The organism is Methyloligella halotolerans (genome assembly GCF_001708935.1).
GTDB lineage: Bacteria > Pseudomonadota > Alphaproteobacteria > Rhizobiales > Methyloligellaceae > Methyloligella > Methyloligella halotolerans.
Window position 1 is genome coordinate 111059 of the sequence record NZ_MASI01000004.1, and the last position, 114745, is coordinate 225803.

Annotated in this window: 95 protein-coding genes, 1 tRNA gene and 7 pseudogenes (2 of these 103 cut by a window edge); 58 read left to right on the plus strand and 45 right to left on the minus strand. The window is 64.2% G+C overall.

Annotated elements, in window-relative coordinates; translation table 11 throughout:
- From A7A08_RS09005 to A7A08_RS09050, 10 genes and pseudogenes are all read left to right on the plus strand, one after another.
- Positions 1-1282, plus strand: the 3' end of a protein-coding gene (locus A7A08_RS09005) for an efflux RND transporter permease subunit (RefSeq protein WP_245290871.1). The gene continues 1829 nt to the left of window position 1, outside the view; the window shows 1282 of its 3111 coding nt (coding positions 1830-3111); the start codon falls outside the window, past its left edge; its stop codon occupies positions 1280-1282.
- Positions 1283-1472: 190 nt separating this feature from the next.
- Positions 1473-2561 carry a tonB-system energizer ExbB gene (exbB, locus tag A7A08_RS09010; protein WP_083226614.1) on the plus strand — a complete coding sequence of 363 codons (1089 nt, stop codon included), beginning with the start codon at positions 1473-1475 and terminating at the stop codon, positions 2559-2561.
- A gap of 18 nt (positions 2562-2579) precedes the next feature.
- On the plus strand, positions 2580-3083 hold the full coding sequence (gene exbD / locus A7A08_RS09015) for a TonB system transport protein ExbD (RefSeq protein WP_069095169.1): 504 nt from the start codon (positions 2580-2582) through the stop codon (positions 3081-3083).
- Complete coding sequence (locus A7A08_RS09020) at positions 3080-4063, plus strand: energy transducer TonB (protein WP_083226615.1); 984 nt, start codon at positions 3080-3082, stop codon at positions 4061-4063. Before exbD ends, A7A08_RS09020 begins: the two co-directional genes overlap by 4 nt.
- Positions 4064-4500: 437 nt before the next feature.
- Positions 4501-5787, plus strand: a complete 1287-nt coding sequence (locus A7A08_RS09025) for an efflux RND transporter periplasmic adaptor subunit (protein ID WP_083226616.1) — start codon at positions 4501-4503, stop codon at positions 5785-5787.
- Positions 5784-8934: pseudogene (locus tag A7A08_RS09030) on the plus strand (efflux RND transporter permease subunit). The gene A7A08_RS09025 and the pseudogene A7A08_RS09030 overlap by 4 nt, the downstream one beginning before the upstream one ends.
- Positions 8935-9190: 256 nt before the next feature.
- Complete coding sequence (locus tag A7A08_RS09035; protein WP_069095311.1) at positions 9191-10591, plus strand: circularly permuted type 2 ATP-grasp protein; 1401 nt, start codon at positions 9191-9193, stop codon at positions 10589-10591.
- Entirely contained in the window at positions 10588-11553 is a 966-nt protein-coding gene (locus A7A08_RS09040; protein ID WP_208430605.1) for an alpha-E domain-containing protein, read from the plus strand. The genes A7A08_RS09035 and A7A08_RS09040 overlap by 4 nt, the downstream gene beginning before the upstream one ends.
- Positions 11553-12413, plus strand: coding sequence for a transglutaminase family protein (locus A7A08_RS09045; RefSeq protein ID WP_069095171.1), 861 nt, complete (start codon positions 11553-11555; stop codon positions 12411-12413). The genes A7A08_RS09040 and A7A08_RS09045 overlap by 1 nt, the downstream gene beginning before the upstream one ends.
- 9 nt (positions 12414-12422) lie before the next feature.
- Positions 12423-13157 (plus strand): proteasome-type protease, encoded by a 735-nt coding sequence (locus A7A08_RS09050; protein WP_069095172.1) that lies wholly within the window; start codon positions 12423-12425, stop codon positions 13155-13157.
- A gap of 84 nt (positions 13158-13241) precedes the next feature.
- Here the strand turns inward: A7A08_RS09050 and A7A08_RS09055 are convergent, their stop codons facing one another.
- The gene (locus A7A08_RS09055) at positions 13242-13988 is read right to left on the minus strand and encodes a phasin family protein (RefSeq protein WP_069095173.1); all 747 of its coding nucleotides are present in this window, start codon (positions 13986-13988) and stop codon (positions 13242-13244) included.
- 303 nt (positions 13989-14291) lie between these two features.
- Between A7A08_RS09055 and A7A08_RS09060 the strand changes: the two genes are divergently transcribed.
- Complete coding sequence (locus A7A08_RS09060; RefSeq protein WP_069095174.1) at positions 14292-15026, plus strand: class I SAM-dependent methyltransferase; 735 nt, start codon at positions 14292-14294, stop codon at positions 15024-15026.
- 45 nt (positions 15027-15071) lie between these two features.
- Here the strand turns inward: A7A08_RS09060 and A7A08_RS09065 are convergent, their stop codons facing one another.
- Positions 15072-16661, minus strand: a complete 1590-nt coding sequence (locus A7A08_RS09065) for a cisplatin damage response ATP-dependent DNA ligase (protein WP_069095175.1) — start codon at positions 16659-16661, stop codon at positions 15072-15074.
- Positions 16658-17671: a ligase-associated DNA damage response exonuclease gene (locus tag A7A08_RS09070; RefSeq protein ID WP_069095176.1), complete on the minus strand. Its 1014-nt coding sequence runs from the start codon at positions 17669-17671 to the stop codon at positions 16658-16660. Before A7A08_RS09070 ends, A7A08_RS09065 begins: the two co-directional genes overlap by 4 nt.
- 318 nt (positions 17672-17989) lie before the next feature.
- Here A7A08_RS09070 and bcsS point away from each other — a divergent pair, with 318 nt between their 5' ends.
- On the plus strand, positions 17990-18670 hold the full coding sequence (gene bcsS, locus A7A08_RS09075) for a cellulose biosynthesis protein BcsS (RefSeq protein ID WP_169822973.1): 681 nt from the start codon (positions 17990-17992) through the stop codon (positions 18668-18670).
- Between the two features lie 673 nt (positions 18671-19343).
- Here the strand turns inward: bcsS and A7A08_RS09085 are convergent.
- From A7A08_RS09085 to A7A08_RS09115, 7 genes are all read right to left on the minus strand, one after another.
- Positions 19344-20456, minus strand: a complete 1113-nt coding sequence (locus tag A7A08_RS09085; protein ID WP_083226618.1) for an extracellular solute-binding protein — start codon at positions 20454-20456, stop codon at positions 19344-19346.
- A 38-nt stretch (positions 20457-20494) separates the two neighbouring features.
- Positions 20495-21145, minus strand: coding sequence for an AsmA-like C-terminal region-containing protein (locus A7A08_RS09090; RefSeq protein WP_069095180.1), 651 nt, complete (start codon positions 21143-21145; stop codon positions 20495-20497).
- Entirely contained in the window at positions 21142-22386 is a 1245-nt protein-coding gene (locus A7A08_RS15965) for an AsmA family protein (RefSeq protein WP_069095181.1), read from the minus strand. Before A7A08_RS15965 ends, A7A08_RS09090 begins: the two co-directional genes overlap by 4 nt.
- A gap of 138 nt (positions 22387-22524) precedes the next feature.
- Complete coding sequence (locus A7A08_RS09100; RefSeq protein WP_069095313.1) at positions 22525-24180, minus strand: ABC transporter permease; 1656 nt, start codon at positions 24178-24180, stop codon at positions 22525-22527.
- 32 nt (positions 24181-24212) lie between these two features.
- A complete protein-coding gene (locus A7A08_RS09105; RefSeq protein WP_069095182.1) occupies positions 24213-24749 on the minus strand; it encodes a hypothetical protein in 537 nt (178 codons plus the stop codon).
- A gap of 11 nt (positions 24750-24760) precedes the next feature.
- Entirely contained in the window at positions 24761-25771 is a 1011-nt protein-coding gene (locus A7A08_RS09110) for a Fe(3+) ABC transporter substrate-binding protein (RefSeq protein WP_069095314.1), read from the minus strand.
- A 335-nt stretch (positions 25772-26106) separates the two neighbouring features.
- Positions 26107-27468 (minus strand): sensor histidine kinase, encoded by a 1362-nt coding sequence (locus A7A08_RS09115; RefSeq protein ID WP_069095183.1) that lies wholly within the window; start codon positions 27466-27468, stop codon positions 26107-26109.
- A 304-nt stretch (positions 27469-27772) separates the two neighbouring features.
- Between A7A08_RS09115 and A7A08_RS09120 the strand changes: the two genes are divergently transcribed.
- Both A7A08_RS09120 and A7A08_RS09125 read left to right on the plus strand, forming a co-directional pair.
- Entirely contained in the window at positions 27773-28282 is a 510-nt protein-coding gene (locus A7A08_RS09120) for a phasin family protein (RefSeq protein WP_069095184.1), read from the plus strand.
- A 334-nt stretch (positions 28283-28616) separates the two neighbouring features.
- Positions 28617-28693 (plus strand) — tRNA-His (locus A7A08_RS09125).
- A 133-nt stretch (positions 28694-28826) separates the two neighbouring features.
- Here A7A08_RS09125 and A7A08_RS09130 read toward each other — a convergent pair.
- Complete coding sequence (locus A7A08_RS09130) at positions 28827-29552, minus strand: PRC-barrel domain-containing protein (RefSeq protein WP_069095185.1); 726 nt, start codon at positions 29550-29552, stop codon at positions 28827-28829.
- A 154-nt stretch (positions 29553-29706) separates the two neighbouring features.
- Between A7A08_RS09130 and A7A08_RS09135 the strand changes: the two genes are divergently transcribed.
- Positions 29707-30861: a glycosyltransferase family 4 protein gene (locus A7A08_RS09135; RefSeq protein ID WP_169822975.1), complete on the plus strand. Its 1155-nt coding sequence runs from the start codon at positions 29707-29709 to the stop codon at positions 30859-30861.
- On the opposite strand, the gene A7A08_RS09140 is transcribed toward A7A08_RS09135, so the two are convergent.
- The 3 genes from A7A08_RS09140 to A7A08_RS09150 are packed head-to-tail and all read right to left on the minus strand — an operon-like array spanning position 30858 to position 34846.
- Complete coding sequence (locus A7A08_RS09140) at positions 30858-31799, minus strand: NAD-dependent epimerase/dehydratase family protein (RefSeq protein WP_069095186.1); 942 nt, start codon at positions 31797-31799, stop codon at positions 30858-30860. The genes A7A08_RS09135 and A7A08_RS09140 overlap by 4 nt on opposite strands.
- Complete coding sequence (locus A7A08_RS09145) at positions 31796-32809, minus strand: MraY family glycosyltransferase (protein WP_069095187.1); 1014 nt, start codon at positions 32807-32809, stop codon at positions 31796-31798. Before A7A08_RS09145 ends, A7A08_RS09140 begins: the two co-directional genes overlap by 4 nt.
- 27 nt (positions 32810-32836) lie before the next feature.
- A complete protein-coding gene (locus A7A08_RS09150; RefSeq protein ID WP_069095188.1) occupies positions 32837-34846 on the minus strand; it encodes a polysaccharide biosynthesis protein in 2010 nt (669 codons plus the stop codon).
- A gap of 322 nt (positions 34847-35168) precedes the next feature.
- Between A7A08_RS09150 and A7A08_RS09155 the strand changes: the two genes are divergently transcribed.
- From A7A08_RS09155 to hisG, 9 genes are all read left to right on the plus strand, one after another.
- The gene (locus A7A08_RS09155) at positions 35169-36260 is read left to right on the plus strand and encodes a TRAP transporter substrate-binding protein (protein WP_169822976.1); all 1092 of its coding nucleotides are present in this window, start codon (positions 35169-35171) and stop codon (positions 36258-36260) included.
- 72 nt (positions 36261-36332) lie between these two features.
- Positions 36333-37769, plus strand: a complete 1437-nt coding sequence (locus A7A08_RS09160; RefSeq protein ID WP_069095190.1) for an FAD-binding oxidoreductase — start codon at positions 36333-36335, stop codon at positions 37767-37769.
- A 3-nt stretch (positions 37770-37772) separates the two neighbouring features.
- Positions 37773-38996 carry a glycolate oxidase subunit GlcE gene (gene glcE, locus A7A08_RS09165; protein ID WP_083226622.1) on the plus strand — a complete coding sequence of 408 codons (1224 nt, stop codon included), beginning with the start codon at positions 37773-37775 and terminating at the stop codon, positions 38994-38996.
- Between the two features lie 10 nt (positions 38997-39006).
- The gene (gene glcF, locus A7A08_RS09170; protein ID WP_069095191.1) at positions 39007-40356 is read left to right on the plus strand and encodes a glycolate oxidase subunit GlcF; all 1350 of its coding nucleotides are present in this window, start codon (positions 39007-39009) and stop codon (positions 40354-40356) included.
- Positions 40357-40548: 192 nt separating this feature from the next.
- On the plus strand, positions 40549-42408 hold the full coding sequence (locus A7A08_RS09175) for a hybrid sensor histidine kinase/response regulator (protein WP_069095192.1): 1860 nt from the start codon (positions 40549-40551) through the stop codon (positions 42406-42408).
- The gene (locus A7A08_RS16285; RefSeq protein WP_169822977.1) at positions 42390-42542 is read left to right on the plus strand and encodes a hypothetical protein; all 153 of its coding nucleotides are present in this window, start codon (positions 42390-42392) and stop codon (positions 42540-42542) included. The genes A7A08_RS09175 and A7A08_RS16285 overlap by 19 nt, the downstream gene beginning before the upstream one ends.
- Before the next feature lie 106 nt (positions 42543-42648).
- A complete protein-coding gene (hisS, locus tag A7A08_RS09180; protein ID WP_069095193.1) occupies positions 42649-44253 on the plus strand; it encodes a histidine--tRNA ligase in 1605 nt (534 codons plus the stop codon).
- 13 nt (positions 44254-44266) lie between these two features.
- Positions 44267-45442: an ATP phosphoribosyltransferase regulatory subunit gene (locus tag A7A08_RS09185; RefSeq protein ID WP_069095194.1), complete on the plus strand. Its 1176-nt coding sequence runs from the start codon at positions 44267-44269 to the stop codon at positions 45440-45442.
- Positions 45442-46149 (plus strand): ATP phosphoribosyltransferase, encoded by a 708-nt coding sequence (hisG, locus tag A7A08_RS09190; RefSeq protein ID WP_069095195.1) that lies wholly within the window; start codon positions 45442-45444, stop codon positions 46147-46149. Before A7A08_RS09185 ends, hisG begins: the two co-directional genes overlap by 1 nt.
- Before the next feature lie 159 nt (positions 46150-46308).
- On the opposite strand, the gene A7A08_RS09195 is transcribed toward hisG, so the two are convergent.
- The 4 genes from A7A08_RS09195 to A7A08_RS09210 form a co-directional block, all read right to left on the minus strand.
- A complete protein-coding gene (locus A7A08_RS09195; protein WP_069095196.1) occupies positions 46309-48081 on the minus strand; it encodes an ABC transporter ATP-binding protein/permease in 1773 nt (590 codons plus the stop codon).
- 235 nt (positions 48082-48316) lie between these two features.
- Entirely contained in the window at positions 48317-49969 is a 1653-nt protein-coding gene (gene groL, locus A7A08_RS09200; RefSeq protein ID WP_069095197.1) for a chaperonin GroEL, read from the minus strand.
- 95 nt (positions 49970-50064) lie between these two features.
- The gene (locus A7A08_RS09205) at positions 50065-50352 is read right to left on the minus strand and encodes a co-chaperone GroES (RefSeq protein ID WP_069095198.1); all 288 of its coding nucleotides are present in this window, start codon (positions 50350-50352) and stop codon (positions 50065-50067) included.
- A 188-nt stretch (positions 50353-50540) separates the two neighbouring features.
- Positions 50541-51563: a PAS domain-containing sensor histidine kinase gene (locus tag A7A08_RS09210; RefSeq protein ID WP_069095199.1), complete on the minus strand. Its 1023-nt coding sequence runs from the start codon at positions 51561-51563 to the stop codon at positions 50541-50543.
- Positions 51564-51757: 194 nt separating this feature from the next.
- On the opposite strand from A7A08_RS09210, the gene A7A08_RS09215 reads away from it, so the two are divergent.
- The 3 genes from A7A08_RS09215 (at position 51758) to A7A08_RS09225 (ending at position 55448) form a co-directional block, all read left to right on the plus strand.
- Positions 51758-52516 carry a Crp/Fnr family transcriptional regulator gene (locus A7A08_RS09215; protein WP_069095200.1) on the plus strand — a complete coding sequence of 253 codons (759 nt, stop codon included), beginning with the start codon at positions 51758-51760 and terminating at the stop codon, positions 52514-52516.
- 143 nt (positions 52517-52659) lie between these two features.
- Complete coding sequence (locus A7A08_RS16530; RefSeq protein WP_208430606.1) at positions 52660-54303, plus strand: hypothetical protein; 1644 nt, start codon at positions 52660-52662, stop codon at positions 54301-54303.
- Between the two features lie 260 nt (positions 54304-54563).
- Positions 54564-55448: a TIGR01459 family HAD-type hydrolase gene (locus A7A08_RS09225; RefSeq protein WP_069095317.1), complete on the plus strand. Its 885-nt coding sequence runs from the start codon at positions 54564-54566 to the stop codon at positions 55446-55448.
- Between the two features lies 1 nt (position 55449).
- Here A7A08_RS09225 and A7A08_RS09230 read toward each other — a convergent pair whose 3' ends face one another.
- Together A7A08_RS09230 and A7A08_RS09235 are read right to left on the minus strand one after the other, a co-directional pair.
- Entirely contained in the window at positions 55450-55866 is a 417-nt protein-coding gene (locus A7A08_RS09230; protein WP_069095202.1) for a hypothetical protein, read from the minus strand.
- A 40-nt stretch (positions 55867-55906) separates the two neighbouring features.
- The gene (locus A7A08_RS09235) at positions 55907-56290 is read right to left on the minus strand and encodes a response regulator (protein ID WP_069095318.1); all 384 of its coding nucleotides are present in this window, start codon (positions 56288-56290) and stop codon (positions 55907-55909) included.
- A gap of 207 nt (positions 56291-56497) precedes the next feature.
- On the opposite strand from A7A08_RS09235, the gene A7A08_RS09240 reads away from it, so the two are divergent.
- Complete coding sequence (locus tag A7A08_RS09240; RefSeq protein ID WP_069095203.1) at positions 56498-56968, plus strand: MaoC family dehydratase; 471 nt, start codon at positions 56498-56500, stop codon at positions 56966-56968.
- A gap of 35 nt (positions 56969-57003) precedes the next feature.
- On the plus strand, positions 57004-57957 hold the full coding sequence (locus A7A08_RS09245; RefSeq protein WP_069095204.1) for a bifunctional riboflavin kinase/FAD synthetase: 954 nt from the start codon (positions 57004-57006) through the stop codon (positions 57955-57957).
- A 68-nt stretch (positions 57958-58025) separates the two neighbouring features.
- On the opposite strand, the gene A7A08_RS09250 is transcribed toward A7A08_RS09245, so the two are convergent.
- Complete coding sequence (locus A7A08_RS09250; protein ID WP_069095205.1) at positions 58026-58619, minus strand: hypothetical protein; 594 nt, start codon at positions 58617-58619, stop codon at positions 58026-58028.
- 484 nt (positions 58620-59103) lie between these two features.
- On the opposite strand from A7A08_RS09250, the pseudogene ileS reads away from it, so the two are divergent.
- The 9 genes and pseudogenes from ileS to mutL form a co-directional block, all read left to right on the plus strand.
- A pseudogene (gene ileS, locus A7A08_RS09260) lies at positions 59104-61622 on the plus strand (isoleucine--tRNA ligase); the annotation flags it as partial.
- 454 nt (positions 61623-62076) lie between these two features.
- Positions 62077-62550 (plus strand): signal peptidase II, encoded by a 474-nt coding sequence (gene lspA, locus A7A08_RS15595; RefSeq protein WP_245290872.1) that lies wholly within the window; start codon positions 62077-62079, stop codon positions 62548-62550.
- A 132-nt stretch (positions 62551-62682) separates the two neighbouring features.
- Positions 62683-63216: a hypothetical protein gene (locus A7A08_RS09265; RefSeq protein WP_069095208.1), complete on the plus strand. Its 534-nt coding sequence runs from the start codon at positions 62683-62685 to the stop codon at positions 63214-63216.
- On the plus strand, positions 63216-63563 hold the full coding sequence (locus A7A08_RS09270; protein WP_069095209.1) for a hypothetical protein: 348 nt from the start codon (positions 63216-63218) through the stop codon (positions 63561-63563). Before A7A08_RS09265 ends, A7A08_RS09270 begins: the two co-directional genes overlap by 1 nt.
- Positions 63564-63668: 105 nt before the next feature.
- The gene (locus A7A08_RS09275) at positions 63669-64985 is read left to right on the plus strand and encodes a M16 family metallopeptidase (protein ID WP_069095210.1); all 1317 of its coding nucleotides are present in this window, start codon (positions 63669-63671) and stop codon (positions 64983-64985) included.
- Between the two features lie 21 nt (positions 64986-65006).
- Entirely contained in the window at positions 65007-66275 is a 1269-nt protein-coding gene (locus tag A7A08_RS09280; protein ID WP_069095211.1) for a M16 family metallopeptidase, read from the plus strand.
- A 45-nt stretch (positions 66276-66320) separates the two neighbouring features.
- On the plus strand, positions 66321-67457 hold the full coding sequence (locus A7A08_RS09285; RefSeq protein WP_245290860.1) for a phosphoheptose isomerase family protein: 1137 nt from the start codon (positions 66321-66323) through the stop codon (positions 67455-67457).
- Positions 67457-67642, plus strand: a complete 186-nt coding sequence (locus A7A08_RS16835) for a hypothetical protein (protein ID WP_245290873.1) — start codon at positions 67457-67459, stop codon at positions 67640-67642. Before A7A08_RS09285 ends, A7A08_RS16835 begins: the two co-directional genes overlap by 1 nt.
- A 74-nt stretch (positions 67643-67716) precedes the next feature.
- The gene (gene mutL / locus A7A08_RS09290) at positions 67717-69561 is read left to right on the plus strand and encodes a DNA mismatch repair endonuclease MutL (protein WP_069095212.1); all 1845 of its coding nucleotides are present in this window, start codon (positions 67717-67719) and stop codon (positions 69559-69561) included.
- A 17-nt stretch (positions 69562-69578) separates the two neighbouring features.
- Here mutL and A7A08_RS09295 read toward each other — a convergent pair whose 3' ends face one another.
- From A7A08_RS09295 to A7A08_RS09305, 3 genes and pseudogenes are all read right to left on the minus strand, one after another.
- A complete protein-coding gene (locus A7A08_RS09295) occupies positions 69579-70700 on the minus strand; it encodes a hypothetical protein (RefSeq protein WP_069095213.1) in 1122 nt (373 codons plus the stop codon).
- Between the two features lie 79 nt (positions 70701-70779).
- Positions 70780-71340, minus strand: coding sequence for a 16S rRNA (guanine(966)-N(2))-methyltransferase RsmD (rsmD, locus tag A7A08_RS09300; RefSeq protein WP_069095214.1), 561 nt, complete (start codon positions 71338-71340; stop codon positions 70780-70782).
- A gap of 108 nt (positions 71341-71448) precedes the next feature.
- Positions 71449-72237 (minus strand): annotated as a pseudogene (locus A7A08_RS09305) (pseudouridine synthase); the annotation flags it as partial.
- An 87-nt stretch (positions 72238-72324) separates the two neighbouring features.
- On the opposite strand from A7A08_RS09305, the gene A7A08_RS09310 reads away from it, so the two are divergent.
- The gene (locus A7A08_RS09310) at positions 72325-72756 is read left to right on the plus strand and encodes a nucleoside deaminase (protein ID WP_083226643.1); all 432 of its coding nucleotides are present in this window, start codon (positions 72325-72327) and stop codon (positions 72754-72756) included.
- 263 nt (positions 72757-73019) lie between these two features.
- On the opposite strand, the gene A7A08_RS09315 is transcribed toward A7A08_RS09310, so the two are convergent.
- Both A7A08_RS09315 and purD read right to left on the minus strand, forming a co-directional pair.
- Positions 73020-73355 (minus strand): hypothetical protein, encoded by a 336-nt coding sequence (locus tag A7A08_RS09315; RefSeq protein WP_141693922.1) that lies wholly within the window; start codon positions 73353-73355, stop codon positions 73020-73022.
- A gap of 257 nt (positions 73356-73612) precedes the next feature.
- Positions 73613-74875 (minus strand): phosphoribosylamine--glycine ligase, encoded by a 1263-nt coding sequence (gene purD, locus A7A08_RS09320; protein WP_069095217.1) that lies wholly within the window; start codon positions 74873-74875, stop codon positions 73613-73615.
- Positions 74876-75028: 153 nt separating this feature from the next.
- On the opposite strand from purD, the gene xseA reads away from it, so the two are divergent.
- Both xseA and A7A08_RS09330 read left to right on the plus strand, forming a co-directional pair.
- The gene (xseA, locus tag A7A08_RS09325) at positions 75029-76666 is read left to right on the plus strand and encodes an exodeoxyribonuclease VII large subunit (protein WP_069095218.1); all 1638 of its coding nucleotides are present in this window, start codon (positions 75029-75031) and stop codon (positions 76664-76666) included.
- Positions 76667-76742: 76 nt separating this feature from the next.
- Positions 76743-76961: a DUF2093 domain-containing protein gene (locus A7A08_RS09330; protein WP_069095219.1), complete on the plus strand. Its 219-nt coding sequence runs from the start codon at positions 76743-76745 to the stop codon at positions 76959-76961.
- A 172-nt stretch (positions 76962-77133) separates the two neighbouring features.
- Here the strand turns inward: A7A08_RS09330 and lpxK are convergent, their stop codons facing one another.
- The 6 genes and pseudogenes from lpxK to ubiA form a co-directional block, all read right to left on the minus strand.
- Entirely contained in the window at positions 77134-78165 is a 1032-nt protein-coding gene (lpxK, locus tag A7A08_RS09335; RefSeq protein ID WP_069095220.1) for a tetraacyldisaccharide 4'-kinase, read from the minus strand.
- Positions 78155-80173, minus strand: coding sequence for a glycosyltransferase N-terminal domain-containing protein (locus tag A7A08_RS15600; protein WP_083226627.1), 2019 nt, complete (start codon positions 80171-80173; stop codon positions 78155-78157). Before A7A08_RS15600 ends, lpxK begins: the two co-directional genes overlap by 11 nt.
- 15 nt (positions 80174-80188) lie before the next feature.
- Positions 80189-82066, minus strand: a complete 1878-nt coding sequence (locus A7A08_RS09345; RefSeq protein WP_083226628.1) for an ABC transporter ATP-binding protein — start codon at positions 82064-82066, stop codon at positions 80189-80191.
- A 144-nt stretch (positions 82067-82210) separates the two neighbouring features.
- The gene (locus tag A7A08_RS09350; protein ID WP_069095221.1) at positions 82211-82447 is read right to left on the minus strand and encodes a DUF4170 domain-containing protein; all 237 of its coding nucleotides are present in this window, start codon (positions 82445-82447) and stop codon (positions 82211-82213) included.
- A gap of 54 nt (positions 82448-82501) precedes the next feature.
- Entirely contained in the window at positions 82502-83326 is an 825-nt protein-coding gene (locus A7A08_RS09355) for an inositol monophosphatase family protein (RefSeq protein ID WP_069095222.1), read from the minus strand.
- Between the two features lie 206 nt (positions 83327-83532).
- Positions 83533-84493 (minus strand): annotated as a pseudogene (gene ubiA, locus A7A08_RS17610) (4-hydroxybenzoate octaprenyltransferase).
- Between the two features lie 86 nt (positions 84494-84579).
- On the opposite strand from ubiA, the gene A7A08_RS09365 reads away from it, so the two are divergent.
- Both A7A08_RS09365 and A7A08_RS09370 read left to right on the plus strand, forming a co-directional pair.
- Entirely contained in the window at positions 84580-85335 is a 756-nt protein-coding gene (locus A7A08_RS09365; protein ID WP_069095223.1) for a 16S rRNA (uracil(1498)-N(3))-methyltransferase, read from the plus strand.
- 111 nt (positions 85336-85446) lie between these two features.
- Complete coding sequence (locus A7A08_RS09370) at positions 85447-86853, plus strand: glutamate--cysteine ligase (RefSeq protein ID WP_069095224.1); 1407 nt, start codon at positions 85447-85449, stop codon at positions 86851-86853.
- 384 nt (positions 86854-87237) lie between these two features.
- Here A7A08_RS09370 and A7A08_RS09375 read toward each other — a convergent pair whose 3' ends face one another.
- On the minus strand, positions 87238-87804 hold the full coding sequence (locus A7A08_RS09375) for an invasion associated locus B family protein (protein ID WP_069095225.1): 567 nt from the start codon (positions 87802-87804) through the stop codon (positions 87238-87240).
- A gap of 531 nt (positions 87805-88335) precedes the next feature.
- Between A7A08_RS09375 and coxB the strand changes: the two genes are divergently transcribed.
- The 12 genes from coxB to A7A08_RS09430 all read left to right on the plus strand — a co-directional run bounded on the left by coxB (position 88336) and on the right by A7A08_RS09430 (position 101543).
- Entirely contained in the window at positions 88336-89211 is an 876-nt protein-coding gene (gene coxB, locus A7A08_RS09380; protein ID WP_069095226.1) for a cytochrome c oxidase subunit II, read from the plus strand.
- A 66-nt stretch (positions 89212-89277) separates the two neighbouring features.
- Entirely contained in the window at positions 89278-90888 is a 1611-nt protein-coding gene (ctaD, locus tag A7A08_RS09385) for a cytochrome c oxidase subunit I (protein ID WP_069095227.1), read from the plus strand.
- Between the two features lie 63 nt (positions 90889-90951).
- Positions 90952-91905, plus strand: a complete 954-nt coding sequence (locus A7A08_RS09390; protein WP_069095228.1) for a heme o synthase — start codon at positions 90952-90954, stop codon at positions 91903-91905.
- A complete protein-coding gene (locus A7A08_RS16290) occupies positions 91905-92048 on the plus strand; it encodes a hypothetical protein (protein ID WP_169822979.1) in 144 nt (47 codons plus the stop codon). Before A7A08_RS09390 ends, A7A08_RS16290 begins: the two co-directional genes overlap by 1 nt.
- Before the next feature lie 21 nt (positions 92049-92069).
- On the plus strand, positions 92070-92684 hold the full coding sequence (locus A7A08_RS09395; RefSeq protein WP_069095229.1) for a cytochrome c oxidase assembly protein: 615 nt from the start codon (positions 92070-92072) through the stop codon (positions 92682-92684).
- A 65-nt stretch (positions 92685-92749) separates the two neighbouring features.
- Positions 92750-93637: a cytochrome c oxidase subunit 3 gene (locus A7A08_RS09400; protein ID WP_069095230.1), complete on the plus strand. Its 888-nt coding sequence runs from the start codon at positions 92750-92752 to the stop codon at positions 93635-93637.
- A gap of 131 nt (positions 93638-93768) precedes the next feature.
- Positions 93769-94161 carry a DUF983 domain-containing protein gene (locus tag A7A08_RS09405; protein WP_069095231.1) on the plus strand — a complete coding sequence of 131 codons (393 nt, stop codon included), beginning with the start codon at positions 93769-93771 and terminating at the stop codon, positions 94159-94161.
- Positions 94161-94886 carry an SURF1 family protein gene (locus tag A7A08_RS09410; RefSeq protein WP_083226629.1) on the plus strand — a complete coding sequence of 242 codons (726 nt, stop codon included), beginning with the start codon at positions 94161-94163 and terminating at the stop codon, positions 94884-94886. Before A7A08_RS09405 ends, A7A08_RS09410 begins: the two co-directional genes overlap by 1 nt.
- Before the next feature lie 141 nt (positions 94887-95027).
- A complete protein-coding gene (gene thrC, locus A7A08_RS09415) occupies positions 95028-96461 on the plus strand; it encodes a threonine synthase (protein WP_069095323.1) in 1434 nt (477 codons plus the stop codon).
- Positions 96458-97777, plus strand: coding sequence for a M16 family metallopeptidase (locus tag A7A08_RS09420; RefSeq protein WP_245290861.1), 1320 nt, complete (start codon positions 96458-96460; stop codon positions 97775-97777). The genes thrC and A7A08_RS09420 overlap by 4 nt, the downstream gene beginning before the upstream one ends.
- A 12-nt stretch (positions 97778-97789) precedes the next feature.
- Positions 97790-98377 (plus strand): GNAT family N-acetyltransferase, encoded by a 588-nt coding sequence (locus tag A7A08_RS09425; RefSeq protein ID WP_069095232.1) that lies wholly within the window; start codon positions 97790-97792, stop codon positions 98375-98377.
- 76 nt (positions 98378-98453) lie between these two features.
- Positions 98454-101543 carry an EAL domain-containing protein gene (locus tag A7A08_RS09430; protein ID WP_069095233.1) on the plus strand — a complete coding sequence of 1030 codons (3090 nt, stop codon included), beginning with the start codon at positions 98454-98456 and terminating at the stop codon, positions 101541-101543.
- A 53-nt stretch (positions 101544-101596) separates the two neighbouring features.
- Here A7A08_RS09430 and A7A08_RS09435 read toward each other — a convergent pair whose 3' ends face one another.
- A complete protein-coding gene (locus tag A7A08_RS09435; protein WP_069095234.1) occupies positions 101597-102214 on the minus strand; it encodes a YqgE/AlgH family protein in 618 nt (205 codons plus the stop codon).
- A 125-nt stretch (positions 102215-102339) separates the two neighbouring features.
- Here A7A08_RS09435 and A7A08_RS09440 point away from each other — a divergent pair, with 125 nt between their 5' ends.
- Positions 102340-103203, plus strand: a complete 864-nt coding sequence (locus A7A08_RS09440; RefSeq protein ID WP_069095235.1) for a protein-disulfide reductase DsbD domain-containing protein — start codon at positions 102340-102342, stop codon at positions 103201-103203.
- Positions 103204-103319: 116 nt separating this feature from the next.
- On the plus strand, positions 103320-103805 hold the full coding sequence (locus A7A08_RS09445) for a peroxiredoxin (protein ID WP_069095236.1): 486 nt from the start codon (positions 103320-103322) through the stop codon (positions 103803-103805).
- A 12-nt stretch (positions 103806-103817) separates the two neighbouring features.
- On the opposite strand, the gene rnhA is transcribed toward A7A08_RS09445, so the two are convergent.
- The 3 genes and pseudogenes from rnhA to ispH form a co-directional block, all read right to left on the minus strand.
- Positions 103818-104276 carry a ribonuclease HI gene (rnhA, locus tag A7A08_RS09450; RefSeq protein WP_069095237.1) on the minus strand — a complete coding sequence of 153 codons (459 nt, stop codon included), beginning with the start codon at positions 104274-104276 and terminating at the stop codon, positions 103818-103820.
- Positions 104276-105242, minus strand: a pseudogene (locus tag A7A08_RS09455) (homoserine kinase). The gene rnhA and the pseudogene A7A08_RS09455 overlap by 1 nt, the downstream one beginning before the upstream one ends.
- 2 nt (positions 105243-105244) lie before the next feature.
- Positions 105245-106334, minus strand: a pseudogene (ispH, locus tag A7A08_RS09460) (4-hydroxy-3-methylbut-2-enyl diphosphate reductase).
- 101 nt (positions 106335-106435) lie between these two features.
- Between ispH and A7A08_RS16295 the strand changes: the two are divergent.
- A complete protein-coding gene (locus tag A7A08_RS16295) occupies positions 106436-107155 on the plus strand; it encodes a hypothetical protein (RefSeq protein ID WP_208430607.1) in 720 nt (239 codons plus the stop codon).
- A gap of 139 nt (positions 107156-107294) precedes the next feature.
- Here A7A08_RS16295 and A7A08_RS09470 read toward each other — a convergent pair whose 3' ends face one another.
- The 8 genes and pseudogenes from A7A08_RS09470 to A7A08_RS09505 form a co-directional block, all read right to left on the minus strand.
- On the minus strand, positions 107295-107783 hold the full coding sequence (locus A7A08_RS09470; protein WP_069095239.1) for a F0F1 ATP synthase subunit B family protein: 489 nt from the start codon (positions 107781-107783) through the stop codon (positions 107295-107297).
- Between the two features lie 12 nt (positions 107784-107795).
- Positions 107796-108281 carry a F0F1 ATP synthase subunit B family protein gene (locus A7A08_RS09475; RefSeq protein WP_069095240.1) on the minus strand — a complete coding sequence of 162 codons (486 nt, stop codon included), beginning with the start codon at positions 108279-108281 and terminating at the stop codon, positions 107796-107798.
- Positions 108282-108311: 30 nt separating this feature from the next.
- A complete protein-coding gene (locus A7A08_RS09480) occupies positions 108312-108539 on the minus strand; it encodes a F0F1 ATP synthase subunit C (RefSeq protein WP_069095241.1) in 228 nt (75 codons plus the stop codon).
- 50 nt (positions 108540-108589) lie between these two features.
- Positions 108590-109303, minus strand: a complete 714-nt coding sequence (locus A7A08_RS09485; RefSeq protein WP_069095325.1) for a F0F1 ATP synthase subunit A — start codon at positions 109301-109303, stop codon at positions 108590-108592.
- Positions 109304-109387: 84 nt separating this feature from the next.
- Entirely contained in the window at positions 109388-109777 is a 390-nt protein-coding gene (locus tag A7A08_RS09490; RefSeq protein WP_069095242.1) for an AtpZ/AtpI family protein, read from the minus strand.
- Between the two features lie 189 nt (positions 109778-109966).
- Positions 109967-113421: pseudogene (gene smc, locus A7A08_RS09495) on the minus strand (chromosome segregation protein SMC).
- Between the two features lie 60 nt (positions 113422-113481).
- The gene (locus A7A08_RS09500; RefSeq protein ID WP_083226632.1) at positions 113482-114159 is read right to left on the minus strand and encodes a DsbA family protein; all 678 of its coding nucleotides are present in this window, start codon (positions 114157-114159) and stop codon (positions 113482-113484) included.
- A gap of 7 nt (positions 114160-114166) precedes the next feature.
- Positions 114167-114745 carry the 3' portion of a DsbA family protein gene (locus A7A08_RS09505; protein WP_169822980.1) on the minus strand. 120 nt of this gene lie beyond the right edge of the window, so 579 of the gene's 699 nt are visible here — the last part of the coding sequence; its start codon lies beyond the right edge, outside the window; its stop codon occupies positions 114167-114169.

Sequence of the window (114745 nt, forward strand, 5' to 3'; positions counted from 1 at the left end):
AGCCAACCTCAAGCCCCGCGGCGACCGCGACCTGAGCCAGCAGGAATTCGAGGCGGAGATGGGCCCAAGGCTCGCCGAGATTCCCGGCGCACGTTTGCGCTTCGGTGCCGACGGCCGCTCGGGCTCCAAGATCGAGGTCCGCCTCGTCAGCGACGATCCCGACGCGCTTTCCAAAGCGGTCAGCACCGTGTCGCGCCAGATGCGCGAGATCGACGGTCTGCATAACGTCGCCTCGACCGCCGCTCTGGCGCGCCCGGAACTGCTGATCACACCGAAGCCTGAAAAGGCGGCCGCCCTCGGGGTGACCACCCGCGCGATCGCCCGCACTGCCGACGTGGCGACCTTGGGCGACAATGAGCAGAACCTGCCGAAGTTCAATCTGAAGGATCGGCAGATCAATATCCGCGTGATGCTGGAGGAGGATGCCCGCTCGGATCTCGCGCAGATCGAGACCCTGCAGGTTCCCGCCGGCAACGGATCGGTACCGTTGAGCTCCGTCGCCGATATCGCCCTCGGATCGGGCCCCAACCAGATCGACCGGGTCGATCGGAGCCGCAGCGCAACCATCGAGGCGGAGCTTGTCGGTCTCACCATCGGCCAGGGCGACGAGCTTGTGCGGGCCTTGCCGGCCATGCAGAACCTGCCCGATGGGGTGAAGCGGGTCCCGGCCGGCGATATCGAGCGCATGCAGGAGCTGTTCGACGGCTTCAAGGTCGCCATCGGCTCCGGCATCATCCTGCTCTATTTCGTGATGGTGCTTCTGTTCGGCGGCTTCATGCAGCCGGTCACCATCCTGACCGCGCTGCCGCTCGCCATCGGCGGCGCCATGGCGCTGCTACTGATCACCGGCAGCTCGCTCGCCATTTCCGTCCTGATCGGCATTTTGATGCTCATGGGCATCGCGGCGAAGAACTCCATCCTGCTGGTGGAATATGCCATCCTGGCCCAGCGCGAGATGGGCATGGGCCGCGAGGAAGCCCTGCTCGATGCGGCCAGCAAACGTGCCCGGCCCATTGTCATGACCACCGTCGCCATGGGCGCCGGCATGCTGCCCATCGCCCTTGGCATCGGCGCGGATTCCGAGATGCGCGCGCCCATGGCCATCGCGGTCATCGGCGGGCTGGTCAGCTCCACGGCGCTCAGTCTGGTCTATGTGCCGGCGGTCTATACGGTGATGGACGACCTCCAGCGCCTGCTTGGCCGGCTGTTGTCGCGGCTTCTGCCCAAGCAAGAGCAAAATGTCGCATCCAGCGAGAGCGACGAACCGGCCGTTTCCCACTAAACGGCGCGCCTTTTCGCCGGTCCTTTCCGCCCACGGAAGTTTTTTGTCCGCTGCCGGCGAACTCTAGCTTGCGGTAGCCGTTTGAATTCTTGTATCTAAAAGTCAACTTTTACGGCGGCCGCTCTGGCGGCCGTCTTTTGCGCTTAGGAACCGCGCTCAATCTGGATCGAGACTTTGTTGGAGGCGATGTATGGGGACCCGTGAGCAGTTTTGCCGAAAGCAGGGACGGCTCCTCCTAACTGCAGCCGCGTTCGCGTTGGCGCTCGGCCTGTCGCAGGCATCCAACGCCCAGACTGCCGATCAGGCCCCCGCAGAAGCGATGTCTCCGGCAGAGGCGGTGCAGACGCCTGGCGGAACCTCCGACCAGAACAAGACCGCGCAAGCGGCCCCCAATGCGAGCGGCGCTGCGCAGGATAGCTCGGACGCTGAGCCCTCCTCCGGCGCCCCGGCATCGTCTGCCGATGCTCCGTCGATCCAGATGCAGCCGATCGAAGCCCAGCGCCCGGCACCGGCCGCCGCTTCGCCCGCAGAGTCGCCTGAAAGCGCCGAAGAGACCGAGGCGCTGCTGCCCCACGACTTGTCGCCCTGGGGCATGTTCATGGGCGCGGACTGGGTGGTGAAGACCGTGATGATCGGTTTGGCGATCGCCTCGTTCATCACCTGGACGGTCCTGGTCGCCAAATCCATTGAGATTGCTGGGGCCAAGCGGCGCGCCCGTTATGCCCTGAAGGTGATTGCAAGCTCCGCAAATCTGGACGACGCCGTCGCCCAGCTCGGGCCGCGCCGTGGCGCGCCCGCCATGCTGGTCCGCGCCGCCGAGGAGGAGATGAAGGCCTCCGCCTTCCTCGTCGACAATGCCAAGGGGGAGGGCGTGAAAGAGCGTCTCGCCTCCCGCCTGTCGCGCCTCGAAGCCGCCGCTGGCCGCCGCCTCACCGCGGGCACGGGTATTCTCGCCACCATCGGGTCCACCGCGCCGTTCGTCGGTCTGTTCGGCACCGTCTGGGGCATTATGAATTCCTTTATCGGCATCTCGGAGGCCCAGACCACCAATCTGGCCGTCGTGGCCCCGGGCATCGCCGAGGCGTTGCTCGCCACCGCCATCGGCCTCGTTGCCGCCATCCCGGCGGTGGTGATCTACAACGTCTTCGCCCGGTCCATCACCGGCTATCGCCAGCTCTTGGCCGACGCTTCGGCCGGCGTCGAGCGTCTTGTCAGCCGCGAGCTCGATTTGCGCGCCGTGGCGCCGCAGAATCGCAAGCCGCGCGCCGCTGCAGAATAGGATCGAGGGTCCGCGATCATGGCAGGAAGCCTGAACAGCAGCACCGAAAACGATGAGATGCAGGAGAGCCACGAGATCAACGTGACGCCGTTCATCGACGTCATGCTCGTGCTCCTCATCATCTTCATGGTCGCGGCGCCGCTCGCCACCGTGGACGTGAAGGTCGATCTGCCGGCCTCGACGGCCAAGCCCCAGGAGCGTCCGGGCGATCCCCTCTATGTGACGGTGAAGCGCGATCTCTCCATCGCGGTGGGCGAAGCCGTCGTCCCGCGCGAGGCCCTGAAGGAAGTTCTCGACGCCCGCACCGAGGGCAATCACGACACCCGCATCTTCCTGCGCGCCGACAGAGTCGTTGACTACGGGGACCTGATGGCGGTCATGAACCTCCTGCGGGAGTCCGGATATCTGAAATTCGCTCTTGTCGGCCTGGAGACGATCTCCGGCGACGCGGCGGCCACGGCGCCGTCGGGCCGGCTGCCCAGCCCTGACGACATTCCGGTGGAGTCCATCCAAGCGCGATGACCACGAACAACGAGCCCATCACACCCGAATGCTGTTACGCGTGCCACGCCCTGTGCGGGGTGGAGATCACGACCTATAGCTGGCGCGATCGGGCCCTGTGGATCGGCGCCGCTGCCGCCGTGCTGTCGTTCTATGGCGTCGCTGCCGTGGCTGCCATGGTGCTCCAGAACCGGCCTGAGCCGATCGGGGCGCCGCCGGCGGCGGTCATGGTGGAATATGCGCCGGCCCCTGCCGCGCCGCGCCTTGAGAAGAAGGACGTCGCCCTCGGCCCCCAGATGGAGGAGCGGGCGGCAAGCCAGGCATCGGACGCCAAGGACGCGCCCGAGGAAAACCTCGAGGAACTGGTGGAGGCCGAAGGCGAGGGCAAGGAGGTCGTTCTCAACGACTCCAAGGAGTTCACCGAGAACGCCGAGCAGAAGGTCGCCTCTCTCGTCGACAGCCAGTCGAACGCTGACGAGGTGAAGGCGATCGATCCCACCATTCCCGATGTCGTCGAGGCGGAGAACCCCGATGTCGTCGTGCCGGAGGCCACGGCTTCGTCCGCAGCACCCGAAAGCGCCAAGATGGTGAAACCGTCGGCGTCGAGCGTGGCATCGGAAGCGACCCTGGCTGCCCAGCCCGAGGTGCAGGAAGAGATCGCCGAGGTCGCCATGGCGCCGAACCAGACCGAGACGACCATGGAGGTCGCCAACCTCCCGGTGAAGTGGCAAACAAAGCTGCTCGCCTATCTGGAGAAGCACAAATCCTATCCGGCGGCTGCGCGCAGCAAGCGCCAGACCGGCATCGTTAATCTGCACTTTAAGATCGATGGCGCGGGGCGCGTCATGATGGCGGAGATCAGCAAATCCTCAGGCTATCCGGCTCTCGACAACGCCGTGATGGAGCTGATCGAGAAGGCTTCGCCCGTGCCTGCGCCTCCGGGAATCTTCGCCCAGACCGGCGTCGAGCTCACCGTTCCGGTCCGCTTCCAGCTCCGCTAGTGCAGCAGCGGCGGCCCGTGGTCTGAGCGCGGCAAGGTAACCTTTGCGCACAGGCCAGACTGCTCGCCGGAGAAGCGTAGATCGAAACCGCTTCTCGCATAGGGCGAAAAGACGTTTTCGTATCCTTTCGAGCGAACCCGACGGCGGCTTCGGGCCGTGGCCGCAGGCTGTACTGTGCGGCTAAACGGCAGGCTGGTCAGCGCAGTCTTGTGCTATAGTCGGAAATCAGTACCATACGGGGAACGGATTGTACGCTCGCCGCCGGTGAGCCCGTCTATTCATTCCGACCGAAAAACAGCTTCCGACCGCTCGAACTTCAACCGCCGCGTCCCTACATTAGCGCCGCGGCTCTGAGATCAGGGCGAAAAATTGAGGGGGACAGCCAAGACCGTCTCGCCCGGTATTTCCAGGTGCGAGCCTTGGCCCGCGGAGTATCCATGGCTGAAAAATCCACTGATCGGGCGCCCGGCAAAGCCGCGTCTGCGCCGGGAACCGAGCCTGAAACGACCCAGAACGGCCGCTCGCGCGGTGGCTCGACCGTCGTTCTGCTCATCATCGTCGCGATCCTGATCGCCGGCGGTCTGGCCTATCGGTATTGGGGTTTCTGGCAGGTGCCGGAGCAGGCTGGCGGACAGCCGCCCGCGCCCGAGGTGACCGTTGCCGAGCCCATCGTGCGCGAGATCATGGAATGGCGCGAACTCACCGGCCAGTTCGAGGCGCAGGACTCGGTCGAGGTACGGGCCCGCGTGAGCGGCTATCTAGAATCCCGCGACTTCACCGATGGTGAGATCGTCAAAAAGGGCAAGTTGCTTTTCGTCATCGAGCCGCGGCCCTTCGAGCTTGCCCTGGAGCAGGCCAAGGCCACCCTGGCGCAATCCCAGGCGGAGTTGAGGCTCGCCGAGAGTCAACTGAACCGGACATCCCAGCTTCGTGAGAAGGACTTTGCCGCCCAGGCGACCCTGGATGAGCGTCAGGCCCAGGTGGACACGGCCAAAGCCGCCGTCGAGACCGCAGAGGCCGCCGTCCAGCAGGCCAAGCTCGATCTCGACTACACCCATGTCGTCGCACCCATGGCCGGCCGCGTCAGCGAACGCGAGGTCAGCGTGGGCAATCTGGTCATGGGCGGAGCCGGTGTCTCCACCACCCTGCTGACCAACATCGTGTCCCTCGATCCGATCTATTTCGTCTTCGACGTCAGCGAATCCGATGCTCTGGATTATCAGCGGCTTGTCGAGAGCGGCGAGCTGCCCTCAGCCCGCAAGGGTGAGAGGGTGCAAGTCGAGGGGCAGCTTTCCGACGAGAAGACTTGGGATCTGAAGGGTTACATCGACTTCGTCGATAACCAGTTCAACGCCTCGACCGGGACGATCCGGGTTCGGGCGGTCTTCCCCAATGAGGATATGTCGATCACGCCGGGCCAGTTCGGCCGGGTGCGCATTCCCATGTCCAAGCGCAAGCCGACCATGCTGGTGCCGGCCGCCGCCGTGACCTCCGACCAGGCCTCCAAGCAGCTCTATATCGTGGATAAGGACAACAAGGTCGTTCCGAAGACTGTCGAGCTCGGCCCCATCGTCGGCGACAACCTGCAGATCGTCCGCAGCGGTATCGAGCCCGACGAGCGCGTCATCATCAACGGCCTGATGCGAGCGCGCCCCGGCGCCGAAGTGACGCCCAAGGATGGCGAGATCGACGACAGTTCCCTGCCTGAATCGGCTCAGAAATGAATCTTTCGCACTTCTTCATCGACCGGCCGATCTTTGCCGCGGTCGTCTCCATCCTGATCACGCTGATCGGCGGCGTGGCCTTCTTCGCCCTGCCGATCGCGCAGTATCCGGAGATCGCGCCGCCCTCGATCTCGGTGAGCGCCCAGTATTCCGGCGCCTCGGCTGAAGTTGTCGCGAAGACCGTTGCGACTCCGCTCGAGCAGGAGATCAACGGCGTCGACAACATGCTCTACATGACGTCGCAATCGACCAGCGACGGCCGCATGTCGCTGACCGTGACGTTCAAGCTGGGCACCGATCTCGATACCGCGCAGGTTCTGGTCCAGAACCGCGTGGCCATCGCGGAACCCCGGCTTCCCCAGGAAGTGCGCAATATCGGCGTCAACGTCACCAAGCAGTCGCCCGACATGCTGATGGTGATCCATATCTATTCTCCCGATGGTTCGCGCGATCAGCTCTACCTGTCCAACTACGCGACCCTACATGTTCGTGACGTGCTGTCCCGTATCGACGGCGTCGGCGACGCTCGCATCTTCGGCGCGCGCGACTATTCCATGCGCGTCTGGCTCGACCCGGAAAAGCTCGCCGCCCGCAATCTGACGGCTGGCGATGTGGTGGCTTCCCTTCGGGCCCAGAATGTCCAGGTCGCCGCCGGCGTGATCAATCAGCCGCCGGTGCCCCAGCCGGGCGCGTTCCAGCTCTCGGTTGAGACCCAAGGCCGGCTGCCCGATGCGGCAGCTTCGGCAACATCATCGTCAAAGCCGATGGCGGGCGGGTCACCCGCGTGCGCGATGTCGCCCGCGTGGAGCTCGGCGCGGCCGATTACACCCTGAACGGTTATTTGGACAAGACGGTCGCGATTCCGCTCGGCATCTTCCAGCGGCCGGGCTCCAACGCGCTGGAGACCGCCGATCAGGTCATCGCGGCTATGGAGGAACTCTCCAAATCGTTCCCCACAGGACTCAAATACGACATCGTCTACAACCCGACGGTCTTTATTTCCCAGTCCGTTGAAGCCGTGCTTCACACCATGCTGGAGGCGGTGGTCCTCGTTGTCGTGGTGATCGTGCTGTTCCTCCAGAACTGGCGCGCCTCGATCGTTCCCATCGTCGCCATACCGGTCTCCCTGGTCGGCAGTTGCATGGTCCTGGCCGCTTTGGGATTCTCGATCAACAACCTCACCCTGTTCGCGATGGTGCTGGCCATCGGTATCGTGGTGGATGACGCCATCGTCGTGGTGGAGAATGTCGAGCGCCTGATACGTGAAGGGCATCCACCGCGGGAAGCGGCGCATCTCACGATGGATGAGGTGGGCGGCGCGCTCGTAGCCATCTCTCTCGTGCTTGCTGCGGTGTTCATTCCGTCAGCGTTCCTCACCGGCATCACGGGACAGTTCTTCCGCCAGTTCGCGGTGACGATCACCACGGCCACAGCCATCTCTCTGATCGTATCGTTGACCTTGAGCCCGGCGCTTTGCGCATTGCTTTTCAAGCCCCATGAAGAGGGGCATCAGCGCAAAGGCATCTTGGCCCGCGTGGTGGGCGGTTTCTTCGGCGGGTTCAACCGGGGCTTCGACTGGCTGTCCGACAAGTACGGCCGGATGACCGGGCGCCTGGTGCGTATGGGCGTCGTGATGCTTGGCGTCTACGCATTGCTCATCGGCTTGACCGTCTATCAGTTCGGCCGTGCGCCCACGGGCTTTATTCCCGCTCAGGACCAGGGCTACCTGATCAACATCATCCAGCTTCCGCCGGGCTCCTCCCTTGCCCGGACCGACGAGGTCGCCCGTGGCGTGGTCGATCTGGTCCTGGATCAGCCGGGTGTGGCGCATGCCGTTCCCATCGTCGGTCTCGACGGTGCCACCTTCACCAACGCGCCGAACGCCGCTGTGATCTTCTCCACGCTGGAACCGTTTGAAGAGCGGGCCGCGAAAGGGCTCTCGGCCGACGCCATCATCGCATCCCTGAATCAGAAATTTGCTGGGATCGAGGATGCGCTGCTGATCTCCATCTCGCCGCCACCCGTTCGCGGTGTCGGCACCACTGGCGGCTTCAAGATGGAAGTGCAGGACACACAAGGCGGCGATCCGGCTCAGCTCGCAAACGTGGCCAATCAGCTCTCCGCGGCTGCCAATCAGACGCCCGGCTTCTCGCGTGTCTTCACGACCTTCAATACCGGTACGCCGAAGGTCTACGCGGATATCGATCGTGTGAAGGCCGAGATGCTCGGCGTGCCGGTCCAGAACGTGTTCGAGGCGCTTTCGGTCTATCTCGGCTCGGTCTACGTGAACGACTTCAACTTCCTCGGGCGCACCTATCGCGTGACGGCCCAGGCCGACGGTCAGTTCCGCCAGGATCTTCACACCATTGCCAATCTGAAGACCCGCAACAACGAAGGCGAGATGGTGCCTCTGGGCTCCGTGGCCTCCTTCCGGAACATCACCGGCCTTACCGGATCGAACACTTCAACATCTTCACCGCTGCCGCCGTGCAGGGTAGCACCCTGCCGGGCTACTCCTCCGGCTATGCGATCGCGGCCATGGAAAAGCTGGCCGATGAGGTGCTCCCCGATGGCTATAGCTATGCGTGGACGGAACTCTCTTTCCAGGAGAAGGCGGCCGGCAACACGGCGATTTATGTTTTCCTAGCCGCCGTGGTGTTCGTGTTCCTTCTGCTGGCGGCCCAATACGAGAGCTGGAGTCTGCCCTTCAGCGTCATTCTCATCGTGCCGATGTGTTTGCTGGCAGCAATCACCGGCCTGCTCCTACGGGGCATGGAGGTGAATATCCTGGGACAGATTGGCTTCGTTGTGCTCATCGGCCTAGCGGCGAAGAACGCCATTCTGATCGTCGAATTCGCCAAGCAGAACGAGGAGGAGGGCGAGGACCGTTTCGCGGCGGCGACCGATGCCGCGCGGGTCCGTCTGCGCCCGATCCTGATGACCTCCTTCGCCTTCATCTTGGGCGTGCTGCCTCTGATGATCGCGACGGGCGCGGGCGCGGAGATGCGTCAGTCTCTCGGCACCGCGGTGTTCACCGGTATGCTGGGCGTGACCTTCTTCGGCCTGATCTTCACTCCGATCTTCTATGTGGTGGTGCGGAAATTCGCCAAGAAGCCGAAAGAGCCGCGCGAGACCGCGCAAACCTAAGCCTGCGGCGAACCAATCTCTCGGCAGAACGTTCTTCAGGCGGCCTGATTAATAATTGGGCCGTCTGAATCGTTGCCCATCGGATTTGCATCTGATTAATTTGCTGATCGGGGGGACGTCTTTCGCGTTCCCGAGAGGCGTAAAGTCATAAGAAACAAGCCGGTGATTCTTGTCGGATAGTACTGAGACGGTCGAAATTGCGCTGGGAACCGAGGATCCGGAATCCGAAGCCAGGGCGAAGAAATTCTTCAATGAGATGCTGGAGCCGGACGGTTCGGTCCGCCCCTCCTACGCCGACTTCGCAGAGCTCCTGAAGAGCCTTTCAGCGAAAGATCTGGACGCCAAGACCCGCGCCGCCGAAGAGCTTTTCCGCCGGTTGGGCATCACCTTCGCCGTCTATACCGAGGGCGGCAGCACCGAGCGCCTCATTCCCTTCGATATCATCCCGCGCATCATCGACCGCGCCGAATGGGACTTGGTGCAGCGCGGCTGCGTGCAGCGCGTGAAGGCCCTGAACACCTTTCTCTACGACATCTATCATGACCAGGAGATCCTGAACGCGGGCCTCATCCCGCCGGAGCTGGTGCTGCGGAATTCCGATTTCCGGCCGGAGATGATGGGCGTCGATCTGCCGAACGACGTTTATGCCCATATCGCCGGAATCGATCTCGTCCGCACCGGCGAGAAGGATTTCTTCGTCCTGGAAGACAATGTGCGCACGCCCTCCGGCGTCTCCTATCTGCTGGAGAACCGCGAGGTCATGATGCGCCTCTTCCCGGATGCCTTCGCCAATCAGAGCATCTCGCCCGTCGGCAACTATTCGGAGCGCCTACTCGAAAATCTGCGTGCCGTGGCGCCGCCGACCGCGAGCGACGATCCCGTCGTCGTGCTCCTGACCCCCGGCCGCTACAACAGCGCCTATTTCGAGCACGTCTTCCTGGCCGAGCAGATGGGCGTTGAGCTGGTCGAAGGCTCCGACCTCTTCGTCCGCGAGGGCTTCGTGTGGATGCGGACCACGGAGGGTCCGGTGAAGGTCGATGTGGTGTATCGCCGGATCGACGACCCGTTCACGGATCCGCTGGCATTCCGGTCGGACTCGGTCCTGGGGATCGCCGGTGTGCTTTCTGCTGTCCGCTCGGGCACCGTGAACCTCGCAAACGCAATGGGAACTGGCTGCGCCGACGATAAGGCCATGTACACTTACGTGCCGCGTATGATCGAGTTCTATCTCGGCGAGCACGCCATCCTGAAGAACGTCGACACGTGGATGCTGCGCAACGAACAAGACCGCAAGCACGTCTTCGCGAACATGGAGGACCTCGTCATCAAGGAGGTCCACGGCTCCGGCGGCTACGGCATGCTCATCGGCCCCGCCTCCACCAAGGAGGAGCGCGAGGAGTACAAGAAACGCGTCGAGGCGGATCCTTCCGGCTTTATCGCCCAGCCGACCCTGGAGCTATCCACCGCGCCCACCTTCGCCAACGGGATGATCGTTCCGCGCCACGTCGATCTGCGGCCCTTCGTGCTCTCGGGCAAGGATACCAGCGTGATCCCCGGCGGGTTGACGCGCGTGGCTCTGCGGGAAGGCTCACTGGTTGTCAATTCGAGCCAGGGCGGCGGCACGAAGGACACCTGGGTGTTGGAGACTGCCAAATGATGCTGAGCCGTACAGCGGAGAATTTGTTCTGGATGTCCCGCAATATCGAGCGGGCGGAGAACACGGCGCGCATGCTGGATGTCAGTTTCCGCATGGCGCTCGTGCCGTCCTCGCTGGACAGCCAGGAGCTGCATTTCGAACCGATCCTGGCGATCGCGCCCGGCACCGGCGACTTCAGGGACCGCTATGGCGAGTTCACGAAGGAGAACATCATTCGCTACGTGGTGCTCGACGCCGACAACGAAAGCAGCATTTGGTCGCTGATCCATGGCGCCCGCGAGAACGCCCGCGCCCAGCGCACCGCGATCTCCACGGAGGCCTGGGAAAGCATCAACTCAACCTGGCTCCAGGTGCAGGATCTCGATTATCAGGGACTTGTGGAATGGGGCTTCCGCGACTTCTTCGAATGGGTGAAGGAACGCTCCCATCTCTTCCGCGGGGTGGTCTTCGGCACGCTGCTCCATGACGATCCGTTCCGGTTCATCCGCCTCGGCACCTTCATCGAGCGCGCCGACAATACCGCGCGAATCCTCGACGTGAAGTATCACGTGCTTCTCCCGGAAACGGAGAAGGTCGGCGGCTATGTCGATTACTATCAATGGGCGGCGCTGCTGCGTTCCGTCGGGGCGTTCCGCGCCTATCGCCGCGTCTACCACGATACGGTCTATCCCTGGCGTGTCGCGGAGCTGCTGATTCTGCGCGAGGACATGCCGCGCTCGCTGCATCATTGCTACGAGGCGCTGATCACCACCCTTGAGGACCTTACCGGCAACAAGCAGCTCGAATGCAGGCGTATCGCCGGGCAGACCTATGCCCGCCTCAAATACGGCCGCATCGACAAGATCTTCGCCCTCGGGCTGCACGAATTCCTGAACGACTTCATCGACAACAACAACGCGTTGGGAGCCCAGCTTCAGGAGGATTTCCTCATGACGCCCGTTTCCATCTCTGCGGTGGCCTAATGCTGATCAGAGTCGAGCACACCACGAGCTACAGGTATTCCGAGCCGCTTCTGGCGAGCACCCAGTACCTGCGGATGACGCCCCTGTCGGGCCGCACCCAGGCCGTGGAGAGCTGGAAGCTCACCGTTCCCGGTGCGAGCACCCAGGAATGGGCGGATCAGTACGGCAATCTCTGCCACACGCTGACCGTGACCCAGCCGGTGACGTCCTTGGAGATCAAGGTCAGCGGCCTCGTCCGCACACGTAACACCGACGGTATCGTGGGGCTCTCCCAGTCGGAGCTTCCTGCCGGGCTCTACCTGCGCGAGACCGATTACACCACCTGCACGCCGGCCCTGAAGGAATATGCCGAAGCCTTCCGCGAGGCAGTGGAGAAGGACACCATCGACGGCCTGCACAAGATCATGCTGCAGATCGCCGAGGACGTCGCCTATTCGCCCGGCGAGACCCACGTACAGACCAAAGGCGCCGAAGCTCTGGAGAAGGGGCAGGGCGTCTGCCAGGACCACGCCCATATCTTCTGCACCGTCTGCCGCCACTTGGGGATCCCAGCCCGCTATGTGAGCGGCTATCTCGGCGCGGACATGGAGCAGGCCGGACAGGCTTCCAGCCACGCCTGGGCCGAGGCCCTGGTGGGCGGCCTGGGCTGGGTCAGCTTCGACCCGACAAATAAGTCGTGCGCAACCGAGGCTCATATCCGCAGCGCCGTCGGTTTAGACTATGCTGAGGCGAGTCCCGTTCGCGGCGTACGCAGCGGCGGGGGCATCGAAACCATGTCGGCTCGCGTCGCATTCCCCAGCCAAGGTCAAAGCCAGAGCCAGAGCCAAGGCGGGGGCTCGTCGCAGTCACAATCGCAATAGGGCAAGGCAGTGACATACTGCGTCGGCATCCTTTTGAACGAAGGCGTCGTGCTCGCGTCCGATTCCCGTACCAACGCGGGCATCGACCGCGTCTCTACCTTCAAGAAGATGCATATCTATCAGCAGGCGGGAGAGCGCTTCTTCGCGCTGACCACGGCCGGCAACCTCTCCCTCACCCAGGGCGTGCTGAGCCTCGTCGATGAGTGGCTCTATAGCGGCGATCCCGATAAGGATCTGTGGGCGACCGAATCCATGTTCGGCGCCGCGCGCATCATCGGCAAGGCCATCCGGGAGATGCACAAGGTCGATGACGGCTACATGATGGAGGCGGTCGACTACAGCGCTTCGATCATCCTGACCGGCCAGATCAAGGGCGGCCGCCTGCGCCTCTTCCTGATCTACAACGCCGGCAACTTCATCGAGGCCATGGGCGACACGGTCTATTTCCAGATCGGCGAGGTGAAATACGGCAAGCCCATCCTCGACCGCATCCTGACCCCGGAATCCTCTCTCGGCGACGCCGTGAAATGCGCGCTCATCTCTTTCGATTCGACCATGCGTTCCAACGTCTCTGTCGGTCCGCCCATCGACATCCTGCTCTATCGCCGGGACAGCATGGAGAAGGTCTTCGTGGACCGGCTGGATGAGGGCGACCCCTATCTCCAGACGATTCACGAGAAATGGGGTAGCGCGATTCTGGAGGCCTTCAATCAGATCAGCGCCCAGCCCGACTGGGATTACTGACCGGCTTCAAGCTTCCCTGAGCCAGCTTGGCTTTGTGGCCGGCGCGAAGAATCACGCCGGCCGGTCAATTGCGATCAGCGCGGGCTAGTTGCCGCCGCCGGGCATGAACGTGCCGGGGCCACCGACCGGGCCGGACCCGCCGGAGCCGAAACCCTTGTTCTGATTGAAGCCGGAGGCCGCGTTCTTCTGGGCTTCCTGGATGGCCTTGGACGCCATCTCGCGAATCTCTTCGATCTGCTTGCCGAAATTATCCATCTGGTGCTTCACGTGCTCCGTCTGGATCGAAAGGGCCTGCTGAAAGTCGTTGGCCTCGGCGAGCTTCATGGCGAGCGCGAAATTGGCCTCCGCGTTCGCCCGGGTGATCTGGGAGATCTTGTCGTTCAGGCTGCGCATGCTGTCGCCCATGGGACCGGCATTCGCTTCGAAGGTCCGCATGGCCTGCTCGCTGGTCGTTGCGAAATTCTCGAACGCGTAGCGGGCCTGCTCGATTCCCATCTTCATCAGGTCCCGCACGGAGCCAGGCATTTCCATCTTGTTGAATGTATCGTTCGCCATATCGTCCTTCCTTGCTTCGTTCTCGGTCCCGACCCCGATGCTGGGGTCCGAATCCGACGTTTCCTCCGATTTCGCTGTCGTCGATGCGGTCGGCCGCGCCTCTCCTGTGAAGTCGGCCGCGGTATAGGCGGCCGGACGCTTCGGGCTGTCCGCATCGGGCGCCCGTTCGGCAAAGGCGTCGCTCGCCCGAGCGGTCGCCTTCTCCATGGCGAGCAGCCAGGTGCTTGCCGGCCACCAGGCGGCCCAAACAAAGCTCCTAATCATCAGAGACAGCATATGCACATCCCTCGAAACCGTCGACAGGACCTTGGCTGCGCGCCAGCCCGTCCCTCGACGGGTCAATGACAACGGATCTATTGCAGTTCCTTGTCGGTCCGATGTCGTCGTTCACGGCGTCATCCAAACCGGCGCTCATCGGGTCTTCGGTGAGACCCAATTTCCACCGATCGCGAAGGCTAGAACAAAAGTCTTTCCAACCTCTCGCCCGCCGGGGTCCGTCGCGACCTCTTTGACGCTAGTGCTAACAAGACCTTAGGACATGTCCGCTAGACCGGGCCCGGCTTCAATAGGAGAACGCCCATGGTCAAGGTTGCGATCCACGAATTTGCGCCCGCGGCGGAGATCGACGACGCGCAGGCCATGGAACAGTTTCAGAAGCAGTGGCGCACCTATCAGAAGCTCGTCGATTCCGATGCGCTCTCCCATCGCGAGGTGGCGGCCCAACTGCATGCCGCGCTCCGGACCGTCGAGACATCCTTCAGCATCCTCGATATCGCCTGCGGCGATGCGGGCGAGATCAAGCACGTGTTGGCGGACACGAAGGTCAGCCACTATCACGGCATCGATCTTTCCGAGCCTGCCCTGGAGCTTGCTGCAAGGAATCTCGAGGATTGCCCTTTCCAGGTCGATCTCGATCACGGTGACTATGTCGAGATGGTCGAGCGCCGGCCCGACCCTGCCGATATCGCCTGGTGCGGCCTGTCCATCCATCATCTCAAAACCGACCGGAAGCGCGATCTCCTCACCGCGCTCCGCAAGACGACCGACCGCTTCGTAATGATCTACGAGCCGACCCTGAAAGAGGGCGAGACACGCGACGGCTATCTGGAGCGCTTCGGGACGGTCAATCGCCCGGCTTGGACATTCCTGACGGATGAGGAATGGCGGCAGATCAGCAACCATGTCACCCAGTGCGATCTGCCCGAGACGGCGGAGACTTGGCTTGCCCTGGGCCGCGAGGCGGGCTTTGCGAAGGCCACGGAAATCTTCCACGACCGCACGGATTTCTATTCCATCTACCGCTACGACGTCTGAGGGCTATCCTTCCCGAAGCACGCGGAGCGACGCTCCGACATCGTCCTACCCCTCGATCATCTTGACCAGCGTTTCGAGCCGGTCCGCCTCGTCCGCCGGCTTGTCCCACCGGATGCGGTGCACACGGGGAAACCGCATGGCGACGCCCGATTTGTGCCGCGTCGAAGGATGCACGGAATCGAACGCCACCTCGAAGACGAGCTTCGGCTCGACCTGCCGCACGGGACCGAACCGGTCGACCGTGTGATTGCGCACCCAGCGGTCCAGCTCCTGCAGCTCCGCATCGGTGAAGCCGAAATAGGATTTGCCCACCGGCACCAGCTCCTCGCCGCCATCGTCTGACGGACGCCAGGCGCCGAACGTATAATCCGAGTAATAGGACGAACGTTTGCCGCTGCCCCGCTGGGCGTACATCACAACGGCGTCCAGGGTCAGCGGGGCGCGCTTCCACTTGTACCAATGACCCTTAGGTCGCCCCGAGAGGTAAGGGCTCGCCCGCCGCTTCAGCATCAACCCTTCGATGCCGGTCTCCCGGGCGTTTTCCCAGAGCTGTTTCAACTCGGCGATGTCGTCGAACTCCAGCGTCTCGGAGAGATCGGCCCGCGCCGGCCCGTGACGCGCGTACCAGGCTTCGAGCCGCGTCCGCCGCTCTTCCAGGGACAGCGCCCGCACGTCTTCGCCGTCGTCATAGAGAATGTCGTAGAGGCGGATATGGGCCGGATAGGTCTTCAGCATGTTGGCGGTCACGGTCTTCCGGTTCAGCCGCTGCTGCAGGTCGTTGAAGGGCTGGACTTCTCCCTCGCGCATCACCAGCAGCTCGCCATCCAGCACGCAGTTCTCCGGCAATCCCTCGAACACGTCCGGGAAGGCGCCGGAGATGTCATCGCCCGTCCGCGAGAATAGCCGGTGCTCGCCGGCCATGGTCGAAAGCTGCACCCGAATCCCGTCCCATTTCCACTCGGCTTGGAACGCGTCCGCGGCGATTGCATCCAGCTCGTCGTCCTCGATGGCGTGGCTCAGCATCAGCGGACGGAAGATGGGCATCTCCTCGACATTGGGCTTCGGCGCCTCCCCAGCCAGCCAGCCGAAGAGTTGGGGATAGGGCGGGGCGAGCCCATGCCACACTTCCTCAATGTCATCGAGCTTCTGCCCCGACCATTCGGCGAGCGCCGTCTTGGCAAGCCGCGCCGACACGCCGACGCGAAGCGCGCCAGTGATCAACTTCAGAAGCGCCCAGCGCTCAACGGCATCCAGCCGGTCGAGCCAGGCGGAAACAAGATCCGCCGCCTCACCCGCATTGGCTTGGGAAAGCTCTTCGACGATGGTCTCAAGCGGTGGCGGTTCAGTTTGGGCGTCTGCCTCCGGCCCAGGCCAGAGCAGTGCGAGAGTCTCTGCCGTATCGCCCACATAGTCGCGCGAGAGCTTGAACAGCACCGGATCGATCCGGCCCTCGATCATCTCCGTCATGATCCGCCGGAAGGGCAGGCGGAGCGAAAGGCTACCGGTCAGAACCGCCAGCGCCCAGCCCCGCTCCGGATCGGGCGTGGCGGCGAAGTAATCCGCCATAAGCCGGAGCTTATCGTTTCGCGCCGGCGTATAGGCGAGGCGGTCGAGCAGCGTGGCGAAGCCTCTCACTGGTCTTCCTCCTCGAAGCCGATCAGCCGGAGCGCGCGCCCGCGTTTGCCGCGCATATGGATGTGATGAAGGAGAGCGTCTTCCTGGCCGTGGGTCACCCAGATCTCGTCCGCGCCTGTCTCGTCGATGGTCTGCACCAGCTCGTCCCAATCCGCATGATCGGAGAGCACGATGGGAAGCTCTACGCCCCGCTGCCGGGCGCGGGCCCGCACCCGCATCCACCCCGACGCGAAGGCGGTGACCGGATCGGGCAGGCGGCGTGACCAGCGATCCGTGATGGCTGAGGGCGGCGCCAGCACGATCTCGCCGCGCATGGTCTCCCGCTTCTCGCCTGTGGCGGGCCTGAGATCGCCGAGATCGATCCCGAACCGCTCGTAGGTGGCGCAAGTCTCCTGCAAGGCGCCATGAAGCCAGATCGGCCGGTCGTAGCCGGCCTCGCGCAAGAGCTTGATCACTCGCTGGGTCTTGCCGAGCCCGTAGGCGCCGACCGCATGGGTGCGCTCCGGGAACTGCTCGACCGAGCGGAGCAGCTTGCCGATCTCGTCGGCCGGATCACCGTGGCGGAAAACCGGGAGTGCGAAGGTGGCCTCGGTCACGAACAGGTCGCACGGCACGAGCTCAAACGGGGCGCAGGTCGGGTCGGCCTGGCGCTTGTAGTCGCCGGAGACCACCGCCCTGACGCCCTCCCACTCGATGACCACCTGAGCACTGCCAAGCACGTGCCCAGCCGGTGCCAGCCAGACGTTGACGTCGCCGATCTTCAGAACCTCGCCATAGGCCAGGATCTGGGGCGAGCGCGGCGCACCTTCGCCCAGCCGCGCCTTCATGATGGCGAGGGTTTCTTCCGTCGCGAGCGCCGCCCCGAGGCCGGGCCGGGCATGGTCGGCATGGGCGTGGGTCACGATTGCCTTCTCGGCCGGTCCGTGGGGATCGATATGGAATCCGCCGGGCCGGCAGTAGAGGCCCTTCCGGTCGACCGCCAGCCAGCTATCGAAGACTTTGGGTTGCATTCGGCGCTGCATGTGAGGACTTAGATAGGTGGGAACGTAGAAAGAACAACAGTAATCATCGCGAGCATAAAAACTATAAACACAACCGGAGAGTGTATTTCTGGCCGTTAATCTTGCTCGGTTGTGCGAATCCCCATAGCCACCTCAGGGTTGCTTGCCCATAGTAACGCTCGGGTATGGGGGAGCGTTCGTTGTGGGCGTGGCGTTATGAGGAAGCGGCAGCTTAAAACCTGCCGCGCAGAGCAAGATCGGCCTTGGACCCAGCCCTCAACGATCGTGAGCTGGGGGTCTTGCTTCGCTCCTCTCGTGATAGCCACCATGATCTTCGCCCCTTGGTCCGCTCGGGCCGAGTCCGAGACCACCGAACGCGAGCCGACCCAGGAAACCTTCACCGGCGTCGATATCTCAGGCAACGCGGCCAGCACCTATCTCGGCGCCGGCACCGCCTTCGGCAAGAGCCTCTGGCGTCCCGGATGGCGTGCCCGCGTGGTGGGTGGGTTAGGACGCTACGATTACGAGAGCGGTGCCACCCTTTATGACGGCCGCCACGGCTTCGTCACCGGCCTGCTCGGCTACCAAATGCAGCGCGGCCGCATGACCGTGAAGCTTTTCGCCGGTGGCGAATACCAGGAACAGCTTATCTCGCCCTACGATCCCGGCAATTCGGTGCAGGGCGACGCGTCCGGCGTCAGGCTCCAAGCCGAGACCTGGTTCGACGTCTCGCCCCGGAGCTTCGTCTCCGTCGATGCGTCCTACGGCAGCGCGTTCGACGAATACTGGGGTCTGGCGCGCTACGGATATCGCTACACGCCGAAGCTCACCTTGGGTCTGGAAGGCGGGCCTCTCGGCAATCGCGAATATGATGGCGGCCGGGGCGGCGCTTTCGTGCGGCTCGAGGTCCTGAAGACTCAGCTCACACTCTCCGGCGGCGTCACGGGCGATTACCTCGAAAGCCGGGGCAGCGGTTACGTCGCCCTCAATGTCTACCGGAATTTCTGAAAGGTCGGAGCCGGAGTGAGGCTGGTGGCGCGGCGGCCTGAATTGCGTAGGCCCTAAAAGAGAAACGCACTGCCGACCCCGCTTCGGCAGTGCGCTTCTTCGCCTAAAGGACCGTCAGAGCGAACCGATCTGGCTGATCTAGGCGGCCCCAGCCCTCTTTGGTCTCACGATTTCTGAGAGGCAGGCTCGCACATCTCGAATGCAGCCGCGCTCTCTGAAGATCAAAATGACGCAACGTTCGCCCCAACGCAAATGCCTCGATCATGGCCGAATGCATTTTGTCTCCGTGACGCTCCTGTCGTCCGGGGAGGCTGTCCCGGGCGATCGGATCGTTATGCGAGTCGCCGGAAATGAGAGCGCTGAGCGACCCCAGATGGAGCGCGCTGGAGGCGAAGAAGGATTCCACAAACTCATCAGAGAGGTAGAGCGGTGCGGTCAAACATCGCTTGCGGCGATGGCGGGCAGTGCCGACAGCTTCGCTAGCGGCAGACGAGCGATGCGCCCTCCGAATGGGGCCTGGCGGAGGCAGGGCAACTCTGTTGCGGTTCAGTGACAGGCAAGATGCGGCATCGCGGATAATTCATGCCGTCGTCATGGGGTGCCGGGGTCGCTTTCGTTCGATCCGGCGTCGGTGGAAGACACACTGCGGCCCTGCCGCCACGCTTCGAAGCGCTCATCCAGCTCTTCGCCGTGCTCGTCCCACCAGCTGATCGAAATGCAGCGCCGTTTTGAAGTTCTTCGGCGCGGTGGGCAGGAAGCGCTTCATGTCGACGCCGATCACGGGATGCGTGCCGACCAGGGGAATGGCCGAGGGGCGCGCCGGACCATAGGCGGTCAACGCCGCATGGGCCGCCAGCCTCTCGGGCTTGCTTGCAAAAGCGATGAATTCCGCCGCCTCCGCCTTGCGGTGCGACGTTTTGGGGATCGCCCAATGGTCCAGATCGTAGACCTGCCCATCCCAGAGAATGCCGATCTGGGCCGGCGCTTCCACGGCATTGCGGAAGATCCGCCCCGTATAAGCGATGCCCATGGCGGCCTTGCCCTTCCGGATCAGCCGCAAGGGGGTGGCCGGATTCGACCACCAGACGATATCCGAGCGGATCTTGTTCAGCGCATCGAAGGCGCGGGCCTGCCCGTCCGGCGTCGCCAATGTGGAATAGACGTCGGCCGGCGCGACGCCGTCGGCGATCAACGCCAGCTCGAGCGTGTAGCGCGGTCCCTTGGGCAGCGCGCGCTTGCCCGGATAGGCTTTCGTATCGAAGAAATCCGCGGCCTTGCCCGGCGGGTTCTTTTCGAAGCCTGTCTTATCGAACACGACCGTCGCCGCCCAGGCCACGCTCGCAACACCGCAAGTCGAAACAGCGTCGTCGATGAAATCCGCCTGTGCGGGAGTCGACGCCGTGGTCACCGGTGCGGAGGTGTCCGGGTCGGTCGCCGCGTCGCCTTCGCCCCGTGCGGGGGGCGGCAGCTTGGCCACGTCAAACGGGGCGAGAAGCTTCTGGTCGCAGAGTGTGCGCAGTACGCCCGAAGACACGTCGATCACATCCGCTGAACCGCTCTCGGCAATCGCTTTCTTGATCGCCTTCAGGCTGCCGTCATAGGTGTCCGGCGTGATGGGGATGCCGGTTTCCTTCGTGAAGGGTGCGAAATAGGCGAGGCGTTGGGACTCTTCGTAAGCGCCGTCCCATGTGACCACGGTCAACGGAGCTTCGGTCACCTGCACCGCCGGAGCCTGTCCCATCAGCAAGGTTGAAGCTGAGAGAGCGGCCAGGGCTCCGGCGAGCATGCGCCAACGTCCCGCCCGGTGTTGTGAGATCGGGCGGGTCAATTCGGTGTAATCGGCTGAGGCGCCGCGGGCAGGTCCGGCTGAGGCACGCCCGTATCGCGGCTGATGATGGGGGCATCGGCAGGCCCGCGCAGGGTCACCTTCCGCAAGCCCGGGGCAGGGGCGGGCGCATCGCGCGAAGTGAGCACCGTCGGAAGCATCAGCTCCCAATCAAGGCTGCTGCTCGCGATGTCGATCTTGCCCGAGCCGGAGACAGGACCCTGCGGCGTTTCCATGGAAAACCTCTGGCACCAGATCTGCGCCGCGGCGACGCGGCAGCTCGTGTTCAAACTGCCGAAGCTCGTCACGGGGGAAGAAGCCCAGCCCACCGTCTCGATCGGCACGTCTTCCGACATAAGCGACCCGACGTCGACGGGCAAGCTGCCATTATTCGCGTCGATCAGCACATTGCCGCTCACCTGCGCCAGGAAATCGCTCCAGCTTTGACCCGATGTCTTGAACTCGCCCTTCAGGTTGGCGCGGCCCTGGACGGGCAACTGCATGGAGAGGAGCTGCAGGCAGGGGGAGACGTCGACCTGCTCGAGCCGGGCGGCGACGTCCACATTCCGTGTCGGCGCGGTGAGATCGATGGTGAAGCGGGCGCTGGCCAGCCCGTCACAGAGCTCCAGATCTGCGATATCGCCGATCACCGTGCGTCCTGTGCGCCGATGGTGAAAGCCCCGCCGGAAAAGCGAAGATCGCGTGCCGAAATCGTGTTGGCGGAGAAACGAAGATCGGCGTCGGCGAGCTTCACCAGGGGCCAGTCGAAGATTGGCCGCGCCGGCTCAACCGCCGCCGGCTCGCTCGAGGCTTTCCTGCCCTCAGCAGGGCTCTCGTCCGGAGCCGCGGCAATCTCCTCGCCCGCCGTCGCCACCGCGTCCTCCGCCGGTCCGAGATAGGGATCGAGAGACAGCGTGTCGAAGGCCAGGGTTGCCTCCACCCGCGGCCGCGGCCGTGCAAGGCTAAGCGCAAGCAGCCCGCTCGCCGTGTTGCCGTCGATCGCGTAGCGGCCATCTTCGAAGATTAGCGTCCCCTCGCTGAACCGGAATGGCCCCGAGATCGAGATGTTCTCGAGCCCCGGACCGTCCAGATCGGCGAGATCCACCCAGCGCAGAAAGTCGCGCAGGTCGCTGATCGAAGCGCTCATGTTGCCTTCCATGCTGAACCCGTGGTCGAACTGGCTCACCCCGTCGAGGGTCGCGGAGAAGGGCGTAGACTCGACGGTTACGTTGATGGGCGAAGGGCTCGTGGAGGCGGCCGTGCGGATGGTTTCGGCATCGAGACCCGTCGCGTAGGTGAAACGAACCCTTTCCCCCTTCCAGACGAAAGAGCCATAGCCGTCCGTATGGGCGCTGCCATCGCCGAGATCGAGCTTCAATGTCAGCGCCTCGATCCGGGATGTCGCCGTGGGGCTTTCGAACCTCACCGTGGCGTCGGTCATTCGGAGCACTTGGAAGGGTCGCCGCCCGAGCAGCTTGATCAGCCCGGCCTCTGCACGATGCCAGCCATTCGGCTTGGGCTCGCTCGCCTGGGCATAGGTGATGTCGGGAGTCTCCAGATTGATGGTCTGGATGACCAGGTGCCCCAGGATGAGGTGGGGCAGACTGAGCGATATCCGGGCCTTGTCGCATGTCAGCTCCGAGGGGAGCGTCGAGCTTTTCGGATTACGGATCTTGATGCCGCTTGTGATGGAGAGACGCGGAAAATAGTGCAGCTCGACAGGGCCTATAAGGGTGACCTCGGCGCCGCTCCAGCTTTCAAGCTTCTTCGTGATCCGGTCGCCGAACGCCGATGTGTCGCCGATCAGCCAAGGCAGCAAGCCAATCCCGATCAGGCAGAGTCCAACCAGAACGAGGAGAAGCCGTTTCCATGGCAGCTGCCGCGGCTTCATATCGCTTCACTCCAACTTGGCTCGACCCTAAGCGGGCAAAAAACACCACATTCACAATGCTTGTAACCCGGATGGGCGCGCAATAGCGAGCCTGGCCGGGCGAATTATGAAGCGGTCTACGCGCCAGGGCTGCAAAGTCTAGGCGAGGCTCGCGGGAAGCGCGGACTTGTCCACAGGCGCGATGTCGCCGCCGATTGGGCGGGCCACGATCACCCGATGGAGGAGGAGTACTGGGAGCAGGCTGGCCACCACGATCACCAGCGCCGCCAGCCCCGCCTCTTCGTAGCGATAGAGCGAGGCGAGGGCGAACACATGGGTGGCCAGGGTCTCGAAATTGAAGGGTCGCAGGAGAAGGGTCGCCGGCAGCTCCTTCATGGACTCCACGAAGACGAGCAGGGCGGCGGCCGCGAGCGCAGGCCGCAGCAGAGGCAGCTGGATGCGCCAGAAGGTGGCTCGCGCGCTCGCGCCGAGGCTTCGGCTCGCGGCATCCATATTCTTCGAGATCTTCGAAAATCCCGTCTCCACCGCACCGAAGGCGGCGGCGAGGAAGCGGATGCTATAGGCGAGCACCAACGCCGCCGCAGTGCCGGTGAAGAACGGCATGACCGCATCGCCGGTAAGCCAGCGTCCCGTCGCCATGATCTGCCGGTCGAGAGCGCCAAGGGGCGCGAGCAGGCCGATGGCGAGCACCGTGCCCGGTACCGCATAGGCAAGCGCTGGCACCAGGGCCGCGACCCGGAGCGTGCGGGACTCCAGCGTCCGGCGACCGTAGGACAGCACCAGCGCGAAGCCCAACCCGAGCGCCGCCGCGACACAAGACAGGAAGAGGCTGTGGCCGGCGGCATCGATGAAATTTCGATCGACGGCCGTGTCGAGATAGGCGATGGCGGAGCGGAGCAGGATGAAGGCCGGCAGGCCGAACCCGAGCACCACCGGTGCGAAGCAGAAGATCGAGGCTGCCGCACCGCGCCAGCCGGTCAGTTGCGCTCGCACGGTCGGCCGGTGGCTCCCGCCCAGAGCGTGGAACCGGCGGCCGAGACGCATGCCCCGCTCCAACAGGATCAAAGCCAGCACGAAAAGCAGCATGACGGATGCGAGCTGCGCGGCGCCGCTCAAGCTGTTGCGGGAGAGCCAGGTATCGTAGACCGCGACGGTAAGGGTACGGACGCCCAGGAATTCCACGGCGCCGATATCGTTCACGGTCTCCATGAGCGCGAGCGCGACGCCCGCGGCCAGTGCCGGCCGGGCAAGCGGGAGAGCGATCCGCCAGAAGGTTGCGGCCGGGCCATGGCCGAGTGTCCGGCTGACCTCCAACATCTCCACCGACTGCTGCTGAAAGCTGACCCGTGCGGTGAGATAGACGTACGGGTAGAGCACCGCGCTCATCAGGACGATCGCGCCGGGCAGGGACCGGATATCCGGGAACCAATAGTCGCCCGCATCCTGCCAGCCGAAGCCCGCCCTTAGAGCCGTCTGGATCAGGCCGGAATAGTCGAACAGCTCTAGATAGCAGAAGGCGACGATATAGGTTGGCACCGCCAGCGGTAGCAGAAGTGCCCAGGTGAGGAAGCCGCTGCCGGGGAAGCGGAACATGGTGACGAGCCATGCGGCGCCTGCGCCGATGGTCAGGGTGAGACACGCGACCCCCATCATCAGGATCAGCGTCGTCTCCACGGCCGCTGGGAGCACATGGGCGGCGAGATGCGGCCAGACGCTTTTCCCGGTGTCCCCGGTCACGGCCACCGTCAGCACAGCAAGGATCGGCGTCACCGCGATCGCGATGACGGCCAGCACCGAAAGGCGCAAAACGGGATGGGACGGGCCCGTCAGCCCCGGCCTGCCACGCTCGCGACAGGTGCCGCGTTGCGCGAGATCGCCGACAGGGCCGTCACGGCGTCGGGGTTGAGCCGTTGATCGGCCTCCTGCAGCACATCGGCAAAGGCGTTGGCCGCTTCGATGACCGGATCGACGAGGTCCGAGCCCGTCAGGGCCAGGGCGCAGGCCTGCATGGCCGGACAGCGATGATGCTGTGAGGCCGCGATGAGGGACATGGCCATGCACTCGTCCGCGCAGAACCCGGCGCAGCCATACGGATAATATTCGATCTTGCGGGAAGCGCAGCCACGCAGCGCCCGGACCCAGCAGGCGAGTTCGGTTACTGCGCGCTTTGCGCGCTCCGGTCCCAGCGCCCGGTTATATTCGTTCCAGCCGGTCTCCCAACAGGCGATGTCGCCCGTGTCGTAGCCGGCCAGCCAGCACCGGAAGCCGACTCCGACGAGCCATTCAGCGCCTTCGCGCTGGGGGATCTGCACCTGGCCTGCCGCCTGCAGGCCCTTGCCGTCGATTGTGTTGTAGTAGCTCATCCTTGGTACCCCTAGGAACTTGGCCCGTCGTCGAAATTGACCTCGTCGATCAGCTCGCTGGCGCGCTCTCGATGTTCGGCGATCTCCTGCAGGGAAAGATCGTCCGCTTCGAAGTCGCCCCAGGACTGCACCAGCTCCGACCACCGCACGCCCTCGCGAACCGGGTATTCGTGGTTCATCTCTGCGTAGAGCGCCTGGCCTTCCTCGGATGCCAGGAATTCGAGAAGCTTGATGGCATTTTCTTTGTGCGGCGCATCCTTCACGATCACGGCGCCCGACAGGTTCACATGGGTGCCGCGGCCCTCGGAGTTGGGGAACAGGATCTCGACCGAGTCGGCCCACTCCTTCTGCTCCGGCTCCTCCTCGTTGGTCGCCATCACGCCCATGTAATAGGTGTTGCCGATGGCCACGTCGCACTCGCCGGCATAGACGCCCTTCACCTGCAGCCGGTCGTTTCCGGCGGGCTTCCGCGCCAGATTGGCTTTCACGCCTTCCAGCCACGTTTTCGTCTCCTCTTCGCCGTGACGGGCGATCATCGAGGCGACGAGGGCGACGTTGTAGACATGCTGCCCGGAGCGGATGCAGATCCTGTTCTTCCACTTCGGCTCGGCGAGCTCCTCATAGGTGATCGCATCCTGATCCACCCGGTCTTTCGAGGCATAGACCACACGCGCCCGGCGGGTCAGGCCCCACCAGCTGCCGTCCTCGGCCCGGTACTCCGAGGGAACTGCCTCTTCCAATGTCTCGGTGGTCACCGGCGCGGCGATGCCCTCCGCGACCGCTTGGTCGAGATTGCCGATATCGACCGTGAGCAGAAGATCGGCTTGGGCTGCGGGGCCGAGCTGCTTGATGCGCTCGATCAGCCCCTTGCCGGAAAACACGACATTGACGTCGATGCCGGTCTCTTCGGTGAAGCGCTCGAAGAGCGGCTCGATCAGCTCCGGCTGGCGATAGGAATAGACATTGACCTCGCCACCTTGATCTTCAGCGGCATGATCTTCGGCAGCATGAGCAGCCGGCATGGCGATGGCGAATGCGACAGCTGCTGCGGCGCCATGGACCCAGGCCCATCGGCTAGCGCGCAGGCCGCGAAGCGGCGGAGCTGCGCGCGCGATTGCGCGTTTCATGACCTTCCTCCAATAGACGGGGTTCAAGGCCCCGATATCGGATTTGCCGCCCACGAAACCGGCACACCGGGCCCGAGCGGCAAAATATGACTATAAGTTTCCGATTAAATCTGAATCGTCGCCGAGGTCAACGTCAAAGCGGCCTCCAGCACAACATTAGAGGGCTTCTAAACACCATTAGAGGGCTTCTAAACACCGCTCGCACGCCCGATTCCGGGCGCGCTTGGCGATCAGTCGCGCCGCTCCGCCACCCGGTCGGCAGGAAAGATAACGTCCGCCGACGTGCCCACTCCGGACTCGCTTGTCAGCATGAAGCGGGCCCGATTGGCCTCGGCGAGAGCCTTCGTCAACGGAAGCCCCAGCCCGGTGCCGTTCTGCTTGCGGGGGGTCGTGTCGAGCTGCTGGAAGGGTTGCATGGCGAGCTGGATCTCGTCCGCCGTCATGCCGACGCCCGTATCGCGCACGCGGATGCGTACGCCGCCCGCCGGCGTCTTGCTGGCCGAAAGGATGACCTGGCCGCCTTCGCGGGTGAACTTGATCGCGTTGGAGAGCAGGTTCAGCAGGATCTGCTTGAGCCGGCGCGGATCGGCGATCACCGAGGGAACGTCCGGATCGAGCGATACCCGCAGCAGGATCCGCTCCCGCTTCGCCATGGGCTGCAGGATGTGCAGGCACTCGTCCACCAGCTCGGCGAGATCCACCGCGGTGAAGTCGAGCTCGAACTCGCCGGCCTCGATCTTGGAAAGGTCCAGCAGGTCGTTGAGCAGGCTCAACGCGTATCGCCCGCTCTGGTGGATGTCCTCGATATACCCCTTGTAGCGTGGGTTCTCGATCGCACCGAGCTTCTCGCCGATCATCAGCTCCGTGAAGCCGAGGATCGAATTCAGCGGCGTGCGCACCTCGTGGCTGACCTTGGCTAGGAAGTTGAACTGCTGGGCTGCCGACGCCACGGCAGGCGAAAGCGCTTCGTCCTCTGGGCTTTCCGCCGGGATGGCGTCGACTTCCGCCCCGTTGACGTTCTCTTCCGTGGGGCTGGAGGGCGGAGCTTCGGGCGCAGGCGGGGCCGGCGCATCGACATCGGCAGCGTTCTGCAGCGACGACGGATCGATCAGCCGGAGCATCTGCAGGGGCGGGTCGGCCTGCAGCGGCACGAGTTCGACCGTGATCTTGAGATGACGATGCCCCGAGGTCCTGGCCTCAACCTGCAGGCGGGAGGCATGTTCGCCCTTGGGCGCCGGCAAAGGCTCGGCATTTGCCAACCCGGCCGGCAGGATGACGTTCAGCCCCCCGGCCTCGAGCAATTCCTCGATGCGGCGATAACCGAAAGCGTGCGCAAAGGGCAGGTTGCCATGCAGAAGCTCGCCCTCTCCCAGAAGGGCGATGGCCGAGGGGAGGGCGTCGATCAGAGCAACCAACGTGTCGCTTGCTAACGCCCCTGCAGGCATCTCGCTCTCCTGCCGCGGCCGAGCCGTGGGGACGGCATGGGCCGCCTGCTGGCTCAGGGCTCGTGCGATGTGCTCGAGCGCCTTGCGGTCCTCATCGAGCTCATCGCTCTGCTGGTGAAGGGATTTATGCATCGTCCGCGTGACCATCGCACCGACCGCTCAAAAAATCTTATCGCTTGGCAAAGCGACCGGCCGGGGGATGCTTACTCGTCTTCCCTACTCTCGTACCTCAAGCATTGGACACCGGGATCCAGTCTACCACTAAATTTAGTAAAGTCTTGTGGGGTTCCATCCCTGTCCAAAGGGACCTTCCAAAAGGTCATTCGCGTTGTCGTCTTGTCTGCACCGCATTGCAGCAATATATATTGCAGTGCAATATAACTGCAGGATAAGCGATACGGCCGGTTCGCCCTCGGGCCGGCTGACCCTTCAAACCCAGGAGGTACCCGATATGAGCGATTCCTATACCCCGCAGGATGCAGCAGAAGACGTCAAGCATATGGCTGAGGAAACCACGGAAAAGATGGAAGATGCCGCCTCCCGTGCCGCGTCGTCCTTCGAGAGCGGTCTCCCGGAAGGCATGCGTGCCATGGCGGAAAAGGCCGTGGCCCAGACCCGGGAATCTTACGAGATGGCCAAGGGCAACATGGAAGAGACGGTCCAGGCCTGGGAGAAATCCTTCGATGCCTATGGCCAGGGCGCCGCGGCGTTTCAGCAGAAGCTGCTTGAGATGTGCCAGTCCAACATGAACTCGAGCTTCGACTTCGCCAAGAAGCTGACCGAGGCCAAGGATTTCTCGGAAGTCGCCAAGATGCAGTCCGCCTTCATGCAGAAGCAGTTCGCGACCTTGTCCGATCAGGCCGGCCAGATTCGCGCCCTTTCGACGAAGATGGCCGAGGACGCGTCCGAGCCGATCAAGACCCAGTTCTCGCGCAGCTTCGAGAAGATGCCGGGCGCATAAGCCGTCTAACAACAGATCGCGGAACCGCCGGTGCGAAATGCCGGCCGTGGCGGCAAATGCAGGCCGTTCGTCTGAGCCGTCTGCGCAAGCCATCCGCTCGGGCCGTCATGTCGGCCGCGGGAGGCCCAGCACGAAGCGATCTATACCTGTGTTTGTTGAGGTCCGAGTCCTTCGCTCGGGCCTTTTTCTTGTTCGCCGGCGGCCTTCGAAGGAAGGCCTCTCCGGGCTCTCGGCGAGGCGCCCTAAAATTCCTGCAGGAAGCGGCGCAACGACGCTTGCCAGCAGCCGCCTCAGCGCCTAGGTTTCGCACCTTCCAAGGACATGCCGAGCTTGGGCCGCTGTAGCTCAGTTGGTTAGAGCGCTTGATTGTGGATCAAGAGGTCACTGGTTCGAATCCAGTCAGCGGTACCACTTCGGTTGGCACGTCGTGCCGAAGCCAAATTGGGAATCCACCGACCACCCAAGCAATGAAAAAGGGCCGGATCGATCCGGCCCTTTTTGCATCTTGGGGGGAGACTTGCGGTCTCCTGTGAAACCGGAAGAGCTACTTCTCTTCGGCCGGCTCCTCGTCGGCCATCGGTTCCTTGGCGCTCTCGTCGTTCATAGCGCCGGAATCTTTCGACTTCATGTCGGCATCGGCCGGCTCTTCGCCCGCCATCGGCTCGTCGGCCTTCTCGTCCGTCATGGTCTCGTCGCTCATAGCGCCGTCTTTGGCGGCTTCCTTGTTCTGCTCTTTTTCTTCCTCGGCCGCCTCTTCCTGGCGTTCCTCGGTGGCCGGCACCCAGGCCTGAGCCTCGGCATCGAACTTGTAGCCCGGGGCCTGCTCGAGAGCGCCCTTGGTGGCGTTGAGGGTGAGCTGGGATTCGCCGTCCTTCGTCTCGGTCAGCTCCAGCGCGTCGAACGGAATGGCGACATTCTTCTCGCCGACACCGAGAAAGCCACCGACGCCGATGATCACAGTCGTAACCTTGCCGCTCTCGTCGATGAGGAGATCGTTGGTGTCGCCGACCTGATTGTCGTCCGGATCGTAGACGGGCTCCTGATAGTACTCGCTGATCGGCCGGGAATTCTCCGGCAGCGTCTTGAGGAGGGTCACGGTCGTTTCCGCCTCTTTGACCGTGGTTTTCGCCTCATCGTTCTTTGCCGGGGCTTCCATCTTGGCTTCGCCCGCGGGCTTCTCTGCGGTCATGTCGTCTTGCGCATGCGCGGAGAACGCCACGCCGCTGGTCATCAGCAGGGCGATCGCGGTCGACGAAAGAAGCTTCTTCATGGTCTCCTCCTTTGGTGAAAACAGTCAGGCGTCTCAACGCCGGGCTTCTACAGGCGTTCCATGACAATGGCGTCGCGACCGGATCATCGCCGCCGGTTGCAGAAGCCCACCAAACCTCTTGCGCGACGCGGCGCTTCGCGGGATGAACCAGTCTATGCAACAGCGGATTCTCTTCGCCGTCACCGAGGATTGGTACTTCCTCTCCCATCGCCTCCCCATGGCGCGGGCGGCGCGCGACGCCGGTTTCGAGGTGCATGTCGCCACCCGGTTGAACGAGGGTGAGGACGCCATCCGCGCCGAGGGTTTCATCCCTCACCATTTGCCTCTGAAGCGCGGCTCGTTCTCGCCCATAGACCTTGTGAAGTCCGCTTTCGGTCTTCGGGCTCTCCTCCGCGAGCTCCAGCCGGCGATCCTCCACAACGTGGCGATGAAGCCGATTCTCGTGGGCGGCCTCGCGGCCCTGATGTCCGGGCAGGAGCGTGTGGTCAACGGCCTCACCGGGCGCGGCGCTGTCTTCACCGACAAGGACCGCCGCGTTCAGTTCACCAAGCCGCTGATCGCCGGCATGCTCGGCTGGCTGCTTTGCCGCGACAGAAGCTGGACCGTGGTCCAGAACCCCGATGACGCGAAGCTGGTCGAAGACCTCGGCGTGGCGAAGGACCGCATCGTGCTGATTCCGGGATCCGGCGTCGAGACCGAGACCCTCGTGCCGCTGCCCGTGCCGCCGGAGCCGGTGACCGCGGCCTATGTCGGGCGCATGCTCGCCATCAAGGGCGTCCCCACGCTGATCGAGGCCTATGCAACCCTCGGAGACCCCGAGCCCAGCTTCCGCTTGCTGCTCGCCGGAAGGTGCGATCCGGAAAACCCGGGCTCCCTCGCGCCGGAACAGCTCACCGAATTCGCGTCCGCCTTCTGCATCGATTGGCTCGGTCATGTCGACGATGTCCGCGAGGTCTGGAAGCAGGCTCACTTCGCCGTGCTTGCATCGAGCGGCGGGGAGGGGCTTCCCAAGTCGCTTCTGGAAGCGGCGGCCTGCGGTCGGCCCATGGTTGCCACCGACGTTCCCGGGAGCCGCGAGATCGCCATCGACGGTAAGACCGCGATCGTGGTCCCGCCTGACGATCCGCCCGCGCTTGCCGCCGCCCTGGACCGCATGGCGAAGGATGCGGATCTGCGTGAGCGCCTCGGCGCCAACGCCCGCAACCTCGTGGAGGAGAAATTCTCGGCTGACGCCATCGGGCAGGAGATCGTCGCGCTTTATCGCGACATCCTCGACGGCGAGAACGCGAACAAGCGGACGGCAAGTTAAAGCTTCTGTGTCGCGCCTTCGGCCGCCATCATCGCCATGATGCCCTCGCGGGTCTCGATCTTTGGATCCCACCCGATTCCCTGCAGCTTGCTGCTGTCGATCATGAAGTTGCCGGAGATGCGATCCCAATCCGCTTCGCGCCCGAAGGATTTCATGATGCGCTTCACTGCGCCCAAGGGCATGCCGACGAGATGGGGCTGGCGTCCGAGCCCTTCGCGCATGGCCGACACGAGGCCCGCGACGCTGATCGGATCCTTGTCGGCTACGAGGAACGTCTCGTTGCGCGCAGCCTCGTCCGTCAGCGCCAGCTCCACCGCCGCTATAAGGTTCTCGATCGCCAGGAGCGACCGGCGGTTCTTCAGCCCGTCGAAGGGGAGCGGCATCGGCGTCCGCGCCAGAGAGGCGAGGGAGGCGATATTGCCCTTCACCCCCGGCCCGTAGACCACCGCCGGCCGGAGGATGGTGTATTCCACACCGCTCGCCTTCAGAGCCGCTTCCGCCGCGAGCTTCGAGCGCCCATAGGGGTCGGTCGGCTGGGGATCGTCGGCCTCGGTGATCGGATGGTCCGCCGACAGTCCGACCTGGGCCCGCACCGAAGACATCAGCACCGCCCGCTGAACGTTCGCCGCCTTGGCGGCCTCGCCGAGTGCTGCGACGGAGCCGGTATTGATCCGGTCGTAGCGTGCGTCTTCCTCCGATACGGGAACATGGGCGACGCCGGCGAGATGCACCACGTGGGTCATACCGTCCAGCAGCGGCGCCCAATCCACCGGTTCGCCGAGATCCGGCAGGGCGACGGTCTCGATCGCATCAATGGATTCGAGAATTTTCGGGTCTCGGCATGCGGCCCGGACCGTCCAGCCCGAATCCCGCAAGGCAGGCACGAGTTGACGGCCGACGAAACCCGAGGCGCCGGTGACGAGAACGGTTCGCATCATGCGCGGCCTCTTTCGAGATGGCGGAGAAGATAGGCGGTTGCCGCTACCCCCGTGGCGAGGAGCGCAAGATCGCCGGCGACGCTCTCAATCTCGACCGCGGCGACGGAAAGTGCGGCGAGCAGGCATCCAAGCAGGAAGACCCGGAGCGTGATGTCGGGCGCCTTGAAGCCGAGGCTCAGGGCGCGCTGGTAGAAATGGGATCGGTGCGCCACCCAGAGCGCTTCCCCATTGCGCGCACGGCGGACGAGGGTCACGCCGGTATCGGCAAGGGTGTAGAGCGGCAGCAACAGCGCGGCCGCGATATCGGCGCGGGCGACAAAGATCAGCATCCACGCCAGCAGGAGCCCGAGGGGCAGGCTGCCCGCATCGCCGAGAAAGATGCGCGCCGGATGCTTATTGAAGATCCCAAAGCCGATGGTGGCCCCCAGCAGGACCAGCGCCATCAGACCGACATTCTGCGGCACGGGACCGAGCCAGGCCATCACGATCACCGCCGCTGTCATGGGGACGGTCTGCGCCGCGGTGATCCAGTCGATCCCGTCCAGGAAGTTCACCGCGTTGATGAACGCCATGATGCCGATGACGAGGAGGGTGCGTTCGACAGCCAGGGGCAGAAGGTCCGGCAGGATATGAAATCCGTCCGGGAGGTTGAAGACCACGGCAATCGCCGCCGCGGCCTGGCCGGCGAGCCGCCAGAGCACGGGAAGGTCCGAGGCGTCGTCCAAGGCACCCAGAACCGTCAGCCACACCGCGCCGGCCAGCACAGGCAGCGGCCAGGGCGGATCGGCCTCCAGGTGCCCGAGCATCCAGAGCGCGAGATAGACCACCAGCATCGCGCCCATCATCGCCAGGCCGGCGCCTTGCGGAACAGGCTCGCCATGGGAGGAGCGATCGTTGGGAATGGCCAGGAAATGCCGGTTCAGGGTCGGGGTCAGCAGCACGATCAGTCCGGCGGTCAGCAGTGCGCAGACTGTCACCACGACGACCGAGAGCAAGAATTCCTCTGCCATGACGAAACCGGATCGAGCGAGATGCGCCTAGTGGACCGTGCGCGAGGCGGCGGGCCAATCGGGCAGGGTGGAGAGAGTATGGCTCGCGCCGGACTGGTCGTACCCTTCAACCGTGGTGCGGAGCAACTCCTGAAGGTCGGGCTCGTCGTGACGCTGCATGGCGTCGTCGAGCTTCTCCAGCGTCGTCTCCAGCTCCTCCAGGGGCAGCACCGGCTCGTGGGTCTTGAAGATGCGCGTATGGCTCGTGCCCGTGGTGTTCTCCCCGAGCAGCAGTTCCTCGTAGAGCTTCTCGCCCGGCCGCAGGCCGCAATATTCGATGGCGATGTCGCCCTCGGGATTGGCCTCGTCGCGCACCTGCAGGCCCGATAGCCGGACCATGGTGCGGGCCAGATCGGCGATCTTCACCGGCGTCCCCATGTCGAGCACGAACACCTCGCCGCCCGCGGCCATGGCGCCCGCCTGGATCACAAGCTGCGCGGCCTCGGGGATCGACATGAAATAGCGGATGATCTCCGGATGGGTGACCGTGATCGGGCCGCCCTGTTCGATCTGGTTGCGAAACCGCCGGACGACGGAGCCGGAGGAGTCCAGCACATTGCCGAACCGCACCATGGTGAAGATGGTCGAGCCGGGGCGCTCTTCCGAAATGGCTTGCAGGATCAACTCCGAAAGCCGCTTGCTCGCCCCCATCACATTGGTCGGTCGGACGGCCTTGTCCGAGGAAATGAGCACGAAGCGCTCCACCCCCAGCTCCAGCGCCTCTTCGGCGAGCGCCAGGGTGCCGAACGTGTTGTTCTGGATTCCGGCGAAGGCGTTCATCTCCACGATCGGCACATGCTTGTAGGCCGCCGCGTGATAGATCACCTCGACGTCGTACTCGGCGATGGTGCGGTTGACCAGCCGGCGGTCGAGGATCGAGCCCAGCACCGTGACGACCCGGGTCTGGCTGATCGCTCCGCCACGCTTCTGCTGGATCGCCTCGATCTCCATGGAGATCTCGTACAGCGCGACCTCGGACAGCTCGAAGAGGATCAATGTCTTGGGCTCGTAGGTGAGCAGCTGCCGCGTCAGCTCCGAACCGATGGAGCCGCCAGCGCCCGTGATCATCACGACCTTGTCGCGGACATGGCCGGCGATCAGCTCCGTATCCGGAGCGACGGGATCGCGGCCCAGCAGGTCTTCCACGTCGATCGGACGGAGATCGCTGATTTCGACCCGGCCCGAGGCGATCGCCTCCAGATCGGGCACCGTCTTCACCTCGACGGGAAAGGGCTCCAGCGCCGCAAGCGCCTCCCGGCGCTGGCTGCGCCGCGCATGGGGCAGGGCGAGCATCACCTCGTGGACCCCTTCGCGGGTGATGATCTTCGGCAGCTTCTCCTGGCTGATGACACGGACGCCGTGAATGTACTGGCCGTGCAGGCTGGGATCCGGATCGACGAAGGCGACCGTCTTGTGCATCTCCGCTTCGTTCAGCGCCCGCAGCAGCTGCACGCCGGTCGGTCCGGCACCGTAGATAACCACCCGCGGCCGCTGGTCGAAGCTGACCCCCCGGTGATTGGGAAGCGATCGCAGCAGGGAGGAGCCGGCCCATTGCCGGCTCAGGCGGATCAGGCCGGCGGCGATCAGCCCGTAGATGATGATGACGGAACGTGGATGGGGCGTCGGCGAGAGCATCAGCACCAACAGCGCCCAGAACAGCACCGCCAGGATGACCGCGAGATAGATTCGAGTCGTACCTTCCTGCCCGATGAACCGCGTAACGAGCTTGTAGAGCCCGCGGGCGTAGAAGGTGATCACCCCGATGACCGGCGCGGAGATGAAGAGCAGCCAGAGCGTCGGCGTATCGGGGATGTAGAGCTCGCTCAGACGCAGCGAATAGGCGCCCCAAAGCGCCAGGCTGAGCATGACGACGTCGTTGACGACAAGCAGGCAGCGCTTGAACCAGCGCGGTCGCTCGACCATCCAGGACGAGAACCGCCCCAGCAGGCGGCGCGGCCGAGCACCCTGATGCGCAGCTTTCGGTTCGTCGGCCGTCATCCCTGGCCCATAATGGCTAAAATCCCAGTTTCAGGCCTTACATGCCTGCAACAGGACCATAAAGCAATCGCGGAAGGGGCAAGAGCAAATTCCAGCTCTGCGCGGCTTTGCGTCAGTCGGACGTCCTGCGAATAGACGTTGGCAACTGCCCCGCCCGGGTAGCGAAACAGGCGCGGGACGATGTACGGTTTAGGCCGAACCGCGCGCCGACGGGAGTCCAGAGGGGGAGGAGGCGATGCCGGCCCGATCTCGCTTAGATTTGCGCAAGCCGTTTGCGGCGCCCCGGCGTCGCATCGCCGCGCTGCTGGCGCCGGCAATCACGATGGCTGGGATACTGTGCGGGCCGTTCCAGGCCTCCGCGCAGCCGACGGAATCGATCCATCTCACCATGCCGGTGCTCTACGGCACCCATCTTCCGGGGCTCGGAAAGCCTGCCAGGGACTGGGCCCTCCTCACCCAACAGCTGTCGGGTAAGACCCTCCGCATCTCGATCCTGCAGCCCGGAGAGGGACCGGCGCCACAGGAGCTGCTCGACGCCGTCTCCAGCGGTAAGGTCGATGCCGCGTTCTCGAAGGCGAGCTTTTGGGCGGATCGCTTTCCGGCGGCGTCCCTGTTTGCAGGCTTTCCCTTCGGACCGGACGCCCCTGGCTACGCCGCCTGGTTTCGAGGCGGCAACGGGCTGAAGCTCTATCAGAAGATGTACGACGACGCGGGGCTTTCGGTGCATGTCCTGCCCTGTGCTTTCGCTGGAGCGGAGACCTCGGGCTGGTTCGCCAAACCGCTTCAAACGGTCGCCGATATCGACGGGCTGCGCATGCGCATCTTCGGTCAGGGCGGGCTCGTGATGCGCCGTCTGGGCGCGGTGCCGGCCCTGGTGCCGGGAAGCGAGCTCGAGCAGGCCTTCGAAAGCGGCAAGATCGATGCGGCGGAGTTCTATCCGCCCGCCGTGGATGCGGAAGCCCATCTCGGCAAGATCGCGAAATACATCTATGTGCCGGGCTGGCATCAGCCGGAAACGGTGATGGAGCTTCTCATCAATAAGGACCGCTGGAGCGCCCTGAGCGACCGGCAGCAGAGCTGGATCGAGACCGCCTGCGACGCGACCCTGCTGCGGACCATGGCCGAGAACCCGGTCCACGCCAGTGAGGCTCTGAAGGGCTTTGCCGCGGAGGGGGTGGAGATCAAGACCTGGCCGACCCCGCTGCTGGAGGCCTTCCATCGTAGCTGGGAGGAGATCGCCAACGACCAAGCCCGCCAGGATGCCTTTTTCGCCGAGGTCTTCGACGATCTGAGAGCCTTCCGGGCTCGGCAGGCGCCGGGGCTCTCCGGACCGCAAGGCGCAGCCGCCGAACCGCTGACCGCGAGCACGCCTCCGGAAGACGACGGGGAGGAGGACGCTGCGGACCGTCCCTGATGCTCTCCGAAAAATCCGGAAACCCCCAAAAGAAAGCTGGCCCGCGCCCATTGAATAGGCGAAAACCGACCCATGGCCCATCCTGCGATTTTGCAGCCCGATCCCGCCGTCATGTCGCGCCGGGACGAGATCTTGAAGCAGTTGAAGAAGCGCGTCCCCGACACGGTGTTCATCACCGACGAGGAGGGCCGTCGCACCTTCGAGACCGACGCGCTGACCGCCTATCGCTGCATGCCGCTGGCTGTCGCGCTGCCCGGCAGCACCGAGGCCGTGAGCGCCATCATGGCCTATTGCTGGGAGAACGACATCAAGGTCGTTGCCCGGGGCGCCGGCACCTCGCTCTCCGGCGGTGCGCTGCCGTCCGAAGACTCCATCGTGGTCTGCATCTCGCGCATGAATCGCATGCTGAAGATCGACGAGGATAACCGCGTCGCCCAGGTCGAATCCGGCATCACCAATCTCGCCATCTCGCAAGCGGTCGCGCCGCGCGGCTTCTTCTATGCGCCGGACCCGTCCAGCCAGCTTGCGTGCACCCTCGCCGGCAATATCGCCATGAATTCCGGCGGCGCCCACTGCCTGAAATACGGCGTGACCGTGAACAACATCCTGGGCCTCAAGCTGGTGCTGGTGAACGGCGAGGTGATCGAGCTCGGCGGCGATTATCTCGATCAGCCCGGTTACGATCTCATGGGTCTCATGGTGGGTTCCGAAGGCCAACTCGCCATCGTCACCGAGGCTACGGTCCGCATTATCAAGATGCCCGAGATCGCCCGCCCCATGCTGCTGGGCTTCCCATCGTCGGAAGCCGCCGGCGCCTGCGTCGCCGCCATCATCGGCGCGGGCATCGTGCCCGTCGCCATCGAATTCATGGACAAGCCGGCAATCCATGTCTGCGAGAACTTCGCCAATGCCGGCTACCCCCTCGATGTGGAAGCGATCCTGATCGTGGAGGTCGAAGGCTCCGAAGAAGAGGTCGCGCTTCTCCTGGAGCGCATCGCCGAGATCGCCGAAGATCACGAGCTGCAGCACAAGCGCATCAGCCAGAGCGCCGAGGAAAGCGCCGCCATCTGGAAGGGCCGCAAATCCGCTTTCGGCGCCATCGGCCAGCTCTCGGACTATTTCTGCATGGATGGCGTCATCCCGTTGTCGCGCCTCCCCGAAGCGCTGTTGCGGGTCGCGGAGCTTTGCCGGGCCTACGGCTTCGACGTCGCGAATATCTTCCATGCCGGCGACGGCAACCTCCATCCCCTGATCCTCTACAATGCCAACGAGGAGGACGAACTCGCTAGGGCCGAGGCTTGCGGGGCGGAGATTCTCAAGGTCTGCGTCGAGCTTGGCGGCTGCCTCACCGGCGAGCATGGCGTCGGCATCGAGAAGCGCGATCTGATGCCGTTCCAGTATACTGAGGCCGACCTCGTCCAGATGATGCGCGTCAAGAGCGTCTTCGACCCCGACTGGCAGCTCAATCCGGCCAAGGTCTTCCCCTTGTCGGCCCGCGAGCTTTTGTAATCCATGCAGCCACGCTTTCACGCTCCGGAGACGGTCGAGGATCTGGCCGATCTGCTTCTCGGCTATGCCCAGGAGGGGCTGCCTGTGGAAGTGCGCGGCCTGGGCTCGAAGCTCGGCTATGGCCGCCCGGTCCAGACCGCTGCCGTGGTCAGCACCGAGAAGTTCGACGAAATCACTTTGTATGAGCCCAGCGAGCTGGTGCTGTCCGCCGGCTCCGGAACGCCGCTCGCGAAGATCGAGAAGCTGCTCGACGAGAACGGCCAGCAGCTCGCTTTTGAGCCTTTCGATTTGCCGCCCGTGCTCGGCGGCAAGCCGGGGGAGGGCAGCATCGGCGGCGTCTTCGCCACAGGTCTTTCTGGCAGCCGTCGCGTGCTCTCGGGCGCCGCCCGCGATCACATCTTGGGCGTGAAAGCGGTGAACGGCCGGGGCGAGGCCTTCAAGGCCGGCGGCCGGGTCATGAAGAACGTCACCGGATACGATCTCAGCAAGCTTCTCACCGGCTCCTGCGGGACCCTGAGCGTGCTGACCGAGATCACCATGAAGGTGCTCCCCAAGCCGGAGCAATCCTCCACACTGCTCTTCTTCGACGTGCCCGAGGCGGCTGCGATCGAGCTGCTCTGCAAGGCCATGGGCAGCCCGTTCGAGGTATCCGGCGCCGCCCATCTCCAGCCAGGACTCGCGGCCGGCCTCTCCGACAAGCCCCTGCGGGAGCGCGCTGAGTCGGTGACGGCGCTGCGGGTGGAAGGCTTCGAAGGTGCGGTCCGCTACCGGGCGGCCAAGCTGAAGCAGAAATTCGCCGCCTTCTCCGATTTGACGGAGCTTTCCGGCGACCGCTCCCGCCGCTTCTGGTCGGACATCCGCCAGGTGAGACCTTTACAATCCGCCGGCCGGCCCTTATGGCGGATTTCCACCGCGCCGTCCCGCGCGGCGGATCTCGTGGCGGCCTTGCGCCATACCATCGATCTCAAGGCCCTTTACGATTGGTCGGGCGGTCAAATCTGGCTGGAGACCGGGGCGACCTCCGATGCCAATGCGGTGGAGTTGCGACGGATCCTGGCCGATTTCGGCGGCTACGCGACCCTCGTCAGGGCCGAGCCGGGCATCCGAGCCAGCGCCGACGTGTTTCAGCCGCTGGAAATGCGGCTCATGGAAATCACCCGCGCCCTGAAGGCCAGCTTCGATCCCGCGGGCATCCTCAATCCCGGACGCATGTATTCCGGAGTCTGACCGAACGGCCATGCAGACCAACTTCACCCTTCGCCAACTGCACGACCCCGACATCGTCGCCGCCGACGATATCCTGCGCCGCTGCGTCCATTGCGGTTTCTGCACCGCCACCTGTCCGACCTATGTTCTGGGAGGCGACGAACGGGACTCCCCGCGCGGCCGCATCTATCTGATGAAGGAGATGTTCGAGAGCGGCGAGGTCACCGAACCCGTCGTCACCCATCTCGACCGCTGCCTCACCTGCCTGTCCTGCATGACCACCTGTCCGAGCGGGGTGGATTACATGCATCTGGTCGACCTCGCCCGCGCCCGGATCAACGACACCGTAAAGCGTCCCTGGCACGAGCGGCTGAAGCGCTGGGCGCTTGCACGAGCCCTGCCCGATCCAAGGCGCTTCCGCTTTCTGCTCCTGGCCGGCTGGATGGCCAAACCGCTGACGCCAGTCTTGAAGACGCTGAACCTCAAGGGCGCCGTCGCCGCGCTCGATATGGTGCCGAGAAGCTTCCCGCGTCTGACCGTACCCGTCCGGCGCGATGCCGATGCCGCCCACCGGGTCCGCGTCGCCCGGGTCGCCATGCTCCGCGGATGCGTGCAGGAGAACCTCGCGCCCTCGATCAACGATGCCGCGGTGCGCCTGCTGGAGCGCCACGGCGTCGAGGTGGTCTTCATCGACGATCAGTTCTGCTGTGGCGCCCTGGAGCACCATCTCGGCCGGGACGAAGGCGCGCTTGAGAAGGCGCGCCGCAATATCGATGCCTGGTCAGAGCAGATGCGCGAGCGGCCCCTGGATGCGATCCTCGTCACAGCCTCGGGCTGCGGCACGATGCTGAAGGATTACGGCACGCTGCTCGCCGGCGACCAGGGTTATGCGGAGCGCGCCGCCGAGGTCGCCTACCTTGCCCAGGATATCTCGGAGTTCATGGTGAAGGTCGGCCTCGCCGCGCCCAGCGTCTGGACCAATCTCACCGTCGCCTATCAGTCGCCATGCTCCTTGCAGCACGGCCAGGGCATCGACGCGGAGCCCCGCGAGCTCCTCACCCAGGCCGGATTCCGCGTCGTGGACCTGCCTGAGAACCATCTCTGCTGCGGCTCTGCCGGCACCTACAGCTTGATGCAACCGGAGATTTCCGCCGAGCTTCGGGACCGGAAATGTGGCCACATCGCATCCGTCGCTCCCGATGTCGTGGCGACTGGGAACATAGGCTGCCTCTCGCAGCTTATGCAGGGAAGTTCCGCACCGATCGTCCATACTGTCGAATTGCTCGACTGGGCGACCGGAGGACCATGCCCGGGGAATATCGAGCAGTTGAAAGGAAGAGCAAAGCCGGTCAAAAGCTTACTTCAATCCGAAAGCGCCTGAACTTCGAGCGCGGCAAGATCCGAAGGGGGCTATCCGTCCTTTTGACCTGTCTATTCAAGCCCGTTATTAACCGCGTACCGTCCGAGCGTAAGAGCATACTTTGACACAGTTGGACTGAAGATTGTTTAGCGCCCTTCGATGAGAAATCGTCCACAAAAGGCGGGCTCGAGCACGGAAGAGGTCAGCCTCCAGATGTTGCTTGATGCCGTTGTCGATTACGCCATCTACATGCTCGATACCGAAGGTTATATCTCGAGCTGGAACGCGGGTGCCGAGACCATCAAGGGCTACCCCATCTCCGAAGCCCTGGGCCTTCATTTCTCGCAATTCTTCACCCCCGAGGACCAGGCCGCAGGCAAGCCCCTCATCGGGCTCGGCATTGCCGAACGCACCGGGCGCTACGAGGAAGAGGGCTGGCGCGTCCGCAAGGACGGCAGCCGGTTCTGGGCTTTCACGGTCCTGGATGCCATTCGCGACAAGGAGGGCAACCTCCTCGGCTTCGCCAAAGTCACCCGCGACATCTCCGAACGTCACGCCGCCGAGCAGGCCCTGCTCGATAGCGAGTGGCGCTTCCGCATGCTGGTGGACGCGGTCAGCGACTACGCCATCTTCATGCTGGATACCAAGGGCTGCATCACGAACTGGAACAAGGGCGCCGAGCGCATCAAGGGCTACAAGGCCCACGAAGTGCTGGGGCGTCACTTTTCCATGTTCTACACGGCGGAAGAGCAGGAGGCGGACAAGCCCCAAAAGGGGCTGGCCATGGCCCTGAGCAAGGGGCGATACGAATCCGAAGGGATCCGCGTTCGCAAGGACGGCAGTACCTTCTGGGCCAACGTCACGATCCAGCCCATCCGTGATGAGGAGAACCGCATCTTGGGCTTCGCCAAGGTGACCCGCGATATCTCCGAGCAGCGCAAGGCGCGCCAGGCCCTTGAAGACGCTCGGGAAGAGCTTCATCAATCTCAGAAGATGGAGGCCCTCGGCCATCTCACCGGCGGGGTCGCCCACGATTTCAATAATTTCCTGACCGCGATCATTGGCAATCTCGAAGTTCTGAAGTCCAACACCGGACTGGACGAGCATGGGCGCCGCCAGATCGCGGCGGCACTTCAGGCCGCAGAGGATGGCGGAGCCGTCGTGCGTCAGATGATGGTCTTCGCCCGCCGCCAGGCCATGCGCCTCGTCACTGTTGACGTGAATAAGACGGTGGAGGAGATCGCAGGTCTCGTCCGGCGCTCGGCCCATGAGAATATCGTGCTCGATCTCGACCTGCACGACGGCGTGATGGCGGTTAAGACCGACCCGATCCAGCTTCAGACCAGCGTGCTCAACCTCGCCTTGAATGCCTGCGATGCAATGCCCGACGGCGGCGTGCTCACCATCAAGACGGAGCATTGCGAGCTGGAAGGCGATAGCCGCGTTAAGCCCGGCTCCTATATCTGCATCTCTGTCACCGATACCGGAGACGGCATGCCGGAAGAGGTTCTGGCCCACGCCTTCGATCCGTTCTTCACCACCAAGGAGCTTGGCAAGGGGACAGGCCTCGGCCTGAGCATGGTCTATGGCGCGGCCCAGCAGATCGGCGGCGACGTATCGATCGCCAGCCGGGTGGGAGAGGGCACCACCGTCAAGCTGATCCTGCCGGCCGGCGTCGTCGAAGACGTCGAACCCCAGGCCAAGAAGAGCCCCCTTCCCAAGACGCCCGCCGGAACCAGGGCGCCGAAAAAAGCCAAGGAACAACACCGTCCGCCAAACGCTTCCAAAGGATCGGCCCGAGCATCCCAAGGGGAAAACCAAGGGGAAGGCGACGCTTTGAACATCCTTTACGTGGAAGACGATTTCCTGGTCGGCCTCGCCACCATCGAGATTCTGGAGAAGGACGGCATGACCGTCCAGAACGCCGCCGGCGCCGAGGAGGCGCTTCAGCTTCTCGACAAGCACTCGGAGATCGATCTCCTCCTCACCGATATCGGACTGCCCGGCATGAGCGGTCACGAGCTCGTCGCCGAGGCGCGCCGCAGCGCCCCGGCTTGCGCGTGCTCTTCCTGACCGGCTACGACCGCAGCGGTCCGGTGGTCGGAACAGAGGCCGACGAGATTACCGAATATATGGACAAGCCCTATAAGCCGGAGGTGCTGCTGGCCACAGTGCGCCGCTTGTCCGCCGTCGAGACGGACACGTAAGACGGCCTTTCTCATTTCCGCTTGGCTTGCTGGCCCGAAACCGATGGGCTAAACCCGGCGCCAGAAGCTCCGGCAGCCGGAGCCCTTGTCGTTTCAGCGGATTCTCATGAGCAAAAATTCCAAGCCGGCCCGACCGGAGGCCCGCCTGCCGAAAGGCTTGCAGGACGTTTCGCCGTCGGAGATCCGCAAAACCGCGCAGATGGTGGAGAGCATCCGCCAGGTCTTCGAGCGTTACGGCTTCGAGCCCCTCGAGACGCCGGCCATCGAATACACCGAGGCGCTGGGCAAGTTCCTGCCCGATTCCGACCGTCCCAACGAAGGCGTCTTCTCCTTCCAGGACGAGGACGAGCAATGGCTCTCCCTGCGCTACGACCTGACCGCGCCGCTCGCCCGCTTCGTCGCCGCGAACCAGCAGAACCTGCCGCGCCCCTACCGGCGCTATCAGACCGGGCCGGTCTTCCGGAACGAGAAGCCGGGGCCGGGCCGCTTCCGCCAGTTCACCCAGTTCGACGCGGACACCGTCGGCGCACCCTCGGTTGCGGCCGATGCCGAACTCTGCATGCTCGCCGCCGATACGCTGGAAGCGCTCGGAATTGCGCGGGGTGATTACCTTGTGAAGGTCAATAATCGCAAAGTTCTGGATGGTGTGCTGGATGCAGCAGAGGTTGCCGACGAGCAGCGACTCACCGTGCTCCGTGCAGTTGATAAATACGACAGGCTGGGCTGGGACGGTGTGAGGCAGCTTCTGGGCGAGGGGCGCAGAGACGAGAGCGGCGACTACACAAAAGGAGCGGGCCTCTCCGACGAACAGATAAGACTCGTCTTGGATGTAGTAGGTGGCGAAGCCGAAGCCTGGGTGAGTTATAAGAAGGACGCTAAACTCCCGACGGATGACGAACAATCTGTGCTTGGTAAGGATCTCTTTCCACACCGGCCCGAGGGCAGCGAAGCTTGGAACGACAAATTCTTTCCCGACCAGGATGCCCTTCTTAGAATTTGGCAAGATGCCGTTGGAAACTCAGAGCGTGGCCTTGAAGGAGTTGCAGAGCTCAGCGAGATGCTGCAGCTGTTCCGTTCGTCGGGCTATGGCTCTCGACGAATCCAACTGTCATCCTCCATCGTCCGCGGGCTCGAATATTACACGGGCCCCGTCTTCGAGGCCGAGCTGATCTTCGAGGCGACCGATGACAAAGGCCGTCCCGTCCGCTTCGGCTCGGTCGGCGCGGGAGGTCGCTACGACGGGCTCGTCGAGCGCTTCACCGGCCAGAAGGTGCCGGCCACCGGTTTCTCCGTTGGCGTTTCACGCTTGCGTCACGCCCTTGATCTCCTCGGGAAGTCCGAAGGCGAAGGGCTCTTGGGTCCCGTCGTCATCACGGTCTTCGACAAGGAGCGCATCGCCGACTATCAGCGCATGGCCACCGAGCTGCGCCAGGCCGGCATCCGCGCGGAGATGTATCTGGGCGGCTCCGGCATGAAGGCTCAGATGAAATACGCCGACAAGCGCGGCGCGCCCTGCGTCGTCATCCAGGGCGGGGACGAGCTGGAGAAGGGCGAGATCACCATCAAGGATCTCATCGAAGGCGCGCGGCTTTCCGAAGAGATCGAGGACAACGCCGAATGGCGCGAGGCGCGGCCGGCGCAGATTTCCGTGCCTGAGAGCGACCTCGTGAGCGCCGTGCGCGACATCCTCGCCCGCTACGGCAGCGCCTAGAGAGACCCGCGCCATGGCCGCAGAATCCGCAATCAACTTCGAGGCGTTGGAGGCCCAGGCCGGCACCCTGGTCGAAACCTTCAAGATCGCCGGCTACGAGCAGGTGGCGCCCGCCATCCTCCAGCCGGCGGATATCTTCCTCGATCAGATCGGCGAGGCCCTACGCAGCCGGACCTATGTCTTTACGGATCTGACGGGGGAGGAGCTTTGCCTGCGCCCCGATCTCACCGTGCCTGTCTCCCGGCTCTATCTGGAGCGCCACCCCAAGGCGGACCGGGAGGCGCGCTATTGCTATAACGGTCCGGCTTTCCGGTTTCAGCCCGGCGGCCGCAGCCGCGTTCGCCCGCGCGAATTCCGCCAGGCCGGCATCGAATCCTTCGGTGTTACGGACCGCGACGCCGCCGATGTCGAGATGGTGCTGCTCGCAACCGCTGCCGTTCAGCAGGCCGGCTTGCGCGACTTCTCGCTCCGCTTCGGCGATATCGGCCTGTTCTTCGCTCTGATCGAAAAGCTGGAGATTCCTGAGCGCTGGCGCCGCAAGCTCGGCCACTATTTCTGGCGGCCGTCCGCCTTTCACGCCCTTCTGCGCCGCCTGAGCCGGGGAGAACGGCCCGAGGCCGAAAGCCCCATCGCCGGCTTCGCCCGGACCCTTGATCTCGGCGACACCGCACGCGCCGAGGAGCAGGTGGAGCGCTATCTCGCCGACAACGATCTTCCGCTTCTGGGCAACCGCTCCCTGAGCGAGATCACGAATTCGCTGCTCGATTTCGCCGCCGATCTCGAAGCGCCGCCGCTCGCCAAGGAGATCGCAACGGTCATCGACTACTACCTTGCCGTCTCCGGCAGTCCGGAAGAATGCGTTGGCCGTATCGCCATGATCGCCCGCGGCGCAGGTCTCGATCTCGACGACAGCCTCGACCGGCTGATCCGCCGCTTCGACAGCTTCAGGGAGAACGGGCTCGAGCTTTCAGGTGCGACCTTCGCCAGCGATTTCGGCCGCAACCTCGAATACTATTCTGGCCTCGTCTTCCAGATCGAGGTGCCGGCCCTCGAAGACGGCAGCCAGATCGCCGGCGGAGGGCGCTATGACGGGCTGCTGAAGGCGCTGGGAGCGCCCGACGACCTTCCCGCCATCGGCTGCGCCATTCACACCGAAAGGCTGCTGGCCGCCGTGGAGGCGATGGACTGATGGCCGATACCGTTCTCACCGTCGCCGTGCCCTCCAAGGGCCGTCTGAAGGAGCAGGCCGACGACCTGTTCGAGAAGGCCGGCCTCGGCCTTCACAAGACCGGCCACGAGCGCGGCTACACGGGCGCGTTCGATGCCTTCGACGATGTCGAGGTCGCCTTCCTGTCTGCCAGCGAGATCGTGCACCACCTGCGCGCCGGCCGCGTCCATCTCGGGATCACCGGCGAGGATCTGGTCCGCGAGACGATCCCCGATGTGGACGCCTGCGTCAGCTTCGAGGTGCCCCTCGGCTTTGGCCGGGCCGACGTGGTGGTGGCGGTGCCCGATTGCTGGATCGACGTATCCGGCATGGCGGATCTTGAGGATGTCGCTGCCCAATTCGCGCGCGCCCATGGGCGACGCCTGCGGGTCGCGACGAAATACTTCAATCTGACGCGCCGCTTCTTCGCCAAGCACAACGTATCCGGCTACCGGATCGTCGGGAGCGTCGGTGCCACCGAAGGCACCCCCGCCGCCGGGACCGCCGAGCTGATCGTGGACATCACGACCACCGGCACAACCTTGCGCGCCAATCATCTGAAGGTGCTGGACGACGGTCTGATCCTGTCGTCCCAGGCCCATCTGCTGGGCGCGAAGGAGGCCGACTGGTCCGGTGCGGCCGAAGCCCGCCGCAACGAGATTGTCGCGAAGCTCAAGGCTGCGCTTTAGCGCGATCCCTCCGGTTCACACCCGGCCTCGCCACGCACGGCCTTCACCCCTGCGAAAGCAGGGAACCAGGAGCGGCTGGAGTCTCGCTTCCGGCAGCGGCGGTGATTACTGGATTGCCGGGATATGCCCGACGATGACACCATTGATTGGTGGGATCGCCTAAGCCGGTTCGCCGGCCGGGCGCGGTCCGCCGCCGGTCTCCTTCGGCCGCAGATGGTGATCGCCGTTCTCGTCCGGGGTCAGGTGATAGAACCGGTCGTGGAAGACCGAGAGCCCCGAGCGATGGCCGATCGACACGATGGCCGTATCGGGCAGCCGGTCCAGCAGCAGCCGGTAGAGCTGCTCCTCAGATTCTTCGTCGATGGAGCTGGTCGCTTCGTCCAGCAGCAGCCACTGGGGCTTCTGGAGCAGGGCGCGGGCGATGGACAGCCGCTGCTGCTCGCCGCCCGACAGGAGATCGGCCCAATAGGCCGTTTCGTCGAGCTGATTCGTTAGCTTGCCCAGCCCCACGGCACTGAGCACCTCCTCCACCTCTGCCGGCGGATAGGCCGTCTCGGCTGCGGGATAGGTAACGGCCCGGCGTAGTGTGCCGAGGGGCATATAGGCCTGCTGCGGGAGCACCAGAACGTCGCCCTCCCGCGGCAGCTCGATCCGGCCCTCGCCGAACGGCCATACGCCGCCCAGCGCCCGGAATAGGCTTGTCTTGCCGGAGCCGGACGTGCCCGTGACGAGGACCTTCTCGCCCGGCTTCACGGAGAAGTCCGAGACCCGCACTAGATCGCGGCCCGTGGGCAGGGCCACCACCACGTCTCGCGCGCGCAGGGAGTCGTGATCGGAGGCTTCGGCCTGCTTGAGGCTGACCTCGTGCTCTTCGTCGAGCGACTTGGCCCAGGCGAGCGACCGCTCGAACCCGCTCAACCGGTCCTGGATGGCCTTCCAGTTCGCGATGTTGTCGTAAGCGTCCACGAAGAAGGACAGAGAGTCCTGCACCTTACCGAACGCCTGGGAGATCTGGATCAGCCCGCCCAGCGTCATGGCGCCGGAGAAATAGAGCGGGCTCACCACCACGAAGGGGAATATCGTCGCCGCCTGACCGTAACCGGCGGTGAAGAAGGTGAGCTTCTTCATCCGAGTCATGATGTCGTACCAGTTCTGGATGACGTGGCCGAAGCGCTCCTTCAGCCCCTCGCGCTCGACCTCCTCGCCGGACAGCAGCGTGACCTCCTCGGCGTTCTCCCGCAGGCGCACCAGCGAGAAACGGAAATCGGCTTCGTAGCGCTCCTGATCGTAATTGAGGCGGATCAGCGGATAGCCGATCAAATGGGTCAGCCATGTGCCGAGGATCGCATAGAGCAGGGCGGCCCAGACCAGATAGCCGGGGATCTCCATGGACCACGAGCCGATCACCAGCGGCTGGTCGGCGGAGAGGCCCCAGAGGATTGCCACGAACGAGATCAGCGTCACCACGGAGCTCAGGAGCCCGAGACCGATGCTGATCGTCGTCACCACGAAGGAGCGCACGTCTTCGGCGATGCGCTGATCGGGGTTGTCGATCTGGTCGCCCCGGAGCCGCATGCGGTAATGGGTGCCCGCCTCCAGCCAGCGCGCCATGTACTTGTCCGTCAGCCAGGCACGCCAGCGGATCTGGAGCCATTGGCGCAGATAAAGTTCGTAGACCGCCGCGACGATGAAGAACGTGGCTAGCGCGGTGAAGACGCCGAGCTGGTAGATGAAGGTATCCCAGTCCTTCGTCTCCAAGGCGTTGTAGAAGTTCCGGTACCAGGTATTGAACTGGACGCTCAGGAAGACCTGGAAGAGCTGTAGCGCCACCACGACACTGAGCAGGATCCGTCCGGCCCACCGGTCTTCCCCTTTGAAATAGGGTAGGGCAATGCGCGCAAAATCTTTTGCTGCTTGGGAAAATCCCGCCATAGGGGCGATGCTCCGGAAGACCGCTTGAGGCAGAAGACGTTCACGCCGTCGAGGCGGGCAGGGGCCGCGTTCGGGATAGCGCGGATCGAGTTTTCAGTGAGCCGCGCGCCGAAAGCAAGCGCTAGCGGATTAAGGTTGCGTAAGGTTGCCGGCGCCCGATTGGGCGGTTGCCCACGAAAAAGGGCGGCTCCGAAGAGCCGCCCTCCATAATCGTCTCGAATGGTGAGGCGATGGGCTACATCATGTCCATGCCGCCCATGCCACCCATTCCGCCCATGCCGCCGCCCGGCATGGCCGGAGCCGACTCGTCCTTCGGGGACTCGGCCACACCGGCTTCGGTGGTGACCAGCAGACCCGCGACGGAGGCGGCATCGGTCAGAGCGGTGAGCACGACCTTGGTCGGGTCGATGATGCCGCGCTCCACGAGATTGCCGTACTCGTCCTTCTGGGCGTCGTAACCGTACGTGGCCTCGTTGTTCTCCAGCACCTTGCCGACAACGATGGAGCCCTCGACGCCGGCATTCTCGGCGATCTGACGGGCAGGCGCCTGGAGCGCCCGGCGGACGATGTTGATGCCCGCTTCCTGATCTTCGTTGTCTCCGGTGATGGTGAGCACCTTGGAAGCGCGCAGAAGCGCCGTGCCGCCGCCGGGGACGATGCCCTCTTCGACAGCCGCGCGGGTCGCGTTCAGCGCGTCGTCGACGCGATCCTTGCGCTCCTTCACCTCGACCTCGGTGGCACCGCCGACGCGGATCACCGCAACACCGCCGGCGAGCTTGGCCAGACGCTCCTGCAGCTTCTCCTTGTCGTAATCGGAAGAGGTCTCTTCGATCTGCGCCTTGATCTGCGCAACGCGGGCCTCGATCTCGCTCTTGTCGCCCACACCGTCGACGATGGTCGTGTCGTCCTTGGTGATGTTGACGCGCTTGGCGCTGCCCAGCATGTCCAGGGTGACGCCCTCGAGCTTGATGCCGAGATCCTCGGAAACCACCTGGCCGCCGGTCAGGACGGCGATGTCCTGCAGCATGGCCTTACGGCGATCGCCGAAGCCGGGGGCCTTCACCGCCGCGACCTTCAGGCCGCCGCGCAGCTTGTTGACCACGAGGGTGGCCAGGGCCTCGCCTTCGATATCCTCGGCGATGATCATCAGCGGACGGCCCGACTGAACCACCGCCTCGAGCAGAGGAAGCATCGGCTGCAGGCCGGTCAGCTTCTTCTCGCAGATGAGGATGTACGGGTTCTCGAGATCCGCCACCATCTTCTCGGCATTGGTGATGAAGTAGGGCGAGATGTAGCCGCGGTCGAACTGCATGCCTTCCACGACCTCGAGCTCGCTCTCGAGGCTCTTGGCCTCTTCGACCGTGATCACACCTTCATTGCCGACCTTGCCCATGGCTTCGGCGATCATGTCGCCGATGGACTTCTCGCCATTGGCGGAAATCGTGCCGACCTGGGCGATCTCCGAAGAGCCGGAGACTTTCTGCGAGCTCTTGCGGATATCGGCGATGACCTCGGTCACGGCCTTGTCGATGCCGCGCTTCAGATCCATCGGATTCATGCCCGCGGCCACGGCCTTCAGGCCTTCGCGGACGATCGACTGGGCGAGCACGGTCGCGGTCGTGGTGCCGTCACCGGCGGTCTCGTTGGTCTTCGAGGCGACCTCGCGCACCATCTGCGCGCCCATGTTCTCGAACTTATCCTCAAGCTCGATATCCTTCGCGACGGTGACGCCGTCCTTGGTCGAACGCGGCGCGCCGAAGGATTTCTCGAGGATCACGTTGCGGCCCTTGGGGCCAAGCGTGACCTTGACGGCATTGGCCAAGGTATCGACGCCGCGCAGCATGCGCTCTCGCGCATCTGCACCGAATTTCACGTCTTTAGCTGCCATTGGCGCTTACTCCATTCTGAAAATTTGCAAATCCGCCTCGACAGGGCCCGCCAGACCGGCGGGGAGGCGCAATAGAGGGTGTGCGGCCCGATCGGCTAGCCCAGAACGCCCATTATGTCGGACTCCTTCATGATCAGGAGCTCCTGGTCGTCGATCTTGACCTCGGTGCCCGACCACTTGCCGAACACGACCTTGTCGCCGACTTTCACGTCCAAAGCCTGAACCTTGCCGTCCTCGCCGCGCGCGCCAGGGCCCGCTGCGACGATCTCGCCGGTCTGCGGCTTCTCGGCCGCCGAATCCGGAATGATGATTCCGCCTTTGGTTTTCTGCTCTTCTTCGAGCCGCTTCACCACGACACGGTCGTGGAGAGGACGAAACTGCATGATTGCACTCCCTCAAATGGTCTCTGCTTGCGAGATAGGGTGGGCTGCTGGCACTTACCAGGGGTGAGTGCCAAGTCGTGGCCGGGATAACGTTTCGGCCGCTCCACTGTCAAGGAAGGGGGGCAAAAGCGCTCCGTCCGGCGCCGGCTTGATACCAACGTGGTGAAGCGCGGATGAAGGAGCGTCTTCTAGCGGGCGCCGGCGCGAAACCGCAGACGGCAGAAGAGGCCGGACTCGTGCCATTCCACGACCGGCGCGTCGTGGCCATGCCGCTTCGCCAACCGGTCGAGCAGGGTCATGCCGAAGCCGCGATCCGTCGGCGCGATCACGGGCGGACCGGCGATCTCTTGCCACGTCATGAGGATCTCATGGGAGTTCGGATCCTCCTGCAGACTTTCAAAGCGCAACGCGACGCTGCCCTCATCATTGGAAAGGGCCCCGTATTTCAATGCGTTGGTTGCCAGCTCATGGAGCACGAGCACCAGGGTCTGCATATCGTAATCGCCGAACATCAGGTCGCCGGCATCGATGTGAATGCGGTTCAGCACACCGAGGGGCTCGACCACGCGGCCTGCCAGGTCTTCGAGGGGCATGAAAAGCCACTGCCGCTCCTTCAGGAGGTCGTGGGCCGCGGCCAAGCTGTTCAGGCGCGACTGGAAGGTCTGCACGAAAGGCTTCGCCTCCGGGTGGCTCTCTGCGCTCACCGCCGCGATGCTGCCGACCACCGAGAACAGGTTCTTCATGCGATGGGCCAGCTCCCGGTTGAGCAGGTCGCTCGCCTCCTGCTCGAAGCGCCGGTCGGTCACATCGTGCACGACGCCCGCGGCCCTCACCGGGCGGCCGGTATCCCGCTCCGTGACGCGACCCGAAAAGCAAACCCATTGGGTGAACCGTGGATCGCGCCCGTTGAGGCGGAATTCGATGGCGATTTCCCCGTCGCTGCCTATGGCGAGTTGCAGCGAGCGCTGGAACTCCGCCAGATCCTCGGAGTGGATCGTTTGCTCGAACTCCGCGAAGCTCACGAAATCGGCGCCGTGGGGAAGGTCCATCACCCGGCAGGCGGCATCGTTGAAGGCGACGCGCTCATCGGCGAAGCACATCTCCCAGAGGCCGACTCCGCCCGCGTCCAGCGCCCCATGCATCTGGTGCGCGCTGGCGAAAGGCTCATTCCCGTCTTCGGGAAGAGCGGCAAATTCCTCCTCGGTCATCATGATGTGCTACATTCTCGCCGCGTCTGCTGCGGCGTGCTCGCAGCGCCCGTGGAGCCTTCGTCCTCGGGCCTGCGCGAATTGACTTCGACAAGTAAGAGGTCTTCACTTTAAGGACTTCCCGAAAGCCGCGTCTTTCAACTAAGACATAGTGCTCAACTTTAGGGTGCCGCGCGCCCGAGGAGATGATTGCGCCCATGGGTTTGGTCGCTCAGTTCGCTGTTGACTATAAGGTGCCCTGCGACAGGTGCCCCTTGCGTGACTGCGCGGTGTTTCAGCCGCTCAGCGATGGCGAGGTGGATCTGCTGTCGGAGTTCAAGATCGGCGAGTTCAGCGTCGAAGGCGGCGCGACCTTGTTTTCCGAAGGGGTTCAATCGGATCAGCTCTTTACGGTGCTGTCCGGCTGGAGCTTCCGTTACAAGACGCTTTCCGACGGGCGGCGCCAGATCATCAACTTCATCCTGCCGGGCGATTTCATCGGGCTCCAATCCACCCTCGACGACGAGATGGACCATTCGGTGGAGTCGCTGACAGCGGCCTCGTTCTGCACGTTTCCCCGCAAGAAGCTCACGGAATTCTTTGCCCGCAGTCCCCGCCTCGCCTTCGATGTGACATGGCTCGCGGCCCGCGAGGAGCGGGTGCTCGACGAGCATCTCCTGAGCCTTGGCCGGCGCACCGCCCGGGAGCGCGCCGCCTATTATCTGACCCATTTGTATATCCGCGCCTCGGAAGTCGGCCTCTCGGTGGAGGGGCGGGTGCGCTTTCCCTTCACCCAGCAGCATCTGGCCGATGCGCTCGGCCTCTCCTTGGTCCACACCAACAAGATTCTCCGGCGCCTCACCGCCGACGGTCTGATCGAGTGGGAGCATGGCCTGTTCCGCTCCCCCAATCTCGGCGCCCTGGCGGAGTTGGGCGGGTTCGACCTCGAGGACCGCCGCGAGCGTCCGCTGCTCTAGACCGCATGGTTGCGCCTGCCGCTTGGCCTTGTCCGCACCGGCTGCTAACAAGGAGCGGTTGCGCGCCGGCCTGCGGGACATGCATGACCCAGACATAAGGGCCCGGACGTAGAGGCCCGGACATGGAAGATCATGGAGGATCAATGGACCGCCGAGGCAGTCTCCTTCTCGATGCCGTAGTGATGTTCGCCATGTTCGTGACCGCCGCGGCCTTTGCCGCGGCGCTCATGGTGCATACCAGCATCGGGACGCTCCCCGCCGTGATCTCCGGCTTGGCCATCCTGATGCTCATGGTCACCTCCCACATTCTGATGACGCGCTTCGCCCAAGGCGCCGACGCGGAGCGAATGGATGACTTCGAAGCGGCGCTTGAGATCATCGACGGCGACCTTCAGCGCATCGACAAGATGGAGGACGACGTCGCGCGGCTGGACCTCCTCACCGACAAGATCGAGCAGTTCGACCGGACGTTGAGCAACTTCGAGGCGGCGAACCTCTCACGCCTGTCTTCGGACATGGAGACCATGCAGTCGCGGCTTGAGAGCTTGCGCGCCGAGCTCGAGACCGAAGCGCGCTCCCAGCGCGAGGAGTTGAATACGGAGCTGCGCGTGCTCGAGCGCCTCATGAAGCAGCTTTCCATCGATCTCGCCGCGAGCGACGGCAGCGAGGACGGACCCCGGATCGCCGCAGAGGCGAGCGAGGAGGGCGCGGTCGCTCAGGATTTCGAGCCGATCGATTTTCTCCAGACCGATCGCTCGGCCGAGGCGGCGGCAGTAGAGACCGCCGAGCTTGTGAACGCCGAAGACGAGGCGGATGAGGACGAGATCGAGCCCATCGACATGACCGCCGAGGCCGAGCCCCAGCGGCACGAGGCGGGCGCCTGGCAGGAAGATTGGGACGAGACCGAGAAGCTCGCCGATCGCGATGCCGACAGCTGGGATGAGGATGGCTGGGAAGACGCTTTGGAAGATGGCGCCGCGCCCGGCGAGCCGGCTCCCGAGAGCGCCACGGGCGACGCTTCGCCAACCGTGGCAGAGGCGACAGCCGAAGAGGTGAGGGCCGAGGACGCAGCTCTGGATGAGGCTCTTGCCGACGAGATCTCCACGTCCGGCACCTTAGGTGACGAGCGCCTGGCGCCCGAAGACACCAACGACACCATTGAGGACGAAGGCGAGAAACTGGCCGCGGCCACGGCGGAGACCGCCGCCGAGGAAGCCGAAGTGGCCGCCGAGGAAGCCGAAGTGGCCGCCGAGGAAGCCGAAGTGGCCGCCGAGGAAGCTGGCGAACCCGATGAGCCGGCTATGATCGAAACCCATGAGCCCATCGTGGAGCCCGGAACGCGGCTCGACGCCGAGCTTCACACGGCCCCCCCGGTTGAGGAGGCTGACGATGCTGACGCTCCTGAGGGGCCTCCCCATGACGGACCGCCGGACGAGGCCGCTCCCGAAGAGGCCGATCTCGTCGAAGCCGATCTCGAACGTGTCGAGGCGGCGGAGATCGAAGCATCGGACCGGGGCGTGGGTGCGCCGCCGGAGGAAACGCTGGAGCCCGATCAACGGGTTTCCCAGGCGTTCGAGCCCCATAAGCACGTCGAAGAACATGAGCACGTCGAGCAGCATGAGCATGTCGAGGAACATGAGGAGCTGGTGCTGACCGATCTCATTGCCGAGGAGCTGTCCAACCTTGAGGAGGAGCAGGATCGGAACGGCGAGTCGGAAGAAGACAGCGATCCGGATGACGCGGAGGATCTGGAAGAGACAGGCGATCCGGACCGCCGCAAGACCTGATCTGGCACCGCCGGCAAATTTAAGGGGGACGTCTGATCGTCCCGCGTCCGGGAATTGCGGCCTACCGCGTCATCATGACCACCGGCCGGCAAGCCGTCTGAATTAAAGCCACATTCAGCGCCCATTGCTCGATCGGAAAAAACTCCCGGAAAATTGGGATAACCCATCCTCTTGACGGGCGGGCCGCCTCCCCGCATTAGGGCTTCATGGAAACCAGCGCCCCCTCATCGAACGAATCCTCCGCCCGGCCGCCGATCAAGATGCTCGATAGCATCGCGGAGTTCGGGCATCGCTATCCCGCCTGGATCGTCGATATCTGGGGTGTCATGCATGACGGAATCAGCGCCAACGAGGCGGCGGTTGCAGCTACGGCAGGGTATCGCGCACAGGGCGGCATCGTGCTGCTGCTGTCGAACTCGCCCCGCCCAAGTCCCGAGGTTCAGACCCAGCTCGGCGCCCTGGGTGTCATCGAGAGCGCTTACGACGACACTCTCACATCCGGCGACCTGACGCGGCACGAGCTGGAGAAGCGTCCGGGGGTGAAGGTCTTTCACCTCGGTCCGGAGCGCGACAAGCCGATCTTCACGGGTCTGGATGTGCGCCTCGTCGATCACGAAGACGCCGAGCTCATCGTCTGCTCGGGCCTCTTCAACGACGATGTCGAGGGGCCGGCGGACTACAACGATCTCCTGAGCAATCTTGCCGCGCGTAAGCTTCTCATGCTCTGCGCCAACCCGGATCATATGGTCGAGCGCGGCGACGAGCTGGTCTACTGCGCCGGTGCCCTCGCCGATCTGTATGAGGATTTCGGAGGGGAGGTCAGCTATTCGGGCAAACCCTATCAGCCGATCTATCAGCTGGCCCTGAAGAAGCTCGGGGATCTCGCCGGTCGCCAGCTTGCGCCCCGTGAAATTCTCGCTGTGGGCGACGGCATCAATACGGATATGCGCGGTGCGGCGGAGGCGGAGCTGGATGCGCTCTTCATCGCCGGCGGATTGCATGCATCGGACCTGAAGACGATTGCGACCGCAGACGGCGGCGACCTTTCCGAGCCATCCGACGATGTGCTGTATGATGGAGCTCTGCTGACGAGGCTCTTCGCCGATCAGCAGCTGCCTGTCGCCGCCATGCGGAAGCTGGCCTAGTTCAGCTCTTGTCGCCGAACATGGCGTCGACGCTGGCCTGACTCAGGCGCTCGTCCTGAGCTTCGGCCTCTGCCGTGGGGATCATGGCTTCCAGCCGCTTCGACATGAGCAACTTGACGATGGCCGTCGCGCTGGTGACCCGCTGCCCGACCAGATCCTCGAATCCGCAGGCGGTCATGATCTCGATCGCAGCCGCTTCGGCAGCCGCCTGACGGTCGCCAGCGTCGGCGGAATCGAGGCTTTCCAGCAGGCCTTCGCAGGCGCTCAAAATCTGTTCTGCCGCGGTATTGGCCCGTGTCCGGATGGCCTGCAGATCGCGAAGGGCCTCCGCAAGCTGCGCCATTTCATCGGCCGGGATTTCTGCCTCGGCCCGAGAGCCGTCACGGCCACGCCATTCGGAAGCGATCTTCTGACCCATTTCGTCCCTGCACTCGACTTACTTGACTACGTGCCGACGCCTACTTGCCGAAGATCGCTTCGATCTTGGCGCGCAGCGTGGTGGCGTTGAACGGCTTAACGATGTAGCTGTTGACCCCGGCATGCCGGGCCGCCACGACGTTTTCCGCCTTGGATTCTGCCGTCACCATCAGGAACGGCGTCTTTTGAAGAGAGTTGTCGGCGCGAACCTCACGCAGGAACTCGTAGCCGGTCATCGGCTCCATGTTCCAATCCGAGATCACCAGGCCGTAATCGTTCTCCCGCATCATGTTGAGAGCGGCGCTCCCGTCGGATGCTTCGTCGACATTGGTGAAACCAAGCTGTCGAAGGAGATTGCGGATGATGCGGACCATGGTCCGGTAATCGTCCACCACCAGAACGCGCATATTCGGATCAAAGCTCATCTTGCGTCCACCATGCCCGAGGCTTGCGTTGTAGCTGGCCAGTTGCGGGTCCCCCAAGAGCACCATCGGCTTTCCCTCGCGTCATCGCTAAAGTGAATAAGACTAAGCCATTGCCGTGAACGGACCGTTAAGGGTGCGAAGCTGCCGTTTGCAGTGCGTCGGGTGCTTCTGTAGTTTGCGCGCCGACCGCCAAGGAAGGACCACGCGATGCAAGACACCCCGACTGCCCAGGCCAAATCCGAAACTCTGGGCCACGGCTACTATTTTGAGGATCTGAAGGAGGGCATGGAGGAAAGCTTCTCCAAGGTCATCTCCGAGAAGGATGTCGATGAGTTCGCCGTACTGTCGGGCGACGTCAATCCCGTCCACCTCAGCGACGAGTTCGCCGGTGGCACAATCTTCAAAAAGCGCATCGCTCACGGCTTCCTGACCGGCAGCTTGATCTCTACGGTGCTCGGCACCAAGCTGCCCGGGCCCGGCTGCATCTATCTCGGCCAGGACCTGAAGTTCATGGCGCCGGTCTATCTCGGCGATGAGGTTACGGCGACCGTGACCATCCAGGGCCTGGATCCCGACAAGCGCCGGGTCGTCTTGAACTGCGTTTGCAGCGTGGACGGAAAGGCCGTGTTGTCCGGTATTGCCGTCGTGATGGTCGACAGCCGCAACAAGAAGCGGTAGAGCCCTCACCGCACGGAACTGGGGGTATTTGTAAGATGGATGTGGTTCACGGCTGGCGCGACGTGCCGGCTACGGTGAGGGATTCGGTGGTTGCCATCGGCAACTTCGACGGCGTGCATCGCGGTCATCAGACCGTGATCCGCCGCGCCATCGATATTGCCCGCGCCGAGAGCCGCAAATCCGGCGCCATCCTGTTCGAGCCCCATCCGGTCGAATTCTTCGCGCCCGAGAAGCCTTTCTTCCGCCTCACGCCGCTGCCCGTGAAATTGGAGCTCTTGTCCGAGCTCGGCCTGGATGAGGTCATCGTCCTCGATTTCGATGCAGTGCTATCGGCCCTAAGCGCCGACGACTTCACCAAGCAGGTGATCGCTGAAGGCATCGGCGCCAGCCACGTCGTCGTCGGCTACGATTTCAATTACGGCAAGGGCCGCAGCGGCTCGACCGAGGATCTGAAGCGCCTGAGCGCCGAGCTCGGCTTCGACGTGACCGTGGTCGAGCCCGTTACCGGGGAGGGCGGCACCTATTCCTCCAGCCGCGCCAGGGATCATCTGCGCCGCGGGGAGGTCCGCGAGGCCGCCGGGACCCTCGGTTATTGGTGGCGTATCCGCGGGCCCGTGGAATCCGGCGCCGGCCGCGGCAAGGGTCTCGGCTTTCCGACCGTCAATCTCAAACTCCACCCGGGCCAGGATCTGGCCCACGGCATCTATGCCGTGCGGGTCGTCGTCGATGGCCAGCCCTACGATGCGGCGGGCTATCTGGGCAAGCGCCCCACCTTCGATTCGGGAGCGCCGATATTCGAAGCGTTCCTGTTCGATTTCGATGGCGATCTCTATGGCAAGACCGTCGAGATCCAGTTCATCGACCATATCCGCGAGGACCGGACCTACGAGACGCCGGAAGCCCTGTCGGAGCAGATGGACCTCGACTGCAAGGAAATCGAGCAGGTGTTGCGCACCGCCCCGAAGAGCCCTGTTGCCGGCGGGATCTAGCCAACACCCATCCGGACCGGCCCAGCTCATGGGGCACCGTCTCTACTGGATTGTCCTGTGCGCGGTTGCTAGAAGGCGTTGAGTTTCGAGCCCGACGACGCGAACCGAAGCATACCCATCATGGCGAAGGATGATGCGGCGCCTAAAAAGCGCGCCGCCGGCAAAGCTGCATCTGCCAAGGCGGATGACAAGGCGCCGGTAAAAAGCCGGAAGTCTAGTGCTGCGCGGGCCACCACCAAGGCAATCTCGGCGGTAAAGAGTTCCGCGGCCATGACGACTGCTGTCGAGAAGGCAGCGAAAAAGAAGGTGGCGTCCAAGCGTCCAGCCACCAAAAAGGCTGGGAAGGCATCGCCGAAGTCGCTGGCTGCGCCGCCGGCAAACCGGGCAGCGACGGGAGCGAAGACCAAGGCCAAGGATAAGACCAAGTCAGCGAAGAAGACAACGAAGTCCGAGCGCCAGGTCCCTGCGGCGTCCAAAAAGCCATCCACTGCTGCAAAGGCGTCTGCTGGGAAGAAGACCAAGAGCGGTCCAAAGCAGACTGAGCCAACGAAGACGGCGGTGAAAGCGCCGAAGACGACAGCCAAAAGCTCATCCAAGGCGGCTGGAACGTCTGGAAGCAGGGCCGCAGCCAGGGAAAATACCGCTCCCAATAGCAAAGCCAAGCGTCAAACCAAGGCTGCACGAAAGGCTCGGCCCACGCCAAGGCGGGCGGAAGCGGCGGTTTCGCAGGCGAAATCCCCATCATCCGCTGCCAAACCTCAGGCCAGGACGTCTGCGGCGAAACCGACTGAGGCCAGATCTGCGGAGGTGACGTCCGCGGTTCGGAAGCCTGCCAGTAAGAAGGCTGCGTCCAAGCTGGGGGAGACGAATGCGTCGGGAGCGGGTAAGAAGCCTCCCCGTAAGATTCAGGCGAAGTCGACTCCGGCGCGGGATCATGCCTCTCGTAAGGCTTCCCGGCCTCCGTCGGATCCCAGACCGCCAAGGCCCGATCCATCGCTTCAAAGAAATTCTTCAAAGATGACAACTCCACCAGCCGATAAATCAGAGCTTGCCTCAAATAAGACGGCGGAGCCAGCCTCCGGCTCCAAGGAAGAGTCGGGACGCAACTGGAGCGACACGCTCTTTCTGCCCAAGACCGACTTCCCCATGAAGGCCGGGCTTCCGCAGCGCGAGCCGGAGCTCATCGCCCGTTGGAACGAGATCCGGCTCTACGACCGCCTTCGCGAAGAAGCGAAGGGGCGCGGCAAGTTCGTGCTTCACGACGGTCCGCCCTACGCCAACGGCCATCTTCATATCGGACATGCCCTCAACAAGACGTTGAAGGACGTGGTCGTCCGCTCCCAGGGCATGATGGGCAAGGATGCGCCCTACGTGCCGGGCTGGGACTGCCACGGCTCCCCATCGAGTGGAAGGTTGAGGAGGGTTTCCGCGACAAGGGCAAGAACAAGGACGAGATCCCGATCAACTCCTTCCGGCGCGTCTGCCGGGAATTCGCTGAGAAATGGGTGAAGATCCAGTCCGAGGAATTCCAGCGGCTGGGCATGCTCGGCGACTGGGACAATCCCTATACGACCATGGCGTTCGAGGCCGAGGCGACCATCGCCGCCGAGCTGATGAAGTTCGCCCTCAACGGCACCCTCTATCGCGGCTCCAAACCGGTCATGTGGTCCGTCGTCGAGAAGACCGCCCTCGCCGAGGCCGAGGTCGAGTATCAGGAGGTCGTCTCCGATACGATCTTCGTGAAGTTTCCTTTGACCGGAGCCAGCTCCGGGAATCTCGATCCTCATGAGCTCCTTGGCGCCTCCATCGTCATCTGGACCACGACGCCCTGGACCATCCCAGGCAACCGGGCCATCGCCTATTCGCCGAATATCGAATACGGCCTCTACGAGGTGACGGCTGCGCCGGATGACAACTGGGCAAAAGTTGGAGACCGACTGATTGTTGCGGATTCCCTTTCGGAGAATCTGAAGACTGCAGCGCGGATCGAAGAGTGGCAGCGCCTGAACTCGGTTTCTCCTGATACTCTTAAGTACTCGCACGCAGCCCATCCGTTGAGTGGGCGAGGTTACGATTTCCGTGTTCCACTTCTTCCCGGCGACCACGTGACCGCCGAGACCGGTACCGGCTTCGTGCACACCGCACCCGGCCATGGCATGGAGGATTTCGAGCTCTGGGAAGACAAGAAGCGTCTGTTGGAAGAGCGCGGCATCGACACCGCGATCCCCTTCACCGTGGACGCTGGAGGCTTCTTCACCGACCAGGCGAAGGGCTTCACGGGCAAACGCGTGCTGAACGACAAGGGCGAGAAGGGCGATGCCAACGAGACCGTCATCGCAGCCCTGAAGGATGCCGATGCCCTGGTGGCCCGTGGCAAGCTCCGCCACGATTATCCCCATTCCTGGCGTTCCAAGAAGCCTGTGATCTTCCGCAACACGCCTCAATGGTTCATCGCCATGGACGAGCCCATCGAGGGCAGCGTGGATAGCTTGCGCGATCGCGCGCTCCGCTCCATCCGCGAGACCCGCTTCGTGCCGGCTTCGGGCGAGAACCGCCTGCGCGGCATGGTGGAGTCCAAGCCAGACTGGGTCGTCTCCCGCCAGCGCGCCTGGGGTGTGCCCATCACCGTCTTCCGTCATCCCGAACGGGGCGAGATCGCGCCGGGCCCGAAATTCGGCCATTCCGAGGAACTCGTTGCCCGTATCACGGAGGCGTTCCGCACCGAGGGCGCCGATGCCTGGTTCGCCGACGGCGCCAAGGAGCGCTTCCTCAGCGGCCTGGTGGACGATCCGGCCCAGTGGGAGAAGGTCGACGACATCCTCGATGTCTGGTTCGATTCCGGCTGCACCCACGCCTTCGTGCTGGAGCAGCGCGAAGACCTGCAATGGCCCGCCTCGCTCTATCTCGAAGGCTCCGACCAGCATCGCGGCTGGTTCCAGTCCTCGCTTCTGGAGTCCTGCGGCACCCGCGGCCGCGCGCCTTACGACGCCGTGCTCACTCACGGTTTCACCATGGACGAGCAGGGCCGCAAGATGTCCAAGTCGGCCGGCAACACCACCGCACCCCAGGACGTCATCAAGCAGTCCGGCGCGGAGATCCTGCGTCTCTGGGCCATGTCCTCCGACTATTGGGAAGATCTTCGCATCGGGCCTGAGATCCTGAAGGCCAATGTCGACGCCTACCGCAAGCTGCGCAACGCGGTCCGCTTCATGCTCGGCAATCTCGCCCATTACAGGCAGGATCTGCGCGTCTTCCCCGGCGACATGCCCGAGCTGGAGCGCTACATGCTGCACCGGCTGGCGGAGCTCGATGTCCAGGTCCGGGCGAATTACAACGCCTTCGACTTCAAGCGCGTCTTCCAGATGCTGTTCAATTTCTGCGTCAACGATCTGTCGGCGTTCTACTTCGATCTCCGCAAGGATGCGCTCTACTGCGAGCCCTATGACAGCCCGACGCGCCGGGCTGCCCTGACTGTGCTCGATCAGCTCTTCACGACCCTTACGGCCTGGCTGGCCCCCATGCTCTGCTTCACCATGGAGGAGGCCTGGCTGAACCGGTTCCCGAGCGACAAAGGCTCCGTCCACCTGCGCCACTTCCCGGACATTCCGGAAGAATGGCTCGACGAGGAGCTGGACCGGAAATGGCGCAAGGTGCGCCAGATCCGGCGCGTGGTGACCGGCGCCCTGGAGATCGAGCGCCGCGAGCGGCGCATCGGCGCCAGCCTCGATGCCGCGCCCAAGGTCTATATCGCCTATCAGGAGTTGCGTGCCGCGCTCTCCGGCCTCGATCCGGCGGAGATCTTCATCACCTCCGCGCCCGCCTCCTCATGGGCGAGGGACCGGAGGATGCCTTCCGTCTGGACGAGGTGGCGGGCGTGGCCGTCGAGGTCGAGCTGGCTGAGGGACGCAAATGCGCCCGCTCCTGGAAGATCTCCGAAGATGTCGGCAGCGATCCGGATTTCCCCGATCTCAGCCCACGTGACGCCGAGGCGTCCGCCAGTTCGAAAAGCGCAAGGCTGCGGAAGCGGCGGAATAGGGGACGAAGATGGCGATGGAGCGGGAAGAGGCCGAGCACGCAGGTCCGGCGCCGGTCATTCAGTGGGCGAATTTCAGGCTCGGTATGATCGTGGCCCTCGTCTCCCTGATCCTCGATCAGGCAAACAAGCTGTGGCTGATCTTCTCATACGACATCGCCGAGAAGGCGCCGGTGACCCTTGCCCCGTTCTTCGACCTCGTCATGGTTTGGAACCGCGGCATCAGCTATGGCCTGCTGCAGCAGGACTCCGATTTCGGCCGCTGGGCGCTCATCGTGTTCGCCCTCGGCGTCTCCATCGGGCTGGCCCTATGGCTGTTCCGCCTGGAGACGCGGCTCGCCGCCATCTCCGTCGGCCTCATCATCGGAGGCGCCATCGGCAACGCCATCGACCGCATCGCCTATGGGGCGGTGGCCGATTTCTACTCCATGCAGATCTTCGGCTTCGACTGGTACGTGTTCAATCTGGCCGATTGCTGGGTGGTTGCCGGGGTCGTCGGCCTTCTTTATGACTCTTTGTTCGCGCACCATAAAAAGGTCTCAAACCGTTCTAAACTGTAAGAAAATCTCGGTCTGAAACGAGTTTTTCCGCCGACTTTTGAGGGAATTGTGGGGCAACGCCTGCTGAGAGCCGGAATTTCTGCGAACTCGCGCTTTGCGCGCGGAGTGGCGGCTGCGTGCCTTTCAGGTTGCGTGCTCACCCTTGGCGGCTGCGGCGGCGTCGAGTTCCAGGGCAAGATCTTCGACTATGCGGGCCTTTCGGGCGAACGCAAGCAGGAGGACGTGCAGATGTCCGAGCGCGCGCCCCTCGTCATCCCGCCCAACACAAACCATCTTCCGCCGCCCGGCTCCGGGCCGGCCACGCCGGCGAGCTGGCCGACGAACCCCGAGGTTGCCGCCCGCGAGGCCGAGCAGCAGCGCCGCGAGGAAGAGAAGAAGACCGCCGAGACCCAGGACGCGCTGAACCCCTATGCCGGCAAGCCCACCTTGCTGGACAAGCTTTTCGGCCGCGACAAGGAAGAGACCGCCGAGGTTGCCGCAGTGCCGGAGCCGGATCCCTCCGCCTCCATTCCGCCGGTCAACAGCCGGTCCCAGGGCGCGCCGCAGCGTAATGCCTATAAGCCTCCCACCGAGGGCCCGACCCCGCTCACCCGGGACGAGGAGGAGGAAGAGCCGAAGGCTTCCACATATCAGTCCGTCAACGACGGCTCGTATCGAGGTCTTTAATGGCATTCCGGCAGGGCGCCGTTCTCGTCATCGCGCTGCTCTGCGGACCGCTTACATCGGCGCTGGCTGAAGAGGCCGCGACGAGCCAAAAGCCTGCCCAGGACGTTCAGCAGGACACCGTTGGACAAAGCGCTTCAGAAGACGCTTCCGGCGACCCGGCGAAGCCCAAATGCGAGATCGCCGAGGTCAATCCCGTGACCGGCCATGCCATCTGCATCAAGCCCATCGGCGCGCCGGTCGAGAAGCCGCCGGAAGTCGACGATGCCGGCGACTGCCTGCCGGGCGACGAATCCACGGCGGATTGGAGCTGGAGCTCCAAATGCCGCCCCGAAACCGTGGGTCAATGACCGATCCGTTAGGTGTACCGCTCCGGCTTCCGTGCTATCACCTTGCCCATGACGAAATCTGTTCATGGTGGGCCCGCAAAGCCCCGCTCCGCCAGCACTTTTGGCATGTCTGAGGCGTTGAGCGCCGAAGACAGCGTGTCTGCGCGCAAGGTCCACGAGTTCTTCCTCGATAACGGCCTGCAGGTGATCGTGATCCCCGATCACCGCGCCCCCGTCGCCACCCAGATGCTCTGGTACAAGGTCGGCAGCGCCGACGATCCCAAAGGCATCTCGGGCCTTGCCCATTTCGTCGAGCATCTGATGTTCAAAGGCACCGAGGCAAACCCGCCCGGCCAGTTCGCCAAGGTCGTGGCGCGCAATGGCGGCGAGTTCAACGCCTTCACCCGCAACGATGTGACCGCCTATTTCGAACGCGTCGCCCGCGACCGCCTTCCCACGGTCATGGCCCTGGAAGCCGACCGGATGAGCAATCTGCGCTTCTCCGATGATGAGGTGAAAAGCGAACGGAACGTGGTGCTCGAGGAGCGCCGCTCCCGCGTCGAGAACGCTCCGAATGCGATCCTACAGGAGCGCATGATGGCGGCACTCTTTCCCGGGCATCCTTACGGCATCCCGGTGATCGGCTGGTATGAGGAAATCGAGGGCTTCTCGCCCGAAGCCGCGGTCGCGTTCTACAAGCGCTACTACGCGCCCAACAACGCCGTGCTGGTGATCGCCGGCGACGTGACGCCCGACGAGGTGCGCAAGCTGGCGGAAGAGAATTTCGGTTCGATTCCCGCGAGCGAGACGTTGGAGCCGGTCCGCGTGCGGCCCGTCACGGCAGCTCCCTCCGAGCCCGTCGTCATCCAACTTGCTGATCCGCGCGCCGGCCGCATCACCGTGCAGCGTTATTTCCCCGTTCCGAGCTATCCTTCGGCTAAGCCTGGCGAGGCCGAGGCTCTCGATCTCATGATGCGCATCGTCACCGGCGGCGCGGCGGGCAAGCTCTACCGCCGCCTCGTGGTGGAGGAGAAGTTGGCGGCCACCGCCGGCGGCGGCTATGTCCGTCCGCTGCGCGATGCCGGCATGCTGGCTTTCGATGCCATTGCCGCGGAGGGCGTGACCGCCGAGCAGCTCGAAGAGGCTATGACGCGCTTCATCGCCGAGCTCCGCCAGGGCAGCGTCACCCAAGCCGATCTCGATCGGGCCAAATCGTCCTACCTCGCCCAGTTCGTCTATGCCGCGGATAGCCAGGACGAGCTTGCCGGCCATTACGGCGGCTTCCTCTCCGCAGGCCTGACCCTGGACCAGATCGAAGCCTGGCCGGCGCGGATCGACGAGGTCACCGTTGCCGATATCGAAAAGGTGGCGGCAACCTATCTGGATCCGGCGCGTTCCGTGACCGGCATCCTAGAACCCTCCGCCGAATCCCTCGCCGCTTAGAGACCTCGTTCAGCCGATCCCATGGATATTCAACGCATCACCAGCCCCGGCGGGATCACGGCCTTTCTGGTCGAGCATCACGACAACCCGCTGATCGCCCTCCGCTTCGCCTTTCGCGGCGGCTCCGCCCAGGATCCGCAAGGCAAGAGCGGGCTGGCCTATTTCGTCACCGGCATGATGGATGAAGGCGCGGGCGACATGGATGCCGCCGCCTTCCAGGAGAGGGAGCAGGAGTTGGCCGTCCATATGGACTTCAACGCCGCCCGCGACCTCGTCACCTGCAGCTATCAGACCCTGACGGCGCGGAAGGAGGAGGCCTTCGATCTTCTGAAGACCGTGCTCACCGAACCCCGCTTCGATGAAGACGCAACCGAGCGTGTGAAGGGGCAGATCCTCGCCGGCCTGAAGCTGGATCAGAACAACCCGGTGAACGTGGCGTCGCGCGCCTGGAGCGAGCTGGCCTTCGCGGGCCATCCCTACGGCCTGCCCATAAAGGGTAGCTTCGAGACCGTGCCGTCGATCATGCCGGATGATCTCAAAGGCTACGCCGATCGAGTTTTCGCCCGCGATAATCTCATCGTCGTGGCCGTCGGCGATATCGATCCCGAGACCCTGGCCAAGGATCTCGACCACATCTTCGGTGGTCTGCCGGAGAAATCCCAGCTCGCGCCCGTGCCCGATGCCACCCTTGCGGCAGGCCCCGTGCGCGAGGTGGTCGAGATGGACATTCCCCAATCCATCGTGCAGTTCGGTTTGCAGGGCGTCATGCGCGCCGATCCCGACTTTCTGCCGGCCTATGTGCTCAACTACATCATCGGCGGAGGCGGCTTTAACAGCCGGCTCATGGAGGAGGTCCGCGTGAAGCGAGGGCTGGCCTACTCGGTGAATTCCCATCTCTTCCCGTTCCAGCACGCGGCCGTCTTCATGGGCCGCGTGGCGACCAAGAACGAGGCGGTCGGCGAATCCCTGGACGTCATCAAGGAGCAGCTTTCGCGCATCGCGCGCGAAGGCCCCACCGAAGAGGAGCTCGAGGACGCCAAGCGCTACCTCACCGGTGCCTATGCGCTCCGCTTCGATTCCTCCAGCTCCATCGCGAACCAGCTTCTCTTCCTGGAAGTGGAGGGTCTTGGCGTCGATTACGTTCACGAGCGGAACGGACTGATCGAGGCGGTGACCCTCGACGAGGTCAAGCGGGTCGCCCATCGCATGCTCGACGCCGACCGGCTGATCACCACCATCGTCGGCAAGCCGGTCGAGGCCGTGCCCGATCCGGCGCACGCGATGGCGTAGCGCAAAGAAAAACATCAGCGGAAATCGAAAGCAGGGCAGGGCGACATGGCATTCAAGCAAGGCATCGACGGCTGTCTGGAGCAGAGCATCGGCGCGGGCGGTCTTTCGGACACCGTGCTCGACCAGTATCTGGAGAAGCTCGGCCCCCGCATGCACTCGCTCCATGAGGCTTATGAGTCCGGCTCCCTGCCGATCCTCCGCGTGGCCGAACGGCGTGACGATATCGAGCCGATGCGTGAAGCCTTTGAAAAGCTCACCGAGGGCGCAAAGACCATCGTCTTCTTCGGCACCGGTGGCTCCAGCCTCGGCGGCCAGACTATCGCCCAGCTCGGCGGTTGGGACATTCCCGGCGACAATGGCGGCCGGTCCGGACCCAATCCCCGAACGCGCTTCTACGACAATCTCGACGCCCGCACCTTGGAGCGCGCGCTCGCCAATCTCGACCTCGAGACCACCCGCTTCATCCTGATCTCCAAATCCGGCGGCACGCCGGAGACCCTGGTGCAGTCCATGGCAGCCCTTCAGGCCGTGCGCCACGCCGGGCTGGAAGACAAGGCCGATCAGCTCTTCCTCGGCCTCACTGAGCCCGCCCAGGACGGCAAGAAGAACGGCCTGCGCGATCTTTGCGATGCGTTCGGCATCCCGACCCTGCCCCACGATACGGGCATCGGCGGCCGCTTCTCGGCCCTGACGAATACAGGCCTTCTCGCCGCGCTCGCCCGGGGCATCGATCCGGTCGAAATCCGCGAGGGCGCCGGCCAAGTCATCTCCGCGCTCATGAGCGACAAGAACCCCAGGGACTTCGCCCCCGCCATCGGCGCCGCGCTTCAGATCGGCCTCGCCAAGGAGAAGGGCGTGAAGGCGACCATCATGCTGCCCTACTCGGATAGCTCGGCCACTTCGCCGCCTGGTTCGTCCAGCTCTGGGGCGAGAGCCTCGGCAAATCCGGCGAAGGCACCACGCCGGTGGCGGCCCAAGGCCCGGTCGACCAGCATAGCCAGCTTCAGCTCTACCTTGATGGGGCCGAGCAGCACCTCATCACCGTGCTTCGCCCCGGCGGCGCCGGCACGGGGCCGCGCATCGCGCCGGACCTCGCCAAGACGGCCCATGCCGACTACCTCGCCGGCAAGACCGCGGGCGACCTCGTCGCCGCCCAGCAGAAGGCCATCCCAGAGGCTCTGATCGAGGCTGGCCGCGCCGTCCGCACCATCGATATCGAGAGCTTGGACGCCAAGACCCTCGGCGCGCTGCTCATGCATTTCATGCTGGAGACGATCCTCTCCGCGCACCTGTTGGACGTCGACCCGTTCGACCAGCCGGCCGTCGAAGCGGGCAAGGTGCTCACCCGGAAATATCTGGGGGCTTGATCCTCGTCCGGGGGACCGGTGGAAAACTTCTCGGCCCCTTCGCCAAACCGCATTTGAGGCGATAATCCTGGCCCATGTCAGTGTCCGGACAGATTCGCCAGCTCCCGCCCGACCTCGTGAACCGTATCGCGGCGGGCGAGGTGGTCGAGCGGCCAGCCAGCGTCGTGAAGGAGCTCGTGGAAAACGCCATCGATGCCGGCGCCACCCGGATCGATATCTCGGCGACCGGCGGCGGCCTGGGCCTGATCCGCGTGGCCGATGACGGTCGCGGCATGGACGCGGACGATCTGCAACTTGCCGTGGAGCGCCACGCCACATCCAAGCTCGCCGACGAGACCCTCTCCCAGATCGCAACTCTCGGCTTCCGGGGCGAGGCGCTGCCCTCCATCGGCTCCGTGGCCCGCCTCACCATTCAGAGCAGGGCGGACGGCGCTGGCCACGCCCACGAGATCACCGTCGATGCAGGAGCGAAATCGCCCCTGAAGCCGGCCGCCCTCAATGGCGGGACCACCGTCGAGGTGCGCGATCTCTTCTACGCGACCCCGGCGCGCCTGAAATTCATGAAGTCGGAACGGGCCGAGACGGCCGCTATCACCGATACCGTCAAGCGCCTGGCGCTCGCCCAGCCGGAAGTGGGATTAAGCCTCACCTTCGGAAGCCGCGCATCCTTGCGCCTTTCGCCTTGTCAGCCCGGCCTGCTGGACGATGCGCTCGCCCGTGTAGGGCGCATTCTCGGCGACGATTTCGTGCGTGACGCCATGCCCGTGAAGCTGACCCGGAACGGCATCACGCTTCAGGGTTTCGCCGGCCTGCCCACGCTCCATCGCCCCAACGGCATGCAGCAACATCTGATCGTCAACGGGCGCCCGGTGAAGGACAAGCTCCTCGCCGGGGCGGTGCGCGCCGCCTATGGCGACTACATCCCGTCAGGCCGCTTCCCGCTCCTGGTCCTCTACGTGACGCTCCCGCCCCACGAGGTGGACGTGAACGTGCACCCGGCCAAGGCGGAGCTGCGCTTTCGGGATGCCCAGACCGTGCGGGGGATGATCGTCTCCGGTTTGCGCGATGCGTTGGGGGCTGCCGGTCACCGCGCAACCAACACCCTGTCCGACGTGGCGCTGGCCAGGCTGAGCGAACGGGTGAATGGGCCTATCGGGGGATGGGCACCCCCCGCCAACGCCCCATACAGCCAACCTTACCGCGCGTCCGACCGCGCCCTCTATGGCATGGCCGAGCGCGCTCAAAGCCCGTTGGGCGAGATCGACCGGCCGAGCGCCGATACCCGCCCCAGCGATGCAGCCGAACCTGCGGCGGACTCGAATGGCTCACCGGTCGACTACCCCCTCGGCGCGGCCCGTGCTCAGCTCCACGACACCTTCATCATCGCCGAGACCGAGCAATCCCTGATCATCGTCGATCAGCACGCCGCCCACGAGCGCCTGGTCTACGAGCGGCTGAAGAAGAGCTACGCCAATGGCGGCATCGCCCGCCAAATGCTGCTGATCCCGGAGATCGTCGAGCTGGACGAGGACCGCACATCGCGTCTGATCGAGGCGGCGGATAAGCTCGAGCTGCTCGGCCTCGTCATCGAGCCCTTCGGCGGCGGAGCCATCGCCGTCTGCGAGACGCCCGCCATCCTTGGCCAGGGCGATGTGAAGGGGCTGGTCTCCGATCTGGCAGACGAGCTTTGCGACGAGGAGACCGACGCCCAGCTCCTCGCCGAGCGCCTCGACCACGTGCTCGCAACCATGGCCTGCCATGGCAGCGTCCGCGCCGGGCGCAGGCTCAACGGCGAGGAGATGAATGCGCTCCTGCGGGATATGGAGAAGACGCCGTATTCCGGCCAATGCAATCACGGCCGGCCCACCTATGTGGAGCTTTCGATGGCGGAGATTGAGAAGCTGTTCTCCAGGCGCTAGCCGCGCCCGCCGTAGACCTATTTCTGCTCCAGCTCCGAGATCACCGCCGTGTTGAGGAAGGCGTCGTCCGCATGGGCCAGCGTGTCTTCCTCGCTGCCCTCCGGGGCCGGGCCGAGGCTGATATGGGCGATCTGCAGGATCTGGCCGCCCGGCGTCTTGAACAGGGTGTAGTGGATTTCCATCGGATCATCGCCCGAACGGCATGCCGTGAAGAGCCGCCGCACGAGCACGTCGCCGATCTTGTCGCTGCCCTTCTTGCCGGAGGCGAAGTCCGATTTGCAGCTCGCCCCGTCATCGGCCATCACCTGGGCGGCGGCCTTGTCGAGATCGACATCGCCCATGTTCTTGTACCCGGCCAGCGCGCCGATGATGCCGCTCTTGTAGGTCCAGACCACGTCGAAGCCCTCCATCGGGTTCTCCGACGGATCCAGGATCGTGTAGCTGGTGATTCCCGCATCGGCGAGAAGGTTGGAGGCGAACACCACCGCCTCCGACTCCGAGAACAGCTTGTAATCCCCATCGTCTGCCTCATCGGCCGGCTGAGGCTGCGCCTGGGCGTCGTCTTCCGGCTCGGCTTTCGCCTGCAAGCCCAAGAACGGGTCGTTGCCGGACCCAGACGAAGCCTCCCGGTCCAGCTCCTGGCGCACGCATATCGCGAGATCCTTGATCGCCTGGCTGGTGCCTGCGAGCTCGAAGGTGACGTTGCCCGAGGAACTCACCACCGTGAGAACCCGGCCATCCCGCAGGGCGTCCACCATGCTGCCGTCGCTCGATAGGGGGATCACGATGCCGTCGACGCTGACCGCCTTCGCCACCGCGTCGAACCGGTAGCGGGTGTCGACCTTGATCGCGATGTCCTGGCTGGAGCCTTCCCGAAGCTTCCAGGTCTCGTTGAGCAGCACCAAGCCCCAATTGTAGTCGCGGCTGATGACGAACCCCATGGTCGTCCCGCTGCGATAGCTGGTGGTCATGGTGCAGTCGCGGAAGCGGCCGGACTCGTCCTGGTAGGAATCTCCCGTCCAATTGCCGCTGCGGAATTCCGCGCTGGCCTTGCCAGGGAAGAGGGTCGAGAAGAGAAGACAAGCGGCAACAAGCACGAAGCCCGCGCAAACGCGCGAATTAAGCTCAGCGGTACACATCGGATACTCCCAGCCACGCAAAGCCCCTACAGGGGAAACTTAAACACGGCGCGCAAAAGCCCGCCATCGTGGCTGATCGTCAATTCACACTTCCTCGCAGGAGTGTGATCCTCGTGTCACCGTAATCCCGTTCGTCGAGCGTCTCGAAGCCGGGCGGAATCTCTAGGGCAAGCCCGCTTTTTTCTTCGAGCACGGCGATGGCGTCCGGTGCGCACCAGCCGCCCTCTTCAAGGCTGGCAAGAGATTTTTCGCCGAGACCCCTCCCGTAAGGCGGATCGAGAAAAATTATGTCAAATGGAGCCATCGTGCCGACCGGTCCGAGCCGGGTAGCATCGCGGCGCCAAATCTTGCTCACGCCGGTTAGCCCCAACGCCTCAACATTGCGCCGCAATGCCGCACGCGCCGGGGCCGCATCATCGATGAAGCAGCAGAATTTCGCCCCGCGCGACAATGCCTCCAGCCCCAGCGCGCCGGAGCCGGCGAACAGGTCCAGCACCCGCGCCCCTTCGAACGCCACGCCGATACCGTGCTCAAGCACGTTGAAGACAGCTTGCCGGACCTTGTCGGAGGTCGGCCGCGTGGCGTCGCCCTTGGGCGCGACGAGGCTGTGGGATTTGAACCGCCCGGAAACGATCCGCATGGCTTAGCGCTTCGCCCTGCGCCGGGCTTGCGGCGATTTTTGGGAGTGTAGCTTGCCGTGCTTGCCCGGCGTTGGCCGTTTGCCGCCCTGCTTGGTCGGTGCGCGCACGCCCAGCTCCTGGGCCAGCTTGACGCCGAGATGGCTGGTCAGCGCCTTGGGCCCGACTTCCAGCACTGCGCCGGGCGCCAGCTCGCCCAGCTGGAACGGTCCGAAAGACGTCCGGATCAGCCGGTTCACCTTCAGCCCGAGATGCTCCAGGAGGCGCTTCACCTCCCGGTTCTTGCCCTCGCGAATCCCGATGGAGAGCCAGACATTGCCGCCCTGGACCCGTTCGATACTGGCCTCCACGGGGCCATAGGCGATCCCGTCGATGGTCGCCCCGGCGCGGATCTCTTCAAGCTGCTCGTCGGCGACTTCGCCATAGGCCCGGACGCGGTAGCGGCGTAGCCAACCGGTCGAGGGGAGCTCCAAATGCCGGGCGATCGCACCATCCGTGGTCAGCAGCAGCAGACCTTCGGTGGCGATGTCCAGCCGGCCGACCGAGATCACCCGCGGCAGCTCCGGCGGCAGCGCCTCGAACACCGTCTTCCGGCCCTGCTCGTCCTTGTGGCTGGTCACCAGCCCCTTCGGCTTGTGATAGCGCCACATCCGCGGGATCTCTGCCGCGGGCAGGGCCTTGCCGTCCACAGTCACCTTGTCGGAGTCGGTGACCACGCAGGCGGGCGTCGCCAGCACCTTGCCGTTCACCGCCACGCGGCCCTCTTCGATCAGCTTTTCCGCATCCCGGCGTGAGCAGACTCCCGCCTTGGCGATCCGCTTGGCGACCCGCATGGACGTGTCGGCGGCTTCGACCTTTTGTTTTTGCGATTCTTGATCCGCTTGCGTCATGGGGCGCATATGACGTGGATGAGCAACAAATTGAAAGCCCTGAAAATGCCGGCTGCAGGGAAGGGCGGTATGTCCGGGCAGGATCGGCGCCCGCCCATGGAGATCGCCTTGGAAGAGGCCGAACGGGCCGCCGCGGCGGGCGAGGTGCCCGTGGGTGCGGTCATCGTCTCCGCGTGCGGCGAGGTGCTCAGCGTGGCCGGCAACCGGCCCAAGGCGGAGAACGACCCCACGGCCCATGCCGAGCTTCTGGCGATCCGCGAGGCCTGCGCCAGGCTGGGCTCGGAACGGCTGATCGATTGCGATCTCTACGTGACCCTGGAGCCCTGCGCCATGTGCGCCGCGGCCATTTCCTTCGCGCGGATCAGGCGGCTCTATTTCGGGGCATACGATCCCAAGGGCGGCGCCGTTGAGCACGGCCCCCGCTTCTTCGCTCAACCGACCTGCCACCATGCGCCGGAGGTCATCGGCGGGCTGAATGAGACCCGCGCCTCGGAGCTTCTGAAGGATTTCTTCGCCGAGCGGCGGTGAGCCTTGTGAAGCGTCATTGCCGGGCCTGTCCCGGCAATCCATGAACACCCACGCTTGTTGAAAGAGGGATCACCGGGGTTATGGATGCCCGGCACAAGGCTGGGCATGACAATTGTACTTGGGACGTGAGCTGAGCGCCGTCTCGAAGGTGCTGGCCCATAGACGGCGTCATTCCGGCGAAAGCCGGAATCCAGCAACAGTCTTCGAAGTGTGAAATGGGATACCGGCTTTCACCGGTATGACGGCAACCGCGAGGGAAAACCCTAGCGCTGATTCGGAGCGGGGTTGGCCTCGGGCTTCAGCCAGATCGAAGGCGACTGGGACCGGCGCAGGGCCTGATTCTCGATATTGCCGTTCTCGTAGGGCACGAAGCCGAAATAGGAATCCCAGCGCGGTCCGCGACGGATCACATAGGGATATTGCGGCGGGCGGCCCCGCTCGAAGATCTGGGCTTCGATGACAGGCGAAGAATGGGTCGGCTGGGACAGCGCCAGGGGGCCGGCCTCGGCCGATTTCGGAGCGAAGACGGTGAGGCACGAAGCTGCCAGAGCCAGGCCGAAAACGGCCGTCAGCTGCCCGATGTCCAAAAAGCTCCGCACGATGAATCCCTCCGCCAATGTCGCAAATCAAACCGCAAGCTAGGCCTGCCGTTCCCAATTGGCAATGAGCCTCGCACGAAACCGTGGAGAAAGTGCGAATCTGCAACGGTTTGTTTCTAGGGCTAGGTCGTGGCCCGTGGCAGGGGCCGTCATCCCGGCGAAAGCGGGATCCAGTAACCGCCGCAAATCTTGAAAAACGGAGACAGGGGCTAATGGATCGCCCGGTCAAGCCGGGCGATGACATCCGAGCAGAATGGCTAAACCGCCCGCCAGCCGATATCCCGTCGGCAGAACCCTTCCGGCCAGTCGATCTTGTCGACCGCCTCGTAGGCGCGGCTTTGCGCTTCGGCGATCGATTCGCCCCGCGCCGTGACACCGAGTACGCGGCCGCCAGTGGCGATCACCTTGTCGCCGTCCTGGGCCGTGCCGGCGTGGAAGATCTCGACGCCTTCAGGCGCCGCAGCCTCTTCGAGCCCCTTGATCTCGGAGCCCTTCTCGTAATCGCCGGGATAGCCTTTCGAGGCCATCACCACGCACAGGCTTGCTCCCGTATGCCAGTCCAGCGTCATGCCTGAGAGATCGCCGCGCGCGGTGGCCAGCAGCGCCGGCAGCAGGTCCGATTTCAGCGCCACCATGAGCGCCTGACATTCCGGATCGCCGAAGCGGACATTGTATTCGATGAGCTTGGGGCTTCCGTCCTTCACCATCAGCCCGGCATAGAGCACGCCCTTATAGGCCATGCCCGCATCGGCCAGCCACGAGACGGTCGGCCGGATGATCTCGTCCACCACCTTCTGGCAGATCTCGTCGGTCATGATGGGGGCAGGGGAATAGGCGCCCATGCCGCCGGTGTTCGGCCCCTCGTCGCCGTCATAGGCGCGCTTATGGTCCTGGGCGGTCGCGAGCGGCAGGATTGTCTCCCCGTCGACGAGCGCGAAGAAGCTCGCCTCTTCGCCGTCGAGAAACTCCTCGATCACCACCTTGGCGCCGGGGCCGCCATAGGTGCCGTCGAAGCAGGCCTGCAGCGCCCGCAGGGCCTCGCCCGCGTTATGAGCGATGGTGACGCCCTTGCCGGCCGCCAGCCCGTCCGCCTTGATCACCACCGGCATGTCGTGGGTCATCAGATGAGTGCGGGCATCGCTCGCATTGTCGAAAATGGCGTATTTCGCCGTCGGGATATTCGCCTCGTCGCAGATCAGCTTGGTGAAGGCCTTGGAGCCTTCCAGCTGTGCGGGCTTCGCGTCCGGACCGAACACGGCGATGCCATCGCCCTCCAGATCGTCGGCCAGCCCTTCCACCAGCGGCGCCTCGGGCCCGATCACCACCAGGCCGATCTCCTTCTCCTTGCAGAAGGCGAGGATCGCCTGATGGTCGGTCAGCATCAGGTCGACGCATTCGGCGACCTTTGCGATGCCGGCATTTCCCGGCACGCAGTAGAGCGTCTCCAACTCCGGCGACTGAGCCAGTTTCCAACAGAGCGCATGCTCGCGCCCGCCGCCGCCGATCACTAGAACATTCACGTCTCGCTTATCCCCGCTTTATGGTTTGGACTGCGTCCTGCTATTGCTTGTTCGGGCCCAAGGTACCAGCTTAAGGCACCAGCCTATGGCCCCAGCTTCCAGAATTCCCGCGCTTCATAGCGCGCTTTCGCATGCCGACCAAACCGGACCGTTATGCCGCCCGAGCCCGACCTGCATTCCAACCTGATCGAATATTCGGTCTCCGAGCTGTCCTTCTCCCTGAAGCGCACGGTGGAGGATGCCTACGGCCATGTGCGCCTGCGCGGCGAGATTTCCGGCTTCCGTGGCCAGCACGCTTCGGGCCACGCCTATTTCACCCTGAAGGATGAAAAGGCCTGCATCGATGCGGTCTGCTGGCGATCCACATTCGGCAAGCTGAAGTTCAAGCCGGAGGAGGGGCTGGAGGTGATCGCCACCGGCAAGGTCACCACCTATCCCGGCCGTTCCAAATATCAGATCGTCATCGAACAGCTGGAGCCGGCGGGGCTCGGCGCGCTTATGGCGCTGCTCGAGGAACGCAAGCGGAAGCTCGCCGAAGAGGGCCTGTTCGACGAGGCCCACAAGAAGCCGCTCCCCTTCCTGCCTCGCGTCATCGGGGTCGTCACCTCACCCACCGGGGCGGTCATCCGCGATATTCTTCATCGGCTTGAGGACCGCTTCCCGAGCCATGTGCTGCTATGGCCCTGCCGCGTCCAGGGCGACACCTGCGCCCAAGAGGTCTCGGCGGCAATCGAGGCTTTCAACGCGATGGACGGTGCGGGTCTCATGCCGCGCCCGGACCTGATCATCGTCGCCCGTGGCGGCGGCAGCCTGGAGGATCTCTGGGGCTTCAACGAAGAGGCCGTGGTGCGCGCCGCCTTCGCCAGCAACATCCCGCTGATCTCCGCGGTCGGCCACGAGACCGACTGGACCCTCATCGACCTCGTCGCCGATTACCGTGCGCCGACGCCGACAGGCGCCGCCGAACGCGCCGTACCGGTCCGCGCCGATCTGCTGCTGCAGGTCTCGGGCTTCGGCGTGCGCATGGGCGGCGTCTTGCGCAGCGCCCTTGGCGGCCATCGCAACCGCTTCCTGGCAGCCTCCCGGGGTATCCCGAAGCCGTCGGCGATTCTTGCCTTGCCTCGCCAGCATTTCGACAGCGTTTCGGGCCGCCTGGGCCGTGGCACCCATTCTCATGTTCAGCGCGCCCGCAGTCTGTTCGCCAACCAGGCCATGCGCCTGCCCAAGCTGTCCCAGCTCATCACCGCGCCGCGTCATCGCTTCGATGCGACCGCCCGCATGCTGGCGCCGGCGCTCGCCGCCAATGCCCAAAAACACCGCGGCCGGTTCGACCGGGCCGCTCAGCTCCGCCCGCACCTTCTCGCCGGCCGCGCCCTGCAGGCCCGCGAGCGCCTCACGCGGCTGGACCGTCAGGCGGCCCGCGGCCTGCGCGCCGAGATCGCCCTGAAGCGCCGCCGCCTGGAGGAGCAGTCGAAGCTGCTGGTCTCTCTCGGTCCTCAGAACGTGCTGGCGCGCGGCTTCGCCCTGGTGCGCGACGAGGCGGGGCAGGTGGTGCGAAAGGCAGCCGGCGTCCGTCCCGGCACGGCCCTCGATCTGCAATTCGCCGATGGCCATCTCGGCGCCACGGCAGGCCAGCCGGTTTTGGATCCGACGGAGCCCGGCAAGCCGGCCCCGAAGCGGCCAGCGCCGTCCAAGCAGTCGCAAACCAAGCAGCGCCCGCCCAAATCTGCATCCGAAAAGCCTTTGGCACGCGCGGAAAAGCCGCCGGCCAAACAGGGCAAGCTGCTCTAGCGGTCTCGGGATGTGGAGTCTAAGGTGGCCCCGGTCCGGCAGGAAAAAGCGAAAACGAAGAGACGGCTCGAACGTGATGAACCGGTTTGAACGGTTGGGCTTCAAAGGCGAAGCCAAGCTCAGATATCTCGATGGCGAAGTGCAGGTGCTCTCGCCCGGCGACTTCGTTCGCTGCGCGGTGACCGGCGAGCCGATCCGCCTGGACGAGCTGCGCTATTGGAGCGTCGAGCTTCAGGAGCCCTATCTCGACGCCGCGATCTCCCTCCAGCGCTACCGCGAGACCCACGGGAAGTAAGCTCCGTCCCGGCCCGGTTAAGCCGAGACGATGCACCGAGCACGGCCGTCATCCCGGCGAACGCCGGGATCCAGTAACCACTGATAGTCGAGAACCGGTGCACAGGGCGTGTACTGGATCGCCCGGTCGAACCGGGCGATGACAGGACGAGCGAGCCGGAGGTGTTTCGGCACTACCCCTTCGGCACGTCGCCGCGCTTGCGATTGATGGCGTTGGTCATCAGATCGCCCAGAGCGGCCTCGTCGCCGATCTTGATCTCGATGGGCAGCGGCCGCGATCGGAATTTCAGCTCGCCCGGCGGCGAGTCCCGGTCCTCCGGTAGCCGCACCCAATCCTTCTCCGTCGTCACCAGCATGCAGTTGCGCTCCTCCGCCTCGTCGAGCAGCGCCTGAGCTTGTTTGTCGGTGAAGCGATGATGGTCCGGGAACACCTTCTTGTCCGTCAGCCGCGCGCCCGCGTCCCGCAAGGTGCGGAAGAAGCGGTCCGGCTGCGCGATGCCGGCAAAGCCGATCACCGGCAGAACACCGAGCCAGCGCGTATCCTGCCGGAGGCCGATCTCCGCCTTGAGCACCAGCTTGCCCGCCTCTGTGAAGCGCTCGATGAGCCCGTTCGCCTTGGTGCCGTCGCCGACGACGATCAGCGCATCCGCCATGCGGATCTGCGGATCGAGCGGCGCCCGCAAGGGACCGGACGGCAGCACCATGCCGTTTCCGATGCCGGTCCTGGCGTCGACGCAGATCAGCGAGAGGTCCTTCCCGATGGAGGCATTCTGGAAACCGTCATCCATCAGGATCACGGTCGCATCCATGGTCTCGATCAGCTTCGCGCCCTTCTCCCGGTCGGCCGAGACGATGGTCGGTGCGTGTTCCGCCAGCAGAAGCGGCTCGTCGCCGACCTTCGCCGCATCCATCCCCTCGGTGACGCGGATCGGGCCGTGCTCCTTGCCGCCATAGCCCCGGGTGAGGAAGGCGGGACGCTCGCCGGCAAGCTTGAGAATCTGGGCGGCCGCGATGGCGGTCGGCGTCTTGCCGCTCCCGCCCACGGTGAAATTGCCGATGCAGATCACCGGCAGTCGGGAGAGATAGGGCGCGGTCTGGGTCGCCTTCTTTTCGGCGATGCGGCCGTAAAGCCGGCTCACCGGTTTCAGCGCCGTCGCCATGGCGCCTTGCTCCCGGTACCACCACTTCGGCGGCTTAAGTTTCATTCTTCTTCTCCGTCTCGTCGGGCAGGAAGCGGACAAGCTCCGCCACCGTGCGGTCCAGCGCGCCGCTCATCCGGTGGAGGCAGCGCGTCGCATTGGCGATCATCGCCTCCCGCTCGTTTTCATTCCGTAACAGCGTCACGACGGTCTGTGCGATCGCCTGCGGGTCGCCGACCTCGCGGCACCCTCCCGCTTCCAGAAGCTGGGAATAGGAATCCTTGAAGTTCGCCCAGCCCGGACCGGTCAGCACCGCCGCGCCGAGCTTGATCGCTTCCACCGGGTTCTGGCCGCCCTTCTTCTTCAGGGAGCCCCCGATCAGCGCAACAGGCGAAAGCGCATAGAGCATGCCCAGCTCGCCGATCGTGTCGGCGATGTAGACATCCGTCTCGGGACCGGGCAGGGCGCCTTCCGATCGAAGCGCCGTCTTCAGTCCGCGCTGGGACAGCGCCTCCGCCACGCCGGACCCCCGATGGGGATGCCGCGGCGCGATGATGGTGAGCAGGTCCGGCAGCTCCTTCTTGGCAATCTCGTGCGCCTCGCCGATCAGCTCGTCCTCTCCCGGATGGGTGCTGGAAACCAGGAACACCGGCCGTCCGCCGAGCGCCTGCTCCAAGGCAGGCCGCCCCTCCAGATCGGACGGCGGCGGCGGTGCATCGGCTTTGAGATTGCCCACGGCGATCGATTCGCCTGCGCCCAGCCGCATGAACTGCCGGCCGAGCGACGCGTTCTGCGCCAGCACCAGGTCGAAGCACGAGAATAGCGGGCGGCTGAAGCTCTTGAAGCGGCGCCACCGCTGATAGGTCTTCTTGGAGATGCGCCCATTGATGAGCACGAGCGGCACGCCCTGGGCCTTGGTCTCCAGGAGCAGGTTCGGCCAGATCTCCGATTCCACCAGCAATGCCAGGTCTGGGCGCCAGTGATCCAGGAAGCGCCGCATATACTCCGCGCTGTCGAGCGGCACGTATTGATGCACCGCCCCATCGGGCAGGCGCCGGCGCGCCAGCTTCGCGGAGGTCACCGTCACGGTGGTGAGGAGGATGTTGAGATCGGGCCAGCGCTTCTTCAGCGCGCCGATCAGCGGCAGCGCGGCATTGGTCTCGCCCACGCTCGCCGCATGCAGCCAGCAGAGCCGGCCTTCGGGCCGCGGAAGGCTCGCCTCGCCGAACCGTTCGCCCCGATGGGAGGCCTCTTCCTTGCCCTTCTCCTCACGCCAATCCAGAAGGCGCGGCACGAAGGGTTCCGCCGCCCGCGTCAGCCCGCGATAGACCTTCAGCACCGCGCTCGGCCTGGCCCGCTTCAGGCGCGAGGCGTCCGAAATCGGATCGTCGCTGCCTGCGAGTGCGTAAGCCTTTGCCATCGTATCGTTGAGCCCGTCCTCGAGAGCCGCCCGCGCGCGCTCCATCTCCTCTTCATCGGCGTCTGCCGAAACCCAGACCGGATCGCCGACCGCGATGCCAAGCCGGTTGAAGGGGAGGTTGATGGTCAGCTTGCTCCAGGAGTTGAAGGCGAAATAGCGCTTCGTCGCCATGCCGAACGGCACCATGGGACGGCCCGAAAGCCGGGCCATGGTGACGATGCCCATGCTGGCTCGGCGGGCCGGACCGGGGGGCACGTCCGCGGTGATGACGATCGTCGCGCCGCGATCCAAAGCCTTCACCGCTTCCCGCAAAGCCTTCGCGCCGCCGCGATCCTTCCGCCGGTTGCCGGCCCCGGCGCCGCGCGCGAAGTTGGTGCCGAAATGCTTCAGGGTCTCGGCGATGAATTCCGCATCCCCGTGCCGTGCCACCATGGCCACCACCTCGGGCACCCAGGGCGGACGCATCTTGGGCGCGAGCAGGAACTGCCCGTGCCAGGTGATGAAGATCTGGGGATCCTGGTCCTTCAGCCGCTGGTCGAGATCGTCCGGCGTACGCCGGATGTCGCTCGAGCCGTAGACCAGATTGATATATTTGGCGCCGAGCCAGCCGGCCAGCGAGACCAGGCGGTTCGAGCGGGCGAGACTTTTGAACATAGCCCTCGCGCGACGTTATTTGGTCGCCAGCGCGACGGCTTCCGGATCGTCGGACTCATCCGCATCCGGGGCCGGCGCCACGGACGCTTCGCCGCCGATATCGAACTGGGTCTTGTGCAGCCGCGCATAGAGGCCGCCCTTGGCGACCAGCTCCGTATGGCGTCCCGTCTCGATCACGCGCCCATGGTCGAGCACGCAGATCATGTCCGCCTTCTGCACGGTGGAGAGGCGGTGGGCGATCATCAGCACGGTCCGGCCGCGCATGAGCTTCTCGAGCGCCTTCTGGACCTTGGACTCCGCCTCGCTGTCCAGCGAACTGGTCGGCTCGTCCAGAAGCAGGATCGGCGCATTCTTGTAGATGGCGCGCGCGATGGCGATACGCTGGCGCTCGCCGCCCGACAGCAGCGTGCCCGCCTCGCCGACACGGGTGTCGTAGCCTTGCGGGAGCTGCGTGATGAAGTCGTGCGCCGCCGCCGCCTTCGCCGCCGCGATCACCTCGTCCTCGTTTTCGGGCCGCGAACCATAGGCGATGTTCGCCCGCACGGAATCGTCGAACAGCACCGGGTCCTGGGTCACCAGGGCGATGGAATCCCGCAGCGATGCGATGGAGACCTCGGAGATATTCTGCCCGTCGATCGTGATCTTGCCGCCCGACGGATCGAAGAACCTGAGCGCGAGATTGACCATGGTGCTCTTGCCCGAGCCTGACGGCCCGACCAGGGCCACCGTCTTGCCCGGGGCGATGGTGAGGTTCACCCCTTGAAGCACCGGCTTCCCGGGCTCGTAGGCAAAGCTGACATCGTCATAGGTCAGCTCGCCCTGGGTCAGCTTCAGCGCCGGCGCGTCCGGCGCCTCCTTCATCTGGGTTTCCAGATCGATGATGCCGAACACGCGGCTCGCCGCCGCCATGCCTTCCTGGAGCTGGGTCTGCAACGTGGCCGCGCTCTTCAGTGGCGGATAGATCAGCAGCGCCGCCGTCATGAAGCCCATGAAGTGGCCGAGGGTGAGGTCGCCGCGAATGCCCTTGGTGCCGGCGAAATAGATTGCCAGCGCGAAGCCGAGACCGGTGAGAAGCTCGATGGACGGGCTCGACAAAGCCCGCGCCCGCGTGCCGCGCATGGTGAACTCCAGCGCCCGGTTGATGGCGCTCGCGGCGCGGTCCTTCTCTTTTTCTTCCTGGGCATAGGCCCGCACCACGCGAATGCCCCGCAAGGTCTGGGTCACCAGGGCGGAGAGATCGCCCGTCTCCTGCAGCGACTTGCTGGTGGATTTGCGCATCTTGCGGCGCTGCCGTCCCAGCATCACCCAGCCGATCGGCATGAAGAGGAGGATCAGGATCGAGAAGCGCGCATCCATGTAGAACATGGTGGCGACCAGGATGATGATCTTCAGATAGCTCTCGCCGAGGGTCACGAGGGAACGGCTCGCCGCCTGGCGGATCAGGTTGGAGTCGTTGAGGAAGCCGGACAGCAGACGTCCCGAATGGATCGACTGGATCCAGCTGAGATCGGCGAAGGCCAGGCGGTTGAACATGCGGATGCGGAGATCGGCGATGAAGCGGTGGCCGAGATAGCCCACCGTCACCTCGGCGACGTATTCCGCCAGGCATTTGATGATGGAGACGAGGACGATGCCCGCCGTCACCCAGTAGATCATCTCCGCCTTCTTCGCGACGAACACGTCGTCGGCGACCTTCTGGATCAGGAACGGGATCGCGCCCGTCGTAGCCGCGGTCAGGATCATGGCGACCATGGCGACGATCAGGATGCCGAGCCGCGGACGCAGGTTCTCGCGCCAGATGCGCCGAACCATCTCGCCGGTCTCGTATTCGCGCTCCAACCCGTCCTTGGCGCGGACGATGCTGCGCGTATCGCTGAATAGCTGGTCTTTCAACGACTGATCCCCAATAAGCTTAGGCCGTCGCCGGCGAGCCCAATGCTGCCACCCGGCGCACGGCCTTGAGCGGGTCTTAACACCAAACGATCCCCCGACCCAACCGGTCTGATCCCGGCCGTTCGAACGCGGCAATCGCGCGTTCTACTGTTCTGGGTCGATCAGGCTTTGCAGGTCGACGATAAAATAGCGCCGCAATGCGTCGTCGAGATTGCGGTGGCTCACGTCCTTCCAGGCGTTATAGGCGGCTTCGTAGTCGGGATATATGCCGACCACGTCAAGCGATTCCGGATTCTTGAAGGCGACGCCGTCCAGATCTTGCAGCGCGCCGCCGAACACAAGATGCAGGACCTGGGATTTGCTTGCAGCGATTTCAGCCATGTAGACGGTATTACTCCCTCAAAAGCGTGATCCGGTGGTGATCCCGATCCTGCCTTACAATTCCACGTGTTGCGTGCGTTCGATGATCGCATGGTGGATGGCGGGCGGCGCGCCCACGACGCTGCCGACCCTGGGATCGGGCTGGTTGTAGCGGAATCCTTGGCCGGCATGATCGGTGACGCAACCCCCGGCTTCCTCCACGATCAGGGCCGCCGCGGCGATGTCCCACTCGCTCTTCGGCGTCAGCGATATCGTGGCCTCCGCCTTGTTGGCCGCCACCAGGGCGAGCCGGTAGGCGACCGAGTTCACCCACTGGGTCTTCACGTCGGGCCACGGGTCGCGCCAAACGGGTTTGCGGAACAGCCCGCCGCTGGCGATGAGCCGTGCGCCAGCCAGTTCCTTGCTGTCGTCGATATGAATGCGCTCGTCGTTGAGGAAGGCGCCACCGTCCTTGATGGCGTGGAAGAACTCGTCCGTGACTGGGTTATAGACGGCTCCCAGCACCGGCTCCTCGTCCCGCACCAGGGCGGCGGAGACCGTCCATTCCGGCACATTGCGGATGAAGGCGCGCGTTCCGTCGATGGGATCGATGACCCAGAGATTCGGCCGGCCGAGGCGCTCCGGCGTATCCTCGCTCTCCTCCGAAAGCCATCCGTAATCGGGCCGCGGCGTGCGCAAATCGAGGGTCAGCGCGGCATCGACAGCAAGATCGGCTTGGCTGACCTCGCTTCCGTCGGGCTTCTTCTGCACGTCGAGCTTCTGCTCGTTGAAATAGGTCAGGGCGAGCGCGCCGGCGTCGCGTACGGCCACTTTCAGGAGATCGAGATCATCGGCGAGGGAGGGGTGGGGCTCTCGCTTGCTGGCGCTAACGGCTGTCATGGGGGGACTGTATCGCCTCCTTCGGGAACGATCACACCTTCCGGTACGGAATATTAACACTGTCCATTAAGCGATTCGGAAAGCTTCCTGGGCAGCATCGCCTCACGCAGACAAATCGAAATCGACCGTCACAGGAAATCGACGGCGAGGCGTCACGAAAGTCCCGGGAATGCGAAGCGCCGCCCCCGGGATTTTTGTCCGCAGGCCTAGAAGGCCGCGGCCAGATACATATCCAGCACAATTGCGGCGAAAACCACGAAGCCGAAATCCCGGTTGGAGCGGAAGCGCGCCAGACAGTTGTCGCCGTTGTCGATATCAAGCGTGGCGACCTGCCAGAACAGATGCGCCCCCGCCGCGACCATCCCCAGCAGAAAGACGATCTCCGCCCCGCCCGCGAGGCCCGCCAGGGTGATCAGCGTCCAGGCCGCCGTGTATAAGCCCGTCAGCCATGTGCGGGTGCTGCGCCCGAATCGGAGCGAGGTGGATTTCAGCCCGATGAGGGCGTCGTCCTCCCGGTCCTGATGGCCGTAGATCGTATCGAATCCGATGATCCAGCAGATCGCTCCGCCATAAAGCAGCACCGCAGGAAGCGCCAGATAGCCCGTGACAGCGGCAAACCCCATCAGCGCCCCAGCCGAATGCCATTCCCAGCACCGCCTGGGGCCAATAGCTGAAGCGCTTCACGAAGGGGTAGAGCGCCACGATCGGCAGCGCCAGGATGCCAAGCATCACGGTGAACGCGTTGAAGGAAAGCAAAACCGCCAGCCCCACGAGGCAGAGCAGCACCAGGAAGATCATGGCGGCCCGGACGCTGACCTGACCGCTGGGGATTGGCCGGGAGCGGGTTCGCGCCACCTGGGCGTCGATCTCCCGATCCACGATGTCGTTATAGGTGCAGCCGGCTCCGCGCATGGCGAACGCCCCGATTGCGAACAGAACGAGCAGCCACGGATCGGGGAAAGCCGCGTCCCGGCTTCGTTCCGCCAGGGCCACCGACCAGAAGCATGGCATGGCGAGCAGCCAGAAGCCGATCGGCCGGTCCGCCCGCGCAAGTCGCAAATAGGGGAGCAGAAAGGCCGGGGCGTAACGGTCCGCCCAGTTCCCCTGAGGCGCATCCGCCACGCCGGCCATATCGCCAGCTTTGCTCTGTCCAACCGGACGTGTCATGTCTGAAGGCGTCCCATCTTCGTCCATATAGGCCTTGTGCGCGAAAATTACCGCCCCGGAAGCCTGCAAACTCCATACCGATCCACATGCGAACCGACTCGCCGTCCAGACCGCCAAACAAGCTTCAGAGGTTGTATGTGGATGCGCCGCTTGCCGAAGGCGCCAGGGTGGAGATTTCCGGCGCCCAGGCTCACTACATCGTCAACGTGATCCGACTCAAGGCCGGGGATAGCATTCTCCTCTTCAACGGGCGTGACGGCGAATGGCACTCCGTGATCTCGGAGGCCAGGAAGGGCACGGCCGTTCTCAGGAGCGAAGAGCAAACGCGCCAGCAGGCGGAAGGTCCGGACCTCCATTATCTTTTTTCGCCCCTGAAGCGCGCGCGCCTCGACTACATGGCCCAGAAGGCGACCGAGATGGGCGCGAGCCTGCTGCGCCCGGTCATCATGCGCCATACCGTTGCGGAGCGTCTCAAGCTCGACCGCCTCCAGGCCAATGCAGTGGAAGCCGCCGAGCAATGCGGGCTGTTGCGCGTGCCCGAGGTGGCCGAGCCGGTCAAGCTGCCGAAGCTCCTGGACGAATGGAACCCGGACCGACCCATCGTCTTCGCCGACGAGACGGCCTCCATCGCATCGCCCATCGCCGCGCTGTCGGCGCTCAAGCCCCAGCCGGTCGCGCTTCTTATCGGTCCGGAAGGCGGCTTTCACGAAGAGGAAAAAGCGGCCTTGCTTGAAAAGCCTTTCGTGGTTCCCATCTCGCTGGGACCGAGGGTTATGCGCGCCGACACCGCCGCTGTCGCTGCTTTGGCCCTGGTCAATGCCGTAATCGGCGATTGGCGATAGATGTTTAGAAACTTGCAAGGCCCGTCAGCCATACGCAATAAGATCAGCCGGTCTCTATAAGTCGCGTCCCGCCATCTTAGAGCCGGCCCCTCCAACCAACCGGAGTTCCCTATGTCCACACGCGTGGATGGGCCTGCAAGCCCCACCATCGAATCGCGGGATGAGCTGGTCGCTGATCTGGAGAAGGGCTGCAAGCCGCCCGAGACGTGGCGCATCGGCACCGAGCACGAGAAGTTCGCCTTCTATCAGAAGGATCACACCCCGGTTCCCTATGAGGGTGATCGGGGCATCGGTGCGCTCCTTGCGGGGCTGCGGGAGCGGTTTGGCTGGGATCCGATCTACGAAAACGGCAATCTGATCGCTCTGAATCGCGCCGATTGCGACAAGGGCGGCTCCGTCACCCTGGAGCCTGGCGGCCAGCTCGAGCTTTCCGGCGCAACGCTGGAGACGGTGCATCAGACCTGCGAGGAAGTGCGCCAGCACCTCGTGGAGACCGAGGAGATCGGCGACGAGCTCGGTATCGGCTTCCTGGGTCTTGGCTTCTCACCCAAATGGACGTTGCGGCAAACGCCGATGATGCCCAAGGCGCGGTACCGCATCATGGCCGATTACATGCCGAAGGTCGGCACCCTCGGCCGCGATATGATGTTTCGTACCGCGACGGTTCAGGTGAATCTCGATTTCGCCGACGAGGCCGACATGCTGGCGAAGCTCCGCGTGGGCCTCGCTCTCCAGCCCGTCGCCACGGCCCTCTTCGCAAACTCGCCTTTCACCGAAGGCCATCCCAACGGCTTCAAGTCCTACCGCGCGGAGATCTGGCGCGACACGGATCCGGAACGTACCGGCGGTCTGCCCCAAGCCTTCGACGACGATTTCGGCTTCGAGCGCTATGTGGACTACGCCCTCAATGTGCCGATGTATTTCGTCTATCGCGACGGCCGGTATATCGATGTGGCCGGCGCATCGTTTAAGGATTTTCTGGACGGCAAGCTCACAGCCCTCCCCGGCGAGCGGCCCACCATGGCCGACTGGTCCGATCATCTCACGACCGCCTTCCCCGACGTGCGGCTCAAGCATTTCCTGGAGATGCGCGGCGCCGATGCGGGCCCGGTCCGCAATATCTGCGCCCTTTCCGCTTTCTGGGTCGGCCTCATCTACGACGCCCAGTCCCTCTCCGATGCCGCAGCGCTGATCGCCGACTGGACGGCGGAAGAACGCCTGGCCTTGCGGAATTCCGTGCCGGCCCGCGCCCTCGATGCGCCGTTCCGCGGCGGTACTGTCGCGGATGTCGCTGAAGACGTGCTCAGAATTTCCGAAGCGGGGTTGGAGCGGCGCGCCCGTCTCGATGCGAAGGGCAGGGACGAGCGCCACTTCTTGAAGCCTCTCCACGATTCCCTGGAGCACGGGGTGCCGGCCGACCGTCTTCTTGCCGCCTATGAAGGCCCTTGGCAGAGCGATATCGACCGAATCTTCACTGAAGAGGCCTACCGGATCAAGCCGTTCGCCCTCGCCGTCTGATACCCATTGAATTTTGCTTCTGCCCAGAGGTCCGCTGGGGCAGGGCTGAGCCGGCTGTATCCGGTCGATTAATCAGTTTCCGATAAGAATGCTTCGGTTTGGGCGAAAAATCTGCTATAGGATCGCTTGAAAGCCCGGTCCGGTATATCCAAATAAGGACCTAGTTCTCCTCCCATCCGCTACCCTGCACGGATGGGATGGACGTCCGTCCCCCGACGGATGCAGATCGGCGGTAGAGGCCTCTACCGCCGATCTTTTTTGTGCGGTGGTCTATCCCTGAAAATTCGTTGGATGCGGCGCGCCGGCAACCGGCTGAGCCTTCGCGGCCAAGCCTTAGCCCGGTCAAGAGGCTGAGCCGGGGAATCCGCCGATAAGCGTCGGTGGTTATTTCACTGCGTTCGTGCCGCTCGAGAAGCCCTCGAGCGAAACCGGAATACCGATGCCGGATTCGTAGGTGTCGAAGATGATGAAAACGGCCTGCTTGCCGGACTTCATCTTTTTCACGACCTCGTCCTGCAGCACGACCTCTGCGATGCATCCGTTGCGGCTGCATTTCAGGAACGGGGCGTTGCCGACGTCTTCGCCGTCGATCTTCAGGCCGAGCCCGGTCGGCAGCAGAACGCCGAGAGGCACTACGACGCGCAGGAGCTGCTTGTCCTCACCCACCGCTTTGTAAAACACGACCGTGAGTCCGACATTGGGACGGTCCTCCGCGGTCACGCTCTGCACCAGGGCGCATTTCTCCTCGCTGGCGCCGGGCGGCGTCCGGCAGCTCACCTGCCACGCGCCGTGGGTCTCCTTGATCACGCTGCCGGGGCCGGTGATTCCCCCAGCCTCTTCTTCGTCCTTCCCCTGGGCCAATGCCGGCCCATGCAACGCCACGACTGTGAAGATCGCGATGAGGGCCGCGCGGCAAGGCAGGGCGAGGCCGGAGAGACGGGGCAAGGTCATGGATGAAGGATGCTCGATTTGAAACGGGTGGAAGGTCCGGCCGGCAGGGCGGCGCGAATGGGCCAAGCTAGCGGAGGAAGCCCCGCGCTGCAAAGCGTTAGATACGGCAGGAAGCCTAGCATTCCGGCTGCCTTGAAGAAGGATTGAGGCTAAAATTCGTCTGGTGGACGAAGGTCTTGTGGCGCCGTTCGATCGGCGATCCCCCTAAGCTGCGAAGCCATTGGGCTTTCGGTAAAAAATCCCCTGCATCAGGCGTGAATATGCCGCATCGTCTGGGAAGGATGAGTATTGCCAATCTATATCGTTTATGATTTTTACACGGTAAAAGAGCTGCCGGGCGATGCGCTCCGCGGGCCGTAAGCAAGAACAGAGTTTGGGGGGACCGCCTTATCGCGATCGAGCGGATTGCGAGGCCCATTCTTTGTCCAAATGCCGGCTCAATCACTTGCGCAACGACGCAGCCCTGGAGGTTAGCGCACGGTATTCGACCGGGTGAGATGGTCGAATTGGGGCAGACTGAGGAGTGTGAGAATGGGGACCTTCAATCGATATTTTGCGGGCGTTTTGGCTCTCGCGGCGCTGACGTTCAGCGGCCCGGCCTCCGCCGAATTGGGCAGGGCGGCCCCGTGGCAGCTCGGCCTGCAGGAAGCCGCTTCCCCGATTATGGAGCAGATCCACAGCTTCCATAATTTCGTCACGGCGATCATCGTCGTCATCACGCTTTTCGTGCTCGTGCTGCTCGGCTGGGTGATGTTCCGCTACAATGAAAAGCGGAACCCGGTTGCCTCGCGCACCTCTCACCACACCATGCTCGAGGTCGTCTGGACCATCGTCCCGATCCTGATCCTCGTGGCGATCGCTATTCCCTCCTTCCGTCTCCTCTTCGCCCAGTACGACTATCCGAAGGCCGACGTCACCATCAACGCGACGGGCCACCAGTGGTACTGGAGCTACGAGTATCCCGACGAGGAGATCCAGTTCGACTCCCTGATGCTTGCCGACAACCAGCTTAAGGAAGGCCAGCCGCGTCTTCTGTCCGTCGACAACGAGGTTGTCGTGCCGGTCGGCAAGAACGTCCTTGTCCAGGTGAAGTCCACCGACGTGATCCATGACTGGGCCATGCCGTCCTTCGGCATCAAGGTCGATGCGGTCCCCGGCCGTCTCCAGACCACCTGGTTCCGCGCCGAGAAGGAAGGCACGTTCTACGGCCAGTGCTCCGAGCTCTGCGGGCGCAACCACGCGTTCATGCCCATCGCGGTGCGTGTCGTCAGCGAGGAGGAATACGCCAAGTGGGTCGCCGAGACCAAAGAGGCGGCTCTGGACGACGGCAAGAGCGTCGCCGGCGCTGAACCCGCCGGTGAGCCGGATGCCGACGACGGCGACAAGCTCGCCGCGATCGAGAATTAGTCAGCGCGGCAACGCGCCTGGGATTTGAAGACCTAAGAAGCACGCTTGAGGACGAGGAACACCGTTATGGCAGATCAAGCCCACACTGCTGCTGCGGAGCACCACCACGACGATCATCCGACGGGCTGGCGCCGCTGGGCCTACTCGACCAACCACAAAGACATCGGGACGATGTACCTCATCTTCGCGATCTGCGCGGGTATCATCGGTGGTCTCCTGTCGATTGCCATGCGGGCCGAGCTCATGGAGCCCGGCATGCAGTTCTTCGGCAACCCCGAGGTCTTCAACGTCTTCACCACGGCCCATGGCCTGACCATGGTGTTCTTTATGGTCATGCCGGCCATGATCGGCGGTTTCGGCAACTGGATGGTGCCGCTGATGATCGGCGCGCCGGACATGGCCTTCCCGCGGATGAACAACATCTCGTTCTGGCTGCTGCCGGCCTCCTATGGGCTGCTGCTGATCTCGCTCTTTGTGCCCGGCACGCCCGGCACCAACGGTGCGGGAACCGGCTGGACGGTCTACGCGCCGCTTTCCACCTCCGGTAGCCCCGGGCCGGCCGTCGACTTCGCTATTCTCTCGCTCCATCTTGCGGGCGCGTCCTCGATCCTCGGTGCCATCAACTTCATCACCACGATCTTCAACATGCGCGCGCCGGGCATGACCCTGCACAAGATGCCGCTCTTCGTGTGGTCCGTGCTGGTCACCGCCTTCCTGCTGCTTCTGTCGCTGCCGGTCCTGGCGGGCGCCATCACCATGCTGCTGACCGACCGGAACTTCGGCACGGCCTTCTTCGACTCCGCCCAGGGCGGCGACCCGCTGCTCTACCAGCACCTCTTCTGGTTCTTCGGCCATCCTGAGGTGTACATCATGATCCTGCCGGGCTTCGGCATTATCAGCCACATCGTGTCGACCTTCTCGCGCAAGCCCGTCTTCGGCTATCTCGGCATGGCGTACGCGATGGTCGCCATCGGCTTCATCGGCTTCATCGTGTGGGCGCACCACATGTACGCAGCCGGTATCGACGTGAACACCCAGGCCTACTTCGTGTTCGCCACCATGGTGATCGCGGTGCCGACAGGCGTGAAGATTTTCTCGTGGATTGCCACCATGTGGGGCGGCTCAATCGCCTTGCGCGCCCCCATGCTGTGGGCCATCGGCTTCATCTTCCTGTTCACCGTCGGCGGTGTCACGGGCGTGGTGCTGTCCAATGCGGGCGTCGACCGGGCCATGCACGACACCTACTACGTGGTCGCGCACTTCCACTACGTGCTGTCCCTGGGCGCCGTGTTCTCGATCTTCGCCGGCTGGTACTACTGGTTCCCGAAGATGTTCGGCTACATGTACTCCGAGTTCGTGGCCAAGCTGCACTTCTGGGTCATGTTCATCGGGACCAACCTGACCTTCTTCCCGATGCACTTCCTCGGCCTCGCCGGTATGCCGCGCCGCTATGTGGACTACCCGGACGCCTATGCGGGCTGGAACATGGTCGCCTCCATCGGCTCGTATCTGGCTGCCCTCGGCGTCGTGATCTTCCTGTTCGGTGTCATCCAGGCCTTCGTCCGGAAGACCCGCGCTGCGGACAATCCGTGGGGTGCAGGCGCGACCACGCTGGAATGGACCCTGTCCTCTCCGCCGCCGTATCACTGCTTCGAGACTCTGCCTCGGATCAAATAGGACCAAAGGACCGGCGCCGTCCCAATCGGGCGCGCCGGTCCAGGACTTGCTGAGTAGGTGAGAATGTCGGACGTCTCCCAGACATATACGCAAGGCCTCGATGCCGCTCCCGGCGGCGAGGTCGGCGATTTCGTGGAGCTGCTGAAGCCCCGGGTCATGTTCCTGGTGGTCTTCACGGGTCTGGTCGGACTCGTTGCGGCGCCCGTGCCGCTACATCCGATTCTCGCCATCGCGGCGCTGCTCTGCATTGCCGTCGGCTCGGGCGCTGCCGGTGCTTTGAACATGTGGTTCGACGCTGATATCGACCAGCACATGGAGCGCACCGCCACCCGGCCGATCCCGCAAGGCAGGGTCACCGAGAGCGAGGCGCTCACCTTTGGCGCTATCCTGTCCATCGGTGCCGTGGGATGCCTCGGCCTCATGGTCAATTGGCTGTCCGCCGGGCTGCTCGCGCTGACCATCGGCTTCTATGTCTTCGTCTACACCATGTGGCTGAAGCGCTGGACGCCTCAGAATATCGTGATCGGCGGCGCCGCCGGCGCCATGCCGCCCATGATCGGTTGGGCCGCGGCCACCGGCAGCATCAGCCTCGATCCCATCGTGCTTTTCCTGATCATCTTCATCTGGACGCCGCCCCATTTCTGGGCCCTGGCCATCTGCCGGTCCAAGGAATACGAGCGTGCCGGCGTGCCGATGCTTCCCGTCACCCACGGCGATGACCACACCCGCAACCAGATCCTGGTTTATAGTCTTCTGCTTGCGCCCCTGGGCTGCGTTCCCGCCCTGATCGGGCTTGGCGGCATGTTGTATCTCGTCTCTTCGGCGGTTCTCGGCGTGCTCTTCGTCGGCTTTGCCATCCGTTGCTGGCGCGTCCGCGAGGGCGAGGAGGGCCACCGCGTGGCCATGCAGCTCTTTGCCTATTCAGTGCTGTATCTCTTCTTGCTGTTCTCCATTCTGCTGGTGGAGAAGGGCTTCGGTATCGGTGGCGGTGCGCTGCCGGCGCTTTGGACGATCTGATGGAAGATGGGGACGAAGAATTCAAACGCCGCCGGCACAAGCGAAACATCGCGATCGCTTTGGTGCTGGGCGGGCTCGTTGTGCTTTTCTTCATCGTCACCATCGTGCGGCTGGGCGGCAATGTCGCCAACCGCGCTATATGACGTTGGGTGAGGATCATTCGCGTGACGAAGGATAACGATCAGACCGAGAAGACGCGGGCCCCGAAGGCGGCCCGCCACGGATTAGTGGCGCTCGGGCTCGCGGCCATCGTCGCCGGCATGGTTGGCCTGTCGTTTGCCGCCGTTCCGCTCTACCGCATCTTCTGCCAGCAGACTGGCTATGCGGGCACGCCTCAGCGCGCGAGCGTGGCGCCCGATCAGGTGAGCGACCAAACCGTCAACGTCCGCTTCGACGCCAACACGATGCCTGACATGCCGTGGCGCTTCGTGCCCGAGAAGAACGAGATGACCGTGCGCATCGGCGCGTCGAACCTCGCCTTCTTCAAGGCGACGAACCTGTCCGACGAACCGATCGTCGGTACGGCGGTCTTCAACGTCGCGCCCAACAGCGCGGCCCAGTATTTCAACAAGATCCAGTGCTTCTGCTTCACTCAGCAGCGGCTCGAGCCCGGCGAGACCATCGAGATGCCGGTCACGTTCTTCATCGAACCCGGGTTCCTGGATAATGTCAGCACCAAGCACATTCAGGATATTACGCTCTCCTACACCTTCTATAGGGACAAGGGGCAGGGGGTTGCCGCCGCACCGGCGGAGAGCGGAGACAAGTCCGGTTCGTAAGAGCTGGAGCGTATTGGGAGGGAGGCGCGTGGTTCGCCTCTAGAAGGGAAACAACGGAGCGCAACATGGCCGAGACCCACGCCAAACACCACGACTACCATCTGCTCGATCCGAGCCCATGGCCGATTGTCGGCTCGATTTCCGCCTTCGTCCTCGCCGTTGGCGCGGTGCAGTTCTTGATCTCCCACAAAGCGGGTGCGTCCGAGCCGCTGTGGCTCCTGCCGGGCATCATCCTGGTGTTCTTCACCATGATCGCGTGGTGGAGCGACGTCATCAAGGAAGGCCGGCAGAACGACCACACCCCGGTCGTGCAGCTCCATTTCCGCTACGGCATGATCCTGTTCATCGCCTCGGAGGTGATGTTCTTCGTCGCCTGGTTCTGGGCCTATTTCGACGTCGCGCTCTATCCCGACGAGGCTGTGACCTACGCCCGCACCGCGGTGACCGGCGGGGTCTGGCCGCCCGTTCCGAGCGCCGATACGGATGTCGCGGGCCTCGGCTGGTTCGCCAACACCTTCAACCCCTGGAGCCTGCCGCTGGTCAACACGTTGATCCTGCTGCTCTCGGGCACCACGGTCACCTACGCCCACCACGCTCTGCTTGAGAACAATCGCAAAGGCGTCGTGCGCGGCCTCATCGCCACCGTGATCCTGGGCATGATCTTCACCGCCGGCCAGGTCTTCGAGTACCTGCACGCGGGCTTCAGCTTCAGCGATCACATCTACGGTTCGACCTTCTTCATGGCGACCGGCTTCCACGGCTTCCATGTCATCGTTGGCACCATCTTCCTGGCCATTTGCCTGCTCCGTGCCTGGCGCGGCGCCTTCACGCCTGAGCGTCACTTCGGCTTCGAAGCGGCTGCCTGGTACTGGCATTTCGTGGACGTGGTCTGGCTCTTCCTGTTCGCCTCGATCTACATCTGGGGCGGGGGATCCGACTACCCGGCCCACTAGGTCGCAGGAATGCAACTTCGAAGGGCGGCCCGAAACGGCCGCCCTTCTCGTATGAGCGGGGCTCCTGCGGTAGACTGCTCGCCCGGATCGCTCCGTAGGGAAGACCGAAGCGCGCAGGGACCGCCGAACCAATGAACACCGAACCCGGACGACCCGAAACGGCCCCGCCCCTCGGGCAGACCATCTGGCGCGGCATCGTCGGCCGCTGTCCCGACTGCGGAAAGGGGCGCCTCTTCTCGGGTTTTCTCAACCTGAAGAAGGAATGCGACGTCTGCGGCCGCGATTTCCGCTCGGCCGACGCAGGCGATGGACCGGCCATCTTCGTGATGCTCATAACCGGCTTCGTCATCGTCGGAGCGGCGCTTTATGTGGAGGTCTACTACCAGCCGTCCTATTGGGTGCACGCGCTCCTCTGGCTGCCTCTCGGTATCGTGTTGCCGCTCGCCATGTTGCGCCCTTTGAAAGGGTTGCTGCTCACCTTGCAGTACCGCCACCAGGCCGCTGAAGGGCGCCTCGCCGAATAATGCCGGACGAGACGCCAAACCTGCCTGAGAGCGGGCCCGAAAGCCGCAAGCGCTTTGTCTGGTTCACCCTGTTCATGCTGCCGATCTTCGCCCTGACCGTATGGCTGGGCGTCTGGCAGCTCCAGCGCCTGGAATGGAAGCGCGGGCTCATTGCGGCCATCGAGACCCGCAGCGAGGGTCCGCCCGTGCCATTGGAAAAGGTCATGGCGGAAGCGCGCGCCGGCCAGGATGTGGAGTACACCCGGGTGTCGGTGCATGGCCGCTTCGACCACGCACATGAGGAGTATCTCTATGGCCTCGACGAGGGGGATCCGGGCTGGCATGTCATCACCCCATTCCGGACCGACGAAGGCCCCATCGTCCTCATCGATCGCGGCTTCGTGCCCATCGAGAAGCAGGCGCCGAAGAGCCGCATCGAAGGGCAGCTCGAAGGGGAGGTGGAGGTGACGGGGCTGGTGCGTGGCCCCCAGACACCCGGACTCTTCACCCCCGATAACGATCCCGCACGCAAGCGATGGTTTTGGCGCGATCTCGACGGCATGCGCAGCGAAATGGTGCCCGAGGGCAAGGAAACGGTCGCGCCATTCTATATCGAAGCCGAATTGTCCGAGATTCCCGGCGGCTTCCCGAAGGGTGGACAAACGAATCTGACCTTGCCCAACAATCATCTGCAATATGCCTGGACCTGGTTCTGCATGGCAGCCGTGCTGGGCGGCGCTATCTAGCCTATGCCTGGTCCGTGTTCCGGAAGAAGACGCCCTGACCGCCACCCCCACCATTAGGCTTGGGTGTCCGCATTCGGTTGCGGCGAAGCCCTCCGCCGATTACTTTCAGCCCACCGTTTCAAGCCCGTTCTCGAGTTCGCCGTGAAATATGTCAGCACACGGGGCGATGCCCCTTCGCTCTCCTTTGAAGGTGCCCTTCTCGCAGGCCTAGCGCGCGACGGCGGACTGTACATGCCCGAGACCTGGCCGCGCTTTTGCGAGCAGGAAATCGCGGATCTGGCAGGGCTGGACTATATCGACGTCGCAGAGCGGGTCATGCGCCCCTTCCTGGAAGGCGATCCCTGCCTCGACGATTTGCGCGAAGTTCTGGAAGAAGCCTATGCGGGCTTCGACCATCCCGCCGTCACGCCCCTGAAGCAGATCACGCCGAAGCTGTGGATCATGGAGCTCTTTCATGGCCCCACCCTGGCGTTCAAGGACCTCGCCATGCAGGTGGTGGCCCGCTTCATGGACCGGGCCCTGATCCGGAAAGGCGGCCGCGCGACGGTGCTCGGCGCCACCTCCGGCGACACCGGTGCGGCAGCCATCGATGCCTTCCGCGGCCGCAAGGCCATCGACGTGGTCATCCTCCATCCCAAGGGCCGGGTGACGGAGATCCAGCGCCGTCAGATGACCACCGTGGACGATCCCAACGTGCACAATATCGCGCTGGAGGGGACATTCGACGACTGTCAGGCCATCGTGAAGGCGCTGTTCAACGATCTGCCATTGCGCGACCGCCTGCACCTAACCGGCGTCAACTCCATCAACTGGGCGCGCATCGTCGCCCAGACGGTCTATTACTTCACCTCGGCCGTCGCACTGGGCGCGCCCTACCGGCCGGTGTCCTACACAGTGCCGACGGGGAATTTCGGAGATATATTCGCGGGTTACGTTGCCCAACAGATGGGGCTGCCAATCCAGCGCCTCGTAATCGCCACGAACGCGAACGACAGTCTGCCCCGCGCGTTTGCCACCGGCGTCTACGAGCCGAAAACGGTGATCGCGACCTCCAGCCCCAGCATGGATATCCAGCTAGCGAGCAATTTCGAACGCCTGCTTTTCGAGCTGGTGCATCGCGATGTGGCTCGGGTGAAGACGCTGATGGCCGAGCTGCAGGACACGGGTAAGTTGACCATGAGCCCAGACGAGCTGAACAGCCTCAAGCAGGTCTTCGGCGCCTACAGCATTTCCGAGGAAGAGACCCAGGAAACCATCGCCCGTCTCTATCGCAAGACCGGCGTGCTGACGGATCCCCATACCGCGGTCGCCATCGGCTCCGCCCTCGACGAGCGCCGCGCCCTCGACCAGGGCAACACGACGACGCCCATGGTGATCCTGTCCACCGCCGATGCGGCTAAGTTCCCGGAGACCGTGGAGCGCGCCACCGGCCGCGTGCCCGAGCAGCCCCAGCGCCTGAAGGACCGGCTGGGCGAATCGGAACGCTGCACCTCGCTTCCGGCCGACTACCAGACCGTGGCCGATTTCATCGCCGACCATTCCCGTGCGGGGCAGGGCGAAGAGGTGGAGGCGTGAGCCGGGCCACCGACCGCTCCTCCGTGCCGGGCCGGCCGGCGCCTGAAGTCAGCCGGCTCTCCAATGGCCTGACCGTCGCCAGCATCACCATGCCCGGCGTCGAGACGGTATCTCTCGGCATCTGGGTCGGCGCAGGAAGCCGCAGTGAAACAGCGTCCGAGCACGGCATTGCGCATTTCCTGGAGCACATGGCCTTCAAGGGGACCGCGAGGCGCAGCGCCCGCGACATCGCCGAGGAGATCGAGGCCGTGGGCGGCGACATTAACGCCGCGACCGGTGTCGACAGCACCGCCTACTACGCCCGTGTTCTGCCGGGTGATTCCCCGCTCGCCCTCGACATCCTCAGCGACATCCTGCTGAACCCCGGCTTTGCGCCCGACGAGCTCGAACGCGAGCGCGGCGTCATCCTCCAGGAGATCGCGGCCTCCCTCGATTCGCCCGAAGACACCGTGTTCGATCTTGCCCAGGAAGCCGCTTATCCGGCCCAGCCCCTGGGCAGGCCCATCCTCGGCACCATGCAGAGCATCGGCGCGTTCGCCCGCGACGACCTGAGCCGTTATCTCGGCGCCCATTACCATGCACCGAGCATGGTGCTGGCGGCTGCTGGAGCGATCGAGCATGCCGATCTCGTTCAACTTGCCGAACAGCGCCTGTCGGAGCTGGACGCAACGCCCGCGCCCACGCCCGAAGATGCCCGCTACGGCGGCGGCATCCGACACTCGGAGCGTTATTTCGAGCAGAGTCATCTGGTGATGGGCTTCGAGGCGCCGGCCCTGCACCATCCCGAATACATCCAAATGCAGATGCTGGCGGGTGCGCTGGGCGGCGGCATGTCTTCGCGCCTGTTCCAGGAGGTCCGGGAAAAGCGCGGCCTCTGCTACGCCGTCTATTCCTTCGCCCACAGCCTCGCCGACACCGGCACGTTCTCCGTCTATGCCGCGACCGGCCCGGAATACGCCGACGAGCTCTTCGCCGTGATCCGCGACGAGATCCGCCGCGCAGCCGATGACGGCTTTCACCCCGACGAGCTCGCCCGGGTCAAGGCGCAGGCCAAGATGGGGCTTTTCGCCTCCCTCGAAAGCTCCGGTGCCCGCGCCGAGCAGCTCGCCAGGCACATCCTGCTCTATGGCAGGCCGCTGTCGACGGAAGAGCTGCTGGAGAAGGTCGAGGCCGTAACCGAAGAAGATCTTCGCCGCCAGGCCGTGCGGCTGCTGACCTCACCGCTGACCCTTGCGACCGTCGGGCCGATCGCCAACCGGGCGCGCTTCGACGGGATCGCGGAAGAGTTCGTTTTGCCGCCCAGCAAGGCGGCATAGGGAGCAAGCCCGATGGCGCTGCTGCGCACAGCCAGTTCCAGCGATATCGGTCCCCTCATCAGGACCGACCGGGTCATGCTGCGCACGCCTCAAATGGCCGACTATCCGGCCTGGGCGGAGCTGCGCGCCGGAAGCAAGGAGTTCCTGGCACCCTGGGAGCCGCTCTGGCTTTCCGATGAGCTGACCCGGTCGTCCTATCGCCGCCGGGTACGCCATTACCTTCGCGATCTGCGGGAGGACGTGGGCTATGCGCTTTTCGTCTTCACCGCCAACGGCGAGCAGCTTCTGGGCGGGGTCACCCTGTGCAACGTGCGCCGGGGCGTGACCCAGGCCTGCACCCTTGGCTACTGGATGGGCGAGCCCCATGCGCGGAAGGGTTACATGACAGCGGCGGTGCGGGCTGTTATCCCATTTGTCTTTGATTCGCTTGAACTCCACAGGCTCGAGGCCGCATGCCTGCCCCATAATTTGGCCTCGAAGCGCCTCTTAGAAAGGACCGGGTTCAGGCGCGAGGGATATGCGCGCCGTTACCTGCGAATCAACGGCGCTTGGCAGGACCATTTGCTTTACGCGCTTCTCGATTCGGACGAGCGGATCTAGGGCGCGCAAGCCGCATAAGGCTAGGGAGACCGGTACGGGAGTGACCACGTCCTTGCGAGGGAATGCGGCGTTTCCAATGCGGAGGCTTTACGGCCTTGCGCAGCGGCAGGCTGTGGCCTGCTGGCTCGGGGCGCTTCTCACTCTCGCGGCGCTGCTCGCCGCCGGACCGGCAGCCGCCCTCGATGCAATCACCGTCAATCCCGACTACACGCGGCTGGACATCACCGCCTTCGCCGAACTCTACCGGGGCCGTGGCGACCGTCTCCAGATCGAGACCGCTCCGGGGGCGGACGGCTTTGCCGGCCGCATGGCCGTCCAGGCCCGCACGCCCGGCACCGCGCCAAACTGGCTCGTCTTCGCCCTGAGCAACCCGGGCGCCGAGCGCATGGTCCGCTGGATCGTCGCGCCGCGCTACACCCTGACCGCTTCGGGCCTTCGCTGGCCCGACCTCGATGCCGACCGTGTGACCGACGTCACGCCCTCCCTCGGCTTCAAGCCCGAGCGGCTGGATCAATCCCGCGCGGACATCTTCCGCGTCAGCCTGGAGCCGGGCCAGACCATCACCTTCGCCGCAGAGCTCGCCTCTGAAGACGTGCCGCGCCTGTTCCTCTGGAACCCCGACGCGTATCAGGACAAGCAGAAGGACAAGATGCTGTTCAACGGCGTGCTTCTCGGCATCGCCGGTGTGCTGGCCATCTTCCTGACCGCGATCTTCGCCGCCAATCACCGCGCCATCTTCCCGGCGACAGCCTTGGTGGCCTGGGCGGGGCTGGCCTATCTCTGCGTGGATTTCGGTTTCTGGAACAAGCTATTCCCCGTCAGCGTCGACAGGACGGCCGTGTATCGAGCCGCGGCAGAAGCCGCGCTCGCCGGCTCTATCGTGCTGTTCCTCTACACATTCCTGCGCATCGGCCTCTGGCACAATTGGATCAAGACCGTCTTCTGGGGGTGGATCGCCGCCCAATTCGCCCTCGTCGTGCTGGCCGTCATCGATCCCGAGGTCACCGCCGGCCTGGCGCGCATGTCCTTCATTCCGATCGCGGCCATCGGCTCCGGCCTGATCGTCTATCTCGCGTTCCGGGGGCAGGATCGCGCCCTTGCCCTGATTCCCACCTGGCTGCTCTTTCTCGTCTGGCTGTTCGGCGCCGGCATGATCGTCATCGGCCAACTCCAGGGCGACCTGGCCGTCTCTGGCTTCCTCGCGGGCCTGGTTCTCATCCTCGTGCTGCTCGGCTTCTCGGTCACCCAGTTCGCCTTCCGCAGCGGACCCGTGGCCCAACTCGGCCCGCTGACTCAGTCCCAGATGAAAGCCCTGGCCGTCGATAGCGCCGGCGCCTCGACCTGGCAGTGGGACAGCAGCAATTCCGAGATTGCCGTGAGCGCGGAGGTGGAAGCGATGCTCGGCCTGCCGCCCGGCGCCCTGAACACCAATGTCGAGGACTTCATCAGCCATATCCATCCGGGAGACCGGGACCGCTTCCGGCTCACCCTGATGTCCCTGGAGGAGAACCACGGCGGCGATATCGATATCGACTTCAGGCTGCGCCGCCACGACAGTACCTATCTCTGGTACGAGCTGAAGGGCCACGCGCCGGAGAGCGACAATCCCCGGCTGCTGCGCTGCATCGGGCTGCTGCGCGATGTCACCCCGGAGAAGCGGTCCCACGAGCGGCTGATGCACGATTCCGTGCACGATAATCTGACCGGCCTGCCGAACCGGGAACTCTTCGTGGACCGGGTGCAGGGCGCCATCACCCGCCTGAAGGAAGGCCAGGGCAACCGTCCCACGGTGATCTTCATCGACATCGACCGGTTCCGGAACGTGAACCAAAGCCTCGGCCTCGTGACCGGCGACACCATGCTGCTGACCCTTGCCCGGCGGCTGCAGCGTCACCTCAACCCCCAGGACACGCTCGCCCGCCTCGGCAGCGATCAGTTCGCCATCCTTCTCATCTCCGAGATCGACCCGCGCAACGTGGCCCTGCTCGCAGACCGCGCGCGCCGGGCCCTCCGCACGCCCATGAAGATCGAGGGGAAGGAGATCGTCCTCACAGCCTCCATCGGCATCGTCGTTCATGACGGCACCCAGGACACCGCTCAGGACTTCTTGCGCGAAGCGGAGATCGCGATGCTCCAGGCAAAGCGGAACGGCGGAGATCGCATCGACATCTTCAATCCGGCGACCAGGAGCGAGGGGGAGGGGCGTCTGCCCCTCGAGACCGATCTGCGGATGGCGATCGACCGCAAGCAGATCTCGGTGTTCTACCAGCCCATCACGCGGCTCGCGAACAATCAGCTCGCTGGCTTCGAAGCCCTCATGCGGTGGGATCATCCGACCCGCGGCCGCCTCGGCGCAGAGGATTTCATCCCCATTGCGGAGGAGACCGGACTGATCGTGGAGCTGGGCTCCTATGTGCTCAGCCAGGCCTTGGAGCAGGCCGCCGAATGGCATCGCGCGCTGCCGCGGGTCCGCGATCCGCTCTTCGTCAGCGTGAATGTCTCCAGCCGCCAGCTCTTCCGCCAGGATCTGGTTCAGGAGATCCGCCACCTGCTCGCCCGCGAGACGGTTCCCCGCGGCACCCTCCGCCTGGAGATCACCGAGTCGCTTCTGATGGAGAACCCGGAGCGGGCGGTCGAGATGCTGGAATGGCTGCGGAGCTTCGGTGCCCGCATCGCGCTCGACGATTTCGGCACCGGCTATTGCTCCTTGAGCTATCTGCACCGGTTCCCCTGCGACACCATCAAGGTCGACCGGTCTCTGGTGCGCGACGGCGGCCTGACCGGAACGAGCCCCCTGATCCTGAAATCAATCGTCGCCCTGGCCCACGACCTGGAGAAGGAAGTCGTCGCCGAAGGCATCGAGACCAAGGACCACGCCGACTATCTGCGCACCCTCGATTGCGAATTCGGTCAGGGCTTCTATTACGGCGAACCCATGTCGGTGAAGCAGGTGGCCGCACTGCTCCATGCCCTGAACAGCCATAAGGGCAGGCGCGAGGAGCCCGAGGAGACCGGCACGATCGCCGCCGGCAATGGGAATGGAAACGGCAATGGAAATGGAAGCGGGGCCGGCTATGAGGCGGAGGATTACGACGCCGTCGAGCCCCTCGAAAACGATCGTCGCGCCCAGGGCCCGGCGCCGGACGCACCGCCGTCCAACACATAGCACATGGTTCTCAGACTTGGCGGGAAATAGGATCTGCCGGCGTCCGGAGCGCGTTAGGCGTGGCCCGATTCGCTGGCCAGACGTCCGGCATCCACGCCGATCCGGCTCAGGGCCAGCTCGTATTTCTGCTCCACATCGGGATCGAACAGCAGCTCGGGATCGGCCGGGCAGTTGAGCCAGCCATTCGCATGGATCTCGCTTTCAAGCTGCCCGGGCGCCCAGCCGGCATAGCCCAGCGCCAGGAGCGCCTTATCGGGCCCGGCACCCTTGGCGATATCCCGGAGGATATCGATGGTCGCGGTCAGGCAGACGCCGTCGTCGATAGGTAGCGTGCTCTCCGCCTTGAAGTAGTCCGAGCTGTGCAGCACGAAGCCGCGCCCCGTCTCCACCGGACCGCCGAGATGCACCGTAAGAGAGTCGGAGCCATAGCCTGGAATCGAGATGCGCTCATCCTCCGGCGCGATGTTGAGCTGCTCGAGAAGCTCGCCGAAGCTGATATTGGGCGCGCGCTGATTGACCATGATCCCCATGGCCCCTTCGCCGGAGTGAGCGCAGATATAGATCACCGCACGGGCGAAGCGCGGGTCGCCCATGGACGGCATCGCAACGAGCATCTGACCGTCGAGATACCCGTCCCGGTCATCGTGATCATCTGTGATGCCTTCGATCATCCGATAAAGATTATGCTCGGCACCCGAACTTGTGAAGCGGCAATGACGGAATTGATGATTGCGATCGGGTATGCTTCGTTCTTTCGAGCCTGCCGCCATCAGCAGAAAAGATGAGAGAATTCATTATGTTGTCTAGGATCCCGAACCCGGCATCCATCCTTTGCATCCTTGCGGCGCTCGTCCTCGGCGCAGGCCTGTCGACCGTTGCCGGAAGCGTGCAGGCCGCGAGCTCGCCCTGGGTGGAGGCAGCCGATTCCAAGGTTCGTCTGATCACCGGCGGGGAGCTACCGGGCGGGAAAGGCAGCTGGGCCGGCGTCGAGGTAAGGATGGCCCCGGGCTGGAAGACCTACTGGAAGAGCCCCGGCGATACCGGCGTGCCGCCCTATTTCGATTGGTCGGGTTCGGAGAATCTGAAGTCGGCCGAGATCCTCTATCCGGCCCCAAAGATTTTGCCTGACGCGGGTGGTCAGGCTTACGGCTACAAGGATGAGGTGGTGTTCCCGGTAAAGGTCACGCCGGAGCGACCGGACGAGCCGGTCAAACTCAAGCTCTCCATGGATTTCGGCCTCTGCAAGGATATCTGCATCCCGAATCATGCCGATCTCTCCTTGCGGATCCCTGTCGAGCCGAAGCCCAGCGCCGCCGACTCCCTCCTGATCGACCGCTACCTCGCCTGGGTGCCGAAGCCGGTGAAGAAGGGGGATCTGCCGGACATCGCTAACATCGAGAAGCGCTTCGACAAGCTGGAGCCCGAGCTCGTCATCGATATCCGCTATCCCGACGGCGCGGAGCGCACGGACCTGTTTCTCGACGCGGGCGAGGATTACATCCCGCCGGCCATGGCCGAAGGAGAGGGGAAGGACGGCACGAAGCGCTACGTGGTCACCTTCCGCGACAAGGATGAGGTGAACGACCTCAAGGGAGAGGTGTTGACCTTCACCATGGTCAGTGACCGGGGCGCTCGCGAGGCGAAACGCACCCTCGAATAATCAGCGGCCGAAGGCGCGCGCACGGGAACAGCCTGCCGCTTGTCATCGTTCGTCGAGGCAGTAAGGTGGGCGCGAACAATTCCCCACCATCAGCAGAGAACGAGATAGAGGCCCCAATGACCATCGCCGTAGGAGATCGCCTGCCCGACGCAACCTTCATGATGATCGGGACTCAGGGACCGGAGAAAAAATCGTCGTCCGAGATTTTCGGCGGCAAGAAAGTGGTTCTCTTCGCTGTGCCGGGCGCTTTCACCCCCACCTGCCATCTCCAGCATCTGCCGGGTTTCATCGAAAACGCCGAAGCCATGAAGGCGAAGGGCGCTGACACCGTCGCCTGCGTCTCCGTGAACGACCCCTTCGTGATGGATGCCTGGTCAGACGTGGCGGGCGCCCGCGGCAAGGTCACCTTGCTCGCCGACTCCGATGCGTCCTTCACCAAGGCCATCGGTATGGATTTCGACGCCAGCGGCGCCGGCCTCGGAACGCGCTCCAAGCGCTATGCCATGCTCGTCGAGGATGGCGTGGTGAAGGTGCTCAATGTTGAGGGCAATCCGAGCGAGCACGTGGAAAGCACGGCTGAGAAGCTACTCGAAGGCATGTAGTCCGAAAGACGATCAACGCGCGAGGTAGGGCGCCATGCCCTCCCGCGCCAGCTCGTCGGCGCGCTCGTTGTCATCGTGGCCCGCGTGGCCCTTGACCCAGTGCCAGCGGACCTCGTGGCGCTTGGCCGCTTCGTCGAGCGCCTGCCAGAGCTCGACATTCTTGACAGGCTTCTTCGCCGACGTCTTCCATCCGTTCTTTTTCCAGCCATGAATCCAGCCGGTGATCCCGCCGCGCAGATAGTTGGAATCCGTGTACAGATCGACCACGGACGGCTTCTTCAGGGCCTCCAGCGCCCGGATGGCCGCCATCAGCTCCATCCGGTTGTTCGTCGTCAACGCCTCGCCGCCGTTGATCTCTTTCCGGTGAGCGCCCGATTCCAGGATCGCCCCCCATCCGCCGGGGCCCGGATTGCCCGAGCACGCCCCATCCGTATGGATGACCACCCCGGCCGTCTTGCCTTCTTCCCCCATCAGTCCCCGTCCAATCCATAATCGGAGGCCGAGCGGACCTGCCGGTGAAAGCGCAGCTCCGCAGATACTCGTCCGGCTTCTTCGGCTGCACCAGCGCGCTCGCATCCCGGTTCAGCCAGTCATAGGTGCGCGTCAGGAGGAAGCGCAAAGCCGCTCCCCGCGCCAAGGTGGGCAGGGCCTCGCGCTCGGCCCCGTTCAGCGGCCGCACCGCCTGATAGGACTCGAGCAGCGCCCGCGACTTGGTCACGTTGAAGCTCCCGTCGGGCTCGAAGCACCACGCGTTGAGGCAGATCGCGACGTCGTAGGCCAGCCGGTCGTTGCAGGCGAAATAGAAGTCGATGAGCCCCGATACGGTCTCGCCGAGGAACAGCACGTTGTCGGGAAAGAGATCGGCGTGGATCACGCCGGCCGGCAGCCCTTCGGGCCATTTGCCGGAAATGGCGGTGAGTTCGCTTCCGATCTCCTCGCTAAGACCGGGACTGATGCTGTCTGCATCGGCCTGCACCGCCTCGAAGAGCTGTCTCCAGCCGTCCGGTCCCAGGCTGTTCTCCCGCGCCATCTCGAAGCCGGCGCCCGCCTTGTGGAGCTGACCGAGCACCGTGCCCAGCGCCGCGCATTGTGCAGTGCTGGGCCGCCGCGCCGAGACCCCTTCCAGGAAGGTGATAAGCGCCGCGGGCCGGCCTGCCAGTTCCCGCAGGCCCGACCCTTCAGATCGTGCACGGGCAGGGGGCAGGGCAGCCCCTCGTCGGCGAGATGCTCCATGAGGCCGAGGAAATAGGGCAGGTCCGCCTCCGACACCCGCTTCTCGTAGAGGGTGAGGATGAAGCGGCCCTTCTCGGTCTCGAGCAGGAAGTTGCTGTTTTCCACCCCCTCGGCGATGCCCTTGAAGGAGATGAGCCGGCCCATTCCGTAGCTTTCCAGGAAAGACTGCAGCTCCGCGTCGGAGACATCCGTGTAGACGGCCATCCCTAGGTCGCCGCGTGTTCGCGCAAGGGGCGCGGCAGTTTGAAGGAGATGCTTTCCTGAGCCGTGGTGACGGTCTCCACCTCGGCGCTAAAGCGCGCCCGGAAGGCGTCGATGATCTCGTCCACCAGGATCTCGGGCGCCGACGCTCCGGCGGTGACACCCAGACTGCCGATCCCGTCGAACATGTCCCAATCGATCTCCTGCGCGCCCTGGAGCAGCACCGCCTGCGGACAGCCCGCGCGAAGCGCGACCTCGACGAGCCGCTGGGAGTTCGAGCTGTTGGGCGAGCCGACCACGATCATCCTGTCGCATTTCGGGGCGATGGATTTCACCGCCTCCTGCCGGTTCGTCGTGGCGTAGCAGATATCGTCCTTGGTCGGCACCTTCAGCTTCGGGAAACGCGCCTTCAGTGCTTCGAGGATCTCCCGCGTGTCGTCAACGGAGAGGGTCGTCTGGGTCGTGCAGGCAAGCATCTCCGGGTCGCGGGGCGTGAATTGCTCCACGTCTTCCAGCGTCTCGATGAGGGTCACCGCATCCTCTGGGAGCTGCCCCATGGTGCCGACCACTTCCGGGTGCCCTTCATGGCCGATCAGGAGCACCTCGTTCCCGGCCAGGAACTGGCGCTGCGCCTCCATATGCACTTTGGTCACCAGCGGGCAGGTGGCGTCGAGGTGGAACATATTGCGGCGCGAAGCTCCTCAGGCACCGATTTCGGCACGCCATGGGCGGAGAACACGATTGGTGCGTCCGTATCCGGGATTTCGTCCAATTCTTCGACGAAGATGGCTCCCTTGGCCCGGAGATTCTCGACCACGTAGCGATTATGCACGATCTCATGACGCACATAGACCGCGCGCCGTATTTCGCCAAGGCGAGCTCGACGATCTGGATGGCCCGGTCCACGCCGGCACAGAAGCCGCGCGGCGCCGCCAGATAGATCGTAAGGGGCACGGGCTCGCTGTCGCGCTCAAGGCGTGTGGGGTTCAGCTCCGGTTTCAGCACCATGGGCTTTCGATGATTCGTGTTGCCGTGTCGCAGGTTAGGGGCTCTGGACCCTTGTGGCCGAGGCTGCGGACCGTTAATTTTGCGCATCTTAACAGCCTGCGGATGATTGCCGCTCGACCGGCCTCTTTCTCGATCCGCGGAATTTCAGGTGTGCAGGCCCAGCCTGTCAAGCCGAGCACGGGGTTAAGTTGACGCGTTCGAGTGGATTGAAGTGGCGTAGCCTTGCCTACACGGCCCTGATCGTGGCGATCCCGGTCGCCCTGTCGGGCTGCGCGGTCGGCAATCTTTCGAACCCGTTCAACCGAAACGATTCGGCCGACGCCCCGCCGCTCCCGCCCAGCACGCTTCCCCAGAACGTCACGGGATCCCAGGCCGCGCCGCAATCCGGTATGCCCGCGCCGCCCTTGGCCCCGGTCGCGCCAGCGGCACCAAGCCAGACTTCGGCTGCGGCGGCCGTTCCCTCGAGCAACCCGGGATTGGCCACCCTCCCTTCGGGCGAGGCCGCAAATTGTCCGGAAGTCGTTTCCTGGCCTCAGGACCGTCTGGTGACCGTCTATCAGCCGGGCCATACCGGCGAGGCGATGGCGATCCGCCACCGGGGTGAGCTGACCCAGCTGTCCCGGGAATGCCGCGTCTACGGCAATCGCATGACCGTGCGGTACGGTATCGCGGGCCGCGTTCTCCTCGGCCCCAAGGGGAGTGCCGGCACGGTCAGTCTGCCCATTAGTATCCGGGTGGCCGACGCCAGCCAGCGCATCATCCAATCCAATGCGATACGGGTTTCGGCAAGCGTCCCGTCCGGCAATCCCGTGGGATACTTCTCCACGGTGCAGGAGGTCTCCTTTCCGGTGACCATGGGGACGCGGCCGCAAGACTATAAAATCTATGTCGGCCTGAAGCAGACCTAGCACCGGCAGTCAGACCCATAGGCGCATCGCCTTTGCGGCGCGCGCGCATCCATCGCCGCCGTTCGCGATTCGCCAAAAAGAAGGGGCGCCGGCCCTTTCGGATTGGCGCCCCTTCAAACTCCAGCAGCGAAGCCGCTCGTTAATTCAGCTTCGACTTCAGCGAATCGATGCTTTCGTTGAGCAGCTTGTCGGCCGTCGCGGGCGTGAGCTTCTCGGAGATCAGATGCCGGGCGGCGCCGACCGCGGCATCCACCGCGGAGTTGCGCACATCGGCGATAGCTTGCTCTTCGGCCCGGGCGATCTTCTCTTCCGCCAGGCGCGTGCGGCGCTCGAACTGCTCCTGCATGCTGCGGCTGGTCTCGTCCGCATAGGATTTCGCCTCGCGCTTGGCCAGATCGACGATGTCGTCGGCCTCCTGCTGAGCTTCCTTCTGCTTCCGCTTGTAGTCCGCCAGAACCTCCTCGGCTTCCTCGCGCAGAAGCTTCGCCTCTTCCAGCTCCGCCGCAATCTCGGCCGCACGCTTGTCCAGCGCCTGGCCGAGCTTGTGGAAGGTCTTGAAGTAGACGACCAGCCCCATGAACAGGAAGAAGGAGACGGCGACCCAGAATTCCGGTGTGAAGAGTTCCATGGGAATCGCTCCTTAGTCCTGCCGGGCCGCTGTGACGGCCTTTTCGGTCTCGCCCTTCGCAGGGGCCACGCCGATCAGCTTCTCGACGAGATCCCCAGCAACTTCCGTGGCGATACCGTCGACTTCCTTCAGCGCGGACGTCTTCGCCTCGGAGATCCGGGCTTCGGCGTCCTTGGCCTTCTGGTCAAGCTCCTTCTCGAGCTTCTCGCGTTCCGCCGAGAGCTCTTCATTGAGCTTGTCCCGCGCCTCCTGGGCGATGGCATGGGCCTTCTGCTTGGCCTCCGCCAGAGCCTGCTCGTAGGAAGCGATAGCCTCCGCCGTCGCTCTGCGAAGCTCTTCGGCGGTTTGAAGATCCGACTGGATCTTGTTCCGCCGGGCATCCAGCACGCCACCGACCTTCGGCAGCGCCACCTTCGCCATCAGCACGTAGAGGATAGCGAAGGTGATCGCGAGCCAAATGAGCTGCGGTACCCAATCACCTGGAACTAGCTGCGGCATGGTCCTGTTCGCTTACCAGCTATTGGCTGATTAAAAGACGAAGAGGATGATCAGCGCCACGACCAGGCCGAACAGGCCGGTCGCCTCGGCGAGAGCAAAGCCGAGAAGCAGGTTCGGGAACTGGCCCGCGGCTGCAGACGGATTGCGCAGAGCGCCGGAAAGGTAGTTGCCGAAAATCGTACCGATACCGAGACCGGCACCGACGAGGGCGATCGAGGCGAGGCCTGCGCCGATAAACTTAGCTGCTTCGGGTTCCATTCATTCCTCCCATTGGGACTGTGACTAACGATGAGTGATGATGCTCCGTCTCAATGCAGATGAAGCGCGTCATTGAGATAGATACAGGTGAGGATCGCGAACACGTAAGCCTGCAGGAACGCGACCAAAACTTCCAAGGCGGTGAAGCCCACCATGAAGGCGAGCGGCGCCCATCCACCCAGAAATCCGAGCGCCACGACGAAGGCGCCGAACACCTTCAGCATGGTGTGGCCGGCCATCATGTTGGCGAACAGACGAACGGAGAGGCTCAGCGGGCGGGTCAGATAGGAGATCACCTCGATCACGACGATCAGCGGCACCAGAACCATGGGCACGCCCTTGGGCACGAAAAGCCGAAGGAAACCGACGCCGTGCTTGATGAAGCCGAGAACGGTGATTCCGAGGATGATGAACGCAGCGAGCGCGAAGGTGACGATGATGTGGCTCGTCACCGTGAAGGAGTAGGGCACCATGCCGAGCATGTTCAGCGCCAGGACGAACATGAACAGGGTGAAGATGAACGGGAAATAGGGCATCCCGGCCTGGCCGGTGTTGTCACGCAGCATGTTCGCGACGAACTCGTAGGAGAGCTCGGCGACCGACTGGCTGCGGGAGGGCACCATCTGCTGGCGCCGCATGGCCCACAGCATGAACGCGGTGATCAGCACGACGGCGATCACCATGAACAGGCCCGAATTCGTGAACGAAGCGTCGAGGCCGAAAACGTCCAAATCGACGAGACGCTTGATCTCGAACTGGTGCATGGGGTCCGGAAGACCGCCACCTTCGCCATGGGCCCCGTGGGCCGCCCCGGCCGCTTCTGCTGCGTATGCTTCGAACACCCGTCTCTACTCGTCCTCTTCGAAGCTGTCCGGCGGCAGGTCTTTTCCGGGCAATGGGCCCTTCACCTGCATCGCTTTCGCGCTTCGGATCACATTTAAAATTCCAGCGGCGGACCCCAGAACGAGGAACACCACCATCATGATTGGGCCCGTTCCGAACCATTGGTCCAGACCCCAGCCGATGAACCCGCCGACGATCACGCCTGCCACCAGTTCGGTGGCGAGCCGCATCGCGTTCCCCATGGCCCGTCCGCGTTCGGAGCGATCCTCCTCCGCTTTCGGGTCGTGACGCGCGCGGATTTCTCCGAGCTTCCCCTCAAGATCGTCCAAGCGCCGGCGGATCGCGTCGGTATCCTGGTCGGCTTTGTCGCGTCCCGGGCCCTTAGGTCCGGCCATGGCACTTGCTTTCTTCAAGGGGAACGGCCGGCAGACCGGCGGGTCCTCAGCCCGCGCGCACCTTAGTGAACCTTTCGGCCCTGTCAAGATTTGGCCAGCCGACTCTTTTGTCGCTGGTGAAAAGCCTTAAGAGCCCGAAAAACTGGGGATTCTCCGGAAGCGTCTCGCTGGCCGAAAGGCGTAAGCCGGCTAGACCGCATCCCGAAGCTGTTCGGCCGTCTCCAGATTGACGGAGACGAGCTGGCTGACCCCGCGCTCGGCCATGGTAACGCCGAAGAGGCGGTTCATCCGAGCCATGGTCAGCGGGTGGTGGGTGATGATGAGGAAGCGGGTGTCGGTGGTCTCCACCATCTCCTCCATCATGCGGCAAAACCGCTCTACGTTGGCGTCGTCCAGCGGCGCATCCACCTCGTCCAGCACGCAGATGGGGGACGGGTTGGTCAGGAACACCGCGAACACCAGGGCGAGAGCCGTCAACGCCTTCTCGCCGCCCGACAGGAGCGTCAGAACCTGGGGCTTCTTGCCCGGCGGACAGGCCAGGATCTCAAGCCCCGCCTGAAGCGGGTCGTCGGATTCCACCAGCTGAAGTTCCGCAGAGCCGCCCCCGAACAACACGCCGAAGAGCCGCTTGAAGTGGCCGTCCACCGTGTCGAAGGCCTCCAGAAGCCGCTTCCGGCCCTCCCGGTTGAGGTTCGAGATGCCCTGACGGAGGCTCGCGATCGCCTCTTCCACGTCGGCCTTCTCGGTCTCGATCTCCTCGAGCTGAGCGGCGATCTCGGTCTCTTCTTCCTCGGCCCGCAGATTGACCGCGCCGAGACGTTCCCGGTCGCCGCGCAGCTTGTGCAGCTCCGCCTCGACCTGAGAGATGTCCGGCATGGTCGCCTTCGGCTCCAGCCCCGCGATCTTCAAGCAGCCCTCCGGGGCGCAATCGAAGGCTTCGCGGATCTGATGGGCGATATCGCTCCGCTTCCCGCGGGCGGCTTCCAGCCGGGCTTCGCTGCGCGCCTTCGATTCGCGGGCGGCGGAAAGCCGCTCCTGGACCTCGCGCAAAGCCTTGTCGTGCTCGCGCCGCGCCGTGTCGGCTTCCGCGAGGGCGTCGGCCGCGGCGGAGCGCTCCTTCTCGGCCTCGGCGATGGAATCCAGCAAGGTGCGCCGGCGCGCTTCGATCTCCTGCGGGAGATTGGAGATGCCTTCCAGATCGGCCCGGATCTCTTGCTCGCGCGACTGCAACGTCTCGATCTGGGTCCGCGCCTTGGCGATCCGCTTCTGCCAGAGATCGTTCTCCGCGGCGATCGCCTCGATCCGCTCCTGGCGGATGCGAATGCTGCGCGCGTAGCTTTCAAGCTCGGCCTTGGCGTCCGAATGGGCGGAGCGTGCCGTGGAAGCCTCTTGCTGCGCGTCCTGCTGGGCCTGCTCGAGGCTCGCCAGCTTGTCGGAAATATCCGACGTCTCGCTCAGCTCGGAAAGCCGTCCTCTGGCTTCCGCGAGGGACTCCTCGGTGCGGGTCCGCGCTTCCGCCAGCCGGCCGAGCTCACGGCTCCGCTCCTGCATGGCCCGCTCGGTCTGGGCGATCCTATCGCGGGTCGAAGCGAGCTCGTTCTGGGTCTCCTTCACCTTCTGGCGAAGACTTTTCGTGTGCTCGCCGGCCTCCCGGAGCGACGCGGTGCTGCTCTCCAGCGCCTGTTGCGCGTCGGTGAGCGTGGCATCCGCCTTCTCCGCTTCCCCGCGCAGGCTTTCCAGCCGGTTGCGCTCCTGTAGCCGTGCCGCCGCGGCGGTCGCCGCACCCGCCCGGATGCGGTAGCCATCCCAGCGCCACAGATCGCCGTCCTTGGTGACGAGGCGCTGACCCGGCTTCAGCTCGGCCTGCAGCCTGTCTCCCGTCTCCGAGTCCACGACGCCGATCTGGGCCAGACGGCGCGAAAGGAGGTCGGCGCCGGTGACGAATCGGCCGAGCGGCTCGGCGCCGGACGGCAGGGCGGGGTCGGAATCCTGCGCCGAAAGCTTGCGCCAGAAGGCCGGGGCAGTCTCGTCGCTCGCGGCATCGAGATCGTCGCCGAGCGCCGTGCCCAACGCCTGCTCATAGCCCTCCGCCACAGAGACGTTGGAGATCAGAGGCTCGAATTCTTCGTCCTGAGCGGGCTTCAGGAGCTTGGTAAGGGTGGCGAGTTCGGTTTCCAGCTCCTGGCGGCGGAGCCGCGCCGCCGCGGCGTCGGACCGGCGGTCGCTCTCCTTGGAGCGCGCCACCTCTTCCGTCTCCTCGGCTTTGGAGAGTTCCTCCTCGAGCCGCTCCACGGCCTCCCGCAAATCCTTGGCGGTCGCCTCCAGGGTCTGGAGGTCGTTGTTCTCCCCCGCCTTCGCCTCTTCGGCGGCAAGGGTTTGGCCGATCTCGCTGGCCTGAGCCTCGAGCCGGGAGATACGCCCCTCCAGCTCGGCCTTCTCGCTTTCGAGACGGCGCTGCTCGGCGCGCGCCTGGGCGAATTGCTCCGTGGCCTCGCTCAGCGCGGCTTCGGCCTTGGACAGAGCGCCCGCGGCTTCCGCTGCGGCGGCTTCGAGCTTCGGCGCCTCGGTCTCGTCGGCGCTCGCCTCCTGCAGCTTGCGCTCTTCTTCGGCCAAGCCGCGCAGCATCTCCTCTGCTTCGGAGATCTGCTCCTGCTCGCGGGCAAGGTCGCTCGTCATCTGAGCCAGGCGGGTCTCAAGCTCGGCCTGACGGGATTGCGCCCGCTGCTCCTCCCGGTCGAGCGCCTCCCGCTCCACCGAAAGCCGGTGCAGGGCCGCGGCCTTGTTGGCTTCCTCGTCCCGCAGAGGCTGCAGCTTCTCCGCCGCCAGATGCTGATCGCGCAGGGCATCGGTTTCGATGCGGGTCTCTTCGCCAACGGTCGTCAGCGCCTTCTGGAGATCTTCTTCTTCCTTCTCGACGGCCGTGCACGCATTGGCCCACATCAGGTGATGATGCAGCGCCTCGCGCTCCCGGAGCTGGTCGGAAACCTCCCGGTACCGTTTCGCCTGGCGGGCTTGGCGCTTCAGCGCATTGAGCTGGGTCGTGAGCTGGCCGATCAGGTCGCCGAGCCGTTCCAGATTGGCTTCCGTGGCCTTAAGCCGGAGTTCGGCCTCGTGGCGGCGGCTATGCAGCCCGGCGATGCCGGCGGCGTCCTCCAGGACGCGCCGCCGCTCCTGGGGTTGCGCGCTAACGATCTCGCCGACCCGTCCCTGACCCACCAGGCTGGCGAGCGGGCGCCGGTCGAGGCGTCTTCGAACAGCAGCCGCACGTCGCGGGCCCGCACGTCCCGGCCGTTGACCCGGTAGGCCGACCCGGCGTCGCGCTCGATACGGCGCGTCACTTCCAGATCGTCCGCATCGTTGAACTCGGCGGGCGCCGTGCGGTTCGAATTGTCGATGAAAAGGGTGACTTCGGCGGAATTGCGCTGCGGGCGGCTCTGGGAGCCGGCGAAGATCACATCCTCCATGGCCGAGCCGCGCATGCTCTTGTAGGAGGTCTCGCCCATGGCCCAGCGGAGGGCCTCCAGCAGGTTGGACTTGCCGCACCCATTCGGACCCACCACGCCCGTCAGCCCGCGCTCGATCACGAGTTCGGTGGGCTCGACGAAGGATTTGAATCCCAGAAGGCGGAGGCGGTTGATCTTCAAGCTGCTCGACCCTTCAGCTGCTATGCAAACCAGCGCTTAGGCCATCCCTGCCGCGCAGCGTCAAGCCGCGCCGCCCGTTTGTCCCCGCGATTCGATCATCCGTTTGATCTCTTCATAGGTGACAGTACCCTGGGCCTTCTGGCCGTTGACGAAGAAGGTCGGCGTGCCTTTTACCCCCAGGCGCCGTCCCCGCTGCTTCTGCTCGTCTAACGCGTCAATGATGGATTGATTCGCAAGGCAGTTGTCAAACTGAGCGCGCGTCATACCAATGCGCTTCGCCACCCCATAGATGGCGTCGAGCCGCACCTCCTGGCTGACCCATTCCCGCTGATTGTCGAGAAACAGCCCGTAGAGCTGGAAATACTTATCCGCAGGTGCGCAGCGATTGATAATCGCGGCGTTGCCCGCCGAGCGGCCGATGGGAAACTCCCGCACCACGTAGCGGACCTTCCCCGTATCGATGTAGTTGCGTTTCAGCTTGGGAAAGACGTTCTCGTGGAACGCCCGGCAATGGGGACAGGTGAGGGAGGCGTACTCGACCACAGTCACCGGCGCGTTCGCCCGACCCAAAGACCGGTCGCCGAGAGGGCCGGGCTTCGTCACGTCGTCAGCGGCCTCGCTCACCTGGGCGCCCTCCGGGCCTGCGCCGCCGCATCCGGCGAGCGTCAAGCCCAAGGTGACATTCAGGACGAGCAGGCAGGCGATCCGCCTCAGATGATCCGGGACGCCGGCAGCCATTGCATGGTTAGTCCGCAGGCGCGGGCTCCGTCTTGTCGCCGGCCCCGGCATGGTCTTCTTCCAGGATGGCGTCGAAATCCTCAAGCTCGTGGTCGCGTCCGAGCTTCTTGCCGTCGATGAAGAAGCTGGGCGTGGAGTTCACGCCGAACTCGGAGGAGGCCCGCGCGCGCATCTTGACGATGTTCTGGTAGAGCTCCTCGTCGGCCATGCACTCGTCGAAGCTCTCCTTGGAGAAGCCTGCCTGGCGCGCAATGCCGAGCAGCTTGTCCATGGCTTCGGACTCGTCCGGGAGCGCCCAGCTCTGCTGGCTCTCGAACAGGGCCGAGGTCAGCGCCATGCGCTTCTCAGGTCCGGCGCAGCGCGCCAGCATGGATGCCCGGGCGGCCAGGATATCGAGCGGGAACTCGCGGAAGATGAACTTCGCCTTGCCCGTGTCGATGTATTTCTCTTTCACCTTCGGGAAGGTCTCGGTGTGGAAATGCGCGCAATGGGGACAGGTCATCGAGGCGTATTCGATAATGGTCACGGGCGCATCCGGATCGCCGATCACCACATCCTCCAGCGGCCCGGCTTCCATCAGCTCCGA

What these genes read in the sequence shown, in the direction of transcription:
- exbB (WP_083226614.1), top strand. Translation starts at nt 1,473, where the DNA reads ATGGGGACCCGTGAGCAGTTTTGCCGAAAGCAGGGACGGCTCCTCCTA.
- exbD (WP_069095169.1), top strand. Translation starts at nt 2,580, where the DNA reads ATGGCAGGAAGCCTGAACAGCAGCACCGAAAACGATGAGATGCAGGAG.
- A7A08_RS09020 (WP_083226615.1), top strand. Translation starts at nt 3,080, where the DNA reads ATGACCACGAACAACGAGCCCATCACACCCGAATGCTGTTACGCGTGC.
- A7A08_RS09025 (WP_083226616.1), top strand. Translation starts at nt 4,501, where the DNA reads ATGGCTGAAAAATCCACTGATCGGGCGCCCGGCAAAGCCGCGTCTGCG.
- A7A08_RS09035 (WP_069095311.1), top strand. Translation starts at nt 9,191, where the DNA reads ATGCTGGAGCCGGACGGTTCGGTCCGCCCCTCCTACGCCGACTTCGCA.
- A7A08_RS09040 (WP_208430605.1), top strand. Translation starts at nt 10,588, where the DNA reads ATGATGCTGAGCCGTACAGCGGAGAATTTGTTCTGGATGTCCCGCAAT.
- A7A08_RS09045 (WP_069095171.1), top strand. Translation starts at nt 11,553, where the DNA reads ATGCTGATCAGAGTCGAGCACACCACGAGCTACAGGTATTCCGAGCCG.
- A7A08_RS09055 (WP_069095173.1), bottom strand. Translation starts at nt 13,988, where the DNA reads ATGCTGTCTCTGATGATTAGGAGCTTTGTTTGGGCCGCCTGGTGGCCG.
- A7A08_RS09060 (WP_069095174.1), top strand. Translation starts at nt 14,292, where the DNA reads ATGGTCAAGGTTGCGATCCACGAATTTGCGCCCGCGGCGGAGATCGAC.
- A7A08_RS09070 (WP_069095176.1), bottom strand. Translation starts at nt 17,671, where the DNA reads ATGCAACCCAAAGTCTTCGATAGCTGGCTGGCGGTCGACCGGAAGGGC.
- bcsS (WP_169822973.1), top strand. Translation starts at nt 17,990, where the DNA reads ATGATCTTCGCCCCTTGGTCCGCTCGGGCCGAGTCCGAGACCACCGAA.
- A7A08_RS09085 (WP_083226618.1), bottom strand. Translation starts at nt 20,456, where the DNA reads ATGCTCGCCGGAGCCCTGGCCGCTCTCTCAGCTTCAACCTTGCTGATG.
- A7A08_RS15965 (WP_069095181.1), bottom strand. Translation starts at nt 22,386, where the DNA reads ATGAAGCCGCGGCAGCTGCCATGGAAACGGCTTCTCCTCGTTCTGGTT.
- A7A08_RS09105 (WP_069095182.1), bottom strand. Translation starts at nt 24,749, where the DNA reads ATGAGCTACTACAACACAATCGACGGCAAGGGCCTGCAGGCGGCAGGC.
- A7A08_RS09110 (WP_069095314.1), bottom strand. Translation starts at nt 25,771, where the DNA reads ATGCCGGCTGCTCATGCTGCCGAAGATCATGCCGCTGAAGATCAAGGT.
- A7A08_RS09115 (WP_069095183.1), bottom strand. Translation starts at nt 27,468, where the DNA reads ATGGTCACGCGGACGATGCATAAATCCCTTCACCAGCAGAGCGATGAG.
- A7A08_RS09120 (WP_069095184.1), top strand. Translation starts at nt 27,773, where the DNA reads ATGAGCGATTCCTATACCCCGCAGGATGCAGCAGAAGACGTCAAGCAT.
- A7A08_RS09130 (WP_069095185.1), bottom strand. Translation starts at nt 29,552, where the DNA reads ATGAAGAAGCTTCTTTCGTCGACCGCGATCGCCCTGCTGATGACCAGC.
- A7A08_RS09135 (WP_169822975.1), top strand. Translation starts at nt 29,707, where the DNA reads ATGCAACAGCGGATTCTCTTCGCCGTCACCGAGGATTGGTACTTCCTC.
- A7A08_RS09140 (WP_069095186.1), bottom strand. Translation starts at nt 31,799, where the DNA reads ATGATGCGAACCGTTCTCGTCACCGGCGCCTCGGGTTTCGTCGGCCGT.
- A7A08_RS09145 (WP_069095187.1), bottom strand. Translation starts at nt 32,809, where the DNA reads ATGGCAGAGGAATTCTTGCTCTCGGTCGTCGTGGTGACAGTCTGCGCA.
- A7A08_RS09150 (WP_069095188.1), bottom strand. Translation starts at nt 34,846, where the DNA reads ATGACGGCCGACGAACCGAAAGCTGCGCATCAGGGTGCTCGGCCGCGC.
- A7A08_RS09155 (WP_169822976.1), top strand. Translation starts at nt 35,169, where the DNA reads ATGGCTGGGATACTGTGCGGGCCGTTCCAGGCCTCCGCGCAGCCGACG.
- A7A08_RS09160 (WP_069095190.1), top strand. Translation starts at nt 36,333, where the DNA reads ATGGCCCATCCTGCGATTTTGCAGCCCGATCCCGCCGTCATGTCGCGC.
- glcE (WP_083226622.1), top strand. Translation starts at nt 37,773, where the DNA reads ATGCAGCCACGCTTTCACGCTCCGGAGACGGTCGAGGATCTGGCCGAT.
- glcF (WP_069095191.1), top strand. Translation starts at nt 39,007, where the DNA reads ATGCAGACCAACTTCACCCTTCGCCAACTGCACGACCCCGACATCGTC.
- A7A08_RS09175 (WP_069095192.1), top strand. Translation starts at nt 40,549, where the DNA reads ATGTTGCTTGATGCCGTTGTCGATTACGCCATCTACATGCTCGATACC.
- hisS (WP_069095193.1), top strand. Translation starts at nt 42,649, where the DNA reads ATGAGCAAAAATTCCAAGCCGGCCCGACCGGAGGCCCGCCTGCCGAAA.
- A7A08_RS09185 (WP_069095194.1), top strand. Translation starts at nt 44,267, where the DNA reads ATGGCCGCAGAATCCGCAATCAACTTCGAGGCGTTGGAGGCCCAGGCC.
- hisG (WP_069095195.1), top strand. Translation starts at nt 45,442, where the DNA reads ATGGCCGATACCGTTCTCACCGTCGCCGTGCCCTCCAAGGGCCGTCTG.
- A7A08_RS09195 (WP_069095196.1), bottom strand. Translation starts at nt 48,081, where the DNA reads ATGGCGGGATTTTCCCAAGCAGCAAAAGATTTTGCGCGCATTGCCCTA.
- groL (WP_069095197.1), bottom strand. Translation starts at nt 49,969, where the DNA reads ATGGCAGCTAAAGACGTGAAATTCGGTGCAGATGCGCGAGAGCGCATG.
- A7A08_RS09205 (WP_069095198.1), bottom strand. Translation starts at nt 50,352, where the DNA reads ATGCAGTTTCGTCCTCTCCACGACCGTGTCGTGGTGAAGCGGCTCGAA.
- A7A08_RS09210 (WP_069095199.1), bottom strand. Translation starts at nt 51,563, where the DNA reads ATGATGACCGAGGAGGAATTTGCCGCTCTTCCCGAAGACGGGAATGAG.
- A7A08_RS09215 (WP_069095200.1), top strand. Translation starts at nt 51,758, where the DNA reads ATGGGTTTGGTCGCTCAGTTCGCTGTTGACTATAAGGTGCCCTGCGAC.
- A7A08_RS16530 (WP_208430606.1), top strand. Translation starts at nt 52,660, where the DNA reads ATGGACCGCCGAGGCAGTCTCCTTCTCGATGCCGTAGTGATGTTCGCC.
- A7A08_RS09225 (WP_069095317.1), top strand. Translation starts at nt 54,564, where the DNA reads ATGCTCGATAGCATCGCGGAGTTCGGGCATCGCTATCCCGCCTGGATC.
- A7A08_RS09230 (WP_069095202.1), bottom strand. Translation starts at nt 55,866, where the DNA reads ATGGGTCAGAAGATCGCTTCCGAATGGCGTGGCCGTGACGGCTCTCGG.
- A7A08_RS09235 (WP_069095318.1), bottom strand. Translation starts at nt 56,290, where the DNA reads ATGAGCTTTGATCCGAATATGCGCGTTCTGGTGGTGGACGATTACCGG.
- A7A08_RS09240 (WP_069095203.1), top strand. Translation starts at nt 56,498, where the DNA reads ATGCAAGACACCCCGACTGCCCAGGCCAAATCCGAAACTCTGGGCCAC.
- A7A08_RS09245 (WP_069095204.1), top strand. Translation starts at nt 57,004, where the DNA reads ATGGATGTGGTTCACGGCTGGCGCGACGTGCCGGCTACGGTGAGGGAT.
- lspA (WP_245290872.1), top strand. Translation starts at nt 62,077, where the DNA reads ATGATCGTGGCCCTCGTCTCCCTGATCCTCGATCAGGCAAACAAGCTG.
- A7A08_RS09270 (WP_069095209.1), top strand. Translation starts at nt 63,216, where the DNA reads ATGGCATTCCGGCAGGGCGCCGTTCTCGTCATCGCGCTGCTCTGCGGA.
- A7A08_RS09275 (WP_069095210.1), top strand. Translation starts at nt 63,669, where the DNA reads ATGTCTGAGGCGTTGAGCGCCGAAGACAGCGTGTCTGCGCGCAAGGTC.
- A7A08_RS09280 (WP_069095211.1), top strand. Translation starts at nt 65,007, where the DNA reads ATGGATATTCAACGCATCACCAGCCCCGGCGGGATCACGGCCTTTCTG.
- A7A08_RS09285 (WP_245290860.1), top strand. Translation starts at nt 66,321, where the DNA reads ATGGCATTCAAGCAAGGCATCGACGGCTGTCTGGAGCAGAGCATCGGC.
- mutL (WP_069095212.1), top strand. Translation starts at nt 67,717, where the DNA reads ATGTCAGTGTCCGGACAGATTCGCCAGCTCCCGCCCGACCTCGTGAAC.
- A7A08_RS09295 (WP_069095213.1), bottom strand. Translation starts at nt 70,700, where the DNA reads ATGTGTACCGCTGAGCTTAATTCGCGCGTTTGCGCGGGCTTCGTGCTT.
- rsmD (WP_069095214.1), bottom strand. Translation starts at nt 71,340, where the DNA reads ATGCGGATCGTTTCCGGGCGGTTCAAATCCCACAGCCTCGTCGCGCCC.
- A7A08_RS09310 (WP_083226643.1), top strand. Translation starts at nt 72,325, where the DNA reads ATGGAGATCGCCTTGGAAGAGGCCGAACGGGCCGCCGCGGCGGGCGAG.
- xseA (WP_069095218.1), top strand. Translation starts at nt 75,029, where the DNA reads ATGCCGCCCGAGCCCGACCTGCATTCCAACCTGATCGAATATTCGGTC.
- A7A08_RS09330 (WP_069095219.1), top strand. Translation starts at nt 76,743, where the DNA reads ATGAACCGGTTTGAACGGTTGGGCTTCAAAGGCGAAGCCAAGCTCAGA.
- lpxK (WP_069095220.1), bottom strand. Translation starts at nt 78,165, where the DNA reads ATGAAACTTAAGCCGCCGAAGTGGTGGTACCGGGAGCAAGGCGCCATG.
- A7A08_RS15600 (WP_083226627.1), bottom strand. Translation starts at nt 80,173, where the DNA reads ATGTTCAAAAGTCTCGCCCGCTCGAACCGCCTGGTCTCGCTGGCCGGC.
- A7A08_RS09350 (WP_069095221.1), bottom strand. Translation starts at nt 82,447, where the DNA reads ATGGCTGAAATCGCTGCAAGCAAATCCCAGGTCCTGCATCTTGTGTTC.
- A7A08_RS09355 (WP_069095222.1), bottom strand. Translation starts at nt 83,326, where the DNA reads ATGACAGCCGTTAGCGCCAGCAAGCGAGAGCCCCACCCCTCCCTCGCC.
- A7A08_RS09365 (WP_069095223.1), top strand. Translation starts at nt 84,580, where the DNA reads ATGCGAACCGACTCGCCGTCCAGACCGCCAAACAAGCTTCAGAGGTTG.
- A7A08_RS09370 (WP_069095224.1), top strand. Translation starts at nt 85,447, where the DNA reads ATGTCCACACGCGTGGATGGGCCTGCAAGCCCCACCATCGAATCGCGG.
- A7A08_RS09375 (WP_069095225.1), bottom strand. Translation starts at nt 87,804, where the DNA reads ATGACCTTGCCCCGTCTCTCCGGCCTCGCCCTGCCTTGCCGCGCGGCC.
- coxB (WP_069095226.1), top strand. Translation starts at nt 88,336, where the DNA reads ATGGGGACCTTCAATCGATATTTTGCGGGCGTTTTGGCTCTCGCGGCG.
- ctaD (WP_069095227.1), top strand. Translation starts at nt 89,278, where the DNA reads ATGGCAGATCAAGCCCACACTGCTGCTGCGGAGCACCACCACGACGAT.
- A7A08_RS09390 (WP_069095228.1), top strand. Translation starts at nt 90,952, where the DNA reads ATGTCGGACGTCTCCCAGACATATACGCAAGGCCTCGATGCCGCTCCC.
- A7A08_RS16290 (WP_169822979.1), top strand. Translation starts at nt 91,905, where the DNA reads ATGGAAGATGGGGACGAAGAATTCAAACGCCGCCGGCACAAGCGAAAC.
- A7A08_RS09400 (WP_069095230.1), top strand. Translation starts at nt 92,750, where the DNA reads ATGGCCGAGACCCACGCCAAACACCACGACTACCATCTGCTCGATCCG.
- A7A08_RS09405 (WP_069095231.1), top strand. Translation starts at nt 93,769, where the DNA reads ATGAACACCGAACCCGGACGACCCGAAACGGCCCCGCCCCTCGGGCAG.
- A7A08_RS09410 (WP_083226629.1), top strand. Translation starts at nt 94,161, where the DNA reads ATGCCGGACGAGACGCCAAACCTGCCTGAGAGCGGGCCCGAAAGCCGC.
- A7A08_RS09425 (WP_069095232.1), top strand. Translation starts at nt 97,790, where the DNA reads ATGGCGCTGCTGCGCACAGCCAGTTCCAGCGATATCGGTCCCCTCATC.
- A7A08_RS09430 (WP_069095233.1), top strand. Translation starts at nt 98,454, where the DNA reads ATGCGGAGGCTTTACGGCCTTGCGCAGCGGCAGGCTGTGGCCTGCTGG.
- A7A08_RS09435 (WP_069095234.1), bottom strand. Translation starts at nt 102,214, where the DNA reads ATGATCGAAGGCATCACAGATGATCACGATGACCGGGACGGGTATCTC.
- A7A08_RS09440 (WP_069095235.1), top strand. Translation starts at nt 102,340, where the DNA reads ATGTTGTCTAGGATCCCGAACCCGGCATCCATCCTTTGCATCCTTGCG.
- A7A08_RS09445 (WP_069095236.1), top strand. Translation starts at nt 103,320, where the DNA reads ATGACCATCGCCGTAGGAGATCGCCTGCCCGACGCAACCTTCATGATG.
- rnhA (WP_069095237.1), bottom strand. Translation starts at nt 104,276, where the DNA reads ATGGGGGAAGAAGGCAAGACGGCCGGGGTGGTCATCCATACGGATGGG.
- A7A08_RS09470 (WP_069095239.1), bottom strand. Translation starts at nt 107,783, where the DNA reads ATGGAACTCTTCACACCGGAATTCTGGGTCGCCGTCTCCTTCTTCCTG.
- A7A08_RS09475 (WP_069095240.1), bottom strand. Translation starts at nt 108,281, where the DNA reads ATGCCGCAGCTAGTTCCAGGTGATTGGGTACCGCAGCTCATTTGGCTC.
- A7A08_RS09480 (WP_069095241.1), bottom strand. Translation starts at nt 108,539, where the DNA reads ATGGAACCCGAAGCAGCTAAGTTTATCGGCGCAGGCCTCGCCTCGATC.
- A7A08_RS09485 (WP_069095325.1), bottom strand. Translation starts at nt 109,303, where the DNA reads ATGCACCAGTTCGAGATCAAGCGTCTCGTCGATTTGGACGTTTTCGGC.
- A7A08_RS09490 (WP_069095242.1), bottom strand. Translation starts at nt 109,777, where the DNA reads ATGGCCGGACCTAAGGGCCCGGGACGCGACAAAGCCGACCAGGATACC.
- A7A08_RS09500 (WP_083226632.1), bottom strand. Translation starts at nt 114,159, where the DNA reads ATGGCTGCCGGCGTCCCGGATCATCTGAGGCGGATCGCCTGCCTGCTC.